Consider the following 114,329-nt stretch of genomic DNA (forward strand, 5'->3'; position numbering starts at 1 on the left):
GGTGGACGTCTGGCGGAAGAGATCATCTATGGTCCGGACTATGTTTCTACCGGTGCTTCATCTGATATCAAAATGGCGACCAGCGTTGCACGCAACATGGTTACGCAGTGGGGCTTCTCTGAGAAGTTAGGTCCGTTGCTTTACGCTGAAGAAGAGGGCGAAGTGTTCCTCGGTCGTTCAGTTGCGAAAGCAAAACACATGTCAGATGAAACGGCGCGCATTATCGATCAGGAAGTTAAACACCTTATCGATACTAACTATCAGCGTGCGCGCCGTATCCTGAACGAAAACATGGACATCCTTCACGCGATGAAAGATGCGCTGATGAAGTATGAGACCATTGATGCGCCGCAAATCAGCGATCTGATGGCTCGCCGTGAAGTGCGACCACCTGCGGGCTGGGAAGAGGCGAAAGTTGCTGTTGGTAACGGCGACTCAACGCAGGCTCCACGTCCGGTTGATGACCCGAAAACACCGGGTTCAGACAAGATCATGTGATGGCACTCGGGCGGCAGGTTTTTCCGCCGCTCGATGCGCAGTCTACAGCGCTTGTGCCCATGTAAACCCCGGCAAGTCCGGGGTTTTTTACATCTCGCGATTCCGTTTTTCCTCAAGGAGATTTTCACCATGAAGTTGTTCGCTCGTGATTCCCATCTCGATCTCTCGTTTCCCCATGTGATGGGTATTTTAAATGTCACGCCGGACTCTTTTTCTGATGGTGGAACTCACAACACGCTGGTCGATGCGTTGACTCATACCAATGAGATGGTGAACGCTGGGGCGACCATCATCGATGTTGGCGGAGAATCAACGCGTCCCGGAGCCGAAGAAGTCAGCGTGGAAGAGGAGCTGGCGCGTGTCATCCCGGTGGTGGAAGCGATTGCGCAGCGTTTTGAAGTGTGGATTTCAGTAGATACTTCCAAGCCTGAAGTGATCCGCGAAGCGGCGCGAGTGGGTGCTCACATCATTAATGATATTCGCTCACTGTCCGAACCAGGCGCGTTGGCAGCGGCGGCAGATACCGGTTTGCCGGTATGTCTGATGCATATGCAAGGCGAACCGCGCACCATGCAACAGGCCCCGGAATATCACAATATTGTCAGCGAAGTGGACGCTTACTTCGCCGCGCAGATTGCGCGATGTGAAGCCGCAGGTATTAAAAAAGAGAATCTGCTACTCGATCCTGGCTTCGGATTCGGTAAGAATCTCAGCCACAACTATGAACTGCTGGCACATTTGAGCCATTTCCACCATCACGGATTACCGCTTTTGGTTGGGATGTCGCGTAAGTCGATGGTCGGGCAGCTATTAAATGTCGGTCCGGCCCAGCGCCTGACTGGAAGCCTCAGCTGCGCGGTGATTGCCGCCATGCAAGGGGCACAAATTATTCGCGTACATGATGTGAAAGAGACAGTCGAAGCGATGCGCGTCGTCGAAGCGACACGGAGAGCAAAAGGATAAAAGACATGAGTAATCGTAAATATTTCGGTACAGATGGTATCCGCGGCAAAGTGGGTGAAGCGCCGATTACCCCGGATTTTGTCCTTAAGTTGGGTTGGGCGGCCGGTAAAGTACTGGCGCGTCAGGGATCACGTAAAGTATTGATTGGTAAGGATACGCGGATTTCTGGTTATATGCTGGAATCGGCGCTGGAAGCAGGCCTGGCAGCGGCGGGATTGTCGGCGGCCTTCACTGGCCCGATGCCGACGCCCGCGATCGCCTATCTGACACGCACTTTCCGTGCTGAAGCGGGCATTGTTATTTCTGCTTCTCACAATCCGTTTGACGACAATGGCATCAAATTCTTCTCTGCTGAAGGCACTAAGCTGCCGGACGAGGTTGAGGAAGCGATTGAGCTGGAGATGGAAAAACCCATCACCTGCGTTGAGTCGGCTGAACTGGGTCGCGCCAGTCGTATTGTGGATGCAGCGGGTCGTTACATCGAATTCTGTAAAGGCACCTTCCCAAGTGAGCTGAGCCTGAACGGGCTGAAAATTGTGGTTGATTGCGCTAACGGCGCCACGTATCACATTGCTCCTAACGTACTGCGCGAGCTTGGTGCAAACGTGATTGCGATCGGTGCGCAACCGGATGGCATGAACATCAACAAAGATTGCGGCGCGACCGATCTGCGTCTGCTGCAGCATCGTGTGCTGGAAGAGAAGGCCGATCTTGGACTGGCTTACGATGGCGACGGTGACCGCATCATGATGGTTGACCATTTGGGCCAAAAAGTCGATGGCGATCAGATTCTCTACATCATTGCGCGCGAAGGGCTGCGTCAGGGCCAACTGCGCGGCGGCGTGGTGGGCACGTTGATGAGCAATATGGGCCTGGAACTGGCGTTGAAACAGCTGGGTATTCCTTTCACCCGGGCGAAAGTGGGCGATCGCTATGTATTGGAAAAAATGCAGGAGAAGGGCTGGCGTTTAGGGGCAGAAAACTCCGGGCATGTCATTCTGCTGGATAAAACCACCACCGGCGACGGCATCGTAGCAAGTTTGCAAGTACTCACTGCAATTGTGCGCAACCACATGACGTTGCACGACCTGTGCAGCGGCATGAAAATGCTACCGCAGATTTTGGTCAATGTGCGCTTCACTGGCGATCACGATCCGCTGGAAAGTGAGAGCGTAAAGGCCGTGACCGCGGAAGTAGAAAAAACACTGGCGGGACGCGGTCGCGTGTTGTTGCGCAAATCTGGCACTGAACCACTTATTCGTGTGATGGTTGAAGGTGACGATGAGGCGCAGGTCAGCGCATTGGCGCATAAAATCGCCGATGCAGTAAAAGCGGTTTAACTCATTTCAGGCGGCGAGTTTTTGCCCTTTCCGCCTGTAAAATCACCGGGGTGGTGCTTTTTTCCGCAATCGAAAGCGATGGTGAAAATTGCACTTGCAGAGGTATGTGCCTTTGGTTAGTATTCACACCCGCTTCTGATGGGTGATGACGAGACTCCCCATCGATATTGGTTGAAGCTTTAACTGTGCAGATAACGCGCAAGGAAACAGGTTGATTATGTACGAAGCTCTGTTAGTTGTTTTCCTTATTGTAGCGATTGGCCTCGTGGGTTTGATCATGCTGCAGCAAGGCAAAGGCGCTGATATGGGAGCCTCATTCGGTGCAGGCGCTTCTGGTACGTTGTTCGGTTCAAATGGGTCTGGTAACTTCATGACTCGCATGACCGCGGTACTGGCTACGCTGTTCTTCATCATCAGCTTGGTTCTGGGTAACCTGAACAGTAATAAAACAGCCAAAGGTAGCGAGTGGGATAACCTCAGTGCGCCGGCGCAGTCTGAACAGCAGACTCAGCCAGCTAAACCGGCAACGCCGGGCAATGATATCCCGCAGTAAGATCGTCAACGCTGTAATGCGACAAATGAGCGTCGCAGTCTAGTGATGTACCGAGGTGGTGAAATTGGTAGACACGCTACCTTGAGGTGGTAGTGCTCGAAAGGGCTTACGGGTTCAAGTCCCGTCCTCGGTACCAAATCTCAGTATAACTTGCATTTTTTGCAAGGTCGGCGTATTATTCGCCACGTTTTCGGACGCGGGGTGGAGCAGCCTGGTAGCTCGTCGGGCTCATAACCCGAAGGTCGTCGGTTCAAATCCGGCCCCCGCAACCACTTTCCCTTAGAGTTCTTTTTCAAATATACTGTATGCATCGACGGACGCAATCTCAGTGGTTTTTGAAAAAAATTCTTTTGGATTGTGCTCCGAAGCCGCTATGCGGCGTACAGGGTCCAGTCACAAAAAGCCCCGAATATTCGGGGTTTTTTGTTATCAGGAAATCGAAACACTGGGCTATAGGCCCTTTTTTTATGTCTTGGGGGTGGGCTTGTCCACATTAGAGCAAAAATTGACAGAGTTGATCTCTGCTCCAGTAGAAGCGCTTGGCTACGAATTAGTCGGTATTGAATTTATTCGTGGTCGCACATCAACCCTGCGCATCTATATTGATAGTGAAGAGGGTATCAATGTTGATGATTGCGCCGATGTTAGCCACCAGGTCAGCGCAGTAATGGATGTGGAAGATCCTATTACCGTGGCTTACAACCTTGAAGTTTCCTCGCCGGGTCTCGAACGTCCTCTTTTCACTGCTGAACACTATGCACGTTTTGCCGGTGACGAGGTGAGCCTGGTATTACGCATGGCCGTACAAAACCGCCGTAAATGGCAGGGTATCATCAAGTCTGTTGAGGGCGAGATGATCACGGTGACCGTTGAGGGTAACGACGAAGTGTTCGCGCTGAGCAACATTCAGAAAGCGAACCTGGTCCCCCACTTTTAAAAGTCCGGATTGAGGCTAACCAGGATGAACAAAGAGATCTTAGCTGTAGTAGAAGCCGTTTCTAACGAAAAAGCACTGCCGCGTGAGAAAATCTTCGAAGCGCTGGAGAGCGCTTTGGCCACTGCGACCAAAAAGAAGTATGAGCAAGAGATCGAAGTGCGTGTCAGCATTGACCGTCGCAGCGGCGATTTCGACACCTTCCGTCGCTGGCAGATTGTTGAAGAAGTCACGCAGCCGACTCGCGAGATCACGCTGGATGCAGCCCGCTATGAAGACGAAGCGTTCAATCTGGGCGAATTTGTCGAAGATCAGATTGAATCTGTCACCTTCGACCGTATCACCACCCAAACTGCTAAGCAGGTTATCGTACAAAAAGTACGTGAAGCTGAGCGCGCGATGGTGGTTGATCAGTTCCGTCAACATGAAGGCGAAATCATCACCGGCGTGGTGAAGAAAGTGAACCGCGACAATATTTCACTGGATCTCGGCAGCAATGCTGAAGCGGTGATTGTGCGTGAAGACATGCTGCCGCGTGAAAACTTCCGTCCAGGTGACCGTATCCGCGGTGTGCTGTATGCCGTTCGCCCTGAAGCGCGTGGCGCGCAACTGTTCGTCACCCGTTCTAAGCCGGAAATGCTGATTGAGTTGTTCCGCATTGAGGTGCCAGAAATTGGCGAAGAAGTTATCGAGATCAAAGCGGCAGCGCGCGATCCAGGTTCACGCGCTAAAATCGCGGTGAAAACCAACGATAAACGTATTGATCCAGTAGGCGCTTGCGTCGGTATGCGCGGTGCGCGCGTGCAGGCGGTTTCAAGCGAGCTGGGTGGCGAGCGTATCGATATTGTGCTGTGGGACGACAACCCGGCGCAGTTCGTTATCAATGCCATGGCGCCAGCCGATGTGGCGTCAATTGTGGTGGATGAAGACAATCACACCATGGATATCGCTGTTGAAGCCGGTAATCTGGCTCAGGCGATCGGCCGTAACGGCCAAAACGTGCGTCTGGCTTCCCAGCTGAGCGGTTGGGAACTGAACGTGATGACCGTCGATGATCTGCAGGCTAAGCACCAAGCTGAAGCCCATGCAGCAATCGATATGTTCACCAAACATCTCGACATCGACGAAGAGTTCGCCACCATTCTGGTGGAAGAGGGCTTCTCTTCGCTGGAAGAATTGGCTTATGTGCCAATCAACGAGCTGCTGGAAATCGACGGCCTCGATGAAGAGACCATTGAAGCCCTGCGTGAACGAGCAAAAAATGCGTTAACTACCCTGGCATTAGCGAAAGAAGAGAGCCTTGGTAATCAGGAGCCCGCTGAGGATCTTCTGAATCTTGAGGGCTTGGATCGTGCGCTGGCGTATCGCCTGGCGTCGAAAGGCGTTTGCACGCTGGAAGATCTCGCTGAGCAAGGTGTTGACGACCTGACAGATATTGAAGGGCTGGATGACGAGAAAGCCGGTGCGCTGATTATGGCTGCACGTAATATCTGCTGGTTCGGCGATGACGCGTAATAACAGGAAGGAACAGCATGACAGATGTAACCGTAAAATCGCTGGCCGCCGAAATTCAGACCCCGGTCGATCGCCTGGTACAGCAATTTGCTGATGCAGGGATCCGTAAGTCTGAGAACGATGCGGTGTCCCAGCAAGAGAAAGAAACCTTACTGTCTCACCTGAATCGTGAGCACGGTCAGACCGGTTCAAGCAAGCTGACTTTGCAGCGCAAGACGCGCAGCACCTTGAATATTCCCGTCACCGGGGGTAAAAGTAAGTCGGTACAAATTGAAGTCCGCAAAAAGCGCACATACGTGAAAGGCGACGCAGAGTCTGAGCAAGCTCAGGCAGAAGCGGAAGCCGAGGCGCAGCGTGAAGCGGAAGAGCAGGCGCGTCGCGAGGCGGAAGAACAAGCCCGTCGCGAAGCTGAACAGAAAGCGCAACGTGAAGCCGAAGATAAAGCCAAGCGCGAAGCCGCTGACAAGGCCAAACGTGAAGCAGCGGAAAAAGAGAAATTGACTAATCAACCTACCGACGTAGTAGCCAAGGCTGCGCAGTCTGATAAAGCCCGTCGTGAAGCAGAAGCTGCCGAACTGAAACGTAAAGCAGAAGAAGAAGCACGTCGTAAGCTGGAAGAAGATGCGCGCCGCGTAGCTGAAGAAGCCCGCCGCCTGGCTGAAGAAAAAGGTGCTGAATGGGCAAAACCTGAAGAAGAGGATAAAGGCGACTATCACGTCACCACCTCAACTCACGCCCGTCAGGCAGAAGACGAGAACGACCGCCAGGTTGAAGCCGGCCGCGCACGTGCTCGTACTACCAAAGCCGCTCGCCCGGTGAAGAAAGGCAACAAGCATTCTGAAGCCAAAACCGATCGCGAAGAAGCGCGCGCTCAGGTTCGTGGTGGCAAAGGCGGTAAGCATCGTAAGCCAAGCACCCTGCAGCAGGGCTTCAACAAGCCAGCTCAGGCTGTTAACCGCGATGTCGTCATCGGTGAAACCATCACCGTTGCTGAACTGGCCAACAAAATGGCGATCAAAGGTTCTCTGGTCGTTAAAGCCATGATGAAGATGGGCGCCATGGCGACCATCAACCAGGTTATCGATCAAGAAACCGCTCAGATGGTCGCGGAAGAAATGGGTCATAAAGTGATCCTGCGCCGCGAGAATGAGCTGGAAGAAGCGGTAATGGACGATCGTGATACCGACGCCGCGCAGGAAAGCCGTGCGCCAGTCGTGACTATCATGGGTCACGTTGACCACGGTAAAACCTCGCTGCTTGACTACATTCGTTCAACGAAAGTGGCATCAGGCGAAGCGGGCGGTATTACCCAGCATATCGGTGCTTACCACGTTGAAACTGACAACGGTATGATCACCTTCCTCGATACCCCGGGCCACGCCGCGTTTACCGCAATGCGTGCACGTGGTGCGCAGGCAACGGATATCGTTATCCTTGTTGTTGCAGCTGATGATGGCGTGATGCCTCAGACCGTTGAAGCTATCCAGCATGCGAAAGCAGCAGGTGTGCCAGTGGTGGTTGCGGTCAACAAAATCGATAAGCCAGATGCTGATCCAGACCGTGTTAAGAACGAACTGACCCAATACGGAATTCTTCCGGAAGAGTGGGGCGGTGAGAACATGTTCGTTAACGTCTCTGCGAAAGCCGGTACGGGTATCGACGACTTGCTGAATGCGATTCTGCTGCAAGCAGAAGTCCTGGAACTGTCCGCTATTCGTGAAGGTATGGCGAGCGGCGTGGTGATTGAATCGTTCCTCGACAAAGGTCGTGGTCCGGTTGCCACCGTGCTGGTTCGTGAAGGTACGCTGAACAAAGGCGATATCGTGCTGTGTGGCTTCGAATACGGCCGTGTCCGTGCGATGCGTGACGAACTGGGTCGTGAAGTGCTGGAAGCGGGTCCATCCATTCCAGTGGAAATCCTCGGTTTGTCCGGTGTGCCGGCAGCGGGTGATGAAGCGACTGTGGTACGTGACGAGAAGAAAGCGCGTGAAGTTGCACTGTATCGTCAGGGCAAATTCCGTGAAGTTAAGCTGGCGCGTCAGCAGAAGTCTAAGTTGGAGAATATGTTCGCCAACATGACTGAAGGCGAAGTGTCCGAGCTGAATATCGTGCTGAAATCTGACGTACAGGGTTCTGTGGAAGCGATCTCCGATTCCCTGCTGAAACTCTCCACCGACGAAGTGAAGGTGCGGATTATCGGTTCGGGTGTAGGTGGTATCACCGAAACCGACGCAACGCTGGCTGCAGCATCCAACGCCATCATCTTAGGCTTCAACGTGCGTGCCGATGCTTCTGCTCGCCGTGTGATTGATGCCGAGAGTGTTGATCTGCGTTACTACTCCGTCATCTATAATCTGATCGACGAAGTGAAAGCAGCGATGAGCGGCATGTTGGCACCAGAGTACAAGCAGCAGATCATCGGTCTTGCTGCGGTACGTGACGTGTTCAAATCACCGAAGTTTGGTGCTATCGCGGGTTGTATGGTCACCGAAGGTATCATCAAGCGTCACAACCCAATCCGTGTACTGCGTGACAACGTGGTTATCTATGAAGGCGAGCTGGAATCTCTGCGCCGCTTCAAAGATGACGTCAACGAAGTTCGTAACGGCATGGAATGTGGTATCGGCGTGAAGAACTACAACGACGTTCGCGTTGGCGATATGATCGAAGTGTTCGAAGTGATTGAAATTAAACGCACCATCGATTGATCATCATTTGATGTGTTGCAATTTGGGAGGCCTCTGGCCTCCCGAATTATTTGGGAGAAAGAATAATGGCAAAAGAATTTGGCCGCCAACAGCGCGTTTCTCAGGAGTTGCAGAAAGAGATTGCGATCATCCTGCAGCGCGAAATCAAAGATCCTCGTCTGGGTATGATGGTGACAGTTTCGGGCGTAGAAGTGTCCCGCGATCTCGCCTATGCCAAGGTGTTTGTGACCTTTTTGAATGACAAAGATGAAGAAGCGGTGCAAAACGGCCTGAAGGCACTGAAAGAAGCGTCTGGTTATATCCGCACGCTGGTAGGCAAAGCGATGCGTTTGCGTATCGTGCCGGAGCTGACCTTCTTTTACGACAACTCGCTGATTGAAGGTATGCGTATGTCGAACCTCGTCAGCAACGTCATTAAGAGCGATGTTGAGCGTCGTGGCGAGAGCCCGGCGGAAGATGACAAGGAGGACTAATGAGTCGTCCTCGTCGTCGCGGTCGCGACGTCCACGGCGTGTTTCTGCTGGATAAGCATCAAGGCGCATCCTCCAATGATGTGCTGCAGAAAGTAAAACGTCTGTTCAATGCGAACAAAGCGGGCCACACCGGCGCCCTCGATCCTCTGGCGACCGGCATGCTGCCGGTATGCCTCGGTGAAGCCACCAAGTTTTCACAGTATCTGCTCGATTCTGACAAACGTTATCGCGTCATTGCTCGCTTAGGCGAACGTACCGATACTTCAGATGCCGATGGCAATATTGTTGAGACGCGTGCGATTACTTTCGATCAGGCGGCACTGGATGCGGCGCTGGACTATTTTCGTGGCGATACCCTGCAGGTGCCGACCATGTTCTCCGCGCTGAAATATCAGGGACGCAAGCTGTATGAGTACGCGCGTGAAGGCGTTACCGTGCCGCGTGAAGCACGCCCGATTAAAGTATTCGAGCTGCAGTTTATTCGCTGGGAAGGTGATGAGCTGGAGCTGGAGATTCACGTCTCTAAAGGCACTTACATCCGAACTATCATTGACGATCTCGGTGAGCGATTGGGCTGTGGTGCGCACGTCATTATGCTGCGTCGTCTGCAGGTTGCCCGTTATCCAATTGAAAGAATGGTGACGCTGGAGCAGCTGCAGGAAGTCGCGGCCACCGTCAACATGGCGGAAACACCGGATTATAGTGCGCTCGATGCGTTATTGTTGCCGATGGATAGCCCGGCAGAAGAGTTCCCGATTGTGAATTTGCTACCCGCGGTGGCGGCTTATTTCAAACAGGGGATGCCGGTTCAGGTTGCGGATGCGCCGGAGCAGGGATTGGTGCGCGTGACCGAAGGTAATGCGCACAAATTTATTGGTATGGCCGAAATTGCCGACGATGGTCGCGTGGCGCCGCGTCGTCTGGTGGTAGAATTTCCCGCGTAATCAAGCTTCTTGAATTTGACCTAACGGCGCATTTGCGTTGCTATCAGGCGAAGAGTAGAATGGCGCGGCTTTAAAGCGGGCTGCTGAATTAGAGATCGGCACCCATACATTCATTTTTTACTGGAGTTTATTATGTCTCTAAGCGTAGAAGCTAAAGCAGAGATCGTTGCTAAATACGGTCGTGGTACCAATGACAGCGGTTCAACTGAAGTTCAGGTTGCTCTGCTGACTGCTCAGATTAACCACCTGCAGGGTCACTTCTCTGAGCACAAAAAAGATCACCACAGCCGTCGCGGTCTGCTGCGTATGGTATCTCAGCGTCGTAAGCTGCTGGACTACCTGAAGCGTAAAGACGTTGCTCGCTATACCGGTCTGATCGAAAGCCTGGGTCTGCGTCGCTAAGTCTGAAGAATCTGATCAAGGATGTAGCGCATGCACTATGCAAAAAAACGCATCTGACGATCAGATTTGTGCGAGTTTCGCGAAAAGGGGGCCTTTATGGCCCCTTTTTTCGAGCAATCCGCAGCAATCCGGACCAAACTCATGTATTGTTGCAGAGAGTGATCTTTGCTTGCAGAGGTTCGCGCGGCTAATGAGAGGCTTTACCGCATGGGCGGTTAAGGTTGTCATTAGTCGCGAGGATGCAACTAAAGATCGGTAATCCCCGGCGCGCCAGAATGGGCTGCGCCCCTGAATTTAAGGACTTAAATTTTGCTGAACCCGATCGTACGCAAATTCCAATATGGTCAGCATACCGTCACGCTGGAAACCGGCATGATGGCGCGCCAGGCTACTGCTGCAGTTATGGTAAGCATGGATGACACTGCTGTATTCGTTACCGTTGTTGGCCAGAAAAAAACCAAACCAGGTCAGGATTTCTTCCCGCTGACGGTTAACTATCAGGAGCGTACTTACGCTGCTGGTCGTATCCCGGGTAGCTTCTTCCGTCGTGAAGGCCGTCCAAGCGAAGGCGAAACCCTGATCTCACGTCTGATTGACCGTCCAGTTCGTCCACTGTTCCCGGAAGGCTTCATTAACGAAGTTCAGGTGATTGCGACCGTGGTTTCTGTTAACCCACAGGTTAACCCAGATATCGTTGCAATGATTGGTGCTTCAGCTGCTCTGGCACTGTCTGGTCTGCCGTTCAATGGCCCAATCGGCGCTGCGCGTGTGGGTTATATCAACGATCAGTACGTGCTGAACCCAACTGCCGATGAAATCAACGAATCCCGTCTGAACCTGGTTGTTGCCGGTACCCAGAACGCGGTTCTGATGGTGGAATCTGAAGCTGACATCCTGACTGAAGAGCAGATGCTGGGCGCCGTGGTTTATGGCCACGACCAGCAGCAGATCGTTATCGAAAATATCAATGCGCTGGTTGCCGAAGCCGGTAAACCACGTTGGGATTGGCAGCCACTGCCAACTAACGATGCGTTGATCGCACGCGTTACTGCATTGGCAGAAGCGGGCATCAGCGATGCCTATCGCATTACTGATAAGCAAGAGCGTTACACTCAGGTTGGTGCTGTAAAAGACGCGACCATCGCTGCTCTGCAGGCTGAAGATGAGACGCTGGATGCTGGTGATATCGCTGACATCGTTCATGACCTTGAGAAGAGCGTTGTTCGTAGCCGTATTATCCGTGGCGAACCGCGTATCGATGGCCGTGAGAAAGATATGATTCGTGGCCTGGACGTGCGCACTGGCGTACTGCCACGCACGCACGGTTCTTCACTGTTTACCCGTGGTGAGACGCAGGCGCTGGTTACCGCAACTCTGGGTACCGCACGTGATGCGCAGAATCTGGATGAGTTGATGGGCGAGCGTACTGATAGCTTCCTGTTCCACTACAACTTCCCTCCGTACTGTGTAGGCGAAACCGGTATGGTTGGCTCACCAAAGCGTCGTGAGATTGGCCATGGTCGTCTGGCGAAGCGTGGCGTGCTGGCAGTGATGCCTAAGCAAGCTGATTTCCCATACACCGTTCGTGTGGTTTCAGAAATCACCGAATCTAACGGTTCTTCTTCAATGGCTTCCGTATGTGGTGCTTCTCTGGCACTGATGGACGCTGGCGTACCGATCAAAGCAGCCGTTGCCGGTATTGCGATGGGTCTGGTTAAAGAAGCTGACAACTTTGTGGTTCTGTCTGACATCCTCGGTGATGAAGATCACCTCGGCGACATGGACTTCAAAGTAGCTGGTAGCCGCGACGGTATCACTGCGCTGCAGATGGATATCAAAATCGAAGGCATCACCCGCGAAATCATGCAGGTTGCTCTGAATCAAGCGAAAGGTGCGCGTCTGCACATCCTGAGCGTGATGGAACAGGCAATCAGCACGCCGCGTCAGGAAATTTCTGAGTTCGCGCCGCGTATTTACACCATTAAAATCAGTTCAGACAAGATCAAAGATGTCATCGGTAAAGGCGGCTCGGTAATCCGTGCACTGACTGAAGAAACCGGCACCACCATCGAAATCGAAGATGACGGCACCGTGAAGATCGCTGCAACTGATAGCCTGAAAGCTAAAGAAGCCATTCGTCGTATCGAAGAGATCACTGCTGAGATCGAAGTTGGCCGCGTTTACTCGGGTAAAGTGACACGTATCGTTGATTTCGGTGCCTTCGTGGCAATCGGCGGCGGTAAAGAAGGTTTGGTTCACATCTCTCAGATCGCAGACAAGCGCGTAGAGAAAGTGACCGACTATCTGCAGATGGGCCAGGAAGTTCCAGTGAAAGTTATGGAAGTGGACCGTCAGGGCCGTGTACGCCTGAGCATCAAAGAAGCGACAGAGCAGAAACCAGCGGAAGAAGTTGCTACCGCTGTATCTGATGCATCTGACGCCGAGTAAGCGTTTACCGATTAACCACTCCCTGCCTGGCGGGGAGTGGTGTTTAGATCATCGCGAGGGCGGGAATCCTTGTGCACAGCAGGAGGATGACAGGATGGTCGTCCCAATGTTTGTATTCGGGAGTGGGAAATGAAGCCTTTTTTGCGCTGGTGTTTTGTTGCGACAGCTATCACGCTGGCAGGATGCAGCAACTCCAATTGGCGTAAGAACGAAGTTCTGGCAGTACCTTTGCAGCCCACACTGCAGCAAGAGGTGATCCTGGCGCGAATGGAACAAATTCTTGCCAGTCGTGCCCTGACCGATGATGAACGCGCACAGCTATTATATGAGCGCGGAGTGTTGTATGATAGTTTGGGTCTGAGGGCATTAGCGCGGAACGATTTTTCGCAAGCGCTGTCTATAAGACCAGATATGCCAGAGGTATTTAACTATCTTGGTATATACTTAACGCAGGCAGGCAATTTTGATGCTGCCTATGAAGCGTTTGATTCTGTACTTGAGCTTGATCCAACTTACAACTATGCGCATTTAAACCGTGGTATCGCCCTCTATTACGGCGGTCGATACAAGTTAGCGCAAGATGATCTGCTGGCGTTTTATCAAGACGATCCTAACGATCCTTTCCGCAGCCTTTGGCTCTATCTCGTTGAAAGCGATATGGATGCCGACAAGGCAAAAGTTACGCTGAGACAGCGTCATGACAAAGCGGTCCGGGACCAATGGGGATGGAATATTGTCGAGTTCTACCTTGGCGACATCAGTGAAAAAACATTGATGGAACGTCTCAGGGCGGACGCAACGGATAACACCTCGCTCGCTGAACATCTCAGTGAAACCAACTTCTATTTAGGTAAGTACTACCTAAGTCTGGGGGAGAAGGACGACGCGAAAGCGTTGTTCAAACTGGCGGTGGCTAACAACGTAAATAACTTTGTTGAGCACCGATACGCATTGTTGGAACTGGCGCAACTCGGCCAGACACAAGACGATTTATCAGAATCTGACCAGCAATAGCTGACGAACTTTTATTGCCTGAATATCTGTAAAGTCATCATCTTCAGAGATGAGGGCTTTTCTGTTCGTCAAAACTTCTAATTTGAGCCGGTTCACACTTTTTGATGAAAATGACTGAAAGTTTTCACGACGAGTTATGTAGACTGGCCGCCGCAATCTAAGAGGCACGTGTACTACATGACTGATATCCAAACCACTACTGAAATTCAAACCACTTTTGCTGACCTTGGCCTGAACGCCGACATCCTCGAATCACTGAACGGTATGGGCTACGTAAAGCCTTCTCCAATCCAGGCTGAGTGTATTCCTCACCTGCTGGCTGGCCGTGATGTGTTGGGTATGGCGCAGACCGGTAGTGGTAAAACCGCGGCATTCTCATTGCCGCTGCTTAACAACATTGATCCTACTGTTAAAGCACCGCAAATTTTGGTGCTGGCACCTACCCGCGAATTGGCGGTACAGGTTGCTGAAGCCGTCACTGAATTCTCTAAACACATGCGTGGCATTAACGTTGTAGCCCTGTATGGCGGCCAACGTTATGACGTGCAGCTGCGCGCACTGCGTCAGGGACCACAAGTTGTTGTAGGTACGCCAGGTCGTTTACTGGATCACCTGAAGCGTGGCACGTTAGATCTGTCTAACCTGCGTGGTCTGGTGCTGGACGAAGCTGATGAAATGCTGCGTATGGGCTTCATCGAAGACGTTGAAACCATTATGGCGCAGATTCCAGACGGTCATCAGACCGCGCTGTTCTCCGCAACCATGCCAGAAGCGATTCGTCGCATTACCAAGCGTTTCATGAAAGATCCACAGGAAGTGCGCATTCAGTCAAGCATGACTACGCGCCCAGACATTTCTCAGTCTTACTGGACCGCTTACGGCCGTAAAACTGACGCGCTGGTTCGCTTCCTGGAAGCTGAAGATTTCGATGCAGCCATCATCTTCGTGCGCACCAAAAATGCCACGCTGGAAGTGGCCGAAGCGCTGGAGCGCAGCGGTTATAACAGCGCAGCATTGAACGGCGACATGAACCAGGCACTGCGTGAGCAGACGCTGGAGCGTTTAAAAGATGGTCGTCTTGACATCCTGATCGCTACCGACGTTGCAGCACGTGGTCTGGACGTTGAGCGTATCAGCCTGGTGGTAAACTTTGATATCCCAATGGATGCTGAGTCTTACGTTCACCGTATCGGTCGTACCGGCCGTGCTGGTCGTGCTGGTCGTGCGTTGCTGTTCGTTGAGAACCGCGAGCGTCGTCTGCTGCGCAACATCGAACGTACCATGAAGCTGACCATTCCAGAAGTTGAGCTGCCGAACGCAGAACTGCTGGGTGAGCGTCGTCTGGCTAAGTTCGCAGCGAAAGTACAGCAGCAGCTGGAAAGCAGCGATCTGGACCAATATCGCGCACTGCTGAGCAAAATGCAGCCGGGCGAAGATCTGGATATCGAAACTCTGGCCGCAGCACTGCTGAAAATGGCTCAGGGCGAACGTCCACTGATTCTGCCACCAGAAGCACCGCGTCCAGCGCGTCGTGAATTCAGCGATCGTCCTGACCGTGGTGAGCGCCGCGATTCACGTGATTCTCGCGGTCCACGCGAAAGTCGTGAGAGCCGCGATGGCGATCGTCCACGTCGTGAACGTCGTGACGTTGGCGAAATGCAGCTGTACCGCATTGAAGTGGGCCGTGATGATGGTGTTGAAGTTCGTCACATTGTTGGCGCGATCGCTAACGAAGGCGACATCAGCAGCCGTTACATTGGTAACATCAAGCTGTTTGGTACCCACTCAACCATCGAGCTGCCGAAAGGCATGCCGGGCGAAGTGCTGCAGCACTTCACGCGTACGCGTATTCTGAACAAGCCGATGAATATGCAGCTGATGGGTGATGCGCCGGTACACGAGCGTAGCGAACGTCGTCCTGCTGGCGGCGGTGAGCGTCGTGGTAGCGGTGCTCCGCGTGATGGTGCACCACGTGGCGAAGGCGCTCCACGTCGTTTCACCGAACGTCGTGAAGGTGGCCGTGAAGGCGGACGCTTCAGCCGTGACAGTGGTCGTGGTCCGCGTCCAGATGGCGCTGCTGCACCACGTCGTCGTGACGCATAAGCGATAAACGCTTAAAGTAAAAAGGGACGCTCATGCGTCCCTTTTTTTATGCCTGTGGAAAGTTAATTTTACACGCCACCGGCAATTAGCACGCGTTCACCGCTCACGTATGCTGACTCTTCTGACGCCAGAAACAGCGCGACTTGTGCTACATCTTCCGGCAAACCAAAACGTCCCAGCGGCGTTGCCGCAATCAACTGTGCTTTCAACTCCGGATGCATCTTCTTCGCTGCCAGCAAACCCTCGGTCAAGATAATGCCGGGTGCTAACGCATTAACGCGAATATTGCGCGGTCCCCACTCCCGAGCAAGGCCCTGCGTCAGCGTATCAATCGCACCTTTGGTTGCTGCCCAAAGCACCGAACCTGGCGTGCTTCGTTGGCTGTTCAGGGCGCTCAGGTTGATGATGGAACCGCCGCGAACGGGGAAATGTTTGGCCGCCTGCTGACACACCAACAAGGTACCCAACAGATTCACATTCAGCTGCTGCTGCATTTCGCTGATGCTGAGGTCAGTAAAGGCACCGTGGTGAAAAATACCGGCGTTATTCACTACAATATCGGGCGCGCCAAACTGCTCAATGCTGCTAGCGAACAGCCGCTGCACATCGCTCTCGCGCGAGATATCAGCCTGTACGGCGATGGCGTCGCTACCCAGCGCCTGGATGTCGGTCACTACATCCGCCGCACCCACTTCGTCCTGAAGATAATTCACCACCACCCGAGCACCGGCCGCCGCGAAAGTCATGGCGATGGCGGCACCAATGCCTTTCGAAGCGCCCGTCACCAGCGCAATTTTGCCTTCAAGTGTTTTCATCGTGTCACTCCACCTGAGATTTCGGGGAAGGTAAAGCATGCGCTGCCCATCCAATTTGGTGGTAGTGCAATCCTGCAAGCTTTTTGCACGATCCTGCAAATCTGCTGTTCAAGGACTAGGCACCACGCGAACCACACGCGAGAATATCTCCTCAATAATGTCATCTCGCGGAGCACAGATCGCATGATTCATCAGGAACAATGGCAGCAGTTGGTGGCAATCATCGCCCGCCACGCGCCGCAGGATGGTCGTCACTACTGCCCGATCGATTTTCTCTCTTTCGGCCGCAGTTCTCAGCCCACCAGTTTGACGCACGTGGCGACCTGGGCCAGCTTTGCCCTGGTCGCACAAGGGCAAAAAGCGCTGCGCATGGGCGACGATGTGATGCATTACGGGCCGGGCGATTTGTTGCTGGTGACGCTGGATATGCCGGTGCAATCCTGCGTGGTCATGGCGACGCCAGAGAAGCCCAATCTTGGTGTCGGCATCACCATCAATGAAACGCGTCTAATGCGTTATCTGGAACACTTTCCGCACCATCACGTCGCCACTACGGCGATCAGCGAGCGCGGCATCGCCGTGCATAAAGTCGCGCCACCGTTGGTTGATGCGGTGATGCGTTTAGTCGAGTTGCTGGATCACCCGCAGGACATTGCTGCGCTGGCACCGTTAATTGAGCAGGAGATTTTCTATCGTCTGCTGACCGGGCCAGAGGGGCCGCGCATTCTCAACATGGCGCTGACGGAACGGCCAGGCAACAAAGTGGCGCGCGCCGCACGTTGGCTGCGTGAAAACTTTCATCAGCCGTTGAAAATGGATCATCTGGCGAGCAGCGTGGGAATGAGTATTTCGTCGCTGCATCATCACTTTAAAGCGGTGACGGCGATGACGCCGATGCAGTATCAAAAGCAGCTGCGGCTTAACGAAGCGCGGCGTTTGATGTTGATTGAGAAGTTGGATGCCGGAACGGCAGGCTATCGGGTGGGTTATCAGAGTGCATCGCAGTTTAGTCGCGAATACAGCCGTTTTCACGGTCAGTCACCGGCGCGTGATGCGCGAACGATTGCGGTGGGACCTGAGTGGTTAAACCCACCGCAATGATGTTTACAGCGTACGCGCGGCTTCCATCGCCAGTGCGAAGGAACGCAGACGCGCCTGCGAATCGTAGATCTGGCCGTTGATCATAATTTCATCCGCCTGGGTTTCGCGCATTAGCGCGGCGAGACCGCTGCGGACTTTATCGCTATCGCCCACAATCGACATGCTCAATGCTTGCTGCACGCCATATTGCTCAGATGGCGACCACAGATTATCCATGTTCTCCACGGGGGCCGGTAGCGGACCCGGTTTGCCGCGACGCAGATTGATAAACTGCTGCTGCATGGAGGTGAACAGGACGCGTGCATCACGCTCGCTGTCGGCTGCGACCACATTGACACATACCATCGCATAGGGCTTCGCCAGACGCGCAGAAGGTTTAAATTTCTCACGATAGAGATGCAGTGCCTGGAACAGTAGGTCAGGCGCGAAGTGCGAGGCAAAAGCAAACGGCAAGCCAAGCTGAGCGGCTAATTGCGCGCTATAGAGGCTGGAACCCAGCAGCCATACGGGAATCTTTAATCCTAAACCTGGAACCGGCTGTACTGGCGGATGTTCGCCTTCTTCGGCGTCAAACCAGCGAATCAATTCGGAAACATCTTCCGGGAAGCTATCCGCCTGGGCGCTGGAAAGATGACGACGCAACGCCAGCATGGTGCGTTGGTCCGAACCGGGCGCGCGGCCCAATCCCAAGTCGATGCGGCCCGGATAGAGTGATTCGAGGGTACCAAACTGTTCAGCGATCACCAGCGGCGCATGGTTTGGCAACATGATGCCGCCTGAGCCGAGGCGCAGCGTTTCGGTATTCGCCGCCAAATAGCCGATCAGCACTGACGTCGCGGCACTGGCAATGCCCGTCATATTATGGTGTTCAGCCAGCCAATAACGGTGGAAACCTAGTGCTTCAGATTGACGGGCCAGCGCCAGCGAATTATGGAACGCGTCGCGTGCGGTGGAACCTTGCGGAATAGGGGCCAAATCCAACACGGATAGGCGAACAGTTTTTTTCTCAGACATGGGCACTCCAAATAGGGATGGCGCAGGTGTTTAATCGGACCTGCACCTGTGAGTATTACTCATCGTTACCTATATTAAAACTGCTAATAACCATAGGAATATAGCCGGAATGTGCCTTTATCCGCCGCCTTCCAGTGCCATTCCGGCCAGTCGACGCCAATAACCATTACAATCACTGCCACGGGCCATCATTAACGGGGCCTGACCGGCCTCGTTGGCGCGGAAGCGATCCACTTCGGCGAGCGTGTTTTCGCCTTGTGGCGACAGACGCACAATATCGATCCAGTTGTGCATGCCGGTTAGATCATTGCCAAGGTTGTAGCAATAACCGCTCATGGTCTGAATGCCGTTCAGTACAAACACCTGCTGACCTTCCTGCGAGAGCACGCGGCGGCCGGTAGGGTAATTGATGCAGCAGGTTTGGCAGTCGTCTTTGCCGCGATTCTCGGCGCGCGCGGTAAAGCAGCGTGCCGACAGCGCCAGCGGCAGATGGCCATAGCCGAGCACTTCCACTTCAAATTGCTCACGTACACCCGCTTCGTCGCACTGCTGCAGGAGTTGAATCAGCCAGTCGCGAGACATCTCCACCGGAATGCACCAGCGCGTCATGCCTTCTTTCAGCAACAGTTGCAGGGTCTGCGCGTTATACACATTGAGCGTGGGGCCGGCGACAAACGGCAATTTACGTTCCGCCGCCATGTTCACTGTCCCCATGTCGTTGGCTTCGAGCAAGAACTCGCCATTTTCCACATAGCGGCGCAGTTCTTTGACTTCCGAGGGTGACTGCAGCAAGGCCAGCGTACTGAGTACCACTTGCTTGCCCTGCAACGCCAGCATGCGGGCGATGTCCATCCATTGATTGAATGAAGTGGCACGTCGTTTACTGCAGACCGCTTCACCGAGATAGATGATATCGGCACTGCTTTCAGCGGCACGTTGATAAAAAGTTTCCAGCGTTTCAGTTGGCCAGTACCACAGCACCGGACCGATAGCGTATTTCATGCGATCTCCTTATTGCCAGTCGCGGTGATAGGCACCCAGCGTAGTTTGGCTGCCTTCCGATAACTCACCCAGTGCCTGCATCCACGGTTCCTGCACGGCATAATGCTCAGGTGAAGCCATGCAGCGATCGATTGCCTGGCGCCACACTTTTGCGACTTGTGCGACATACGCCGGGCTGCGCTGACGACCTTCGATTTTCACCGAGGCGATATTGGCGCGCAGCAGCTCAGGCAGTAGCGACAGCGTATTCAAACTGGTGGGTTCTTCCAGCACGTGATACAGCTGGTTGTCAACTTCATAACGGCCTTTACACAACGTGGGATAGCCAGCGCTTTCGTCGGGCGCGTAGCGATCAATCAGCACCTCATTCAGGCGCGATTCCATACCCTTTGGCGTCTGTTGCCAGCGGACAAATTTCGCCGGAGAGCAAGCACCCGCGCTGTTCGGCGACTCGCCGGTCAGCCATGAAGAGAGATAGCAGCGGCCTTCGGCCATAATGCACAGGCTACCGAAGGCGAAGACTTCAAGTGGCACCGGCGTTTCACGCGCCAGCTGTTTGACCTGATGCATCGACAGCACGCGCGGCAGCACCACGCGGCTGAGTTGAAAGTGACGATGATAAAAATGAATGGCTTGCAGATTAGTTGCCGAAGCCTGAACCGAAAGATGACGCTCGACTTGCGGATAGCGTTTTGCCGCGTATTCCAGCGTGGCGATATCAGCCAGAATGAGTGCATCCGCACCGTTCTGGGCAGCAACATCAATCGCGGTTTGCCAGCGATTCATGCCATCAGGATGGGCAAAGGTGTTGATTGCCACATGCAGTTTGCGGCGATGCTGGTGCAGATAGCGCGCGGCCTCGGCCAGTTTCTTATCGGTAAAATTGAGGCCAGCAAAGTGGCGGGCATTGGTATCGTCTTTCAGGCCGACATACACCGCGTCAGCACCATGCTCCACCGCCGATTTCAGCGCAGGCAAGTTCCCCGCCGGACACAGCAGTTCCATACATTTTCCTCCCCGGATTCTTAAGCGGAAGAGTGTAAATAACTGGCCCGGCAGCAATGTTGATTTAAGGCAGTGAAAGGGCCATTGATGATCGGGAGTGAAGGTTTTTCGTCCAGCCTGGCGGCGATTTTCTTGATCTCAGTGGAGGCGAAGCCAGGCAGATGTGGCAAAATAGATGAAATTTTCTGAAGGGAATGTAGATGATGTTTGCGCGCTTACGCGGTCTGATTGTTGAAAAAGGCCCAGAATTCCTTGCTTTACCCGTTTCCATTACCCCTTTCCTGCTAAAAAAAGCTATTCTGCAACAACTCCTAAACTGGCAATTTCGTCATGCTTTGTCTGAAGGTGAGTTAGACTTTCTGGAAGGGCGTTATCTGGGGATCGAGGTTGCCGATGTGAATCTGCGCTGGATCACCACCCTACAAGCAGGGCGCCTGACCGTTTCGCGCGACACCGAGGCTGATGTCTGGTTTCGTGGTGAAGCCAACGATCTGTTGCTGGTGGCAGCACGCAAAGCGGATCCCGATATGTTGTTCTTTCAGCGCCGTCTGGTGATTGAAGGTGACACGGAGCTGGGACTTGAGGTGAAAAACCTAATGGATGCCATTGAACTGGATGCCATGCCCACGCCATTACGCACGGGATTGCAGCAGCTCGCTGCTTTTATTGAGGCAGGAATGAAACAGGACGCGAAGGCCGCTGAGGCGCGCGCGGAGATATCATGTTAATTCGTACTGAAATTGGCGTCGATGCAGCAGGCATCGATAGCCTGTTAAAGCGCAGTTTTGCTACCGCCGCCGAAGCGGAACTGATACAGCAACTGCGCGAAGATGGCTTGCTGACGCTCGGCGTGGTTGCCACGGATGATGAAGGTCAGGTGTTGGGTTATGCCGCTTTCAGTCCGGTAACCCTGCAAGGTGAAGATCGCAACTGGGTTGCGTTGGCGCCGCTCGCCGTGGATGAATCGGTGCGTAAACAGGGGATTGCTAAACAACTGGTGTATGAAGGATTGGATTCACTTAATGAGTTCAGCTACAGCGCCGTGGTGGTGCTGGGCGATCCTGAGTTCTACAATCCACTCGGCTTTGAGCCAGCGGCACGCCATGGTTTGCACTGCCGTTGGTTAGGCAGTGAAGCGGCTTTTCAGGTCTACAAACTGGCAGACGATGCATTTGTCGGTGCCGAAGGGCTAATTGAATTTGCGCTGCCGTTTAATCGTTTTGACTAAACCACGTGACTAAACAGGGCGGCTGCTGAGCAACCAGCCGCAGCTTTTGCACGCGGCTGAGCTGCTTCACCTGGTATTCCAGGCGTGACGCTGCAGCCCGATCGCCCGCATCGCAGTGAAACACCAGCGTAAGTGGACCTTTACCGCGCAGTGAGCGCGCCCCGCGTCCCTGCTGATGCTGTTGCAGACGCCGGTTAACATCGGTAGTTATGCCGGTATAAAGCATGCCTGCGGCGGTTTGTAGCAGATAAAGCTGCCAGCCTTGTTCCATTACACTCATCTCGAAAATTAGCTGGCAGGCAGTGTAGCGCGCTTCAGGCCGCATCGCTATTCGCCGCACGGAGTCCGATTTTGTCCGACCATGCTCATCTGATTCGCTATTTGAAAAAACAGCATGTGCTGTCTTTGTCTGCAACCTACGGTGACGAACTATGGTGCGCCAACTGCTTCTACGTGTTTGATAGCGCAAGTATGGCGTTCTGGATTATGACTGAGCCTGATACGCGTCATGGTGCATTGATGCTGGCAAATCCTCGGGTTGCAGGAACGGTTAACGGCCAGCCGAAAAGCGTGCTGTTGATTAAAGGGGTACAGTATCGAGGCGTTATTCAGTTATTGAGTGATGAGCGGGAAGCGCTGGCGCGTCACGCTTATCAGAAGCGTTTCCCGGTGGCGAAGAAAGTCACTGCGCCGCTCTGGGAGATCACGCTCGACGAAGTGAAGATGACCGACAATGCGCTGGGATTTGGTAAGAAGATCATATGGACAAGGTCGTAGGGTCGCCATTTACGGCGACCCCAATGCGAAAGAAGAGTTTAAGCCGCGTTCAAAATGCGCAGTGATTCGCGATTAAACGCCGGCAAATCTTCAGGCGTGCGGCTGGTGACTAACTTGTCATCATCCACTACCACTTCTTTATCGTAGAAGTCTGCCCCGGCATTACGCAGATCGATGGCAATGGCTTTCACGCAGGTCATCTTGCGGCCGCGTACGCCGTTCGCGCTGATCAGCAGTTGCGGACCATGGCAAATGGCAAATATCGGTTTACCGCTAGCGACAAACTCTTTGGTAAAGTTGACGAAACGATCGTCGCCGCGCAGGGCATCGGGCGAATGTCCACCAGGCAGCAGCAGCGCATCGAATTCGGCCGCGCTGACATCATCAATATCCTTATCGATTTTGACCTCTGCTTTTCCCTGCTTACCTTTAACGATGTTACCGGCCTTAAACTCAATGGTGACCACTTCGTGGCCCGCTTTGGCGTATGCCTCGGCTGGCGAGGTAAACTCTGAGTCTTCAAAATCATCGGTAATCAATACCGCTATTTTCTTGCTCATCTCTTTTCCTCCTTGTTGATGACGAACGTGATGTTCGTTGCACTTTTCACCCAACAAGTCTGGTAGCCATGTCGCAAAAAGCAAGCCAGACGGCTGCAGCCAGCAAGGTAATTTCCGAGCTGGATCAAGTTTGCATCGATTGCGCGTAGCAGATTTTATTGACCTGAATAACAATGCGGTCTTTCCGTCGGCCTTAGGGTGCGGCGATCGTTATTCAGTTGAATACGGAATCGGTAATGACTCAACTCACCTCTTCAGCATCGGCGACGCGCTTCGCCTGGTGGAAACCGCTGCTGTTCCTCGCCGTGGTCGTCATCGGCCTGTGGTATGTCAAATGGCAGCCTTATTACGGTAAAGCGTTTACTGCTGCTGAAACCCACTCCATCGGTAAATCCATTCTGGCCAACGCGGCTGACTCACCGTGGCGCGCAGCGCTCGATTACGCCATGGTCTATTTCCTTGCCGTGTGGAAGGCCGCGGTGCTTGGCGTCATCCTCGGTTCGCTGGTGCAGGTGCTGCTGCCACGCAGTTGGCTGCTGCGATTGATAGGCAGCTCGCGCTTTGGTTCCACGCTGATCGGCACCGGCTTGGGTTTACCGGGCATGATGTGCAGCTGTTGCGCGGCACCGGTGACCGTTGGCTTGCGCCAGTCGCAGGTTTCCAGCGGCGCGGCGATGGCGTTCTGGCTGGCGAATCCGCTGCTGAATCCCGCCACGCTGATCTTTATGGGCTTTGTACTCGGCTGGCACTTCGCGGCGATTCGGCTGGTGGCCGGTTTAATGATGGTGTTGGGCATCGCGTGGCTGGTGCAGCGCAGCGTGCCGGATCAGGCCGTAGCCGCACCCGCGATCCTGGCCCGCGATGAACAACCGTTTCTGACGCGCTGGTTGCGGGTCATGTGGCGACTGTTCTGCAACACTATTCCGCTGTATATCGTCGCAGTGTTGTTGCTCGGCGCCGCGCGCGTTTGGTTATTCCCGCATGCCGATGGCGCGGTGGGCAATACGCTATTTTGGGTGATGTTGATGGCGATTGCCGGCTGCTTGTTTGTGATTCCTACCGCAGCCGAGATCCCGATTGTGCAGACCATGATGCTGGCGGGCATGGGCGTTGCGCCCGCGCTGGCATTGTTAGTCACGCTGCCCGCCGTCAGCGTACCGTCGTTATTGATGCTGCATCGCGCATTTCCCGCCCGGGCCTTGTGGATCGCACTGATCGGCGTGGCTCTAAGCGGTATGCTGCTCGGCGTGCTCGCCTTGTGGCTGGCGTAACCACCAAATCTTCTGATTGCGGCTGCCGCGCCACAGCAGCCGCACATCTTTCTCCGCTTCGATAAAGCGTCCGTCAATCAGCACATCAATTTCATCCACCACTTCGCGCTGCGCCGCGCTGAGTTCCGCCATCTCATACCCGGTCCACAGCCAGATATCCTTATCCGGGCATTCACGACGCACGCGTTTCACCAGGCGACGAATATGCGGCACGTTGTGCGGATGCAGCGGATCGCCGCCGCTCAGCGACAAGCCCTGACGCGCAATGCGCCGATCGCTGAGATCGGCGATCAGCTGCTCTTCCATCTCTAACGTAAAAGGCACGCCGGAATCCAGCCGCCACGTGCTCTGGTTGTAGCAGCCACGACATTGATGTTCGCAGCCCGCGACAAACAGCGTGCAGCGTGTGCCGGGTCCGTTAACAATATCAACCGGATAATAGCCGTGGATGCGCATCATCCCAGTTTTCCTGTCTCCAGATGTTTGACGCGGCGCTGTACCTCTTGCTGTTTACCGGCGTTAAACGGACGCGCGTCCGGGCTGCCGAGATAGCCGCAGACCCGGCGCGTCACCGATACGCGCGCCGGATCGTGATTACCACAGCTTGGGCAAGTAAACCCTTTGCTGGTGCAGCTGAACTCGCCACTAAAGCCGCATTCGTAACACTCATCAATCGGTGTGTTGGTGCCGTAATAGGGCACGCGGTGATAGCTGTAATCCCAGACATCTTCGAGCGCTTTGAGGTTGTGCTGAATGTTGGGGTATTCGCCGTAGCAGATGAAACCGCCATTGGCGATAGCTGGATAGGGCGCTTCAAAGTCGATTTTGTCGTAGGGATTAACCTTCTTCTCCACATCAAGATGGAAGCTGTTGGTGTAATAACCTTTGTCGGTGACGCCCGCCAACACGCCAAATTCGGCAGCATCGAGGCGGCAGAAGCGGTCGCATAGATTTTCGCTCGGCGTACTGTACAAGCTGAAGCCGTAGCCGGTTTCGGCTTTCCAGGCATCCACCGCATTGCGCAGATGCGTAACAATTGCCACGCCTTTATCCCGCAGGTATTCGGCATCGTACGGATGCACTGCATTGCCGCTCAGCGCATTCAGCGTTTCGTGCAGGCCAATATAGCCAAGGGATATGGAGGCGCGACCGTTGCGGAAAATCGATCCCACTTCGTCATCGGCTTTCAGCCGCACGCCGCAGGCACCTTCCATATACAGAATCGGCGCCACGCGCGCTTTGGTTTTTTCCAGCCGGGCGATACGCGTCATCAAAGCACGTTTCGCCAGCGCCAACCGTTCATCCAGCAAGCGCCAAAACTGTGCTTCTTCGCCCTGGGCTTGCAGGGCGATGCGCGGCAGATTAAGACTGATAACACCAATATTGTTGCGGCCTTCGTGAATTTGCTCGCCGTTCTCCTCGTAGACGCCGAGGAAGCTACGGCAACCCATCGGCGTTTTAAATGACCCCGTCACTTCAACCACTTTTTCGTAGTTGAGGATATCCGGATACATGCGCTTGCTGGCGCACTCCAGCGCCAGCTGCTTGATATCATAATTAAAATCACCCGGGCGGCTATTCACGCCTTCGCGAATAGCAAACACCAGTTTCGGGAACACCGCAGTTTTATGATTTTTGCCGAGCCCGGCAATGCGGTTGCGTAGAATGGATTGCTGGATCAGGCGCGCGGCCCAATCGGTGCCGAGGCCAAAGCCAAAGGTGACAAATGGCGTCTGGCCGTTGGCAGTGTGCAGCGTATTGACTTCATACTCCAGCGACTGAAACGCGTCGTAGCACTCTTTCTCGGTGCGTACACGAGCATAGGCTTCGGCATCCGGAATCTGCCACTCCCGCGCCACCGCGCGGTGTTTTTCCAGGCTGAGCGTGACGAACGGTGCGAGTACTTCATCAATGCGGTTGATGGTGGTGCCGCCGTAAATGTGGCTGGCGACCTGCGCGATGATCTGCGCAGTTACCGCGGTGGCGGTGGCGATTGATTTGGGCGGCTCAATCTCGGCGTTGCCCATCTTGAAACCGTTGGTCAGCATGCCGTGCAGATCAATCAGCATGCAGTTAAACATCGGGAAGAACGGGGAATAGTCAAGATCGTGGTAGTGGATGTCGCCACGCTCATGCGCCAGCACCACATCGCGCGGCAGCAGTTGCTGTTGGGCATAATGTTTGGCGACGATGCCCGCCAGCAGATCGCGCTGAGTGGGGATCACTTTACTGTCTTTATTGGCATTTTCATTCAGCAGCGCCGCATTGGTTTGTTCAACCAAACCCCGGATGGCGTGGTGTAATTTACCGCGCTGCTCACGCGCTAAATCGCGGTCGTGGCGATACTCGATGTAGGCGCGCGCCAGCTGCGGCCAGCGCCCGCTCATCAGCGTCTCTTCTACCGCACACTGAATATCGCGAATGTCCACTTCGGCCTGTTCAGCCAGCTGTTGGCTCACTTGCATTGCCACCTGCGCGCACCATAACGCATCATCGACTTGTACCGCACGTGCGGCCGCACTTACTGCCGCCTCGATCCGCTGCGCATCAAACGGTACTCTACAGCCGTCACGCTTAATCACCACCGTTGCCATTTCTTCTCCATGAAACTATATGTAGATAATTTTAAGGAGTGTAATCGCTATATATGGTGTTTACGCTGAAATTAATCGCCTTCGGTTTGACCTACAGCAAGGAAGCCACAACGAAGATTGAAAGCCGCGCAATGGTGAATCCGGCTAAACTACAAAAGTTTTAACCCGCCTTGATTTCAGTTTGTCGCCACTTGCTTTGCAAAGCGAAACAGGTTTAATGAGCCTTTTGCCCGTTTTGGTCCGCTGTTTCATTTACAAGGATGCCCAGATGCCATTGCAAAGAGCCTTGCTTGCCTGTTGTTTATCGCTGACTTTTTCCACCGTCGCCGCGCCCGCGGGAGATTTGCCATTGATGCCGTGGCCACAAAGCGTTGTGCAGCCGAGCAGCGGCGGGGCGTATGTGTTAACGCCACAGTTCACGTTGCATATTACCGGCGATCATCTGGAAGGTGCTGAATCGCGCTGGCGGGCGCGCATTGCACGTCAAACCGGCTGGCCACTGCTGCCGACCAGCACACCCAGTAATAATCCCAACATTCAGGTGCAAATCGCGCAGGCTGTTGATCCGATTCCGCAGCCTGACAGCGACGAAAGTTATCATCTGGTGGTGAACAGTAACGGCGTCTTGCTAAAAGCCAACACGCGCTTTGGCGCGATGCGCGGTATAGAAACCGTGCTGCAGCTGATTGAAAACGCGGAAAATGGCAGCGAAATTCCCTACGTCACCATTGACGACAAACCGCGCTTTCCGTGGCGCGGCGTGCTGATTGATTCGGCACGCCATTTCCTGCCGATTGAAACGATTAAACGACAAATAGACGGCATCGCCGCTGCGCGCATGAACGTGTTTCACTGGCACTTAACCGACGATCAAGGTTGGCGCTTTGCTTCCAGCCACTTTCCGCAGTTGCAGGAGCAGGCCAGCGACGGCTTGTACTATACGCAGCAGCAGATGCGTGATGTGGTGCGCTATGCCACGCAGCGTGGTGTGCGTGTGGTGCCGGAAATCGATCTGCCAGGTCATGCGTCGGCGATAGCGGTTGCCATGCCGGAGCTAATGAGTGCGCCGGGACCGTATCAGATGGAGCGCGGCTGGGGCGTGTTTAAACCGCTGCTGGATCCCAGCAATGAAGCGGTATTCCGCTTTATCGACACTTTGATGGGCGAAGTGACGGCGATCTTCCCCGATCCCTACATTCATATCGGCGGTGATGAGGTCGATCCGACACAGTGGAATGATTCCACGCGCATTCAGCAATTTATGCGCGATCGCGGCCTGAAGGATACGCATGCGCTGCAAGCCTGGTTTAACCAGCGCGTTGAGAAAATCCTTGAAGCGCATCAGCGCCGGATGATCGGCTGGGATGAGGTTTACCATCCGGATCTGCCAAAAAGCATTCTGATTCAATCGTGGCAAGGTCAGGACGCGCTGGGCACCGTGGCGAAAAATGACTTCCGCGGCATTCTTTCCACCGGCTTCTATCTCGACCAGCCGCAAACCGCCGCCTATCACTATCGCAATGAGCCTTGGCCGCAAGGGCTTAACGGCGCGGATCAGGTGCAAGCGGGGGAGCAGACGCAGAGCTGGCAATTCACCATGCCACGACTGAAAGGTAGCGCGCTAAAAGGCAGCTTTACTCTGATTGAAGGGAAAAACGGCTGGCGCGGCTTTATTGATTTCAGTGGCAAAGCACGTCGCATGGTCAGCGATATTCGCTGGCTCTCGCCAACGCAGTTGACGTTCAGCGTCGATACCTGGATGGGGCCGTTCCAGCCAATGGTGACGCTGACACAAGACAAGCTGACGGGTTATATGTTGGTGGGCAACGTGCGTTATCCCGCGGAAGGCAGCAAGTTAACGCAAGTGCCAACCGGCATTGCGCCAACGCTGCCGACGCCGGAACAGCTGCAAAACAACCTGATTGGCGGAGAAGCGGCGTTATGGGCGGAGAACGTCAACAGTCGGGTGATTGACACACGCCTGTGGCCGCGTGCCTTTGTGGTAGCTGAGCGGTTATGGTCGGCGCAGGATGTCACCGACAGCGACAACATGTACCGGCGTCTTAGCGCCGTGGATCGCTGGGGCACGATTTCGGTGGGCTTGCAGCAGCATCAGCAGGCTGACGTGCAGATGATGCGACTGGCGAACAGCAGCGACATCACACCGCTGCGCGTGCTGGCCGAAGTGCTGGAACCCGCGCAGTATTACACGCGGCAGCATCTGAAATTCCAGGCAGGGCATTACGACTATTTCGAGCCGCTGAATAGGTTAGCGGATGTGTTGCCTGCCGAGAGTAACGCGGTGCGCTTGCTGGATAAGCGAATCGATCGCTTGATCGCTAATCGCACCGATCACGTGGCGGCACATGCCATCCGTCAGCAATTGCAGCGCTGGCAGAATAATAGCGACGCGGTGATGCCACTGATTCTGGGCAGTTATCAACTCAAACCGCTGCAGCAGCAGGCGCAGCAGGTGGCGCAGCTAAGTCGTATGGGGCTGGATTTGGTCAACGCGTTGGAGCGTAATCAGGCTTACGGCGCGGGAGAGGTGGCACAGATGCATGCGCAACTGGATGCGGCCGCGCAGGTGCAGGATGAAACGGTATTGGCCTTGGTGCGGCCGCTGGAAAAGTTACTGCGATCGTTTAAATAGGATTGTGCTCGCTGTCCCCCCTCCCGGCCTTCCCCCGCTTGCGGGGGAAGGAGACGCTGCTATATGCAGCTTGACCGCTCACATAGGGCCGCATCTTCCTCCCCCATTAATGGGGAAGGAGCGAGGAGGGGGACAGCCAGCACCAACGAAATCAACGACGTACCGCAATCGCCTCGATCTCAATCTTCACATCTTTTGGCAGACGCGCCACTTCCACACATGAACGCGCGGGGAAACTGGCGTTGTGTTCGGTGAAGAACGCTTCATAGGTTGCGTTCACCGTGGCGAAGTCATTCAGATCCTTCACAAACACGGTAGTTTTCACAATATCGCCCACTTTCAGGCCGGCGGCTTCAACAATCGCCTTCACATTTTCCAGTGACTGACGTGCCTGCGCAGACACATCGTCGGCCACGGCGCCAGTGGCAGGATCAACCGGGATCTGGCCAGAGGTGATGATCATGCTGCCGAGATCCACGCCCTGCACGTAAGGGCCAATCGCTGCGGGTGCGTTTGAAGTACTGATTTCGCGAGACATTGTTTCTCCTTGAAAGTGCGCGGCCGACCGATGTCTGCCGCGAAATGAATCGTCCCATTATAGGGACGATGCCGGCGATTACCAGTGACCGAGCACCACGTGGCGCGCGAACTCTTTCTCACAATATTTGCACTTCAGGTGCACATCATCTTCGCGCTTTTTTACCGCAAAGCTGGTGAAAACCGGCTCGTTACGGCTAATGCAGTTACTGTTCGGGCAGGTTAACACGCGGTCAATACGATCCGGCAAGGTGGGGGCGATCTTTGCCACCACTTCGTATTCGTCAATGCGGTTCACCGTGGCGAGCGGCGCATACACCGCGAGCTGATTGATCTGATCGTCGGTGAGGAAGGTGTTTTCGATCTTGATCAGATCTTTGCGACCCATTTCGCCTGACGGCAAGTTAAGACCAATGGTAATGCGCTGTTCGGTTTCGGTCAGGCGGAACAGCGACAGTAGCTTAAAGCCGACCTGCGCCGGGATATGGTCAATCACCGTGCCGCGTTTGATGGCTTCAACCTGCAGTTTATTATCGTGTGTCATCGCTTTGCTCCTTACAGTGCCAGATCGCGATTCAGTACCAGCGCCAGCAGTGCCTGGCGCGCGAAGATGCCGTTACCCGCCTGTTGGAAATACCAGGCGTGCGGCGTGCTATCGACGTCGGTGGTGATCTCGTCGATACGCGGCAGCGGATGCAGCACTTTCATGTGGTCGCGCGCTCCGGCTAAATCGGCAGCGCGCAGGATGAACTGCGCTTTGACGTTGGCGTATTCCGACGGATCGAGACGCTCTTTCTGCACGCGCGTCATATAGAGAATGTCGAGCTCCGGCATCACCTCTTCGATGGTGTCGTGGCGCGACCAGGCAATGTTCTGCTCATCCAGCATATCGGTAATGTACGACGGCATCGCCAGCGCATCCGGCGCGATAAAGAAGAAGCGGTTGCCGTCAAACTTCGCCAGCGCCTGCGTCAGTGAATGCACGGTGCGGCCATACTTCAGGTCGCCTACCATCGCCACATTCAGGTTATCGAGGCGATTTTGTGTTTCGCGGATGGTGAAGAGATCGAGCAACGTTTGCGTGGGATGCTGGTTGGCCCCGTCACCGGCGTTGAGAATCGGAATGCCGCCGGAGAACTCGGTCGCCAAACGCGCCGCGCCTTCCTGCGGATGACGCATCACGATGGCATCGACGTAGGTGCCAATCACCGAAATGGTATCGGCGAGGGTTTCGCCTTTCTTGCCGAGGGAAGTGTTGCTGCCATCGGCAAAGCCGACCACCGACGCGCCGAGACGATGCATCGCGGTTTCAAATGACAGGCGCGTGCGCGTGGAAGCCTCAAAGAAGCAGCTGGCAATAACGTTGTGCTTTAGCAGCTCCGGCTGAGGATGGGCTTTCAGCTGGGCGGCGGTATGCAGCACCAGCTCCAGCTCGTCGCGGTTGAGATCGTTGATGGAAATAATGTGCTTGCGATATAGCGGGTTGGCCATAGCGTTCTCCTCTGCGCTGCCGGATTGCGGACAAAAAAAAGCCCCTGCTTAAGGGGCTTTTTTTACGATCGATTGATGACGGAAAGAAACAAATGCGCCGCCCGCTTTCAGGCGTCGTTGAGCGTCAAATTGTGCGCTGCACTGTGGCATGTTTCCTCCGGCAAATTGGGCCGCATTATACGCATTCACTGATTTGCATCAAGCAAATATCGCGTGCGAGGTAAACGTTTGCGGCACAGCAAATTATCGCTTGCCGAGCGTTGCTACCATCACCGCTTTAATGGTGTGCATGCGGTTCTCTGCTTGATCGAACACGATACTGTGCGCGGATTCAAACACCTCATTACTCACTTCCATGCCATCCTGCAAACCATACTGTTCAGCCATTTGGCGGCCCAGCGTGGTTTTGTCGTCATGGAACGCGGGCAAGCAGTGCAGGAACTTCACCTGCGGGTTGCCGGTCAGTGCCAGCATCGCGCTGTTAACCTGATAGGGACGCAGCAGGGCGATGCGATCTTCCCACACCGATTTGGCTTCGCCCATCGACACCCATACATCAGTGTAGATGAAGTCGGCACCTTGCACGCCTTCAGCGATATCTTCGGTCAGCGTGATTTTGCCGCCGGTTTGCTGCGCGGCCACGCGGCATTGTTCTACTAATTCCACTTCCGGCCAGCAGCCTTTCGGCGCCACCAGACGCAGATCCAGGCCCACTAGCGCTGCGGCTTCCAGCATGCTGTTGCCCATGTTGTTGCGCGCATCACCAACATACACCAGCGTCATTTGATTCAGCGATTTGCCGGGCAGATGTTCCTGCATGGTCAACAGATCGGCCAGCAGCTGCGTAGGGTGAAACTCGGTGGTGAGGCCGTTCCACACCGGCACGCCAGCGAATTCCGCTAAGGTTTCCACCAGTTGCTGGCCGTAGCCGCGATATTGAATACCGTCATACATGCGTCCCAGCACGCGCGCCGTGTCTTTCATCGACTCTTTATGGCCGATTTGGCTGCCGCTTGGGCCGAGATAAGTGACGTTAGCGCCCTGATCGTAAGCGGCAACTTCGAAAGAGCATCGGGTACGAGTCGAGTCTTTTTCGAAGATGAGCGCGATGTTTTTGCCTTTCAGATACTGCGTTTCGCTGGCATTTTTCTTGGCGTGTTTTAATTCACCTGCCAGACTCAGCAGAGAAGCGATTTCGGCTGGGGTAAAATCCAGCAATCTCAGGAAATGTCTTTGATGTAGCTGACTCATACAGCACTCCGGATGCCTACATTAAATGAATTAAAATTCAATCTAACCGTATGAATATGCATTTTCAACCCCAGCGTTAAGAAACTTGTTGTTTTGTGTAGTGGCGCGCGAGGCAGTGTGGGAAAATAATTGTATTCAGCCGAATATTTTGAGGACACACCCATGGCATATGAAGCATTGCTGGAAGAACAGCGTGAAGAGACGCGACTGATCATTGAAGAGTTGCTGGAAGACGGCAGCGATCCTGATGCGCTTTACACTATCGAGCATCATCTCTCCTGCAACAATTTCGACTCGCTGGAAAAGGTCGCGGTTGATGCCTTCAAGCTGGGCTACGAAGTGAGCGAGCCAGAAGAGCTGGAGCTGGAAGACGGCACCACTGTAATGTGTGTGGATATCCTGAGCGAAGGCGCGTTGAAGCCTGAATTGATTGATGCGCAGGTTGAGCAGCTGGTGAATCTGGCGGGCAGCTACAACGTCGATTACGACGGTTGGGGCACCTACTTTGAAGATCCTGATGCCGAAGATGAAGACGACGATGGCGAATTCATCGACGACGAAGAAGACAACGGTGTGCGTCACTAAGCATTAATGGGCGGCGCTCGTCGCCCTGAAACCTTCTCCCCGTAAGACAAAAGATTGCCCATGAATTACGCTCCGCTATTAGAACCGATCTATCAATTCCTGCATTGCCGCACGCCACAAGCGTGGATTGATGAAGCGCGCAAGCCGGAAAATCTGACGTTGCTGCTCACCGATCACATGGTTTGCGAATTGAAGGCCGCGCAAACCGCGGTGTTTATCATCCGTAAATACGTGGCGGATAAGCCGAGTGGTGATGCCATTCTGGCGTGGCTCAAGCCGTATGAAGACTTCATCTACCGCGATGAGCAGGACAGTAACTTCATCAATGCCCACAAGAATCTGACCAAAAGCATCATCGTGCGCAACGAGTTGCCTTGGGCCGACGACCTGGTGGAGATGATGGTGCTGCTGGTTAAAGAGGAGCTGCATCACTTTTATCAGGTATGGGAAATCATGCAGTCGCGCGGGTTGCCGTATCGCAAAATCACCGCCAGCCGCTATGCCAAAGGGCTGATCCGTGAAATCGCCACCTATGAGCCTGATGCGCTGGTGGATAAGTTGATTTGCGGGGCGTATATCGAAGCGCGATCCTGCGAGCGTTTTGCCAGCCTGGCGCCGTATCTGGATGAGCAGTTGGAGAAGTTCTATATTTCACTGCTGCGATCGGAAGCACGTCACTATCAGGATTACCTGAAGCTGGCGCAGCAGATTTCGCCAAAAGATATCGCGCCGCGTGTACGCGTATTTGGTGAAACGGAAGCGCGCCTAATCAGCGAGCCGGATGGCGAACTGCGGTTCCATAGCGGTGTGCCGGCGGTTTAATAGATTGATTTCTTACCGGTTACGCGGTGCGCATGAATGCGCACCCTACGTTACACCGTAGGGTCGCCATTTATGGCGACCTCATTCATCACAACACCTTCAGCATGCGCACTTCGCAATCCACATGCCCGGTGCAGCCCATCGCGCTGTCAATCAGCTCAAATCCCAACGACTCATACAATTTAATCGCACGCGTCAGGCTACCGGTAGTTTCCAGATAACAGCGCTGAAAACCTTGCTGACGGGCGAACGCCATTGCGCGCAGCGCCAGATCGCGCGCCAACCCTAAACCGCGCACCTGCGGCAGAAAATACATTTTCTGCAGTTCACAGATATCCGGCGCGCTACAGGCCAACGGTGCGACACCGCCGCCGCCCACCACCACGCCATCATGCTCAACTATCCAGTAGGCGCTGTTGGCTTCGTTATAGAGCTCGAACAGGCGATCCAAATTGGGATCGGACACGGTGTAGCCTTTATCCGCCGTCAGACCAAATTCAGCTGATACGTCGCGGATCACTTTTGCAATCCACGGATTATCAGCGGCGGTAATGGGGCGCACCTGTAAATTGATGGGGGCGTCGGTGGTCATCATTATCTTCCGGTATAAAAAAGCCGGGCAGTGCCCGGCTTCGATTAAGCAGTTGGACTGAAGCGCTTACAATGCCGCAATCACGCCCTGCTGTTCAAACAGTTTTGCTTTAGATTGTTCCAGCTCAGCCACGCGCTCGCGCTCTTTCGCCACCACAGCTTCCGGCGCACGTGAGACAAAGCCCTCATTCGCCAGCTTGGTCTGGATCTTCTCGATTTCGACATCAAGTTTCACCAGCTCTTTCGCCAGACGCTCGAGCTCGGCTTCTTTGTTGACCAGATCCGCCATCGGGATTAGCAACTCCGCGCCTTCAACAATCTTGGTGACCGAAACCGGGCCTTTCTCGCCCGCAGGCAGAATGGTCAGGCTTTCCAGACGCGCCAGACGCGACAGGAAGGTGCGGTTCTCTTCTACACGACGCTGGGCGGCGGCAGAGCAGTCACGCAGTAACACGTCGAGCGGCTTGCTTGGTGCAATGTTCATCTCAGCACGGATATTACGTACCGCGACGATCGCCTGCTTCATCCACTCAATATCGGCTTGCGCCTCGGCATCTTCTTTTGCCGCGTCATACTGCGGGAACGGTTGCAGCATGATGGTATCGTGGTCGATGTTTTTCAGGCCTTTCACACGCTGCCAGATGGTTTCAGTGATGTAAGGAATGATCGGATGCGCCAGACGCAGCAGCGCTTCCAGCACGGTAACCAGCGTATTACGCGTGCCGCGCAGTTCCGCTTCGCTACCGCTGGTCATCACCGGCTTGGTCAGCTCCAGATACCAGTCACAGAACTGGTTCCAGGTGAAGTCGTACAAAATATTGGCAGCGATATCAAAGCGATAGTTATCCAGCGCTTCACGATAGGCTTTCACGCTGCGGTTGAACTCGCTCAGAATCCAGCGATCCGCCAGCGACAGCTTCATCTCGCCGCCATTTTGGCCGCAATCCTGCTCTTCGGTGTTCATCAGCACGAAACGGCTGGCGTTCCACAACTTGTTACAGAAGTTGCGGTAGCCTTCGAGGCGCTTCATATCCCAGTTGATGTCACGACCGGTTGAGGCCAGCGCGGCGAGGGTGAAGCGCAGCGCATCGGTACCTGAAGGTACGATGCCGTCCGGGAACTGCTTCTCGGTACGCTTGCGGATCTTCTCCGCCAGCTGCGGCTGCATCATGTTGCCGGTACGCTTCTCCAGCAGATCTTCCAGCGAAATGCCGTCAATCATATCCAGCGGATCGATGACGTTGCCTTTCGATTTAGACATCTTCTGGCCTTCTTCATCACGGATCAAACCGGTCATGTAGACGGTTTTGAACGGCACTTGCGGCTTGCCGTTTTCATCTTTGATGAAGTGCATGGTCAGCATGATCATGCGCGCAATCCAGAAGAAGATGATGTCGAAGCCGCTCACCAACACGCTGGTTGGGTGGAAGGTACGCAGCGCTTCGGTGTTTTCTGGCCAGCCCAGCGTCGAGAAAGTCCACAGACCGGACGAGAACCAGGTATCCAGCACGTCGTCGTCCTGGCGCAGCGCGACATCGGCGGCCAGATGGTTTTCCTGACGTACTTCGTCTTCGGTGCGGCCAACATAGACGTTGCCGTCGTTGTCATACCACGCCGGAATGCGGTGTCCCCACCACAGCTGACGTGAAATACACCAATCCTGAATGTCACGCATCCATGAGAAGTACATGTTTTCGTACTGTTTCGGCACGAACTGGATGTCGCCGTTTTCAACCGCTTCAACCGCAACTTTCGCTAGCGGCGCGGTGCGCACATACCATTGGTCGGTCAGCATTGGCTCAATCACCACGCCACCGCGATCGCCGTAAGGCACGGTCAGGTCGTGCGGTTTGATCTCTTCCAGCAGGCCGATTTCACCAACGGCAGCAACAATCGCTTTTCGCGCTGCGAAACGCTCCATTTTCTGGAACTGGGCTGGAATGTCGTCTGCGCACTCGTCGCTGACTTCGCCGTTGGTGTCGAACACTTCCGCGCGCTCGCGGATGTCGCCATCAAAGGTCAGAATGTTGATCATCGGCAGCTTATGACGACGACCGACTTCGTAATCGTTGAAGTCATGCGCTGGTGTGATCTTCACGCAGCCGGTGCCTTTTTCCATGTCAGCGTGTTCATCGCCAACGATCGGAATGCGACGGTTCACCAGCGGCAGGATCACTTCTTTGCCGATCAGATCTTTGTAGCGCGGATCTTCAGGATTAACCGCTACGCCGGTATCGCCCAGCAGGGTTTCCGGGCGCGTAGTGGCAACCACCAGATAATCTTTGCCTTCTGCGGTTTTCACGCCGTCCGCCAGTGGATAGCGGATGTGCCACATTGAGCCTTTGCTCTCGCGGTTTTCTACTTCCAGATCGGAGATGGCAGTACGCAGTTTTGGATCCCAGTTCACCAGGCGCTTGCCGCGGTAAATCAGATTCTCTTTGTACAGGCGGACAAACACTTCGCGCACCGCGTTGGACAGACCTTCGTCCATGGTGAAGCGCTCGCGCTCCCAGTCAACTGAGTTACCGAGACGGCGCATCTGGCGGGTGATAGTGCCGCCGGATTCCGCTTTCCACTGCCAGATTTTGTCGATGAACGCATCGCGGCCATAATCCTGGCGCGTTTTGCCTTCTTCAGCGGCAATTTTGCGTTCTACCACCATCTGCGTGGCGATACCGGCGTGATCGGTACCGGCCTGCCACAAGGTGTTTTTACCCTGCATGCGCTGATAACGAATCATGGTATCCATAATGGTCTGCTGGAAAGCGTGACCCATATGCAAGCTGCCGGTGACGTTCGGCGGCGGGATCATGATGCAAAAGCTTTCCTGGCTGGTGTCGCCATTCGGTTTAAAGTAGCCCTGCTGTTCCCAGTGCTCGTAGAGCGGCTGCTCGATATCTTGCGGGTTATATGTCTTTTCCATTTCTACACTGTCGTTTGCGGCGAGGGTGGCGTCGCCGTATTCAATTGGAAACCAACGCTGCGATAGGCTTTATAGCGATCGCGCGCCAGTTGTTTTAGGGATTCTTCATAAGGTACGAAGTCTATCACTTCATGGAAACCAGTAGCAAAATCTGCGAACTGTGGCAAAAGGCTTATCAGCAGATCGCGCGGAGAACTGCCGCGGCGCTGCGGCCAGGCCAGCTCAACCGGTGCGCCGTAGCGCGGGCCTTCACCGGCCAGGTTGTGCGGCACAAAGGCGTTGGCCGGAAGCTGCCAAAGTGCTTCATCCAGCCGATTGGCTTGTTCTTCGTTCTCACAGGCTATCAGGATGCGTTTGCCGTCACGCCAGCGTGTTTCGGCAAGAGAGCACACCAATGCTTCGATGGCGGTTAAGCCGTCGCTGGCGCTCTCCGACTCCATCACATAGAAAGTGGCGTTTTTCATGGCGGACTCATTTCCATAAATGACAGTGGGGCGCATTGTGCGCCCCGTGGGTTCGTGCGTCTAGCTTTTCGGTCGCCATGAATGGCGACCCTACTTCGTAGGGTGCGCATTCATGCGCACCGTTTCAATGACCGCACCGCGACAACTTAATCGTCGCCGTTCAATCCCGCGCGATTTAACAGGAACTGCGACAGCAGCGGCACCGGACGACCGGTTGCGCCTTTGGCTTTACCGGAACGCCATGCAGTACCAGCGATATCCAGATGCGCCCAGTTAAACTTACGCGCAAAGCGCGCGAGGAAGCAGGCTGCGGTAATCGCTCCGCCAGGACGGCCGCCAATGTTCGCCATATCGGCAAAATTGGATTCCAGCTGCTCCTGATACTCATCCGCCATCGGCAGACGCCAGGCGCGGTCGCCGGACTGCTCAGATGCACTGATCAATTCGTGTGCCAACGGGTTGTGGTTCGACATCAAACCGCTTACGTGGTGGCCCAGCGCAATCACGCAGGCGCCGGTCAGCGTGGCCACGTCAATCACCACTTCTGGCTCGAAGCGTTCAACGTAGGTCAGCGCATCGCACAGCACCAGACGGCCTTCGGCATCGGTATTTAACACTTCAACGGTTTGGCCCGACATGGTGGTTAACACGTCGCCCGGACGCATGGATTTGCCATCCGGCATGTTTTCACAGCCAACCAGCACGCCGACCACGTTCAGCGGCAGATTCAGTTCCGCCACCATACGCATCACGCCATACACAGAGGCCGCGCCGCACATGTCGTATTTCATCTCATCCATCGCTTCGGCCGGTTTGATGGAAATACCGCCGGAATCGAAGGTTAATCCTTTGCCGACCAGCACAATGGGGCGCGCTTCCGGATCGTTATTGCCTTTGTACTCAATCACCGACATCAGCGATTCATTATGTGAACCGGCACCAACCGCCAGATAGGCGTTCATACCCAGCTCTTTCATTTGCTGCTCGCCGATGACGCGGGTTGTTACATTTTTGCTGTACGCATCCGCCAACTGACGCGCCTGTGACGCCAGATACGCGGCGTTACAAATATTTGGCGGCATATTGCTGAGGTCTTTGGCGGCTTTCACACCGGCAGCCACCGCTAAACCGTGCTGAATCGCGCGCTCGCCGCTGGTAAGCTCACGGCGGGTCGGCACGTTGAACACCAGTTTGCGCAGCGGACGGCGCGGCTCGACTTTGTTGCTTTTCAGCTGATCAAAGTTATAGAGCGCTTCTTTAGAGGTTTCGACCGCCTGACGTACTTTCCAGTAGGTATTACGGCCTTTTACGTGCAGTTCAGTCAGGAAGCACACCGCTTCCATTGAACCGGTGTCATTCAGGGTATTAATGGTTTTCTGAATGACCTGCTTGTACTGACGCTCATCCAGCTCGCGCTCTTTACCGCAGCCAATCAGCAGAATGCGCTCTGACAGGATATTCGGCACATGGTGCAGCAGCAGCGTTTGGCCCACTTTTCCTTCCAGTTCACCGCGGCGCAGCAGGGCGCTGATGTAGCCATCGCTGATTTTATCCAGCTGCTCAGCAATGGGTGACAAACGGCGCGGTTCGAAAACGCCAACAACAATGCAGGCGCTACGCTGTTTTTCCGGGCTACCGCTTTTTACACTGAACTCCATGCACTCTCCTGAATCTTAAAGACAACGGCCTTGGCTGTCGTTAGAATGTAGCGCGCTCGTAACTCATTAATTCGTTACGACGCCATGACAATTCAACGCCGGTAGTCATAATGAGTTGTGGTGACAAGTAAGTTGTTTTTTCACCACGCTAACGCGTTCGTCATACTATTTTAGCTACGATGACGGCCATTGATGAAGAAAAATGGCTGATAAGCGTTGAAACTAGCGATTTTCCTGCAAAAAGACAAGTTATCACAGGCGTACTAAGCGTGATCATCATTAGATATCTGGTTCGGGAAACGCTCAAAAGCCAGCTGGCTATCCTCTTCATCCTGCTACTGATCTTCTTTTGTCAGAAGTTAGTGCGGATTTTGGGAGCTGCGGTGGATGGCGAAATCCCAACAAACTTAGTTCTGACATTGTTAGGACTTGGCGTGCCTGAAATGGCACAACTTATCCTGCCCCTAAGCCTGTTTCTGGCGATTTTAATGACCCTTGGGCGGCTGTACACCGAAAGTGAAATCACGGTGATGCATGCCTGCGGCCTGGGGAAAAGTGTGCTGATTAAAGCCGCGATGATCCTGATGCTGTTCACCTCGATCGTGGCGGCGGTCAACGTCATATGGTTAGGGCCATGGTCATCACGTTATCAGCAAGAAGTGACGCAAAACGCCAAAGCTAATCCAGGCGCGGCGGCCTTGGCGGCGGGGCAGTTCCAGACCTCCAGCGACGGCAATGCGGTGCTATTTGTTGAAAATGTGAAAGGCAATACCTTTGGTAACGTGTTCCTGGCGCAATTGCGTCCGAAAGGCAATGCGCGTCCATCGGTGGTGCTGGCTGACAGCGGCCACATGGAGCAACATAAAGATGGCTCACAAGTGGTGACACTGGATAAAGGCACACGTTTTGAAGGCACTGCCTTGCTTCGCGATTTCCGCATCACGGACTTCGTGAATTATCAGGCGCTGGTGGGCTATAAAGAAGCTACGCTCGATCCAAACGATGCCGATCAGGCGAGTATCAGCACGCTGATGCAAAACAAGACGCCGCAGTTCCAGGCGGAGTTGCACTGGCGCTTAACGCTGATTTTTGCCGTGCTGATTATGGCGTTGATGGTGGTGCCGCTCAGCGTGGTGAACCCGCGTCAGGGCCGCGTGCTGTCGATGTTGCCTGCCATGCTGCTGTACCTGATCTTCTTCCTGCTACAGAGTTCTCTGCGTTCCAACGCGGCGAAGGGCCGGTTCGATCCCGCAATCTGGATGTGGGTGGTGAACGTTTCCTATCTGGCGCTGGCGGTGCTGCTGAACCTGTGGGATACCGTGCCGATGCGTCGCATCCGTGCGCGCTTTAGCCGTGGAGGATCGGTCTGATGTTTAAGGTTCTTGACCGTTATATCGGCAAAACCATCTTCAACACCATCATGCTGACGCTGTTCATGCTGGTGTCGTTGTCGGGCATTATCAAGTTCGTTGATCAGTTGCGGAAAACCGGGCAAGGCGCTTATACCGCGCTGGATGCCGGTTACTACACCTTGCTCAGCGTGCCGAAAGATATCGAAATCTTCTTCCCGATGGCGGCGCTGTTGGGTGCATTGCTGGGTTTGGGCACGCTGGCGCAGCGTAGCGAACTGGTGGTGATGCAGGCATCGGGCTTTACCCGTATGCAGGTGGCGCTGGCAGTAATGAAAACCGCGATTCCGCTGGTGCTGTTAACCATGGCGGTGGGCGAGTTTGTTGCGCCTAAGGGCGAACAGATGGCGCGTAACTATCGTGCACAGCAGCTGTACGGCGGTTCGCTGGTCTCGACGCAAAATGGCCTGTGGGCGAAGGACGGCAACGACTTCATCTACATCGAGCGCATTAAAGGTGATAACGAGATTGATGGCGTCAGCATTTACAAGTTCAGCGATCAGCGCCGTTTGCTCAGCGTGCGTTACGCAGCCAGCGCCACCTGGAATGCGGATAAGAAGCTCTGGGCGCTGTCGCAGGTCGATGAATCAGATCTGCAAGACGCTAAACAAATTACCGGCTCGCAAAGCCTGAGCAGCGAATGGAAAACCAATCTGACGCCCGATAAGCTCGGCGTAGTGGCGCTGGATCCGGACGCGTTGTCGATCAGCGGCCTGTATAACTACAGCAAATACCTCAAGCAGAGCGGCCAGGTTTCAGGACGCTACTTGCTGAATATGTGGAGCAAAATCTTCCAGCCGCTGTCTGTAGCGGTGATGATGCTGATGGCGCTGTCATTTATCTTTGGTCCGCTGCGTAGCGTATCGATGGGCGTGCGCGTGGTGACGGGGATTAGCTTTGGCTTCCTGTTCTACGTGCTGGACCAGATCTTTGGCCCGTTGAGCCTGGTATATGGTTTACCGCCAATATTGGGTGCGATTCTGCCGAGCGGCGCGTTCTTCGCGATCAGCTTGTTCATGCTCGTGAAACGTCGGTAATTGTTGTAGGGTCGCCATTTATGGCGACCGATTTAGTGCAACTGCTGGATGAAGCTCGGCACCTGCGACAACACATACAAAATCAGCCCGATTGTGCCGCCAACCAGCGTGCCGTTAATGCGGATAAACTGCAGGTCGCGGCCAATATTCAACTCAATCTGCTGCGACATGTCGCGCGCATCCCAGCTTTTTACCGTATCGCTAATGTGGCGTGTCAGGAAGGCAGCAAACTCCGGCGCCACGCTGCGGGCGGCGTCTTCCAGATGCTGATTCATGGAGGCGCGCAGCGCGTCATCGGCCGCCAGCGTTTCACCCAGCCACAGCGCGGCCAGTCTTACGCGCTCTTGCACCCGCGAATCCTCGCTATTCAGGTCGTCTTTCAGCCAGCCACGTAAATCTTGCCACAGCTCGCCAATGTAGCGATTAAAGGACTCATCTTCCTTCAACCAGCTTTTGATTCCCTCTGCACGTTCCGCCATTTCAGGATCGGTTTTCAGTCGCTCAATCAGCCGTTGCACCGCACGGTCGAAGCCCAGACGCAATTCATGCCCCTGATCGATCGCAACCTGATCGAGAATCGAATCCACCGCATTGGCCACCAAATCGGCGCTGTGCTCGCCCAGCCATTCGGTCGGCAGCATTTTGGCTTTTATCGGATGTTCGCGCTTCAACCAGCGTACAATCTGCGCGGCAATAAACTCACGTGTGCCGGGCTTGTGCAGCAAGCGCAGCAGCTGTTGCACCGCCGCATCCAGCAGCTCCTGATGACGATTATTTTTGGTCAGGCTATCCAACAGTAGCGCGCTGGATTGGGTGAGATCGACCTTATCCAACGCGCGATGCACCGCGCGGCGCAGAAAGCGCTGAATCCGCTGATCGTCGGTGAGATCAAGAAAGCCGCGCATCACCTGCAACAGATGGCGGCCAATGCGATCGGCGTTGCCGGGCGCGTTCAGCCACTGCGCCAGCATCTGCGACGGATCGTGACGGCGAATCAGCGCCAGCAGCGAATCGGTATCAAGGAATTTCTCCTGGACGAAACGGCCAAGATTCTCGCCGATGCGGTCTTTATTACGCGGAATAATCGCCGTATGCCGCGAGATAAAGGGCACCGGCACGCGGCGGAACAGCGCCACCACGGCGAACCAGTCGGCTAACGCCCCGACCATCGCCGCTTCCGCGATCGCTTTGAGTCCGAGAACCCAAAAGTTGGGCGGCAGAAACAGCGTCACGACAAAAGTCGCGGCAGCAATCAGCAGCAATGACAGCGCCAGCCGTTTACTGCGTTTGAGTTGTTGATATTTATCCATAATCCCTTTTTTAACGACGTCGTCCGCCTAATAAACTGCCTAAAACACCACGAATGATCTGATTGGTGACCTGGCGCGCGGCACTTTTCGCCACGCTCTGCACCACGCCGTCACGCTTGCCGCCGCGTGGCCCGGTGGTGCCGAACAAAATGTTCTTCAGGCCGCCGAGAATGCCGTTATCGACATCAACGCTGTTACCTTTGGCTTCCGGTGCATTGGCTTGCTGCGTTGCCACTTGCACGCCTTTTTGCAGCATTTCGAATGCCGATTCGCGATCCACTTCGCTGTCGTATTTGCCGTACAGCGGCGAGTTGTTGATCAGGCCGTTACGTTCATCCTGGCTGACTGGCCCCATACGTGAGCCGGGTGCGATTACCATCGCACGCTGCACCATTGACGGGCTGCCTTTCTCATCGAGGAAGGAGATCAGCGCTTCGCCGGTGCCGAGCGCCTGAATCGCCTCAACGGTATCAAACGCCGGATTGGCGCGCATGGTTTCGGCGGCACTTTTCACTGCTTTCTGATCTTTCGGCGTGAAGGCGCGCAGCGCGTGCTGCACGCGGTTGCCGAGTTGGCCTAGCACGTTGTCGGGAATATCGGCCGGATTTTGCGTGACGAAATAGACGCCGACGCCTTTAGATCGAATCAGGCGAATCACCTGCTCGACTTTCTCCAGTAGCACCGGCGGTGCATCGTTAAACAACAGGTGCGCTTCATCGAAGAAGAACACCATTTTGGGCTTATCGAGATCGCCGGCTTCCGGCAGCTGCTCATACAGTTCGGCCAGCAGCCACAGCAGGCTGGTGGCGTAGAGTTTCGGCATCTGGTAGAGCTTTTCCGCCGAGAGAATATTGATGAAGCCCTTGCCATTGCTGTCGCAGCGCATCCAGTCGCGGATATCCAGCATCGGCTCGCCGAAGAAGTGCTCGGCACCTTGCTGCTCCAGCGCCAGTAAACCACGCTGAATCGCCCCCACTGACGCGCTATTGATATTGCCGTATTGCGTCTGGAAGGCTTTGGCATTGTCGCCGATATACTGCGTCATGGCGCGCAGATCTTTGAAATCCAGCAGCAATAACCCCTGATCGTCGGCGATGCGGAAGATGATTTGCAGTACGCCGGATTGCACCTCGTTGAGATTCAGCAGACGCGCCAGCAGCAGCGGACCGAGATCGGACACCGTCGCGCGCACCGGATGACCTTGCTGACCAAAAATATCCCACACCATCACCGGATTTTTCTGCGCCTGCCAGTCGGTGACGCCAATCTTTGCCAGACGTGCCAGTAGCTTCTCTGAGCCTTCACCCGCAGCGGAAATGCCGGTGAGATCGCCTTTTACGTCTGCCATAAACACCGGCACACCCCTTTCAGAGAATGATTCCGCCAGCTTTTGCAGCGTCACGGTTTTGCCGGTGCCGGTGGCGCCGGTGATCAAGCCGTGGCGGTTCGCCATGTTGGAGAGAAGATGCAGTTGAACGTCAGGCGTTTGGGCAATCAGTAACGGAGTGGTCATGATTTTTGCGCTCTCAGGCAATAGGTTATGCCAGAAAGGATAGCAAGCGGCGCGCGAGGAGGGAGGAGGATTGTGCCGAAAAGGTTGTGCCAACTGTCCCCCTCCCGACCTTCCCCCCTAAATGGGGGAAGGCCGGAAGGGGGGATGGCAGCACGATCTACATTATTTCTGCACCGTATCAAAAAACAGCAAACTCACGCCGATGCCTTGCTGCACATGATTCACGTTATTGCGTACCGCAACTTGCTGTGCGCCTTGCAACGTCACCACGAACGGTGAGTTCTGCTGCACGGTTTTTTGCAAATCGGTATACAGCGCGCGGCGCTTGGCGGCATCGCTTTCACCGGCTGCAGCGCGAGTTTTGGCGCTCAGATCGGGAATATCCCAGCCGACGCGCCACGCCAACGTTTTGGAGCCGCCCGGCACGTTATATGCGAAGGCGCTGGCGTTGGTATTGGGATCGATATAGTCCGCGCCCCAATAGATAAAGATCGACTGGAAATCACGGCCGCGCATTTTGCTCCACAGCTCCGATTCCGCCACCGGCTGCAACTCAATCTGCACATCCGCTTTGGCGAAGCTGGCTTGTAGGGCCTGCGCTACGTCAATGTAGGGCGGCTGGTTGATTACCGTCAGCGCAAACTTCGTCCCCGGCTTGATGCCGCCTTTGGCTAAAATCTCTTTGGCTTTCGCCACATCATAATGGAACGGCTGATCTTCCAGCGCCCCGTCAAAACCCTGCGGCAGGAAGCTCTGATGAATGCGGTACTGACCTTTCAGCAAATCCTTCGAGAGGGAGTGGTAATCCACCAACCAGCGCGCGGCTTGCCACAGCGCAGGGTTGCCCAGGGCAGGTTGCGCTTTGTCCTTAGTATTGAAACCGAGGTAGTAAACCAGGCTAGAGGGGAAGGCCTCAATGCGCAGATTTTTATCGCTCTTCAGCGCATCAATCTGATCCGGACCGAGCTGATAGGCCACATCGACATCGCCTTGCTGAATCAACAGACGACGCGCACCAGCATCCGCCACGCCTTTAAGCAGAATGCGTTTCAGCTTCGGCTGCGGATTAGCTGCTTTGTTGGCGCTTAGCACCAGCGCCTGCTGCGGCACATATTGCTGGAGGATAAATGCGCCGCTACCGGCGGAGTGGGTATGCAGCCAGCCGTTGCCGAGGTCGTTATTGACGGCATTTTGCTGCACGGTTTTGCTATCCACCACCGATGCTACCGGTGCCGTCAGCAGACGCAGCGCCAGGTTTTGGCCAATCTGCGCCGGCCACTGAATCTCCAGCTGATGGTCATTCAGTACCTTAAACTGGCTGGCGATGTTTTCCTGGGTCCAGCCAAATTCGGCAAGGATGAAAGAGGGCGCTTTATTCAGTTGCACCGCGCGCGTCAGTGAGAAAATCACATCCTGTGCCGTCACCGGATTGCCGCTGGAGAAGTGTGCGTCAGGCTTAATGTTAAACACCAGGCTGTGTGGCGTGCTGCCTTGTTGCCAACCGGTAGCCAGCAGAGGCGCCAGCTTTTGCGGCGAATTGCGATCCGCCTCGACCAGCGTCTGATACATATTACGCTGCACGCTGTTACTGACGGTTTCGAAACTTTCAGCAGGGTCAAAGCTAATAATGCCGTCAAGCGGGACGGCAACGACAAGGGTATCTTTCGGTGTGGCGGCGTGCAGTGCAAAGCTGCTGCCCCATAAGGCGATGAGCAAAATCAGTGAGCGCATTATTATTTTCCTGGATTAGAGATGAAATGACTCTATCTCTGTCGCTCTCCAGGCAAAATGCCGGTTTGTTCTGAGCTGTGCCGGAAAATAACAATTGATTACGGTTGGGTATTATTGCGTTTATTTTGTGCGCGACTTGTCATTTCCGCGAAATAGATTGTTCATCTGCTGGGCAATAAAGTAAATAAGATGTTATAAATGAGAATAATTCTCTGGTATGGAAGTATGATTTTTTTTCATTGATTCATTTATGCGATTATTGCTCAGCGCGATAATACCTGGTCAAATGCCCACTTATTAGTGCCAATATCCCATCAAATGTACGGTTAAAACCTCTTTTTTCGCCTCGAAAACCTTTCACCAAGCCATAACCTAAATTCAACATGATGACTGAATTTCATCAAAACACATTGTTAATTGAATTTTTACATTCTGAAATACCTATATCCCTAATATTGCCAGGTTATTTACCGATTTATAAAGCTATTAACAAAAATAATTATCTTTCTTAGCAAGTGAGAATCGTCGCGCCATGCTTCTAAATAAACCGACCACCAGACGTAAGTTTTTACTTGGGTCGCTACTGGCTTTGCCATTAAGTGACTTGGTATTTAAGGGATTAACTGCAGCACAAGCTGCGGAGATGGCAGCGCCCGAGCTCGCCGACTATAAACCGATCTTTTTCAGTGCCGATGAGTGGCAATTCATCATGGCTGCGGCCGATCGCCTGATTCCTGCTGGCGGCAAAGGTAAAGCGCCAGGTGCATTGGAAACCAACGTGCCGATCTTTATCGATCAGCAATTGCATAGCCCGGAGTTCGGTGCAGAGATTTACATGCAAGGTCCCTTTGACGTGCATGCGCCTGCGACCATGGGTTACCAAATTCCGTTCACACCACAGCAGATGTACCAAACCGGTATCAAGCTGGTGAATCAGTGGACGCAAAACACTTTCCAGAAACCGTTCCATGCGCTGTCACTGGAAGAGAAAGATGCGGTTCTGACCAAAGTGAACAAAAACGACGGTATCGACTTCGCGGCACTTGGCGAAGAGAACCTGAAAGCCTCGCAGTTCTTCAGCCAGCTGCTTTCAGATACCAAACACGGCTACCTCGCTGACCCGATGTACGGCGGCAACAAAGGCATGAAAGCCTGGATTGCCATCGGCTTCCCGGGCGCACGCGCCAGCTTTACCGAATGGGTGAAGCAGCACAACGTGCCGTACCCGCTGGGACCGGTCAGCCTCTTGGGTGAAAGCGCGTAAGCACACCCCCGTTTTTGGTATGTGAGACAGGATTAACATGGCACAGATTACAAAGAAAGAAGTCGACGTCGTCGTTTGCGGCCTCGGCTGGGCCGGCTCGTTGATGAGTATTGAACTGGCACTGGCTGGTTTAGAAGTGCGCGCATTAGAGCGCGGCGGCGAGCGTGACTACCCGGATTTCGCTTATCCGAAACCGGCAGATGAATACGCTTACAACGTGCGTAACAAAGTATTCGCCACCCCGAAAGAAGTGGCGGTCACCGTACGTTACAACAGCAACCAGACTGCATTGCCGACCCGCAAGTGGGGCGCATTTGCGCCGGGTACCGGCGTGGGTGGCGCGGGCATGCACTGGACGGCGGTTCTGATTCGTCCAACCCCAACCGATCTGAAGCTGAAAACCTACGTGGATGAGGCCTACAAGCCGGGCATCCTGCAGGAAGATATGCGCGTGATGGACTTCCCGTTCACCTGGGAAGAGATCGAGCCGTATTACTACAAGTTTGAGCTGATCTGCGGCCAATCCGGCAACACCGGCAACCTGCGCGGTCAGATTCTGCCGGGCGGCGATCCGTTTGAAGGTCCGCGCTCTGAACCTTATCCGTTGCCTGCGCTGGAAGACACGCTGAACAACGTGATGTTCAAAGAAGCGGCGACCAAACTCGGTTATCACCCGTTCCCTAACCCTTCTGCATGCGTATCGCGTGCGTGGAAAAACCCGTACGGCAACCAGATCGCGCCGTGTAACTACTGCGGCTACTGCTCGAAATATCCGTGCCTGAACTACTCAAAAGCCTCACCACAAACCGCGGTGATGGATTCACTGAAGCGTATGCCTAACTTCTCTTATGAAGTACACGCAGAAGTGGTGAAAGTGGTACTGCACGACGATCAGAAAACTGCGAAAGGCGTGATTTACTATGACGTCGACGGCAACGAAGTGTTCCAGCCGGCGAAGATCGTGGTGCTCTCCAGCTTCCAGCTGTACAACGTGCGTTTGATGCTGCTGTCCGGTATCGGCAAACCGTATAACCCAATCACCGAAGAAGGTGTGGTAGGGCGTAACTACGCGTTCTTGTCGAACGGCGGCGCAACGCTGTTCTTCAAAGACAAAAACTTCAACTCTTACGCCACCGCAGGCGCTACCGGCCAGATGTTCAACGACATCTCACCAGGCAACTTCGACGGTCCGGGCCTTGGTTTCCTGGGCGGCGCCAAGATCCACAGTTCGCAGGCCACCGGTACGCCAATGGCGGCAGCGTTGCCAAAAGGTACACCGAGCTGGGGCATGGGCTACAAGGAAGGTCTGGAGGAGTGGTACAACCATTCCATGAAGATCAGCATCACCACCACTTGCCAGTCGTATCGCGATATCTATCTGGACCTCGATCCGCACTATACCGACCATCGCGGTCAGCCGTTGTTGCGCATGACGTTCAACTGGAAAGAGAACGAACTCAAGCTGCAACAGCACTTGAAAGGGATCGTCGGCAACATCGCCAAAGAACTCAACCCGGACAGCATGAGCATGAGCTTCCTGCCGATGGGCGCGGACTTTGACCTGACCAAATACGTTTCGACCCACAACGTGGGCGGCGCGGTGATGGGCGATAACCCGAAAACCTCTGCACTGAACAAGTACCTGCAGAGCTGGGATGTTCACAATGTGTTTGTGCCGGGCGGCAATGCCTTCCCGCAAAACTTCCAGGCGAACCCGACCGATACCATCGGCGCGATCACCTTGATGGCAGCACAAGCAATCAAAGAACATTATTTGAAAAATCCCGGTCCACTGGTACAGGCATAAGCGCATGAAATTAAAATCATTGTTAATCGCCAACGCCGTGCTGTTGGGCAGCTTTGCCATGCAGGCTCACGCGGAAGATGAAGCTCAATTGATCAAGCAGGGTGAATACCTGTCGCGCCTCGGCGACTGTATGGCGTGCCATACCGTTTCTGGCAAAGGGGATTACGCCGGTGGTTTGGCGATTGAGTCGAATCTCGGCACCATTTACTCCACCAACATCACGCCGGACAAAGAGCGCGGCATCGGCAACTACAGCGAGCAGCAGTTCTCGGACGCGGTGCGCAAAGGTGTGCTGCCGAACGGTTCGCGTCTCTATCCGGCGATGCCGTATCCGGATTATGCCAAGATCTCCGATGCTGATATGCACGCGCTTTATGTCTATTTCATGAAGGGCGTGAAGCCAAGCAGCGAGCAGCCGCCGGAAACCGATTTGAGCTTCCCATTCAGCCAGCGCTGGGGCATGCGCTTCTGGAACTGGGCATTCACCTCAGACAAACCTTTCCAGCCAATTGGTGGCGCGTCAGAAGAAGTGAACCGCGGCGCTTACATCGTGGAGAGCCTGGGCCACTGCGGCAGCTGCCATACGCCGCGCAGTCTTGGCATGAATGAGAAAGCGCTGGATAGCGGCGACGATCAGTTCCTCGCCGGTGGCAGCCTGAACAACTGGGATGTGCCGTCACTGCGTGGTCTGCCACGCTGGAGCGAGCAAGAGATTGTCGATTACCTGCAAACCGGTCGTAACGACAAGGCGGCGGTGGGCGGTGAGATGAAGTCGGTGATTGAGCACTCCAGTTCGCACATGACAGATGCCGACCTGAAAGCGATCGCCGCCTATCTGAAGTTCCTGGGGGGTAATCCGCCGCTGCAGGCGTACAACGTACAGAAGCAACAGGCAACCGAAGCGAAACTGACTGCCGCGAAAGGCTTGTCGGAAGGTGAGCGTCTGTATATCGACAACTGCGGCGCCTGTCACTTTGTCACCGGTAAAGGTGCGCCGGGGATCTTCCCAGAGTTGGATCAGGCGACGATCGTCAATGCCAAAGATCCAAGCGGTTTGATCCACACCATTCTGGCCGGTGCGCAGCAGCCATCGACCGAGAAGGCGCCATCAACGCTAGCGATGCCAGATTTTGCTCAGCGTCTGGATGATGATCAAGTGGCTAAACTGGCGACCTTCATTCGTCAGGGCTGGAGCAACAATGCCCCGGCGGTGACCAAAGATCAGGTGGCGGAAGTACGTAAGACGTTGAAGTAATAAGATTAAAACCAGGTGCGCATTAATGCGCACCCTACAACGTAGGGGCGCCATTCATGGCGACCTGGTTTTATGCGACGACTCAATGGTAATTGTGAATCACTTCCAACACGCCGTTGATGATGAACTGCACGCCCATACACACCAGCAAAAAGCCCATCAGCCTTGAGATCGCCTCGATCCCGCCTTTACCCACCAGCTTCATGATGGCGCCAGAACTGCGCAGCGAAATCCACAGAATCACCGACACGACCAAAAACGTCAGCACCGGCGCGACGGCAACCACCCACGCCGGGAAATCCACACCCGATTTTACCGTGGAGGCGGAGCTGATGATCATCGCGATGGTTCCCGGTCCAGCGGTGCTCGGCATCGCCAGCGGCACAAAGGCGATATTCACGGTTTCGCGATCGTTATCGCTGGCATCAAGCTCATCCAGCTTGTGCTTAGCTTCAACCGAATGCCCAACCGGTTTCGCTGGAAACAGCATGCGAAAACCGATAAACGCGACAATCAGTCCGCCCGCCATGCGCAGGCCGGGGATCGAGATACCAAACGTGTGCAGCACCGCGCTGCCCGCGTACCACGCCACCATCATGATCAGGAATACGTAGATCGAGGCCTGCATCGCCTGACGATTACGTTCCTGAAAATTCATGTCTCCCGCCAGGCCGAGAAACAGCGCCACGGTAGTCAGCGGATTGGCGAGCGGCAAAATCACCACCAATCCCAGCCCGATGGCTTTAAACAACTCCAGCATGAAATTTCCTTACATTCCCAGGTCGCCATGAATGGCGACCCTACAAAAACCGAACCACGCAGATACGGCACACCACCGAAGGGTCGCCATGAATGGCGACCCTACAAAAACCGAACCGCGCAGTTACGGCACACCACCGTAGGGTCGCCATTTATGGCGACCGTGGTGGGCACCGCACCTACCCGAACATCAATGCTTCGGCGTATCCAGCGCTTCGAGCAGCTCGGGGAAGAAATCCTGCAGCAGTTCGGGCGTCATCAGTTCGGGATAGTTAATCAAATGCTCGCGAATGCGCTCATTCACATCCGGCAGCAGGCGTTGGGCGGCGTCTTGCACGCTAATTTTCTTCTGCTTCATCAGGCGCAGCACGTCATCCGGCAGATGGTCTTCATCTTCGACTTCATCCACGCCTTCGAGATCGTCCAGCTCATCCAGCAGGTCCATCAACGCTTCAATCTGCGGTGTGCGTGACTGGTATTCGGATGGCTGCTCGTTCTCCAGATAACGCAGCAGTGCGCGCACCGGTGAACCGTCGGGCTCGGCGGGCGGTTCGTTGGCGAACCAGGTCAAAAGATCGTGCTGCGTCACCTGATGGACGTGAAAACCGTTATCCACCAACTCATCGGCAAGAATATCGGCGGTATCGTGCTCAATCAGGCAAATGTGGGTGCGATTAGGCGTGAACTGCTCCAGCCACTGATAAATCTCTTCAATTACGCTGTCGTCGTAAATAAAGGTTTGGCTGAGATAGCTGTCATCCTGCTGGTGAACGCAGATGTGAATCTGGTCGGGATCGAAGTAAATCGCAATGTTGATGCCTTTCATGTGCGCTGTCCTGTGTGGTGCAAAATCTCACTATAGCCTCAGGCAGCGCAGATGAACATGGTACGGCCAGCAGCGTGAGCTACTGGCGGTAAAAATTAACGTAAATCAGCACGATCCAAACCATACGCGCTATCCAGTGCGCCCGGCGTCATCTGCGAAAGCACCATCAGGCGATTCCATGTGTTGATCACCGCGATGCAGAATGTCAGTTCGCTGGTTTCGACTTCGGAGAAATGGGCGCGCACTTCGTTGTACAGCGCTTCATCGATGCCGTGATCGCCCAGACGCGTCAAGGCTTCGGTCAGCGCCAGCGCAGCTTTCTCTTTGGCGGTGAAAAGCGGTGATTCACGCCAGATTGCCACATGATGCAGACGCAACTCGCGCTCGCCGTGCAGCCTGGCTTCCTTTACATGCATGTCTACGCAAAACGCGCATTGATTGAGTTGCGATGCACGCAGATCAACCAGATGCTTAATGGTGGTATCGAGTGACGATTTCCCCAGCGCAGCGGTGGCGTCGCCTAAGGTTTTCACCAGCGCGGGAATGTTTTTGAAATGGTTAACGCGTGACGTCATGGTGTTGTCCTCTTTAGCAAAATAAACGTTCAATGGATTGCAGTGCATGGGGTAAAGCGGTAGCGCGGCTGACGGGATCGTGCGTGCCGTCAACGCGGATAAATTCCACATCGCTAATGCCGATGTATTCGAGCGCCACACGAATGTAAGGCGTGAACTGGTCATCCTGCGCGAACGGGCCGTGCGCAAACATGCTGCCGCTGGCGACGACGCTGTACACTTTTTTACCGTTCACCAGCCCGACTTTGCTGCCATCCGGCGTGAAGGCGAAGGTGCGTCCGGCGCGGGTGATATGGTCGAACCAGGCTTTCAGCACCGACGGCAAGCCGAGGTTCCACATTGGCGACGAGATCACCAACGTGTCGCAGGCAAACAGCTGATCGACCAAACGCTCCGAGGTGTGGATGGCGGCCCGCTGCGCTGCATCGCGCTGATCTGGCTGGGTAAAGAAAGCGCCAATGGTAAAGGCATCAAGGTGCGGCAGCGGATGTTGCGCCAGGTCCAGCACAGTCTCATCAAGATCGGTATGTTGCACCCGCAGCTTTTCCACTAAATGCGCCGAGGCGATGCGCGATGCCGAACCCGCCAAATCGGGGCTGACTTTGATGTGCAGCAGTTTCATTCATTTCTTCCTCAAGCGAGATGGCGATGCATTGCGTGGTTGATGCGTGCATCTTAAACTTCTATGTCTGAGTTAAAAGAGACAAAAAACGTAAAAAAAGGTAGGACATAGCGTGGGGTACAAAGAGATTTATGCGCGATATCGCCAGCAAATTCTCGCAGGGCAGCTGAAGCCGGGCGATCGCGTACCGGCGATTCGCACGCTGGCGAGCGAGTTGCAGGTGGCGCGAAAAACAGTGGAAGCCGCCTATGAAATCCTTATCGGCGAAGGCTATTTCGTTAGTCAGGGCGCGAAGGGTACGCGGATCAATCCAGAACTGATTCTGGCGGCGGCAACAGAAAAAAAAGCGCAGCCTGCGCCACCAGCCAGCGCGCTGATCCAGCGCGAGAGTAAAGGCGAGCTGCGGCTTGGCATTCCGGCGCTGGATGCGTTTCCGCACAAGAAGTGGCTGCTGATTTCCGGCAAAGCCGCGCGCAGCCTGCGTGCGGATGAGATGATTTTGCCGCCGGTTATGGGCTATCAGCCGCTGCGGGAAGCCATCGCCAGCTACCTGAACATTTCGCGTGGGCTCAACTGCCAGCCGGAACAGATCTTTATCACCAGCGGCTATCGCGCCAATCTGCGACTGATTCTGGCGGTGCTGGCGCAGCCAAGCGACAAGGTGATGTTTGAAGATCCCGGCTACTTCTTCGGGCAACAGTTGCTGAAGCGGATCGCGCCGAATCTGCATTACGTGCCGGTCGATCGTCATGGCATGAATGTCGATTATCTGCTGCGTTATCACGCGGATGCGCGTTTCGCCATCGTCACACCAACCCATCACAGCCCGCTGGCGGTGACCTTATCGCTGCCGCGTAAGCATCAGCTGTTGGAGTGGGCGCAGCAGAACCAGAGTTGGATTATTGAAGATGATTATGACGGCGAATTTCATTACACGCGCAAAGTGATTCCGGCGCTGAAAAGCCTCGATGTAGACGATCGGGTGATTTACACCGGCACTTTCAGCAAAACCATGATGCCAGCCATGCGCGTGGGTTATCTGGTGATGCCAAAAGAGACGCTCGCGCGCTTCAGCGAACTGGGGGAAATCCTTGAAACCGGCATGTCGTTGCTGCCACAAAAGATTCTGGCGCAGTTCCTGAGCGAAGGGCATTTCTATCGCCACATCAAAAAGATGCGCATTCTCTATCAGCAGCGACGCCGCATGATGCTGGATGCCTTGCAGGCGTGTTTTCCGGATGTCTTTGATTTTGAGCTAACCGATGGCGGTATGCACATTGTTGCCTTCCTGCCACACGGCACCCAGGACAAGGCGCTGGCGGAGATTTGGCAACGGCATCGGCTACGCGTATTGCCACTTTCCGGCTGGTATATGCAGACGCAGAAACGCTATGGCCTGGTGATTGGCTATACCAATATTCGATCGCTGGAGCAGGCGCGGGAGCTGTTGCAGGGGACGGTGCAGGAGACGCAAGCATTGTTGGATTAAAGAAAAGGCGCGAGGGACAGCTCGCGCCTTGATACCGGCGCGTCCTTACATGCCGATATATTTTTTGCCTTGCTTCAGTACCACGTCGCAGGCTTTGGTTTTCAGCTTCTCACCCATCGGCGAGTTGCTCAGGCTTTGCAGATTCAACTGCTGGCCATTGCCGGTATTCAGCAAGCCTTGCAAACCCTGCTGATAATCCGTTTTTTGTTCTTGCGCGGCAGGGCTGCTTAAACCCAACTTGCTCAGCACCTGATCCTTCACCGATGTCACATTGTTATCCACTACGTTGTGCTGCACGCAATAGGACATCACGCCTGCGGCGTTGGTCATGCTGTTGGAACTCACCGCTTTATCGCCGCCGTTCAGCAGGCCGGTTAGCGAAGAGAGTGACATGCCGCCATTCTGCGTGGTGTTGGTATTGCTGGTGCTGTTGTTCTGCTGTGACAGCTGCGATGCTGCACTGCTCAACTGATCCTGCCAGCTTGCTGCTGATGCGCTCCCCGCAACCATCGCTGCCGCAATGCCCCATCCCCAAATCATACGTTGTAATTTCATCTCAACCTCGTTGTCTTTTATGTTCTGACTGCGTCAGTTTTGGTTAAGAGAGGTTTGGATTCGGAAAGTTCCAGTTAACAGGCCGGATTGGGGAAAATTGGGACCGTTCTGGTTTTCGCTAATCTCGCTGTGGCTGATGGGATTGGCGGTATAACAAGCAGTTAGCCGCAAAATGCTGTTTTTTTCAGCGCTTAGCGCACATCCCCAACGATTCCAGTTGCGCACTCTGCGTGTAAAGGTATAATCCCCAACGTTTTCCGCATCCTCTTCAGTGCCGAAGTGGCGAAATCGGTAGACGCAGTTGATTCAAAATCAACCGTAGAGATACATGTCGGTTCGAGTCCGACCTTCGGCACCATCGATTGATGCAAAATTAAGTCGCTTACGAGCGGCTTTTTTTGTATCTAAAATCCGGCTTTTTCGATTGTTCTGCGTTATCACATCGCTCCTAAGATCCTCTTTTTAACTCTTCGTATCATCGCCTAGTTCAATTTAAACCAAGCGTTCACCCTGATTTCCTCCTCGATTCTTTTTCTGCTCTGACTGTCACGTCTGTCCAGGCGCCCAATTTAGTAATTGGCTGAAAACACCCCCTCCATTCCGATATATCTCCCTTTGTCTCAAAATTCTCTGGCAGAGATTTTTTTCATTCAACTGTTGAGATTGCATGGCAGAATGGCGCTCCGGTGAAATCAGTGGAGGTGCAGAAGCGATGACAGTTGAAATTGAGCAGCGTATCTACGAGCTGGTGCGACGTTACGACGGCGTGTACCTGTTTAAGCAAAAGACGCTGACGCCGCAGATTGATATTGATAGCGATCTTAACTTCGAGCGTGAAGAAGCTGCTGCCCTGATGGATGAGTTCTTCGGCGAGTTCAGCGTCGATCGCGGCGGATTTGTCATTGAAACGTACTATCCCGCTGAGCCATCGCTGGCGCAGATTCTCAATCCTTTCAACAAGCGTGATGTACCTGTAGTGCCCGATTTCACGCTGGGAATGTTGATTGAATCAGCGAAAGCAGGGCGCTGGTTGTACGAATAACGGCAGGCTCAACACAGAGCCTGCTGCCTTTTACGGCTTCACATGCACGCCAAAACCGCTCTCTTCTGGTACAAACTCCGTTTTTAACGTCAGTGCAGGAATTTCATAATTACCGCCATTTTGCTGACGATAAGGAATCGGCGTCGTTTCTGCCAATGTATCCAACCTTGTTGCCAGCGCATCACACCAGCCAGCAAAACGTTCTGCTGCCGATTTTTGTACGCGGTAGAAAACCAGCGGCGGCAGCACGCTAAAGCCGGGATAAAACAGCAAGCCGTGATGAATCGGGAACAGCAGATCGGCAATTGGGCCATTAATGCCGCGCGGGCTGTAGTGCGATTCCCATCCGCCCGTCGTCACCACCAGCATCGCGCGTTTGCCGCTGAGATGGCCTTCGCCGTAGCGATCACCCCAATGCTGTTCGTTATGCTCGCCCACGCCGTAAGCAAAACCGTTGGCGTAAACGCGATCAAACCAGCCTTTCATAATGGCGGGCATCGAAAACCACCACAGTGGAAACTGGAAAATTACCGTATCGGCCCAGCGCAATTTCTCCTGTTCGGCGGCGATAGCGGTGGCCTGCAACTGATGATCATAGGCGAAGCGTGAATCTGTGGTGGCATCGTAATAGTCGCCTACGAGCGGGGCGCGCGTGTCGTCAGCGTCGAGCTGCGCTTTCCACTGCATGGCATATAAATCAGACACCTGCACCTGATGTCCGGCATTCTGCAAATGCTGCACGGCGAAATCTTTGAGTGAACCACTTAGCGAGCGCGGTTCCGGATGGGCATACACAATCAGTACATTCATGGGCTTAATCCAAATAGGTGAAAACAACTGCAGACTAAGTCGATGCTGGTTATAGTAGAAATCAATTGCTGATATCTCAGGTATAGACAAAGTGAATATCAATTCGCTGGATTTGAATTTGCTGCAGACGCTCAACGTGCTGTTAACCGAACTCAACGTCACGCGCGCGGCGCAGCGCCTGCATCTCTCACAGCCTTCCGTCAGTGCTCAGTTGGCACGATTGCGCCAGCATTTTAATGATCCGCTGTTGTTGCCGGGGCCGCGCGGTATGCTGCCAACGGCGCGTGCAGAAGCGTTGCGTGAGCCGCTGCGTCTGGCGCTGGCAGCGGTCGAACGAGCAGTGGCACTGCCCGATACCTTCAACCCGCTCAATGCCGGAAACACCTGGCGTATCGCCGCCACCGATTACACTTCGTCGGCGTTAGTGCTGCCCGCACTCAACCTGATCCGCGCTGCAGCGCCGCAAAGCCGCATGGCGGTGTTGGCACTCAATCCGCCGCAGCTAGCGAAGCAGTTGGAAAAAGGTGAGCTGGATGTGGTGTTTCATACCGGGGATAACGCGCTGCCGACGCTGCACCAACGTAAACTGTTCAGCGAGCGCTATGTGCTGGCGGGACGGCGCGATCATCCGCAACTGCAAAGTCCGCCGACGCTGGATCAATTCTGCCAGCTGGAGTTTGTCATGGTATCGCCGGATGGCGGTGGCTTTAGCGCCGCCACCGATGAGGCGCTGGCAAAGCTGGGACGCTCACGCCGCGTGGTGCTCTCGGTGCCACACTTCTTGTTTATGCAGGAAACGCTGGCGAACAGCGACTTGGTGGCGGTGTTGCCTGAGCGACTGGTGCGCCACGCGACGCATCTTGCTGTTATCGATTTGCCGCTGGACGTGCCGGGCTTTGATATTTTGCTGTTGTGGCATGAGCGTCTGCACCGCGATCCAGCCCAGCAGTGGCTGCGGCAACAGATTGTGGCGGTGCTTTCGCTTACTTAGTCAGATGAAACAACAGTTATTTGTTCGGGCACTTCAGGGCGCACCATATTGCTCAGCATTTCGTTAGCGACAGTAAAATAATCACATCCTGCCCAGATTGCCTTGCTTCCAATGATATAAACCCGTTGCTGCGCCCGGGTTACTGCAACGTTGAGTAAGTTAGGTTTTGAGGATGCCCATTTCTCTCCGCCACAATGATTAGCCGACAAACCGAGCACAATAATGACATTTTTCTCTTCTTTTCCCTGAAAGGTATGAACGGTGCCGACCCGATCATCAATCCAGCGGCGGATATCTTTAATGCCTTTCAATTCGAGGCTCAACAGTGATTTAAGTTGGTTTTTGACCTGCTTGAAGGGAGAAATAATATAGACGTCAGGCAACGCATCATGATGTGCAAGCCAGTCATTAATCATCATGAGTACTTTTTGTCCCTGTGCGGGAACGTAATGTTTACCTCTTACTTCACCGCAAACATCTAACCAGCAACTCTCTCCCCAAAGATGATTGTCGGTAGGCCAACGTTTGTCCCGGCCGTGTAGCATTTTGTTGTTGTAGGCAATAGTGTTAGCAATACTAAACATGGGTTCATCGCAGCGCCGATGGACGCGCAGAGGACTACCGAGCCATTTATCCTTTGAAATTTGTGCCGAACCATAGGGATTCACTCTGTCTGCCAGATTTTGTACTGATTGCGCCGTTGGAGACCATTCGCGCCACTCATCGGCGAAAGCACGCTGAGCTAACGCTTCCACGAAGGCAGGAGGAATAGTGAAAACGGGCTCAATCTGTAATGGATCTCCCACCACTACAGCACGTTTTGCACGCCATAATGCTCCAGCTGCTTGTTGAGGCGTTGCCTGCCCAGCTTCATCAATAAATAACCATCCAATATCACCGGCGCCTAAATGCATAAACTGACGATAGACGGACGCAAATGTTGAAGACACTACCGGCACAATCATAAAGAGAATTTGCCATAAGGCGAGGCAGGCTTTGCTTTCTGCTACTCCACCGTTTATGGCGTCGCTGACTGAGAATATAACTTTAAGTAAGTTGCACTCTTTATAAGCCTCTTTCAACCATGCCTGATGTAAATCTAAAGCACATGCTGAGAGCTGACTTCGGGCTGCATTCAACATTGCGCCATGGCCGAATGCGGTACGCTGAACGTCTTCTGCTTCAATATTGATATTATCAGAGGCGAAAATAGTATCGTGATACTTAATCTGTAACGCTGAGCATTCTTGTTGTTTAGCGTCCAGTTTACGCTGGGTTTGCCGCAAATGTTCTTCAGTCAATGTTAGCGCTGCAGTTGCAGAACGTAATCTGCTTTTTAATCCTGTAATAATGGCTTTCACCCGAAGAATTTTCACGAATTTTAACGTCCACCAGTTCGGCAAATGTTCTACACATCGCTCAATTTGGCTATTAAGCATTAATATGCGTAAATGTGATTTTTGTTGTTTAAGCTGCTGTTGATGCAAGCTATTGAGAAGATCGTTCAGATTTTCAAGCTGCTGAAGTTCTTGAATAATGCTTTGATGGTTTTTTTGCGCCGCAATGAAATTTTGTTTAGCTACTGAAAAGCTCGGAATGTTTTTATTTTTTAGCGATTCAAAAAGACGTCTGTATTCATCGGCTGGCGGTGAAGTCACGGCTTTTGTGTGATTTTGCGTAAAAACTCTTTCTTTAAATCGATCACGATTCTTTTTCTTACCTAAAGCGACAGCAATTAATCCCCAGCAATCATCTTCTGGCGCGAGGGGATCAATAAGATAGGTTTTACCTTCTTGTTTTTCATCTTTTTTTAGGGGGCGGGAAAACGCCGCAAGTTTACGTGCTGCCGATTTTAAATAATCGTGATGTTGCCACTCATCGCCCAAGCTTTTTAACTGTGGTAATTCGCGTGATATATTTTCAACTGCGGCATTATTGCTTGAAACCACCACCATTTCAAAGCCGCATAGTTCAGGGCGAAGACAGGGTATTTTTCGCGTATCGCCATTAACACTGATGGTGATCGAGCCAGAAAAGGCATCTTTAACATGATCAAAATTTGCAAGGACGGCAGCACGCTTAACGATATTATTCGCAATTATATCACGTAGTAAGGTGGTTTTTCCTGTACCCGGCGGACCGTTAACTGAATATAACCCGCGATGAGTAAGTTCTTGTTCAAGAGTATTAATGGCAAACTGTTGCATTAAACTCATATTATGTTTGCTATCGGAAAGCCAGCGCCCGGCGGGGAGTTGGGATAATCGTAATTTTTCTACCAATATCGCTCGGCCTGCAGGAAGAAGTAGATCAGCTTTCCTCTTCCGACTGCCCGTGAGATAGCGTCCTATCGGCGAGTCCACATCTAATTTATTCTGCTTAATATCCTCAATTGCTCTTTCAAGATCACGTAAGTAGAAGCTATTTAATATGCTGATTTCACTTGAGGAGTAAGACGCTAAATCCGGAGAGGGATGCGAATCGTTTGAAAATGCCTGTTCAGCCGCGTCAGTTATCTCTGCGAGTAAGGACGGATTTGGTGGCGCTGAAATATTGAGTTTTCCAGGTTTGGTTTCACTCAACTTAATGAACAACGCAGGCGCAGGAAGATGAGGGGTAAAGCTCGTCCATTGCGCCATTGCTTTTAAAAAGGCAATGATTTCGAAAGTGGTTAAAATAGACGGTAGCTGATGTTGTTTTTTTAAATTTTCAGCGACCGTAATAATTTCTTTAAATCGCTGTTGTAATTTTTTTGTATCGACTTCATAGGCATCAAAGTTAAGTTTATCTAACCCTCCTTTAGCTAACTGACCTAATGCCCAGGTTACGGTGGAAAACTCAAAGCTCTCACTGTCAATAATTCCATTATGGTCAAGCTTACATTTTATCGAACAGGTACGACCTTCATTACCGAGTGCATCATTATTAATATCACTGTTTTCACCTAAAAAAGGCTGGGCTTGCTGGAATATTTCATCACGGTCAAAAATGCCAAAAAAAAGCTCGTAACGGTATTTTTTATCAGGTGAATAGTCATTGCCTGCGCGTCTGACTTGCTGAGGTTCAATCCAGGGAAGTGATGTTATGTGCTGCAAATCTTCCATGTTCAGCTGAATGACACCATCCGCATTGTCTTCAAGGTCTTTAATATCGGTTGATTCGAAAAACTCTATTTTGTGCCAATAATCCAGAATGCGTATGGCCTGCTGGGTCGGCGAAATTTTAATGTGCTCGTCCATGAAAATTTACATCCTATGCATGTTTACCTGTTGATTCTTATACTACTGCTTTGAACGCCTGGCGTTCAATGATTAGCTCATTCGCGTAATTGTTAAAGATTAATAGCCATGCACCTATCGGTTTCATCGCCCTCATATGACCTTAAAAATTCACTTCTCCCGCGTCACAAAAATCATCACACTAGCCACCCTTACCATAATGGAGAGATGGCATGATTACCCGATTGCTGCTGGCGATGTCGTTACTTGCCAGCCTAAGTGCGCCGCTGTTGGCCGATCAAGACGGCGTCTCCTTTAGCCACAAAGACTGGGAATTGGCCTGCGATAACACGCTGACCTGTCGCGCCGCCGGCTACAGCGCCGAAGAGGGCGCGGGGGGCTCGGTATTGCTGGTGCGCGCGGGCGGCCCTAACACGGTGACGCACGGTCGTGTGGTGCTGGCCGATACTGGCGATGATGATTCAAAGCAGGTTAATGCCCTGACGCTATGGATTGATGACCATATGCTGGGCGATGTGGCGAAAGCCGACAATGACGAGTGGACGTTGACGGATGAACAAACCCAGGCGCTGATTAACGCTATCAAAGGCAGCGGCAAAGTGGAGTTTCGCGGCGGCGAGCAGCCCTTCGATCTCTCCAGCAACGGTGCGTTTGCCACGCTGCTAAAGATGGATGATGCGCAAGGTCGCCTTAGCACACCGGGCGCGCTGGTGCGCAAAGGCAACAAGCCGGAAAACAGTGTGCCGGTAGCGGTAGTGATGCCGGTGATTCAGCAGGTGAAAGTGGCGAAGGCCGATGCGCGTCCGTTGACGGCTGATGAGCTGGCGCTGTTGAAGCCGAAGCTGATTGCCTCGCTCACCGATGACGACAGCTGCGACAATCTGGCACCGTCAGATGATCAGCCGGAAGAGGGCGCAGAGCCGCTGACGTTAACGCCAGTTGATGATGCGCACGTGCTAATCGCCGCACTGTGCTGGCGCGGCGCGTACAACGAAGGCTACGGCTATTGGCTGATCGACAAAGCGTTAAAGGGTACACCGCAGCTGGTGACGGATTCCGGCTCTGATTACAGTGAAGGCGTGATCTCAGAAGCACAGAAAGGGCGAGGTATCGGCGACTGCTGGAGTACAGCGGCGTGGGTGTGGGATGGCAAAGACTTTGTGCAAAGCAGCGATGCCACCACTGGCATGTGTCGCGCGATTCGTGCGGGCGGTGCCTGGCAGCTGCCAACGTGGGTGACCGAAGTGAAACCGGCTGTGATTCCGTAGGGTGCGCATTTATGCGCACCAGGGCGCCATAAATGGCGCCTCTACGATGTGCCAGGTTTATTTACCGCAGCACTGCTTGTATTTCTTACCGCTGCCGCACGGGCACGGATCGTTGCGGCCGGTTTTCTCGCCAGCAAAATGCGGTAACTGCGGCTCGGGATCGGGCTGCGCCATGCGCTGCTCCTGCCAGTATTCATGCAGCTCCAGTGCGGCGGGGCGAATCGCATCGATGCTGGCTTCAAACTCTTCCGGCGAGAAAGCTTCACGCTTCGCCAACTGATCTTCGCTGCCGTGCAAGGCAATCGCCTCCATCATCGGCTGCAGGGATGTCGGCAACAACGACCAATCCGCATCCAGCGCCACGCCGCGCAGATAGCCGTAGCACCAATCTTCCACCACGGTAAATTCCTGGCCTTCCATCTCTTGCGTACCAAACAACGGATCGAACTGATCCGGGAATTCGGCCAGGCGCTCGGCAATGTCGTTCAGATGCTGGAAAGTCAGCGTCATAAAGCGATCCATCTCGCGCTCATTAGACCATTTTGGAATGTGCTTTTTTCCGCCCCACATCGCCACCAGCCATTCGCTCGGTTCGATATCGTTCGGGCCAGAGAGCAGCGCCGTCAGCATGCCATCCAGCTCTGAGGTATCCACCACCGCGTGTTCGTTGCCGTATTTCTCCAGCATATCTTCAAGCCAGTTCAGCTCTTTTTCGGTTAATGGGCCCTGGTTCATGCGGCGTCTCCTGCTTTTCATTGTTGGGCAATGCCCAAAGGATATTGGCGGCGATTATAGCGGGAAGCGGGGGCGATTTATCGCTTTTTGCATATCGATTGCTGAACCTCTGCTAAAAATGATTCGCCATAACTTATCGCGCAACAGTATTGGCTGCTTTTGTCGTCAGATGGCAGCGTAAAGGCAGAATTTTTCTGCATAAAGGATGCAAAACTATGGCCAGCTCATTGCCGGTTCTGGATTTAGCCCTGCTGGAACTGCCGGATGCGGAACAGGCGCAATACCTTGCCGAACTGCGTGAAACCGCGCGTGACGTAGGCTTCTTTTATCTGGTGAATCATGGCATCAATCCGCAGCTGTTGCAGAATGTGCAAAGCATCACGCGCGCGTTCTTTGCCTTACCGGATGAAGAGAAGCAGCGTGTTTCGATGATCCATTCGCCGCATTTTCGCGGCTACAACCGTGCGGGCGTGGAATACACCCGCGAGCAGCGCGATCAGCGTGAGCAGTTTGATATCGGTGCCGAGCGCGCAGCGCTGACGTTGCAGCCAGACGATCCCGCGTGGAAGCAGTTGCAAGGACCCAATTTGTGGCCGCAGGCACTGCCGCAGCTGCGTCCGGTGATCCACGCGTGGCAGCAGGCGATGACCGACGTGGCGCTGCGTCTACTGCGCGCCTTCGCCAAATCCCTGTCGCTGCAGCCAAACGCGTTTGACGCGCTATACGGCACGCACCCCAACGAGCATGTGAAGCTGATTCGCTATCCAGGCCAGGATGCCGATGCCAGCCAGCAAGGTGTTGGCGCGCACAAGGATTCCGGCTTTCTGACTTTTCTGTTGCAAGACGATCAACCCGGATTGCAGGTAGAAGTCACACCGGATCATTGGGTCGATGCGCTGCCGAAACCGGACGCTTTTGTGGTGAACATCGGCGAACTGTTGGAAATTGCTACCAATGGTTATCTGCGCGCCACCGTGCATCGCGTGGTATCGCCGCCCGCCCATCAGCAGCGTATTTCCATCGCTTTCTTCCTCGGCGCGCAGCTCGACGCCGAAGTGCCGCTGTATCAATTGCCGCCACAGCTGGCGGCCGAAGCGTGCGGACCGACCAGCGATCCCAGCAATCCGCTGCTGCGGGAAGTGGGCTGGAACTATCTCAAAGGACGTTTGCGATCGCATCGCGACGTGGCGCAGCGTTATTACGCTGACACTCTCAATAGCGTTAAATCATAAGAAACTAAGGGAAGCAGATGAATAAAAAGGTGATAGCAGCGTTGGCAATGGTGTCAGTTTTCAGCACTTACGCGTCGGCGGCGGCGCTGCGTGTGGCGGCAGATGCCGTGCCGCACAGTGAAATTCTCAACCACATTAAACAAATCGACAAGAAGCTCGATCTTAAGGTGATTGAACTCAACGGCAACCTTAACGCCAACGAATTGCTGGCGCGCGGTGACGTGGATGCGAACTACTTCCAGCATGTGCCTTATCTGCGCGATCAGGAAAAAGCGCTGGGCGAGAAATTTTCTGTGGTCGCTACCGTGCATATTGAGCCCCTTGGTATCTACTCGCACAAAGTGAAATCACTGAAAGATTTGCCTGATGGCGCGCAGGTGGCGGTGCCGAATAACGTCACCAATCTGAGCCGTGCACTTTATCTGTTGCAGGCCAATGGCTTGATCAAACTGAAGAGCAGCAGCGCCGCTACGCTGGTGACCGTCGCAGATATTACGGACAACCCGCACCATCTGAAGATTATTGAAGTGGAAGCGCCGCAGCTGCCGCGCGCGCTAGATGATGCCCAGTTAGCAATCATCAATGGCAACTATGCGCTGCAGGCCGGTTTAGTGCCGTCGAAGGATGCGCTGGCGCTGGAACAGGCGAAGGATAATCCCTATGCCAACGTGTTGGTCACCACGCCGAAACTGGCCCACGATCCGCGTATTCTGGAATTAGCGAAAGATCTGGAGTCAAAGCAAACTGCTGAATTTATCAACCAGCACTACAAAGGATCGGTTATTCCCGTTAATCAATAATCCCCGCCGCCACCTGTTTTTGGCAGGTGGCGCTGCGTTTCTTCTGTGCTATATTTCGCCACCAACACCCGTCGCACCACCGATAAAATAATAAATATTCACTCAATCCATTGCCATGATTACCTTTGCCAGGAATAAACGGGTGCCTTGCCATCGTTTAGCAGCATGCATCATTCTGCTGTGTATGAGCCTGCTGCTCAGCGCTTGCGGTACGCTGTCGCAAACGTCCGCGCCCGTCAGCGATAAAGTCTATCTTTCGCATGCCACGTTTAATGAAAACGTCGATGACATCGTGCGTCATTACATGCAGCAAAAGCAGGTTTCTGGCATCAGCATCGCCATTATCCATCAGCGCAGTCAGCCTACATTCTACAGTTTTGGCGTTACCGATGCGGTGCACCGTTATCCCATCACGCCAGACACCTTATTTGCGCTGGGTTCGTTGAGTAAAGGCATCACCGCAGAGGTGATTATTGAGCTGGTGGATCGCGGTGAGCTGCGCTGGAACGATACGCTGGCCACACTTTTGCCCCCTAACGTGCCGCTGAGCGCAGATGCCAAACGCATCACGCTGTTGCAACTGGTGACGCACACCTCGGGCTTGCCACGCCAGGATATGGATTTGCCGATGTTCATGAAGTTTATGGGCTATCTGCGCAGCGGTGAGAACTTCTACGGCAATCTGGATAGTGATGCGGTACTGGATTATCTCGCTGATTTTGAGGCGCCTGCGCATCCCATCGCGCGCTATTCCAATCTGGGCTATGCACTGTTGGGCTACATCCTCAAACATCGCTTCCACCAGGACATCGAAACCCTGGCGCAGCGCAATATGTTCCAGCCGCTTGGCATGACCAGCAGCAGCTTTAAGCCGCAAAGCCTGCGTGGCTATCCGTGGCGTGCGCTCGGCCATGCGGGCGATCAGCCTAAGCTGATTCCACGCGGTCAAATGACACCGGACTGGACGTTTAACAACAATATGGTGGCGGCCGCCAGCCTCTACAGTAATGCGCGCGATTTGATTCGCTATCTGGATGCGCACCTGCATGATGGCGCGGGCGCGTCGCTCAACGCGGCATTTGCGCAGGTCAATCACGGCTATGAACAGCACGGCAATCAGTCGCAAAATATCGCCTGGGTGACCGATAGCTATGGCGATCAGCAGATCACCTATCAGGTTGGCTATATTGGGGGTTACTCCAGCTTTATTGGTTTTGATAAGCAGAACGGTAATGCGATTGTGGTGCTGCAGAACGCCTTTAACTGGAGTAACTATCTGGGCATCGCGTTATTGATGGATCTGGCGCAGAAAGCTCAAGACAACCCATAACATGGTTGCTTGCAATTTTACTGCGCCAAAAAGCGCGTGAGCTGAGGTATGCTGAGCAGCGAAATTTGACGCGCTAAGCGCGCCGGGGGAACCTTCTGCGTGCTTAACTTGTCAGTTAAATGGACAGTTAATAATTAACCAGAGTGGAAATCACCAATGCGCAGGACACACGTCAATCTTCTTTCTGCAGGAATTTTTCTGGGCGCTTTAAGCCTTGCTCCGGCCGCGCTGGCTGAAGGCGAGCAAACGGATAGCGTTCCAATGCCGCCGCAGGTGCAGCAAACCGCACCCGACGCGCAAACCCAGGCACCAGCCGCAGATGCACAAACCCAGGCTCCAGCGGTCGATGCGCCAGCCAGCAATGAACCGGCTGAATCAAGCGGCGATGTCGCACCGATTCGTCCACCGCAAAGCGGCGGCGCTACAGCACCCAACAACTACGATCTGACCACCATCATCATCGACTACAAAGAGTACAAAGTGGGCGATGTGGTACCTGATGAATACCGCAAAAAGCAGTACACCATTGTTGAGTGGAAGCCACGTCATCTGCCAGCGCCGCAGCCTGGCACACATTGGGCTTACATCAATGCTAACTACATCCTGATCACCGATGATACCGGTAAGATCGTGATGGGCAAATCCGGCGAAATCTTCTTCCGCGGTTAATCCCCGTGCAGCAGACGCGCTAACTGCGCGACGCCTGCCGTAATCTGGCTGGTGCTGGTGTTACCGTAACCCAGCACCAGCCCTTGTTGTGTGTTTTCACCCAGATAAAATCCCGACAGCGCACCCGGCGCGTAACCACTCTGGATCAGCCGATCCACCAACGCCATATCGCTTTGATCCTCTGCCAGTAATAGCACCAAATGCATCCCGCATTCGCCGCCCAGTAACGCAATCTGCGCGCCAAACGTCTGGTGTAAGGCCTGACGCAAAGTGGCTTGCCGTTGACGATAGAGACGACGCATCTTGCTCAGATGACGACTAAAATCACCGCTGCGTAAAAACAGCGCCAGCGCTTGCTGCTCAGGTCGATTACCGCCGCGTAGCAGTTCATGCAGGGCAGGGCGCAGCGGCGCCAATAGCTGCTGCGGCAGCACCATAAAGCCGAGGCGCAGCGCTGGAAATAACGTTTTACTGAATGAGCCCACGTAAATCACTGGCGTTGGCTGCATCATGCCTTGCATGGCGGCGATCGGCTCGCCGCTGTAGCGGAAATCGCTGTCGTAATCATCTTCAATAATCCACGTTTGATGCTCGCGCGCTGCCGCCAGCAGTGCCAGACGACGCGGTGCGCTCATGATCGCGCCGGTGGGATATTGGTGAGTTGGCGTGGTGTAAATCAGGCGCGGCGTACGCAGCTGCCAGTCCTGTGGCTGTGCCGCCAGACCTTGCGCATCGACTGCTACCGGTTCAATCCGCATTCCCCCCAGGCGCATAGCCGCTTTCGCGCCGCGATAGCCCGGTTCCTCCACCCAACCGATATCACCGGGGCTGCTGAGCAGCGACACGCATAGCGTTAGCGCCTGCTGCGCGCCTTCAGTAATCACAATTTGCTCGGGCGTACAGCGCACGCCGCGCACCAATGCCAGATGCTGCGCCAGCGCTTCGCGCAGCGTGCGTTCACCGAGCGGATCGCCGTAGCCCAGCAGTTGCTGCGGCTGATGCAGCATCACGCGGTTCAGCGCCCGTCGCCACTGTGCCAGCGGGAAATGCGCCAGTGAAGGAACGCCGGGCCGCAGCGCCATCTCCTGACTGAAGGCGCGATGGCTGGATCGCAATTGGGCGATGCGCGGCGATAAGGTGAATTCGCTGCTGGCGTCCGACAGACGTTCCTCTGGAAGCTGCACCATATTGCTGATACGGCTGCCCTGACGATCGCTTAGCAAAAATCCTTCAGCCTGCAGCTGCGCCCAGACGCCAATCACCGTATTGCGCGAAACGCAGAGATCCAGCGCCAGCTGACGAGTGGCGGGCAAGCGTGTACCGGCGGCGAGCTTGCCTGCCAGGATCGCCTGCTTAATGCGCTGGAAAAGTTGCTGTTGTAGCGTCAACGCGCCGTTCATCTCCAGTGGTGCCAGCAGTAATCGATGCAACTCAACATCACGCAATGAGGTACCTCCGTGGATCCATAAATTTCATTCATTGTGGCGCTTTTTAACACGCCAGCAAAGTGACACTCTGCGCTTCAGGCTCTCACTGATAAAGGAATTGATGAATGTCGCAATACACCAATGCTTACGGACAACCGGTAGGATTTCCGCTGCCAGAATGGCAACCCTGCGCCTGGCCAGCCTATGAAACCTTTACCGGTGACTATTGCCGCCTTGAACCGCTGAGTGCCGAGCGGCATGGACGAGAACTTTATGCCGCCTATGCGCTGGCAGCAGATGGCCGTGACTGGACTTACATGTTCGCAGAACCTTTTGCCGATGAGGCGGAGTATATTGCCTATGCGCGCCAGCTAGAAAATGGGCGCGATCCGATGCATTTCGCCGTGATCGATCCGGTTAGCCACCGCGCGGTTGGCAGTCTGGCATTGATGCGTATTGATGCCACGCACGGATCGGTGGAGATCGGCCACGTGGCCTTCTCGCCGCTACTCAAGCAAACGCGTATGGCGACCGAAGCGCACTACCTGCTGATGCGTTACGCCTTTGAACAACTGGGCTATCGTCGCTACGAATGGAAGTGCGACAGCTGTAATCAGCCGTCACGAAATGCGGCGCTGCGTTTAGGGTTTCAGTTTGAAGGCACCTTCCGTCAGGCGATTGTCTATAAAGGCCGCAGTAGGGATACCTGCTGGTTCTCGATTATCGATAGCGACTGGCCGCAGGTGAAACAGGGCTTCGAACGCTGGCTGGCGGCAGAAAACTTTACGGCGGAAGGTACGCAACGCCAAAGGCTGGAGGCGCTGCGCTTGTAGGGTGCGCATTTATGCGCACCAGGAAAGTGAGTCGCCGCGTCATGCCGATGCGTTAAGCACGACATCGAATCCCTGCACACTCCGTAGCGGCGCGATTTATCGCGCAATGAATTGCGCCGCTACATGCTTTCCTGCAGTTATTTTATCGGTGCAAACTTTGCGCGACGCCTCGAAAAAAATCAATCTGTACAACGAGTAACGCGTTCAACCAATAAAAAAGGCCTGCGCGCAGGCAGGCCTTGAACCTCAGCCGAATTTGCTTAACCTTGCGGCTGCGAAATTATTTTTATATCCACCATGCCGATCCCTAATTTGCGCGGATCCTGGCCGATAATATTGCCGACGTTCGACTCCTGCGGCTCCGGTGGCGCAATAATCAGATTGCGGCTGCCGGTGGGATTGGTGAAATGCAGCGTGGTGGTGGAGAGATCATCCCCCAAATTCAACTGCTGCTCCTGATCGCCAACGCGCACCGGAATCGGTCGATGCGCATTCGGACCGTATGCTCGCGCGGTGATCACCACGTCAAAGCGCGCAGGCAGCGGATCGGTGTACTCAATATTCACTTCAGGGGCCAGATTGGCGTTCGACCAGCGTCCCCAGTCTTCCGGACGTGAGATCCCTTTAAAGCTCTTAACGCTGTTTGGTGCGCCGGGCACCGTTAACAGGAAGCTGTCCGCGTTGTAGCGGATGGCATTATCTTCAATACGGATCTGCTGCTCGTTAAGCTGGAAGGTTGCGGCACTGACTTCCGCTTTCGGGAAGCTGACTTTCGCTTTCCACTGCGGTTTATCAATGCGGGTTACGCTCGGTTTGGCGCCCATCTGTCCCATCGAAACACACAAATCGTTCGACAGTGCTAACTCTGGCTGCCACAGCCGGGCCATCTTGAAGCAGCGATCGACCCACACGAACTTGTCGTCGGCAGCAAATTTAGCCAGCTGATAACGCAATGGCTCCGCGTATTCGCCTTCGGGCAGCGGTTCAACATGCTTATCGGAGACGCGGAATAGGATCGGTAACTTGAAGGTCGCGCCCGAGAAGCTGAAGGTGTTTTTTGGCTGATCGACGGTGAAACTCTCCATTTTGCTGGGGAAATTCCACAGCTGGATGATATCCGCTTTCCACGCCGTGACCTTCTTCGCCATATCGTCAAACTGCGTTGACAGCGATGTCGAAGAAAGGCCGCTGCGGCCAAGGCCAATCGCATTATCTCCGCCAAGGATATCCAGCACCGTAGCGCCGTTATCCAGCGTACTGCGTTTGCTGTCGAGCACTTCCGCCTGAGGTTGGTCGCCACGAATCACCATGAACAGGTCATGGCGCGGCTGCTTGATCAAATAGGGATGTGCGGTGTTATTCATCGCCAGATGATCGGACGTCACCACGATGATGGTGTTTTTAAACCACGGTGACGCTTTAATGCGTTCAATCAAACGCGCTACATGCTCTTGCGAACAGGCGACCGCGCTGAAGGACTGGTTGGGTTTGCCATCATAGCTGTAGCTTTTGCGCTGACAGCTGCGCGAGATAAAACCATCCGGGTGATGGGTGTCGACGGTGAGCGTGAACAATGCGAAGCGTTTTTGCGCGCGCGATAGCTCCTCGTATTTCTCAAACACCTCATCCATCACCGTGTCATCGTAATAGCCCCAGTTATTACGATAGCTTGCATCGGCGACGCGGCTCTTTAACTCCTGCGAGCCATACATATTGGCTGCATCGAAACCGTGTGACAGCAGGAAGGTGTCTTTACCGGCAAAGCGCAGATCCGCGCCTTGAATAAACCAATTCTCGTAGCCGGAGTTCTTCAGGATGTCGCCCAGACAAATATTCTGCGGATAGAAGCTGGAGAGCGAGGCCGAGGCGTTGCCATCAAAAGGCGCAAACAACGGAATACCGCACTGTGAAGCCACCATGCCCGCGATAGTGTAATCGGTGCCGGGCAGCTGCTCAGTGTGGCTGAAATCGATGCTGTTATCTTTTTCGCGGCTGAGTTCGGGCGCCAGGCCGGGAAAGGCCTGCTGATCAAAGTAGGTCCGTTCGAGGCTTTCGCCGTAGATATACACCAGATTGAGCTTCGGCTCGGCTATCACCTTGTTTGGCGTTTTGTAATAGGTTTCGAAATCCGAATCAGCGAGGCGCGAATGTGAGGCGATCAACTCTTTTACCTGGCGAAATGCTGGCGTGGTTTGTACCGAACCGGCGGCACAGGCGATCGCCAGCAAACTCCAGCCGAGATGATGCGGCGTTTTTTTGCGACGCAGTAGCCACGAAAGCAGGCAAAATAGCGAGAACAGTGCAATGATCAGTCCGATGGCTGGCACCACATATTTGCTCACACCCGCGCCGGTCAGGCTATTGGTCAAGGTGTATAGCACCGCGTCATTAATGCCATCGCCGGTAAAATAGTTGCTGGCGACCAGCGTGACGTTAAGCACGATGAACAGGGTGAGCAGCAGCAAGATCAGACTAAACCAGAAAGTATTGCGCCCGGCTTTAAAGGAGTAGACCGCAATCGCAGCCAAAAAGAGTACAACCGAAACCATTGCGGACAACGTCAGATCCTCATCATGAATGAATACGCAATCCTTGCGCCAACGACCTCTTTGGGGATTTTTGCGTCAATCTATATCGGGTGTCACATTGCTGCAACACATCCAACCAGATTTGTGCGATGCATTCCGATTCGTTTAAGGCGGGTTTAGGCTAACTGTGGTTTGACCTGGCAGCAACGTCAAGGCTGCTACCAGTGAAGGCAGAGAGAGGGCTCAGAGTTTTCCAGTGAGGTATTGCGCTTCGCCATCGGCAAAGCTCCAGTCACCTTTACCGTTGGTGATAAAGCTAATCATCAAATCTGTGCCCTGCACGCCGCAATTTTCCAGCAACTCGCGCGCTAACTCTGCCATAAACAGGCACTTCTGTTCTTCACTTCTTGGGCTGGTATACACGCGCACCATGACCAGATTATCGCTTCGCTCAAAACCTAAGCCAGTGTCCTGAAAGACCATCTGATAACCTTTGTTTTCATGAACAATCTGATAACGATCGCGGGCGGGGACTTTGAAGGCGGTTAACACCGCACGATGCGCGGCATCCAGCAATGTGCGAATTTCTGATTCTGAACGGCCCTGAATTACGTCGAATGTCAGTAACGGCATAAATAAAACCTCGTTTTTGCTCACATGAAAAGAGTAGGATGTGGCTCTATGCTGCCGCTTGCTGCAGGAAAGAAAAAGCGCGCTGGTTGAAATGATTATTTATTATTTTGAACAATCGATATGAAAGAAATTAAAACAGATAGCCTTTGGGTCCATTTGCACTGGTTAACCGTGCTGGCAGAGCTCGGCAGTTTTACGCGCGCGGCGGAACGGTTAGACGTTAGCAAAGCGGCGATGAGTCAGAAGATTAAAGAGCTGGAAAAAATGGCGGGCGTGGCGTTGGTGCAGCGCACCACGCGCAGCGTAAGGCTGACGTCTGCAGGCGAAAAGCTGGTGGATGAGCTGCGCGATCCCTTTGCGCGTATCGCGCAGAGCTTTTTCAGCGTGCGCGATGAAGCGGGTCCGGTGCGTGGCATGGTGCGTGTTACCGCGCCAGTGGCGTTTGCGCGTCAGCAGCTGGTGCCGATCATTAGCGATTTCTTGCGGGATTATCCACAGGTGCGCTTGCAGCTGGACGTCACCGATCGTCTGGTGTCGCTCGGCAGTGAAGGGTTTGATCTGGCGATTCGCCACAGTGATAGCCTGCCAGAAACGCATGTTGCGCTGCCGCTGTGTGAAACCCGTGCGCTGCTGGTGGCCTCACCGGCATATCTGGCGCAAAACGGCCTGCCCGCATCACCGCAGGCGTTGCAGCAACACAATTGTCTTTATTATCCGCGCGGACTCGAATCGCCGCAGTGGCGCTTTCAATTGGCGGACGGCGACAGCGAAACTGTGCAGGTGAAGATTCAGGGCAATTTTGCCACCAATAATAGTGAGTCAATCCGCGATGCCGCATTGCAAGGTTTAGGCATTGCGATGCTGCCGGATTTCAGCGCCAGCGCGGCATTAGCCAGCGGCACGCTGCAGCAGGTGCTGCCGCAGTGGCAAGCGGTGGATGCTTTCGCCGATCGTCTGTGGGTGGTGCGCCCGTATGCCGCACAGGTGCCACGGGCGGTGACGACCTTAATCCACTGGTTACGCGCGCGCTTTGTTGATGGGTGAAGCCAGCGCGATCGGCGTATGCGGCTGCATCATCTGCCCTAACAGGCTGCTGCGGTTGTAATTGCCGAGACGCAGATTGAAGTCGAGATGCAGCTGCTCATTGCCACTGAGTTTAATCACCGGCGGCGGCGTATGGGGACGCTGGTGAAACAACACCGCATGGGCAAATGCCTCGCTTTTCCAGCCGCTCAAACGCTGATAGTAATAGGCATTGGCCTCGCATTTACGCAGATAGAGATTAACCCGGCGATGTTCGCGCATGGCGATCTGTTGTGCCAGCGAACCTAATTGCTGCTCCGGCTGCGTAATCTTCTGCGTCAGCAGAGAATAATCATCTCGCTTGGTTAATTCGCTGAAGTAATTCTGTGCGCCGAGATGTTTGATCGGTGCGTAATGTTTTTGCCATTCGCGGATAAACGGATTATTGGCGGTAGCCGCCAGGAACCAGCTCTCAATCACCGGTGCCAGATAATTAACGGTGGCGTTTTCGTGATAATAACCAATCACATCCATACAACGTTCCTGATGCGCGCGATGAACCCAGGAAAGATCTTCAAATAATAAGGTGCTGCAATCAATGGCAATGCCGCCATAACGCAATAATAATTCCAGGCGAATGACTTCGCTTCTTTGCTGTGCAGTTAATTGGGGCGAGGTAAAAATAAAATCCGGTAAAACTTCTTTTACCGTTAAGCGATTTAATAAATGGATTTCATGATCGGGATTATCCTGACGAATCTTTTTAATATTTAACGCCATTGATTTCGGTAAATACTCATTATCCCAATACATCCAGACTTTTTTTGGAATCTCTGGCAGATCTTTTTCGCCAGAAAGTAACACGATATTGTCTTCTTCACTGGGATCATATTCCGGCGCACAGAGAGCGTTATGCTGTTTTTTCTGCAGGAAAGTCTGGCTGGTAAAAGCGAGTCTTTTCCAGTTGTGCCAGAGGGTTAACGCTGGCTGGAGGCGTTTTTTATTCATGATGCACCTGATTATTGTGATTATGGTGGCAAGGCTTCCCTGATTGCGGCGCTGAGCGCTCTTGATTGTCCTTTAGGCTGTGTGTAAAAAGTCATCTCCTATGCTTAATAAAACATTCTGTGCGGCGCGGCTATCACTTTTTGATCCTTTCAGATAAACCGGAAAATCAAGGATCCGTTAAGCTTTAAATAAACCAAAAATAAAATACTGAATTGTTGTTTATTCTATTTTTTCTCATTAAGACTATTCCTAATAAAATAGCCATGACGTGGCGCAAGTCGTGGCTCTTATTAAAAATTGGGCGTCAGATCACGTATTAATCTGCTGCATTTTTCACTGGCCTGCCATGAAAATCCCACCGTGAGTGAGGGTTAGCTACGCTTAAAGGAGGTAATGAAAAAAAGGAGACACTATGCAGCGACACAACCGTGGATTATTGGCGGTCGATAAGCAGGGCAATCGCGTGCTGTTTCTCAATCCCGAGACCTTTGCCGTGGAGCAAGAGTTAAATGCCTTTCCGCCACGCCCACACGAACTTCTGATGCTGCCGCAATGGGAAAAAGCTTACGTGCCGATCTACGGCGACGGCATTCACGGTGACAATCCGCATCCCGGCCATAAAGTGGCGATCATCGATTTACGCTTGCGTCAGATCAGCGGCTTCATCGATTTGTCGCCGTTAAAAGCGCCGCACAGCGGCCAGTTAGGACGCGATGGCAAAGTCTATCTCTGCTGTGAAAATAGCGCGGCGGTAGCGGTGATTGATCCGGTGAGCGATCGCGTGGAGAAAGCTATTCAGTTGCCTTCGCACAATGCGCATCGACTCACGTTGTCGCCCAGCGGCCGCAAGCTGTTTACTGAGAATGAAGAGGACGCCAGCATTACCGTGGTGGATTTGTGTGAAGCCGAAGGGCGGATTATTGACAATATTCTGATGCCAGGCCCGATTTCCGGCATCGCCGCCTCGCCTAAACATCCTTATCTGGTGGCGAGCGCCGCCGATGCGCCGCTGCTGTATGTGGTGGATCGGCAAAGCCACCGCATCCGTCAGCGCCTGACGCTGCCGGGCCATCAGCAACCGTGTCAGGTGGTGCGCTTCAGTGCCAACGGCGAGCGGCTGGTGGCAATTGGCGATCAGGAGCCGGTGGTGACGCTGTTTGACGATCTGCTTAATCCGCTCGGCGATATTCATGTCGGCAACAAGCCGATGGATGGCTGCTTCAGTGAGGACAATCACAGCTTGCTGATTGCTAATGAGGGCGACGGTTCGCTCAGCCTGATCGATCTGCAGCAGATGAAGGTGATTGCCACGCCGCAGGCCGGTACCGGTTGTGAAGTGTTGAGCTATTTCCAGCTTAACCCTTTGGATCAAATAAATGGGCGATGATAAATCGCACTGCTCCAGTGGCGGCTGCTGGCGTGTTTTTCTGCCTGCCAGCCGCGCTTGCGTAACTCGCGCGCAATCAGCTTGTTCATGATGCCGTGTCCCACCAATAACACGGTCCCTTGCTGAGACAGCGCCACCAGTTTATCTGCCGCCAGACGGGCGCGTTCACGCGCATGTTGCACCGATTCGACATGTCCGGCGTAGCCGCATAGCCATAATAAACGCAAGAGCGCTAGCCAGACGTTGAGGGGGAGGTGGAGGCGCGCAAAGGGTAGCGAGGGTATCGCCACTTCACTGAACACCGCATCTACGGCGTGTGGCTGCAAACCAAGACGCGTCAATGACGATTGGGCACGCGGCAGCGGGCTGGTGGCGATCACGTTCGCCAGGCGTGCAATCGTCTGACTGCGCGGCGGCGGGGAGTCGCAAATAGCAGCCTGATCGTAACCTGCACACCAGTCAGCCAATGCCCGCGCGGTGAAGCGCCCAGTGACCGGATGATCGGGTTTGCCGTGTCGCATGAGAATAATGGTCATAGCGCTCCTGAGTGATCTTTTTCCAGTGTAATGCAGATGCTGCGTAAATCGTTAACCTGTGGCGGAATTTAAGAGTAATGCGTGAATGTCATTAAACCTTCATTGAAGTGTGCGAAAAACAGCGCGATGAAGAATCACTCTTTGCCTTAAATTGGTAAGCAATAATCGTTAATTACGCGGTGATCAGATATTTTTTCGCACGCGCATTGGTTGTAATGTCATGAATTCATGCCTTTTTGTCTTTTATCCATGAGATATAGTGAAGTTTAATTTATAAATTTCGCTATTAATGCTTGATTTATCTACGCGCGTAGATAGACTGTATTCACAGTGATAACTCACGGTGCCAGAGACAAAGTTGGCCTTGAGATGACCCAGTTACATTTGCCTCACTAATGCGATCGATGAAAATTACATCGGCGGGAACAGGCGAAGAAGCGGATTCCAACACCAGGGAATTCATTACTGATTTTTCATCCAGGTTTGCCTACTGAACGTCGTCACCGGGGAGTTCCGCTCGTTGCAAGGGAACTGACCCAGGGAAGGGCGTTTGCTGTTTTTACCTCATTCAGGGATTGGGTTATGACGGTTTCGCAACAAAGCTCACTGACATCCTCCTCAGCTGCCGACGCGCGGCTTGAAAGTTCTTCCGGCCGCAAAGATTTCTGGCGCGCCACCTTCTCCTGCTGGCTCGGCACCGCGATGGAATATGCGGATTTTGCGCTCTATGGCCTTGCTGCTGGCATTATCTTTGGCGACGTCTTCTTCCCCGAAGCCACGCCCGCTATCGCCTTACTCTCAAGTTTTGCAACCTGGTCGGTTGGCTTTATTGCCCGCCCGATTGGTGCCTTGCTGTTTGGCTGGATCGGCGATCGTAAAGGCCGCAAAACGGTGATGATCGCCACCATCATTCTGATGGGCGCCTCCACGACATTAATCGGTTTGATTCCTTCTTATGCCACCATTGGCGTCTGGGCACCGGCTTGTCTGGTGCTGCTGCGCTTTACCCAGGGTTTGGGGGCGGGCGCAGAGTTGTCCGGCGGCACGGTGATGCTGGGTGAATATGCGCCGGTTGAGCGTCGCGGTCTGGTCTCGTCGGTGATTGCGCTGGGCTCAAACAGCGGCACGCTGATTGCCTCGCTGGTATGGCTGGCGGTGATTCAGATGGACAAAGAGAGTTTGCTGGCGTGGGGCTGGCGTATTCCGTTCCTCAGTAGCGTGCTGATTGCGGTGGTGGCGTTGTGGATTCGGCGTAACCTGCGTGAAACGCCGGTATTTGAGCGCCAGCAGGCAGAATTGCAGGCCGAGCGCAGCGCGACGCTGGCGAAAGTTGAAGATGAAGTGGATACCCGCAGCTTCTGGCGGCGCACTCGCGCCTTCTGGACCATGGTCGGTTTACGCATCGGCGAAAACGGCCCCTCTTATTTGGCGCAGGGCTTTATCGTCGGTTACGTGGCGAAAGTGCTGATGCTCGACAAATCAGTACCGACCACGGCGGTGTTCATTGCCTCGTTGCTGGGCTTCCTGATCATTCCGTTTGCCGGCTGGTTATCGGACCGCTTTGGTCGCCGTATTACCTATCGCTGCTTCTGCCTGCTGCTGATGGTCTACGCCTGGCCCGCCTTTAGCCTGATGGACAGCCGCGATCCTACCACTGTCATCGCCGTAATTGTGGTCGGCATGGCGCTGGCATCATTGGGTATTTTCGGCGTGCAGGCGGCGTGGGGCGTCGAGATGTTCGGCGTGAAGCGTCGTTACACCAAGATGGCGGTGGCGAAAGAGCTGGGGTCTATCCTTTCAGGAGGCACCGCGCCATTGGTGGCGGCGGCGCTGCTGACGTTTACCGGGCACTGGTGGCCAATTGCGGTCTACTTCTCAGCGATGGCCAGCATCGGTTTCCTTACCACCTTCGTGGCGCCGGAAACGCGCGGACGCGATCTCAATCTGCCGGAAGATGCCATCTGACCAGCAGGATCGCGTAAATCATAACCCTCATTGGCCGGCGATTCCGGCCAATGGCATTTACGCAGGGGCAAAGGAATGGCGAAATCTCCAACCGGAAACGTAACGCGTACGGACGTGGCAAAAATCGCCGGTACCTCGGTGGCGGTGGTCAGTTACGTGATCAATAACGGCCCGCGTCCAGTGGCTGAAGCCACGCGTCAGCGCGTGCTGGAGGCGATCAAACAGACCGGCTATCGCCCCAACGCGGTGGCTCGCGCGTTAGCTTCAGGCAGCACCAAAACCTTTGGGTTAGTGGTGCCGAACATTGGTAACCCCTTTGTGGCCTCGATGGCGCACATGCTGTTGCAGGAGTCGATGAATCACGGCCATGTCATGCTGTTGGGTGATGCCGGCGACGATCGTAAACGCGAGCTGGAGATTATTCAGAGCCTGTTAAATCGTCAGGTCGATGGCCTGTTTTACAACAGCGTCGATCGCCATCCCTATATTGATGTGATTCAGGCCAGCGGCACGCCGTTGGTAATGCTGGATCGGATAGAGCCGCGCCCGGGCGTCAGCATGCTACGCGTCAATGAGCGCGAAGCGGCGTGTCAGGTGACGGCGCATCTGCTCAGCCACGGTTATCAGCAGGTAGGCATGATCAGCGGTCCGCTAGACATGCTTAATGCGCAAGATCGTATTCAGGGCTGGCGCGATGCGCTGGCGCAGAAGGGGTTGCTGGCCGACGAGGCCATGATTTTCCCGGCCAGTTACACGCGGCAGGGCGGTTATGACGCTACGCAGCGCATGGTGGCAAGCGGTCGTGTGCCGCGCGCGCTGTTTACCAGTAATGAAGGCCAGGCGATTGGCTGCATTCGCGCGCTGTCGGAGCATGGATTGCGCGTGCCGCAGGATGTCGCGCTGGTGTGTTTTAACGGTACCGATCAGTCGGCGTTTCATCTGCCGACCCTCACCACCGTCCGTCAGCCGCTGCGCGATATGGCGCGCAGTGCGATTGCCATGCTGAAAAATTGGGATGGCGACGCAAAACTGGCGGAATTCCCTCACCATTTAGAAATTGGTGAGTCCTGTGGCTGCCAGCTTACTCAACAAGAATAAAACTATAACTTTATGAAAAGATTGATTATCGATTGTGATCCGGGAAATGGTATAGCGGGTGCCAACACGGACGACGGGCTCGCGCTGGCGTTAGCATTGGCCTCAACGTCGCTGTCGCTGGAACTGATTACCACGGTGACCGGCAATACACCGAGTGCGGTCGGTGCGCAGGTGGCGAAAGATCTGCTGCAGCGGCTGGGACGCAACATTCCCGTGGTACAGGGTGCCTTGCAGGCATTGCGCGAAGATCCTGCGCCGTGGCGTGCGCGTCTTGATCATGTTGCCGATGAAAAGCTGGGTGAGCTGTGGCGCGGCGTGCGCCAACCGCAGCGCATTCCGGCGGATGGGCATGACGCGGCTGGCGTGATGGGCCAACTGATTTGTGATAATCCCGGCGAATTTACGTTGGTCGCAATCGGTCCGCTGACCAACGTGGCGCTGGCGCTGCAGCGTTATCCCGAGATGGCAGAATCGGTGGCAGAGATTGTCATTATGGGCGGGGTGTTCGCACTCGATGATTACATCAAAGACACCAATTTTGGTCTCGATCCGGAAGCGGCGCATCAGGTGCTACACAGCGGCGCGACCATTACGCTGGTGCCGATGGACGCCACCACGCAAACCTTACTGACGCAGCAGGATCTCACGCGACTGACTGCCAACGATCATCCGCTCACGCAGTTTGTACGTGAGACGCTGCGCCCGTGGATTGATTATTCGATTCGTACCCGCCATCTGCCAGGTTGCTGGATTCATGATGCGCTGGTGGTGGCCTGGCTGCTGAATCAGCGCGTGGCCGACGGCGTTGATTATCAAGTTGATATTGAGTTGCGTCCAGGCGCGACGCGCGGCAAAAGCTGGCGTTATCGCGCCCCGCTACGATTGGATATTGGCGTACCGCCGCAAACCGGCGCGTTGGTGCATGTGATTCAAACCGTCAATAACGCGCTGCTGCTCGATATGATTGAGAAGGCGTTTAATCAGCTGTAAAACAGATAATTGCACCCTCCGTAGCGGCGCGATTTATCGCGCTTATTTAGCAGCGATGCAGCGGTTGAAAAGAGCGCGATAAATCGCGCCGCTACGAGTGAGTGCTTACATGCATGACACGCTTTTTTACACCCCGAATCACTCGCTGACAATTCCCGCCCCAAGCCGCCTTTCTGACATGCTATATACAAATAGTTAACAAAATAGTAACTCGTGGAATTATTCGCGCGGTAACTTCTACAATAAATCCGGCCATCGATCCGGAAGCTAATCAGACAGGATACCAACATGTTCAACTGGACTGCGACCCAGCGCAACGTGGCTTTTGCCAGTTTCGCGAGCTGGACGCTGGATGCGTTCGACTTCTTCATCTTAGTGTTTGTCCTCAGCGATCTTGCCCAATATTTCCATACCAGCGTCTCCGATGTTTCCATTGCCATCATGCTCACGCTCGCCGTGCGCCCAATCGGCGCGCTGCTGTTTGGTCGGCTGGCGGAGAAGTATGGCCGCCGACCGATTCTGATGCTCAACATTGTGATGTTCTCGGCGTTTGAGCTGCTGTCGGCGTGGTCACCCACTTTCGTCGCGTTCCTCGCTTTCCGCGTGATTTACGGCGTGGCGATGGGTGGGATTTGGGGCGTGGCGTCGTCGCTGGCGCTGGAAACCATACCGGATCGCTCACGCGGTTTAATGTCTGGCATTTTCCAGGCCGGTTATCCGTGCGGCTATCTGCTGGCGTCGGTGATTTTTGGTCTGTTCTTCGAAACGGTCGGCTGGCGCGGCATGTTCCTGATTGGCGCGATGCCCATTCTGCTGCTGCCATTCATCTACTTCAAAGTACCGGAATCGCCGGTATGGCTGGCGGCGCGCGAGCGCAAAGAGAGCACGGCATTACTGCCGATTATCCGCCAGCACTGGAAACTCTGTATCTACATGGTGCTGCTGATGGCCTGCTTTAACTTCTTTAGCCACGGCACGCAGGATCTCTATCCCACTTTCCTGAAAGTGCAGCATCAGTTTGATCCGCACACCGTCAGCATCATCGCCATTAGCTATAACATTGCGGCGATGTTGGGCGGCATCACCTTCGGGGCGCTGTCGGAACGCATTGGCCGCAAGAAAGCGATTATTCTGGCGTCATTCCTCGCGCTGCCGGTGCTGCCGCTGTGGGCATTCTCAAGCGGTTCATGGATGATCGGAATCGGCGCGTTTCTGATGCAGTTTATGGTGCAGGGCGCGTGGGGCGTGGTGCCGACGTATCTCACGGAACTGGTGCCGGCCAATGCGCGTGCGGTGCTGCCGGGCTTTGTCTATCAGCTGGGGAATTTACTGGCTTCCGTCAATGCGACGTTGCAATCACGTATTGCCGAGGCGCACGGCGGTAATTATGGTTTGGGCATGGCGATTGTCGCCGGGACGGTGGCAGTGCTGATTTGCGTGTTTGTGGCGTTTGGTCGGGAGACGCGCGGCATCGAAATCTCCGGTGCTGCCGCGCGCGAGTCGCATTAAAGCGCTTCGCAGACGTCAACCCATTTCGCCGCAGTGAGCTCTGCCATGCGCTGCGGCGAAATGCGTACCGCGCTATGAATCGAACCGGCTGCTGGCAGCACTTCATCGTAACCGCGGAGCGACACATCGCAGTAGACGGTAAGCGGATTTTCCAGCCCGAACGGACAGACGCCGCCGACCGGATGTCCGGTCCAGTTCACCACTTCATCCACGCTTAACATGCGCGCCTTGGCACCGAGCGCGGCTTTCAGCTTGCGGTTGTCGAGACGCGCATCGCCGCGCGTCACGATCAGCACGATGGCATCTTTCACTTTCAGCGACAAGGTTTTGGCGATTTGCCCCGGCAGAACGCCATGAACGCGTGCGGCCAACTCAACGGTGGCGGTGCTTTCCGGCATCTCAATGATGTCGATATCCGGTGCATGTTCGGCAAAGAAGTGACGGACCGACTCCAGGCTCATTTTTTTCTCCGGTAAAAACAGAGTCAGAAAAATGCCATAAGCCTTAAAAAGTGTAAACGGGAGAAAAGGAGAATCTGTAACAGAATGCGCGAGCGCTACACCGCTTTTAACGTGCAGTTACCGCAACGTTCTACGTCGGGGATGCGATAGCGCTGGCAGCAGCTGCGCCGTTCCATTTCACCGTTGCGCGGGATCATGGTGCGATATAGCGGATTATCACTGCCATCCAGCAGCGATTTGCTGAAAAACAGCGCCTGTTCCAGCTGTAAAACCGTGTGTTCTGGCAGTTGGGCTTTCAGCTCGCCGAGGAACCAGTAGAACGAAAAGCCCATGTTGTTCCAGATGAGTTTGGCGTTGATGTCGCCGTGCTGCACCATGCCGTTTACCGCCGGAATGAGGCATTGCTGAATCAGGCGATCGATACGCTGTTGCGCATTGAGGTAGCGCGCATCATCATCTTCCTGCACATCCAGCCAGAACGCGCAAGGGTGGCCGTTTTCGTGGAATTCAACGTGAATCAGATGCGGCGAGCAGTTCAGCGCCCGCGGTTCCAGCAATAACGCCATCATTAGCGGCGGCAGCAACAAGCCAAAATACCATTGCGCCCACAGTGATTGCAGCGGCTTGGCTTCCTGCTGCACATCGGGATGATCGCGGTAAAGATAATCGCTGTAACGCTGCGTCAGGCGGCGATAATTAAGCGGATTGGACCATTCGGCCAGCGTTAACGTCCCGGCGGGTGCCGGTTGGCCGAGCTTAAGGTTATCCAGCAGGTAGCTGCGTTGATCGCGCATCAGATCTTCCAGCGCGCTCGCTAAACTGCGATCGCTCTGCATAAAGATCAGGGGATGCTCGCTGAAGCGATGATCCTGACGCGTGATGATGGCCATGCCGGTCCTGAGTGATAACGGGAATCGAGAGACAAATGATAATCGTTCCCGGTTTATTGCACAACTTTTCTGCATGTGCGGTGCGAGAGGTGAATGACATAATACGCGGAATAATAATGTGCACATTCCGTAGCGGCGCGATTTATCGCGCAATAAATTGCGCCGCTACGATGTGTGCAATCTGTGATATTTACGAAACTTCGTTACTCACCTGCGTCACTTTCGGCAAATCTTCCCACGCCAGGATAGTGTTACGTCCCTGATTTTTCGCGACATACAGCGCGCGGTCGGCGTTGATCACCGCCTGGTCAAAATCTTCATCGAAAATCGGGGCAATCCCGGCACTGACGGTGACATGCGTCGAGACTTTCTCATTGAAGCGATGCGGAATCTCCAAATCCACCACGTACTGGCGAATACGTTCAGCCAATTTCATCGCAATTGAGGCGTTGACGTTGGTCATCAACACCAAAAACTCTTCGCCGCCGTAGCGCGTCACCACATCCCGCGACCGTACCGCGTCGCGAATCGCCACCGACACGCGTGCCAGCGCCTGATCGCCCATCGCATGACCGTAATTGTCGTTGTAGGCCTTGAAGTGATCGATATCCAGCAGCAGCACAAAGTGGCTGCCAGCGTGGTTTTCCATGATGGTATCGAGGCGATTTTTCAATCCACGGCGGTTATACAAGCCTGTAAGCGGATCGAGCATGCTCAAATCGCTGAAGCTCTCTTTTTCCTCGTACAGTTGGCTCACCAGCCGACGGGTAAAGGTATCAAAACGACGACGCATTAAATGGTGCAGTGAAAAACCGATTAAAGGCAGCATTATAGTGAATAAGATAATCATTAAATGCTGACCATCATCCAATAACAGCACGGTGAATACCGGCGGTGCGATGTGTAAACAAAATGCGATTAAATAATCACTTAAGGCAATGGCACTGATAAAAAAGACGCTTAACAGGCTGATGAGTAGAAAACTGCCATCAAAATAATAAACCAGATGATATCTGTGGTTAATATGCCACGCCCACAGCGCACCCAATATAAAAGCGACAGGATTTAATAGCGGTAATTTTTGTTTTGACGCCATTAAGCAAATAACCAGCAGTGTGCTGCTGAAGCCCGCCACAACGGCCACCGGCAACGAGCGTATTGGGTTATCACTGCCTAAAATAGGCAGCAGGAAAAAAAGCGAAACGGCGACATTGAGAAACAGAAAGAGCATCAGCGATAGCCGATATTTACTCTGTTTCAACTCATCATAAGATTGTAATTTCATTATTATTCTCGTGACAGCCCTGATATATCAAAGCGCTACCCGCAGCTAATAGCTTGCCTGCCCGGATAGAGAGCACGTTATTGTTGTGTTAGCGATAAGGTTATCGGCGGCAATTTAGCATTTTCCAGTATTTCTGTCATCCGGCAGGACTTTGCATGAAAAAGTCGCTGCAAGATGAGAAATATTGTCATATGATAATACGAATATTTATCATTTGAGGTTGCGCGATGATCATGGCGATGATGGCCGCCTGCGGCTTATGGGGCGTGAGCTGGATAATGGGTAAACGTCTGGATAGCGGCTGGGGCGTGTTATTACCTTGCGCAGCGATGCCGGTTTTCGCGTTATGGGAACCGAGTTTCAGCCAATGGCGCGTGGTGATGATCGTGGCGCTGCTGCTCACCGTCGTGATGCTGTTTCACCATCGCCTGCGTCACTATCTATTGTTGCCGTCTTGTCTGGCATTGGCAGGCGGGTTAGCGGCGGTGTCGGTCAATTTCCACGTCATCTGATCAAATCGCAGAAACGACAACATCACGCTGAGAGCGTGAAGTTCGTTGGAAAAACTATCTGGGAATGTACTGCTCGAAAGGCGTGACAACTGTTGGTGCGAAGGGAGGGACTTGAACCCTCACGTCCGTAAGAACACTAACACCTGAAGCTAGCGCGTCTACCAATTCCGCCACCATCGCATCTTAGTTGTCTTGTTTATATCGTCGCATTGGTGCGAAGGGAGGGACTTGAACCCTCACGTCCGTAAGAACACTAACACCTGAAGCTAGCGCGTCTACCAATTCCGCCACCATCGCTCAGTGCGCAGATACAAACATCGTGATTAGTTAGTTTGGTGCGAAGGGAGGGACTTGAACCCTCACGTCCGTAAGAACACTAACACCTGAAGCTAGCGCGTCTACCAATTCCGCCACCATCGCAAACTAACAATACTCTAAAGTATTGCTAACCACGGAGGCGCATTTTAGAGATTTTACTCATTGCGTCAACACATATTTCGCGGCGACAAAACGATCGCTGTAAAAAACAACGTTTCTGCCGCCGCGCGGGTATTATCGCGGATTAACGCGTTTTGGCACCGCGACCATATACCGCACGATAAACTTTAAAGCGGCCGGTTTGCGCCAGCACTTCGTGGTTACCGAAGGTTTCATCCAGAATCTGCGGATAGGGCAGGAAGGCGTTGGCGACGATACGCAGCTCGCCGCCGCTGTTCAGGTGCTTCAGCGCCCCGCGAATCAGCGTGTTAGCAGCTTCCAGGCTGGTTTGCAGGCCATCGTGGAACGGCGGGTTGGAGATGATCATGTCGAAACGACCGGTGACGTCAGAGAACACGTTACTGGCAAACACTTCGCCTTCCAGATCGTTGGCGGCCAGCGTGGCTTTACTCGCTTCAATCGCCGCGGCATGCACATCACACAGCCACAAACGCACGCGCGGGGACACTTTCGCCATCACGGTTGCCAGCACGCCGCTGCCACAGCCGATATCCAATACTTTGCCACGGAAGTGCGGCGTTAAGGTGGAGAGCAGCAGATCGCTACCGATATCCAGGCCATCGCGGCTGAACACGCCCGGCAAGGTGTGAATGGTGAGATCTTCAAGCTGATAGGTGTTGCCATAGCCACTGGCATCAAAGGTTGGCTGCTTGTCGAGACGACCGTGATACAGGCCGCAACGACGCGCGCTATCGACTTTCTCTAGCGTCGCCCATGCTTCCAGCATGCCTTCGGCGCTGCGCACGCCGCTGCGGTTTTCACCCACCACGAAGATATCGCAGCCCACCGGCAGCAATGACAGCAGGTTTTGTAGCTGGAACTGCGCTTCGGGTTTGTTCTTCGACCAGTAATAAACCAGCGTATCGCAGCCTTCAACATCGGCAGCGGTTGCGACCATGCTGTAAACCGCACGTTCACCAAGGCGATGGCTTAGGTTCTGCCAGTGATGATATTGCTGGGTATGCACGCGGCTCGACGCGGTTTCTAGCTGGGCGGGCAGGTCATCCTGCAGGTCGCCAGCAAACAATACGTTGCGGGCGGTAAATTCATCACTGTGGCGCAGAATCACTTCGCTGGCCGGGGTAAAAGCAGACATGGAACACTCCTGTTAAATCAGTGGGGCGATTATATACACGTCATACTGCAAGTTACAGGTGCGTTGGCTGCTCTCGCTCACCCGAATCACTTATTTGAAGAAAGCTCATCAGGTGAACGCGTTTGCCGCCTTCCTGTAGCAAAAGTAGGCCCGATGAGGAGTAATGCCGCTCACTTAAGCAAAAAAGTGCCAGGTTATGCAGGTGCGCATGAATGCGCACCCTACGAAAACCCAGCGCTATAAACGTAGGGTCGCCATTTATGGCGTAATGCCGATCAGTTAAGCGCCAAGCCACTTTCGTTCGCCATCGGCTGGGGCAGTTTCAGCTATGCCGTGCGGCGACCGAGCAGAGGACGCCTGGCCGCGCCCTCTGCACTCCCGGGCCCTGCGCCAGCCCAGCCCGCCGCTGCGCGGTGCCTTCACTCATTCACGCTTCCTGACGGACCGGCGGCGATTAGCTCCTGCTCAGCGCCGCCTCTCGCCGCATCCCTGCGGCTCGCCCGGAATCCTTCACTCGCTCAGCGGGCTGGGATGTTGCCTCAACACCCACGCTGGAGCATCAATGCCTATTTCTTAATCACTATCGCTGTAACGGCTGTAGGGGCGCCATTCATGGCGACCAGGTAACCCCTCGCGGCGCCAATGCGCTGCTTAACTGACGAGCATTACACCATTTATGGCGACCGAATCATGCTTAACTGACGAGTATTAGCCCGATGAAGGGACTCGAATTATTTTGTGTAGAGTGCTTTGTTGGCGCATGTTCGATGGGTTTGCTAGCATAGCGTCGCATTCTGGCAGCATAACGGGTAATAGCATGAGCACAAGGCGCGACTGGCTTCTACAGCAAATGGGGATCACGCAGTATCAGCTGCGGCGTCCACGCGTGCTGCAAGGGGAAATTGCCGTCACGCTTTTGCCCGATACACGTTTGATTTTGGTGGCCGAGCAGGCGCCAACGCTACAAGAACCGCTGATTCGCGACGTGCTGCGCGCACTGAATATTCAACCCGCGCAGGTGATGGCGTTAACGCCAGAGCAACTGCAAATGCTACCGGAGCAGGTCGATTGCGCCGGTTGGCTGCTGGGCGTGGAGAGCGAACATCCCTTTAACGGCATTACCTTTAACACCGCCGTTTTCAATGAACTGATCAGCAGCGGCGCGGCCAAACGCGCGCTGTGGCAACAGATGTGTAACCATGACAGCCATCTCTTTAGTCACCCCTGAAGACCAGCCGCAGCTGCTGGCGATTGAGCGCCGCGCGCATGCCTTCCCGTGGAGCGAGCAAACCTTCACCAGCAATCAGGGCGAACGTTTTGTTAATTTCCGTATTGAAGTTGAAGGTAAGCTGGCCGGATTCGCCATCACCCAAGTGGTGCTGGATGAAGCTTCACTGTTCAACATTGCTATCGATCCTGATTTCCAGCGCCGAGGCCTGGCGCGCCAGCTGTTGCAGCACCTGATTGCTGAGCTGGAGCAGCGCGATGTGTTGACACTGTGGCTGGAAGTACGCGCCTCGAATACGCCAGCGATCGCCTTATACGAGCAGCTGGAGTTCCATCAGGTGAGCATTCGCCCCAACTATTATCCCACTGCCAGCGGACGAGAAGATGCCATCATTATGGCGCTAACCCTGTAAGGAGCACCATGCTAAACGATTGGGACTGCATCCTGTTCGATGCAGACGACACGCTTTTCCATTTTGATGCCTACGCCGGTTTGCAGCGCATGTTCGCGCAGTATGACGTGCAGTTCAGCGCGCAGGATTACAGCGATTATCAGGCGATCAACAAACCGCTGTGGGTCGATTACCAGAACGGCACCATTTCTGCCTTGCAGCTACAGACGCGCCGCTTCACCTTGTGGGGCGAAAAGCTCAGCGTGGCGCCGGAAGTATTGAACAGCGACTTCCTCAGCGCGATGGCCGAGATTTGCCTGCCGCTGGAAGGCGCCGCGCATCTATTGGCGACCCTGAAAGGCAAGGTGAAGATCGCCATCATCACCAACGGTTTCACCGCGTTGCAACAAGCGCGCCTGGAACGCACCGGCTTCCGCGATATATTTGATGCGCTGGTGATTTCGGAGCAGGTTGGCGTACCGAAACCTGACGTGGCGATTTTCGATCATACGCTGGCGTTGCTCGGCAACCCGGATCGCAGCCGCGTGCTGATGGTGGGAGATACGCCGGAATCGGATATTCTCGGCGGCATGAATGCCGGCCTGAAAACCTGCTGGATCGATCACGGCACGCGTCCATTGCCGGAACACATTACGCCGACCTGGCAGGTGAAAAATCTGGCCGAGCTGGAAGCGCTGCTGACTGAACATTAAAAGTATCTATTTACAGTCGTCATCGTGATGATGCAAAGAAGCCCGCTGTGCGGGCTTTTTTGTGCAAAAAATCTTTTCAAGTATCTATTCACGAATCTATTCATGCAGGGTTGAGAAGAGGTAAAACGGATAGATTATTAGCGCTCTTTCTCTGTCTCTGATGTTGCCGCCGCCTCTGCCTCTTCCTCTTTATCCTCTTTCACCGTCCTGCTCGCCGTCAGCAGGAACGGCGATTGCTGCCAGCGGGTGCGGCGGTCGCGCAATAGCGTGCGCGTCAGGATGATGCCAATCGCCAGCGCCAGTAACATCATCAGACGCAGAATATTGGTGGTGTTATCCACCTGGCGCGATTCCGTCACCAGCACGTGGGTATCCAGCGTGACGCGCAGAAAACCTTGCGGCCCCTCTTTACCTTCCAAAGGCTGCACGATTTGGTGATTGAAATAGCTACCCGCGCGTTTGCCATCCAGCGCCAAACGATCGCGCACATTAATGCCTTCGCCGCTGTGCGCCACCAAACTGCCATCGTCGGCATACACCGACGCATCCAGAATGCGGCTGTTGTCGGTCATTTGATTCAGGATGGCGGCAATCTGCGTGCGGTTATCGTCGCTGTTATCCATCAACGGTTTCAGGCTGAACGCCACCTGTTTGGTCAACGTGCGCGCCAGTTCTTCCACTTGCTCGGATCGCGCCATTTGATGGCCGAGGCTAAACCAGGATGCGCCTTGCATCAGCACCACTAACAGTGCCAGCGAGATAAGAACAATCACCGTGCGATGCAGGCGAAATTTCAGTGCGGTTTTGACCATCAGAAACCCGTGTGATGTAACAGCAGAAAGGCTGGCAATTATGTTGCCAGAACCCGCGCAGACAAGGTAGCCTCTTGCGTGGTTTTGTTGTCCCTACAGGAGCTGTAATGCCAAATCGTCTTACCTGGTGCGATCTGCCCGCCGATGTCTCACTTTGGCCGGGTTTACCCCTTTCCCTCAGCGGTGATGAAGTGATGCCGCTGGATTACCGTGCTGGTCGGACTGGCTGGTTGTTGTATGGGCGCGGACTCGATAAACAAAAGCTCACCGATTACCAGCATAAGCTGGGGGCGGCGATGGTGATCGTCAGCGCCTGGAATGTCGATGAGTATCAGGTGGTACGCTTAGCCGGCTCGCTGACGCCGCGCGCCAGCAAACTGGCGCATGACGCCGGTTTTGATGTCGCGCCGCTCGGCAAAATCCCGCATCTGAAAACCCCAGGTTTGCTGGTGATGGACATGGATTCCACGGCGATCCAGATTGAGTGCATTGATGAGATCGCCAAACTGGCGGGCTGTGGCGAGCAGGTGGCGGACGTCACCGAACGCGCGATGCGCGGCGAGCTGGATTTCAAAGCCAGCCTGCGCGAGCGCGTGGGCACCTTAGCGGGCGCCGATGCCAACATCCTGATGCAGGTGCGCGATGCGCTGCCGCTGATGCCAGGCTTAACCACGCTGGTGCAGAAACTGCAGGCGCTGGGTTGGCAGGTGGCGATTGCCTCCGGTGGCTTCACCTTCTACGCCGACTATTTGCGCCAGACGCTACATTTAGCGGCGGCGGTAGCCAACGAGCTGGAAATTCGCGACGGCAAGCTGACCGGCCAGGTGCTGGGGCAAATTGTCGATGCCCAATATAAAGCCGATACCCTGAAGGATCTGGCGCAACGCTTTGACATCGCCCCGGAACAAACCGTGGCGATTGGCGATGGCGCGAACGATCTGCCGATGATTAAAACCGCGGCGCTGGGTATCGCCTATCATGCTAAACCTAAAGTGAATGAGCAGACGGAGATCATCATCCGCCATGCTGACCTGATGGGCGTGTTCTGCATCCTGACCGGCAGCCTGATTCACGAAGAGCGTTAACTGAGGATTTGATTTGGCCAAAGCGGCAAAACGCGCCTTCGTTTGTAACGAATGCGGCGCTGATTATCCGCGCTGGCAGGGGCAATGCAGCGCCTGCCATGCGTGGAACACCATTACCGAGGTGCGCATTGCCGCCTCGCCTGCGGCGGCGCGTAACGAGCGCCTGAGCGGCTATGCCGGCGGCAACGCGGGCGTCAGTCGCGTGCAGAAGCTTTCTGAGATCAGTCTCGAAGCCTTGCCGCGTTTCTCCACCAGTTTCAAAGAGTTTGACCGCGTACTGGGCGGCGGCGTGGTGCCGGGCAGCGCCATTTTGATTGGTGGTAATCCGGGTGCCGGTAAATCGACGCTGCTGCTGCAGGTAATGTGCAAATTGGCAGAAGGGATGAAAACCCTGTACGTCACCGGCGAAGAATCGCTGCAGCAAGTCGCGATGCGCGCCCATCGTCTGGGATTACCTACCGAAAACCTGAATATGTTGTCGGAAACCAGCATCGAGCAGATCTGCCTGATCGCCGAGCAGGAGCAGCCGAAACTGATGGTGATCGACTCGATCCAGGTGATGCACATGGCGGAGATCCAGTCGTCGCCAGGCAGCGTGGCGCAGGTGCGTGAAACCGCCGCGTACCTGACGCGCTTCGCCAAAACGCGCGGCGTGGCGATCATTATGGTCGGTCACGTCACCAAAGACGGCTCGCTGGCCGGCCCGAAGGTGCTTGAGCACTGCATCGACTGTTCGGTGATGCTGGATGGCGATGCCGATTCCCGTTTCCGTACCCTGCGCAGCCATAAAAACCGCTTCGGCGCGGTAAATGAGCTGGGCGTGTTTGCGATGACCGAACAGGGCATGCGCGAAGTCAGCAATCCTTCCGCCATTTTCCTGTCACGCGGGGATGAGATCACCTCGGGCAGTTCGGTGATGGTGCTGTGGGAAGGCACGCGTCCGCTGCTGGTGGAGATTCAGGCGCTGGTTGATCACTCGATGATGGGCAATCCCCGTCGCGTGGCGGTGGGCCTGGAGCAGAATCGCCTGGCGATCTTACTTGCGGTGCTGCATCGTCATGGCGGTTTGCAGATGGCGGATCAGGATGTGTTCGTCAACGTGGTGGGCGGCGTAAAAGTCACTGAAACCAGCGTCGATTTAGCGCTGCTGATGGCGATGGTGTCGAGCTTCCGCGATCGTCCGCTGCCGCAGGATCTGGTGATCTTCGGCGAAGTGGGGCTCGCGGGTGAAATTCGCCCGGTACCGAGCGGCCAGGAGCGTATTTCCGAAGCGGCCAAGCACGGCTTTAAGCGCGCCATCGTGCCGGCCGGTAATGCACCGAAGAAACCGGTTGAAGGCATGAAGGTGTACAGCGCGAAGAAGCTGGCGGATGCGTTAGCGATTCTGGATGAGTTGTAAGTTTTACCGGTCGGCATTCATGCCGACCCTACGTTCGTAGGGTGCGCATTTATGCGCACCGCCTTAAAGGCCGCACCGCCCTTTATTCCACGCAGGAGGCACTAAATGTCATCGTTTGACTACCTGAAAACAGCCATTCGCCAGCAAGGCCACACGCTGCAGCAGGTTGCCGACGCCAGCGGAATGACCAAAGGCTACTTAAGCCAGCTGCTCAACGCCAAAATCAAAAGCCCAAGCGCGCAGAAGCTGGAAGCGTTACACCGTTTTCTTGGCCTGGAATTTCCGCGCCGCGATAAAACCGTGGGCGTGGTGTTCGGGAAATTTTATCCGCTGCATACCGGCCACATCTATTTGATCCAGCGCGCCTGCAGCCAGGTGGATGAACTGCACATCATCATGGGCCATGACGATCCGCGCGATCGCGAACTGTTTGAAAACAGCGCCATGTCGCAACAGCCGACCATTAGCGATCGTCTGCGCTGGCTGCTGCAAACTTTCAAATACCAGAAAAATATCCGCATCCACTCATTCGACGAAGAGGGCATCGAACCTTATCCGCACGGTTGGGATGTGTGGAGCGGCGGGGTGAAAACTTTTCTGGCCGAGCAGGGCATCGAGCCGAACTGTGTGTACACCAGTGAAGAACCCGACGCCGCGATGTATGAACAGCACCTTGGCATTCCGGCGGTGGTGGTTGATCCTAATCGATCCTTTATGAACATCAGCGGCGGCCAGATTCGTCAGGATCCGTTCCGCTATTGGGAATACATTCCCACCGAAGTGAAGCCGTTCTTTGTGCGCACCGTCGCGGTGTTGGGCGGCGAATCGAGCGGTAAATCGACGCTGGTGAACAAGCTGGCAAACATCTTCAATACCACCAGCGCGTGGGAATATGGCCGCGATTATGTCTTCTCGCACCTTGGCGGGGATGAGATGGCGCTGCAATATTCCGACTACGACAAAATCGCGCTCGGCCAGGCGCAGTACATCGATTTCGCAGTGAAATACGCCAGCAAAGTGGCTTTTATCGATACCGACTTCATCACCACGCAGGCGTTTTGCCTCAAGTACGAAGGGCGTGAACATCCGTTTGTACAGGCGCTGATTGATGAGTACCGTTTTGATTTAGTGATTTTGCTGGAGAATAACGTGCCGTGGGTGGCGGATGGCTTGCGCAGCCTTGGCAGCTCAATGGATCGCCGCGAGTTCCAGACCATGCTGATCACCATGCTGCGCGAAAACAATATCGAGTTTGTTCACGTTAAAGAAGATGACTACGACGCGCGGTTCCTGCGCTGTGTGGAGTTGGTTAAGCAGATGCTGGGCAGTTAATGCAGCGATAAAAAAGGCGCCAATCGGCGCCTTTTTCTCTATATATCAATTACTTCGTCATACGCTTGTACTTGATACGCTTCGGCTCCAGCGCGTCGGCGCCGAGGGTGCGTTTCTTGTACTCTTCGTACTCGGTAAAGTTACCTTCGAAGAACTCCACCTTGCCTTCATCCTGATAATCGATGATATGGGTGGCGATACGGTCGAGGAACCAACGGTCATGCGAGATCACCATGGCACAGCCTGGGAATTCCAGCAGGGCGTTTTCCAGCGCGCGCAGGGTTTCGATGTCGAGATCGTTGGTCGGTTCATCGAGCAGCAACAGGTTGCCGCCGACTTGCAGCAGCTTGGCGAGGTGCAGACGACCGCGTTCACCACCTGACAGCTCACCCACGCGTTTGCCCTGATCGGTGCCCTTGAAGTTAAAGCGACCGACGTAAGCACGGCTTGGCATCTCGGTGTTGCCGACACGCATAATGTCCTGGCCGCCTGAAACTTCTTCAAACACGGTTTTGGCATTGTCCATCGCGTCACGGAACTGATCCACCGACGCCAGCTTGACGGTTTCGCCCAGCTCGATGGTGCCGGAATCCGGCTGCTCCTGGCCTGACATCATGCGGAACAGCGTTGATTTACCCGCGCCGTTCGGACCGATGATGCCGACAATCGCGCCTTTCGGTACGGAGAAAGTCAGATCGTCAATCAGCACACGATCGCCATACGATTTCTTCAGGTTGGTCACTTCCAGTACTTTGTCGCCAAGGCGCGCACCAGGTGGAATGAAGAGTTCGTTGGTTTCGTTACGCTTCTGGTAATCGGTGTTGTTCAGCTCTTCAAAGCGTGCCAGACGGGCTTTGCCCTTCGACTGACGGCCTTTCGCGCCCTGACGCACCCACTCCAGCTCTTTCTCAATCGATTTGCGACGTGCGGCTTCGGAAGAGGCTTCCTGCGCCAGACGCTGATCTTTCTGCTCCAGCCAGGAAGAGTAGTTACCTTCCCACGGAATACCTTCGCCGCGGTCCAGCTCCAGAATCCAGCCGGCTACGTTATCAAGGAAGTAACGGTCGTGCGTAATCGCCACCACGGTGCCTTCGAAGTCATGCAGGAAGCGTTCCAGCCACGCCACGGATTCGGCATCCAGGTGGTTCGTTGGTTCGTCGAGCAGCAGCATGTCCGGCTTTTCCAGCAGCAGACGGCACAGCGCGACGCGGCGGCGTTCACCACCGGACAAGGTGGCGATTTTGGCGTCCCAGTCTGGCAGACGCATCGCATCGGCCGCACGGTTTAGCTGCGTATCGAGGTTGTGACCATCGTGCGCCTGGATCACTTCTTCCAGACGACCCTGTTCGGCGGCCAGCTTGTCGAAATCGGCATCCGGATCGGCGTACAGCGCATACACCTCGTCGAGACGTTTCAGCGCGCCAACCACTTCGGAAACCGCTTCTTCCACGGATTCACGTACGGTGTGCTCCGGGTTCAGCTGCGGTTCCTGCGGCAGGTAACCGACATTGATGCCTGGCTGTGGGCGAGCTTCCCCTTCGATATCGGTATCGATACCGGCCATGATGCGCAGCAGCGTCGATTTACCCGAGCCGTTCAGGCCGAGGACACCGATTTTTGCTCCAGGGAAGAAGCTAAGAGAAATATTCTTCAGGATGTGACGCTTCGGCGGAACGACCTTGCCGACGCGATGCATGCTATAGACGAATTGAGCCACGTTGTATTGAGCCTTTTGGTCTGTGAGTGGTGGACAACTGATGCAGAAGTTTAGCCGTTTTCCCCCTTTATTCATACCCGTCATACTTTGAGCTGCAGGTGCGCAAGAATGCGCACCCTACAAAAGGCGGGCGCATCATTCGTAGGGTCGCCATTCATGGCGACCAACATGTGATTAATCTAGAAATATTAAAACGTTATGGCAGGCGCAGCGGGATATTGTGTTGCGCCAGCCAGTGTTTCAGCGCCGCTTCCGGCGCGCTATCGCTCACCAGCAAGTCAAAACTGCGCAGTTCGCCAATACGCGCCGGCAGCACTTTGCCAAATTTGCTGCTGTCGGCCACCAGCACGCGCTGACGCGCCCGCAGCATCGCGTGGTGCTTCATCGCCAGTTCGTTGATGTTGTAGCAGGTCGCCCCTTGTTCCTGATCGATGCCTGCTGCCGAAATAAAGGCCAGCGTCGGGCAGAGATCATCGAGGATCGAATGGGCACCAATCGGTGTGAACAGCGCGTTGTCGGCATGGAATTCGCCGCCGCTGAGGATCACGTTGCAGGCCGGTTTCTCTTTCAGCGCCAGGAAGGTGTTCATGGCGCAGCAGATCGCCGTGAACGGCAAGCCGTCAGGGATCGCATCAACGATGTAGGGCAGCGTGGTGCCGCAATCAAAAAACACCGTGTCATTTTCACCGATCAGATCCGCCGCCGCCTGCGCCAGGCGCTGTTTGCGTGCCGCGTTCTGTCCGTGCTGGTCGGAGATGAAATAGTGCCCGGCGTGGCTTTTCGGATCGCTGACGATATAGCCGCCGAGCAGCACCACCGTTGAAGCCGGTTCAGTGAGATCGCGGCGGATGGTCATCTCCGACACGCCCAGCAGCTGCGCCGCGTCTTTCAGGTGCAGTTTATCGGTGCGTTTCAGCGCCTGAGCCAACTTGTGAATACGTTCGTCGCGCCGGGTTTCCATGATCATCTCTGCGTAATTAATCCTGAGGTCGAAGTTGCCTGGTCAAAAATCACGATAAATCTCACATATTTTAATGATTTGCGACGTATCCAGCAGGCCAGTTTTCAATCTTACCTGTAATGAGATCGGCCCGCAAACGTCACGCATTGCCGAAATCCCCGCGCTTCGCGCATCACCCGCTTAAGCTCTCAATGTTGTTGCATTGTTAGAATAATAACATTCATTTTTCTAAATGAATGGCTGTTTATCTGCTTTTTTTCACAGTTGTGAGGTGTGAAATTTATCACATAATTAACTTTATTAACCTGATATTGTGATTTTAATAACATTATAACCTTAAGAATTTACCGGGAGAAAACAATGGATATTGCGGTTATTGGGTCAAATATGGTGGACCTCATTACCTATACCAATCAGCTACCTAAAGCGGGCGAAACGCTGGAAGCACCCGATTTTGCCATTGGCTGTGGCGGTAAAGGTGCGAATCAGGCCGTTGCGGCGGCGAAGATGGGCGGCAGTGTGATGATGGTCAGCAAAGTGGGCGACGATCTGTTTGCGCCTAACACCGTGGCCAATCTGCAACAGCAGGGCGTTGATACCCGCTTTGTCACTACCGCGTCCGGCACCTCCAGCGGCGTGGCGCCGATCTTCGTTGACGATCAATCGCAGAACCGCATTCTGATTATCAAGGGCGCCAACCAGCAGCTGAAACCGGCGGATATCGATGCCGCCGCCGAGGCGCTGAAGACATGTAAGTTGATCATCCTGCAGCTGGAGATCCCGCTGGAAACCGTCTATTACGCCATTGATTTTGCCCGTCAGCATGACATCAAAGTGATCCTCAATCCGGCACCGGCGGTGGCGGATCTCAATATCGAATATGCCTGCAAATGCGACTTTTTCATGCCGAATGAAACCGAACTGGAGATTCTCACCGGCATGCCCGTCACCACCGATGAAGAGGTCAAACTGGCGGGACAATCGCTGCTTAAGCGCGGGCTGAAAAACCTGATCATCACGCTGGGCGGACGCGGTTCGCTGTGGATGTCTGGCGACACGGTGCATCAGGTTGCACCGACAGCAGTAAAAGCGGTGGACACCAGCGGTGCGGGCGATGCCTTTATCGGCTGCTTCGCTCACGAACTGGTGAAAAGCGGCGATATCCCGGCCGCGATGGCGCAAGCCTCTGCCTATGCCGCCTGCAGCGTGACCGGTCGCGGCACGCAGCGCTCCTATCCCGACGCGGAAACCTTCCAGCGTTTTCTCAACGTTCACTGAGGTCGAGTTATGCAACCGAACATTGTTCAGCAACCTGATGGCTATTTGAATAAAACGCCGCTGTTTCAGTTCATTTTGCTCTCGTGCCTGTTCCCGTTGTGGGGCTGTGCGGCGAGTCTCAACGATATCCTGATCACCCAGTTTAAAAGCGTGTTCGCGTTGAGCGATTTCGCCAGTGCGCTGGTGCAAAGCGCGTTCTACGGCGGCTACTTCCTGATCGCTATTCCGGCTTCGCTGGTGATCCGCAAGGCCAGTTATAAACTGGCGATTTTGCTGGGGCTGGCGCTGTATATTGTGGGCTGTGTGCTGTTCTATCCCGCTTCGCACATGGCAACTTACACCATGTTCCTGGCAGCAATTTTCGCTATTGCCATTGGGTTAAGTTTTCTGGAAACCGCTGCTAATACCTATAGCTCGATGATTGGTCATCGCGATCATGCCACGCTGCGCCTGAATATCAGCCAGACGTTCTATCCGGTGGGCGCGTTGATGGGCATCGTGCTGGGCAAATATCTGGTGTTCCAGGAGGGCGACAGTCTGGAAAGCCAGCTGGCGGGCATGAATGCTGAACAGGCGCATGCGTTCCGCCTTACCATGCTGGAGCACACGCTGGAGCCGTACAAATATCTGGTCATGGTGCTGGTGGTGGTGATGCTGCTGTTCCTGTTCACCCGCTATCCGCGCTGCAAACCGGAAAGCAGTGAAAAATCCCTGCCGTCGCTCGGCGAGACCTTCCGCTATCTGGCTGCCAATCGTCACTTTAAACGCGGCATTGTGGCGCAGTTCCTGTATGTCGGCATGCAGGTGGCGGTGTGGTCATTCACCATTCGTCTGGCGCTGACGCTGGGTGCTAGCAATGAACGTCACGCGTCTAACTTTATGATTTATAGCTTCATCGGCTTCTTTATCGGTAAATTTATCGCCAACTTCCTGATGACGCGCTTCCGAGCCGAAAAAGTGCTGATCGCCTACTCGCTATTGGGTGTTCTTGCATTGGCGTATGTGATGTTGGTGCCGAACTTCACTGCGGTCTATGCGGCGATCTTTGTCAGCGCGCTATTTGGTCCATGCTGGGCGACGATCTATGCCGGTACGCTCGCCACCGTCGATAACAAATACACCGAAGTGGCGGGGGCGTTTATCGTGATGTCGATTGTCGGCGCTGCCTTTATTCCAGCGATTCAGGGCTTCGTCTCCGATCATGTGGGATCGATGCAGCTGGCGTTTGGCGTGTCGCTGCTGTGCTTTGCCTGGGTGGGTTATTTCTTCTGGGGCGAGCTGCGCCATAAAAAGCAGGCTGAAGCGGCCGGTCGTTTAGTCGAGGAGATGCCATGAAAACCCGTTTACCGTTACGTCGTGAACAGTTCCATGACACGCCGAGCACGCTACTGCGCAATGAGACGTTCCACGTCGTGCTGTTTCGCTACCCAGCGGGCGTGGAAGCGGTGCGCATCAGCAACCCACGCGGCACGTTGATCGTATTGCCGTTTTACGGCCAGATGGTGTGGGACGCCCACTTTGACGGCCATTCGCTGGCCATGGGTCACAGCTTTAAGCAGCCGCTGCCCGGCAGTTCGATCATTGATACCTACGGTTGTTTTGCTTTCCATTCTGGCCTGCTGGCCAACGGCTGCCCAGCGGCAGACGACGATCATCCGCTGCACGGCGAAATGGCCTGCGCGCGCATGGACAGCGCGTGGATTGTGCTGGAAAACGATCGCCTGTCGCTGGAGGGTGAAACCGAGTATGTGAAGGGCTTCGGCCATCATTATCTTGCCGCACCTGCGGTACGCATTGAGGCCAATGCTGCCCGCTTACATATCGAGATGAACGTCACCAATCTGGCCGGTGCGCCAATGCCGCTGCAGTACATGTGCCATCTCAATAGCGCGTGGATTGAGCAGGGCCGGTTTCAGCAATCGATCCCGACGGATGCGTTTCAACTGCGCACCTCGATCCCGGCGCACGTCAAGCCGACGCCACAGTGGCGCGCTTACACCGATAAACTGGCCGCCGATCCGCAGGCATTTCAGCAGTTGGATCAGCCCGAGATGTGCGATCCGGAGATCGTGTTTTTCGCTGATGATCTTCAGCAGTATGGCGATGAGATGCAGTTTGAGTTGCACGCGCCGCAGGGCTTTGCCCTGATGACGCGCTTCTCCAGCCAGCAATTCCCGCACGCTACGCGCTGGATGCTGCATAACCGCGATCAGCAGGTCGCCGCCTACGTGCTGCCGGCCACTTGCCGCCCGGAAGGATTCAAAGCAGCACAGCGCGCCGGCACCTTGATGGAACTGGCCCCCGGCGAACAGCGCCACTTCAGCGTTGAGACCGGAATTTTATAGGTATAGCTGCCAACATTTGCACTGAACGTAGCGGCGCAATTTATTGCGCGCATTTGACCTGTATATTGCGCAATAAATTGCGCCGCTACGGTATGTGCGATGTTTTTTCCAGTCCTTAACTGATCGGTATTAGTCTTTTGGTCGTCATTTTAGGAAAAATAGTATTACTGATGTTGGCATTTTAAACGTCTTAATTAACTATTTTATTTCATCGTTCAAGCCATCTCTTCTTTCCTGATTTTAATACGCGAATGATATAGATCAAATAATGTAATAACCGGCTATGCATTATGGATATCTAATTTTATGACGCACCCAGGAAGGGTGTATGGCATTTGTTCCGCTAGGACCTGGCACATCTAAACCGCGCTGGGGAAAGTGGTATCATTTTCCTCCCTATGGCGATGACCCAACAGACCAACGCAATATACGCGAAGGAATCGAGTATGCTAAACAGCACGGTTATTAAAAGGTTTCACTTTATACTGACTCTTCTTTTGCTCGTTATTATTATTTTTTTAGTCATAGGAAATGAAAATCCACACAGTAATGATGTGTTGAAACGAAGTCAAAAAATCAATCAATCTTTATGGCTTTATATGACAGAATATAATGCTGGGGGAGCCACCGTTCCTGTTGTTTATCGCTACTATTTAACAAGTGAGATTACAGGTGATGATCAGCAGATTCTAAAGAAACTTAAAACACTTGAACCTCTCATTGAAGGCGTTGGATCTATCCATTCAATTAATATCGCATCTGATGGTAATGTCACTTTCGGATGGAGTGGGAAAATCGTTGCAGTAAGCAATAAAGTGGGCAAGGCGGATTTTGAATTTGAACAGTAATTAAAATGTTGTACTGATTTAAACGCGTTTGATCCCCACCCCTTCAAATCGCTAAATTTAATAAAGCACTGCAATGTTTAGAAGCGGCCGTTAGGCCGCCCATTTGTATTCATCAACGCAATCAAATCGCCACCAATCCCCGCACGCCGTCGGCTTCCATGCTGGATCCGGCACCGCGCTGCACGATCTCGCCGCGTGACATCACCAGATAGCTGTCGGCCAGTTCGGCGGCGAAATCATAAAACTGCTCCACCAGCAAGATCGCCATATCGCCGCGCTGCGCCAGCTGGCGGATCACCGCGCCGATCTCCTTGATCACCGAGGGCTGGATCCCTTCGGTGGGTTCATCGAGGATCAACAACGTTGGTTTGCAGGCGAGGGCGCGGCCAATCGCCAGCTGCTGCTGCTGGCCGCCTGACAGATCGCCGCCGCGTCGCGCTTTCATCTCACGCAGCACCGGGAACAGCTGGTAGATCTCCTCCGGCACCGCTTTGGCCTGGGTGCCAGAAAAACGCGCCAGCCCCATCAGCAGATTCTCTTCTACCGTCAAACGCGGGAAGATTTCGCGCCCCTGCGGCACATAAGCGATGCCCGCCTGCACGCGCTGGTGCGGTTTGCGGCTGTTAATCACTTTATCCTGCCAGCGAATTTCGCCGGACTTAGCCGGAATCAGCCCCATCAGGCATTTCAGCAGCGTGGTTTTGCCCACGCCGTTGCGTCCCAGCAGGCAGGTGATTTCACCCGCTTTGGCCTCAAACGACAGGCCGCGCAAAATGTGGCTGCCGCCGTAATATTGATTCAGTTCCGCCACTTGCAGCATGTTAGCGCCCCAGATAAACGTCGATAACCCGATCGTCCGCTTGCACTTCGCGTAACGATCCCTCGGCCAGCACCTGGCCCTGATGCAGCACGGTCACGTGATCGGCAATGGTTTCGACAAAGCCCATGTCGTGCTCAACCACCATCAGTGAATGCTTCCCGGCGAGACTGCGAAACAGCTCGGCGGTGTATTCGGTTTCGGCATCGGTCATGCCCGCCGCCGGTTCATCCAGCAGCAGCAGATGCGGGTCCTGCACCAGCAGCATACCGATTTCCAGAAACTGCTTCTGACCGTGCGACAGCAAACCGGCTTTGCGCTGACGCTCGCCGCCCAGCCGCAACAGTTTCAGTACCTCATCAATGCGATCCTGCTGCTCGCCGTTCAGCCGTGCGCGCAGGCTGGCCCACACCGATTTGTCATTTTTCAGCGCAATTTCCAGATTCTCAAACACCGTGAGCGCTTCAAATACCGTAGGTTTCTGGAATTTGCGGCCAATGCCGGCGCGCGCGATCTCCACGGGCGACATTTTAGTGAGATCGGTATCCTGGTCGTAGATCACCTGACCGTTGTCCGGTCGGGTTTTACCGGTGATCACATCCATCAGCGTGGTTTTGCCCGCGCCGTTGGGGCCGATCACGCAGCGCAGTTCTCCGACGCCGATCTTCAGTGAAAGATCGGTTAGCGCGCGGAAGCCATCGAACGACACGTTGATCTTCTCCAGCTGCAATACCGGATCGCTTTGTTGGCGATGGCGATCTGAAGGATGAGGTTGGGTAAACAGGTGTTCAGTCATCACGCCTCCGGCGCAGCAGGCCAATCACGCCACGCGGCAGGAACAGCGTGACCAGGATAAACATCAGGCCGAGGAAGAACAGCCAGTATTCCGGGAAGGCGACGGTAAACCAGCTCTTGGCACCGTTGACGATGGCGGCACCGAGCAGCGGACCAATCAGCGTGCCGCGTCCGCCCAGCGCCACCCAAATCGCCGCTTCAATCGAGTTGGTCGGCGACATTTCACTCGGGTTGATAATGCCGACCTGCGGTACATAGAGCGCACCCGCCAGTCCGCACAGCACCGCCGAGAGCGTCCAGACAAACAGCTTGAAGCCTTTGGGATCGTAACCGACGAACATCAGGCGATTTTCCGCATCGCGCACTGCCGTCAGCACCCGGCCAAACTTGCTGCGTGCCAGCGCGAAGCCAATGCCGAGGCTTACCAGCAGCAGCAGCACCGTCGCGACAAACAGCCCGATGCGCGTGCCGGTGGCGGTGACATTAAAGCCGAGTAGCGTGGTGAAGCCGGTAAAACCGTTGTTGCCGCCGAAGCCGGTTTCATTGCGGAAAAACAGCAGCATACCGGCGTAGGTCAGCGCCTGCGTCATGATTGAGAAGTAGACGCCTTTGATTTTCGAGCGGAAGGCGAAGAAGCCAAACACCAAGGCCAGCACACCCGGCACCAGCATGATCAGGCACAGCGCCCAGGCAAAATGCTGCGTGCCGGCCCAGAACCACGGCAGTTCGCTCCACGAAAGGAAGGACATAAACGCCGGCAAGCCGTCGCCAGATGCCTGACGCATCAGATACATGCCCATGGCATAGCCGCCGAGCGCGAAGAACAAACCGTGACCGAGCGACAGCAAACCGGCGTAACCCCACACCAGATCGAGCGCCACCGCGACCACGGCATAACAGAGAATTTTGCCAACCAGCGTCAGCGTGTAGGTGGAGATCGCCAGCGGATGCGTGGCGGGCAGCAGGGCGCAGAACGGCAGCGCCAGCAGCAGCACGGTGATCACCACGCCAAGGCTGAGGGTCAGGCGCGGCGCTTTGCGCGCCATGGTTAACGTCATTGGCTGGCTCATCAGTCAATCACCCTCCCTTTGAAGGCAAACAGGCCCTGCGGACGTTTCTGGATAAACAGCACGATCAGCACGAGGATGAGGATTTTACCCAGCACCGCGCCAATCTGCGGTTCCAGCACTTTGTTGAGAATGCCGAGACCAAATGCGGCCACCACGGTGCCCGCCAGTTGGCCGACGCCGCCCAATACCACCACGAGGAAGGAGTCGATGATGTAGCCCTGGCCGAGTTCCGGCCCAACGTTGCCGAGCTGTGATAACGCCACGCCGCCGAGTCCGGCGATGCCCGAACCAAGGCCAAACGCCAGCATATCGATGCGTCCGGTAGGTACGCCGCAGCAGTCAGCCATCGCACGGTTTTGCGTGACCGCGCGTACGCTGAGGCCGAGGCGGGTTTTATTCAGCAGCAGCCAGGTCAGCCCCAGCACGGCAAACACGAACAGAATCACCGCAATGCGGTTGTACGGCAGCACCAGATTTGGCAGCAGCTGCAGCCCGCCGGAGAGCCAGCTTGGGTTAGCCACTTCCAGGTTCTGCGCGCCAAATAGCATGCGTACCAGCTGAATCAGCATCAGGCTGATGCCCCATGTCGCGAGCAGGGTTTCCAGTGGACGACCGTACAGATGGCGGATGATGGTGCGCTCCAGCAACATGCCCATGCAGGCGGTGACCAGAAACGCTACCGGTAGCGCCAGCAGCGGATACCAGGCCAGCCACTGCGGCGCAAACTGTTGAAACAGACTTTGTACAAACCAGGTGGCGTAAGCGCCGAGCATCAGCATTTCGCCGTGCGCCATATTGATCACGCCCAGCAGCCCGTAGGTGATCGCCAAACCGAGTGCCGCCAGCAGCAAAATCGATCCCAGCGACAAACCGGTAAACGCCTGGCCGAGCAGATCGCCCCACATCAGGCGCTGTTTAATCTGTTTTAGGCTGGCGGTGGCGGCGTCACGTACGTTGGCATCGGGTTCATTACTCGCCTGGGTTAAGCGGTTGAGGCTGGCCTGCATATTGGGATCGCTGGATTCACCGAGCAGTTTGACGGCTTTAAGGCGCAGCGCCGCATCCGGGCTGGCGAGTTGCAGGTTGGCTGCTGCCATCAGCAGCACCGCGTGTACCTGCGTGTCTTTCTCGCTGGCGAGGCGCTGCTCAATCAATGGCAGCAGGTCGGCGACGCCGTCGTTTTGCAGCTGTTGCGCCGCGCGTAAGCGGATCGCCGGATCCTCACTCACCAGCTGGTGGGCGGCGAGGGCGCTGGCGATCAATACGCGCAGCCGGTTATTCATAAACAGCTTTTTAGTCGCGCCGCTGGGCTGTTGCGCGCTGTCGAGCGGCTGCAATGTCTCGCCCTGTTTGCTGAACGGCTGTTGTTTTTGGTCGATGACCACAGTTTCATTGCGCAACGCGGCGAGCAGCGGCAAGCGGCTGGCCTGCGGTGCGGCGGCCCACTGTTGCAGCAGCGTGGCTTGTTGGGTGCGGCTGGCGGCTGCGAAGTCTGCGCCAGCGCCCGCCTGGGCGAGCCAGGGCAGCAGTAACAGCAGACAGCAGAGATAACGGCGAATTGTCATGGTTCTGGCCCTGATGGAGATTGAGGTCGCCATTAATGGCGACCCTACTGCACGGTTAATGTAGGGGGCGCCATTTATGGCGACCGCTATCGCTTACTGCGTTGATTTCACCGGATGATCGGGCTTCTTGTCGTTACCCGCGATGTACGGGCTCCACGGCTGGGCGCGCACCGGTTGCTCGGTTTGCCACACCACGTTGAACTGGCCGTTCTCTTCCACTTCACCAATCATTACTGGCTTGTGCAGGTGATGGTTGGTTTTATCCATGGTCAGGGTAAAACCGTCCGGCGCTTTGAAGGTCTGGCCCGCCATTGCGGCGCGCACTTTGTCTACATCGGTGGTGCCGGCTTTCTCAACCGCCTGCGCCCACATATGCAGGCCCACGTAGGTGGCTTCCATCGGATCGTTAGTCACCACGGTATTGGCGTTCGGCAGATTGTGTGCCTTGGCATAGGCGCGGTAATCCTTCACAAACTGCGCGTTAGTGGGGTTATCCACCGACTCGAAGTAGTTCCACGCCGCTAACTGGCCGACCAGCGGTTTAGTGTCGATGCCGCGCAACTCTTCCTCGCCGACAGAGAAGGCGATGACCGGAATATCGGTGGCTTTAATGCCCTGGTTCGCCAGCTCTTTGTAGAACGGTACGTTGGAGTCGCCGTTGATGGTGGAGATCACCGCGGTTTTACCCCCGGCAGAGAACTTCTTAATGTTGGAGACAATGGTCTGGTAATCGCTGTAGCCAAACGGCGTATAGACCTCTTCGATGTCTTTATCCTGCACGCCTTTAGTGTGCAGGAAGGCGCGCAGGATCTTGTTGGTGGTACGCGGATAGACGTAGTCGGTGCCCAGCAGGAAGAAGCGTTTAGCGCTGCCGCCATCTTCACTCATCAGGTATTCCACTGCCGGAATCGCCTGTTGGTTCGGCGCGGCACCGGTATAAAACACGTTCGGCGACATCTCTTCGCCTTCGTACTGCACCGGATAGAACAGTAGGCCGTTCAGCTCCTCAAACACCGGCAGCACCGATTTGCGCGATACCGAGGTCCAGCAACCGAACACCGCTGCCACTTTATCCTGCGTCAGCAGCTGACGCGCTTTTTCGGCAAACAGCGGCCAGTTAGACGCGGGATCCACCACCACCGGTTCCAGTTTTTTGCCGAGCACGCCGCCTTTGGCGTTGATCTCATCGATGGTCATCAGCGCCACGTCCTTCAGCGGCGTTTCGGAGATCGCCATGGTGCCGGAAAGCGAGGACATAATGCCCACCTTGATGGTGTCAGCAGCCTGTGCCGCGAAGGCAAAGCCCATGCTGGCGACAGAGGCAGAGAGCGCAAAAGCCTTGAGCAACGAACGTCTTTTCATCAGTAAACCCCTAACTGTGTTTATGTTGTTATTCAATGGGTTGAAGTCGAGCCTGCTGTAACATATGCAATGTGATCTTTCTGACCTCAGCCTTACTGACGGCGATGTGGTCGGTTAAAATGCGCTGCGCCTCCTCGGTCTGTTGCTGGAAAATCGCCCGTAAAATCTGGGCGTGTTCGCGGTATGTCGCCTCCATTCGGTCGTCACGGGTGAAATCGAGACGACGAATGATGCGAATCTTTTCGGTCAATTCGGCGTGAATGCGCGCCATCTCCTGATTGCCCGCAGCGGCCACCAGCGCCATGTGAAAGGCTTCATCCTGCGCGGAGACCGCTTTGCCATCGGCCAGCGGCGGCGCATCAATCCAGAAGCTTTTCAGCGCGGTAAGCATGTCGATGCATTGTGGTGCGGGCAGCGCGCACAGGCGGCGCACCGCTTCGCACTCCAGCACGGTGCGGAAGTCGTACAGCTCTTCGAAATATTCGAAGTCGAACGGCTTCACCTGCCAGCCGCTGCGGAACCACACTTCGACGTAGCCCTCGCGCTCCAGCCAGAACAGCGCCTGACGTACCGGTGTGCGGCTGACGTCCAGCCGATCGGCAATTTCGTTTTCGCTGAAGCGGTCGCCCGGCATCAGGCGGAACTCGAAAATGTCCTGCTTCAGCGCCTGATAAACCTTTTCGGCCAGCGCTTCAGGACGGCCTTTGCTACGCGGGCTCGTGTTCATACCAACTCCTTATTCCAGCCACAGCAGGGCATCGCCCGGACTCACCGGACGTCCCGCCTGGCAGGCAATGCGTTTCACTTTGCCGGCCTGTGGCGCGACAATCGCCAGTTCCATCTTCATCGCTTCCACGATGATCAGCGTTTGACCGGCTTCCACCACGTCGCCCGGCTGTACCAGCACTTTCCAGATGTTGCCGTTCATATCGGCGCACACCGCCAGCGCATCGTCGTCGGCTTCCGCCACCTCCAGCGTCTCTTCACTGGTGAGTGGCGCGTTCTGCTCTTCCTGCGCCCACAGCGTCACTTCCTGTTCGAAGGCGGTGGACTGGCGCTGACGGAAATCGCTGATCGACGCGGCATTTTCCGCCAGGAACTGGTGATGAGCGGCGAAGTCGAATACCGTTTCTTCGATGCGCACCGTAGCGCGGCCTTCGCGGAAGTCATCGCGCAGCTGCGTCAGTTCATCTTCCGTTACCGGGTAGAAGCGCACCTGATCGAAGAAGTGCAGCAGCCACGGCTCGTCGGCGGCGAACTGCGGGTTTTTGAGGAACTTGTTCCAGATCGGCAGGGTGCGGCCCACCAGCTGATAGCCGCCCGGGGAATCCATGCCGTAGATGCACATGTACATGCCGCCAATGCCGACGGTGCCTTCGGCGGTGAAGGTGCGCGCCGGGCTGTATTTGGAACTGAGCAGGCGATGGCGCGGATCGATCGGCACCGCGCACGGCGCGCCGAGATAGACATCGCCGAGACCGAGAATCAGGTAGCTGGCGTCAAAGATCGTGTCGCGCACCGCTTCGCGGCTGGCTAAACCATTAATACGCTGAATAAAATCAACGTTGTTCGGCAGCCACGGCGCGCTGGCACGCACGGTTTCTTTGTAGCGTTCGACTGCGCCGAGCGTGGCGCTGTCTTCGAATGCCATCGGTAGCCAGACAATGCGTGACGGCACTTTCAGCTGGCTGACATCGCCCAATCCGCTTTCCAGCTCCAGCAGCAGCTGCATTAGCTGTTTCTGGCTGAGGATCAGGCTGTCGTAGCGCACCTGCAATGAGCGCACGCCAGGCGACAGCTCTTCCACGCCCGGCACCGCGCGTTCACGCAGCGCATTCATCAGCAGATGCACGCGCAGACGCAGCGCCAGATCCAGCACGTTGTCGCCGTACTCAATCAGCACATATTTGTCGCCCGCCTGACGATAGACCGCCGCGGGCGTGGTGGCCGTGGCCGGTAACGCCGCCAGCAGAGTCGCGGAACCGATAGCGCTGGCCGCTAAAGAGGGCACCGCAAAGGCGGGTGCGTGCGCGCTGCGCAGGGTGGCTACGCTGTGCGCCTGGGCTTTTTCCAGCGCCACCGCTTCGTCGGCGCTGATCGGGTGGAAGCGAATTTTATCACCTGGTTTCACCTGGCCCACTTTCCACAGCTCGGCTTTAGCGATGGTCACCGGACAGACGAAGCCGCCGAGGCTGGGGCCGTCGTGCGTCAGAATCACCGGGAAGTCGCCGGTGAAGTTCACCGCGCCGATGGCATATTCGCAGTCATGCACGTTAGAGGGGTGCAGGCCGGCTTCGCCGCCGTTGGCGCGCGTCCACGTCGGTTTCGGGCCAACCAGGCGCACGCCGAGGCGGTTGGAGTTGTAGTGCACCTGCCAGTCGCTGGCAAAGAACTCATCAATCGCCGCCTGAGTAAAGAAATCCGGTGCGCCGTGCGGTCCGTATAGCACGCCAATGCGCCATTCGCTGCCGTAGTGTGGCACCAGTGCATGATCGAGCGGCTGCGGTGCGCTGACCGGCGCGGGCGTGGTGCAGGCCGCCAGCTGCGGCTGGGAGATCGGCAGCATATCGGCAACGCGCAAGGTGCGTCCGGCGTGGCCGCCAAACTGGCCGAGCGAGAAAGTGGAGCGGCTGCCGAGATATTCCGGCACGTCGAAGCCGTTGCGCACCGCTAAATAGGTGCGGCAACCGTGTTGTGCGCGGCCTAATGTCAGGGTTTGTCCCGCTTTGACGCTGATAGGTTGCCAGTAGGCGATGCTGTCGCCATCGAGAGTGGCCGGGCAATCCGCACCGGTTAAGGCGATTACCGCCTCGCTGTGGAAGCGCAGCGTCGGGCCTTGCAGGGTAAATTCGAGGCCCGCAGCGCTATCGTGGTTGCCGACAATGCGGTTCGCCAGGCGGAAGGCGAAATCGTCCATCGGGCCGGACGGCGGCACGCCGATATCCCAGTAGCCGAGGCGGCCCGGGAAATCCTGAATGCTGCTGAAGGTGCCGGGTTGCAGCACTTCAATCACGCTGGCGGAGGGGGTGAAGCTGTCGAGGAAGCGCGTCCACACCTTGCCGCTGCGGAACGCCTCGGTGGCGACGATCTGGCGCAGATAGTCGAGGTTGCTGGCGATGCCGTGCAGTTGCGTGGCGTCGAGCGCCTGCTGCATCTTCGCCAGCGCCGCTTCGCGCGTTTCAGCATGCACGATCAGTTTGGCGACCATCGGATCGTAAAACGCCGAGACTTCGGTGCCGGTGTCGATCCAACCATCAACGCGCACATCGTCCGGGAAGCCAACGTGGGTCAGCACGCCGGGGCTGGGCTGGAAGTTTTTCAGCGGATCTTCCGCGTAAATGCGCACTTCGATTGACGCGCCCTGTGGGGCTTGCTGCAGTTGCGCCCAGTCGATGGCATCGCCCGCGGCGACTTTCAGCATGCACTCCACCAGATCGAGGCCGGTGACGCATTCGGTGACCGGATGTTCCACTTGAAGGCGGGTGTTCACTTCGAGGAAGTAGAACGCATCCTGCTCGGCATCGTAGATGTATTCCACCGTACCGGCGCTGCGATAATTCACCAATTCGCCGAGGCGCACCGCCGAAGAGAGCAGCGCTTCACGCGTCGCCTGCGGCAGATTCGGTGCCGGGGTTTCTTCCACCACTTTCTGGTTGCGACGTTGCAGCGAGCAGTCGCGTTCGCCGAGGGCGATCACTTTGCCGCTGCCGTCGCCAAAAATCTGCACTTCAACGTGGCGCGCGCGGTCGATACAGCGCTCTAAAAACACGCCCGCATCGCTAAAGAACTGCTCGCCAAGACGACGCACGCTCTCCCACGCATTGCGCAGCGCATCGGCATCGGCACAGCGCGTCAGGCCGATGCCACCGCCGCCCGCGGTGCTTTTCAGCATCACCGGATAACCGATGGTGTCGGCGGCGCTCAGCGCGTCATCCAGCGAATTCAACAGCGGCGTGCCCGGCGTCATCGGCACGCCCGCGCTGGCAGCTAACTCACGCGCGCGGTGTTTCAGGCCAAACTCGCCAATCTGCTGCGCGGTCGGGCCGACAAAGGCGATACCGGCTTTTTCACAGGCATCGGCAAACGGCAGGCTTTCTGAAAGAAAACCGTAGCCCGGCCAGATGGCTTCGGCACCGGTTTCCTGCGCGGCGGCGAGTATTTTATCGATGCGTAAATAGCTGTCGCTGGCTTTGTCGCCGCCGAGAGCGATGGCCACATCGGCTTCTTTGACGTGGCGCGCATTGCGATCGGCATCGGAATAGACGGCAACGCTTTTCACGCCGAGGCGTTTTAAGGTGCGGATGGCACGGCAGGCAATTTCGCCGCGGTTAGCAATCAGAACGGTGCTGAACATGCTTATTTACTCCCCTGAGAAGCCAGCCAGTTGCGCCAGCCGCCAAATTCGGTAATTTCCAGCGCCTGCGACAGCACCGCCGGTTCACAGATAAAGCCTTTAACGCTGCGTCCATCGGCCAGTGTTAACGAGCCAATGCCGAGCGGGGCGGGGATTTCCGCCACGAACTCGCCAAAGCGCGCCAGCGGGATATCCCACAGCTCAACGGTGATCGCCGCACCGCTCTCGCCGCGCAGCAGGCCGGGTTTTTTGATCGGGCCATCGAGCAGGGCAAACAGGCGATAGTTGCTGGCGGTTTGTGTCTCTTCCACCAGCACCGCCTGACGCGTGGTGAGCTGGAAGTTAAGCGGCATGCCGGTGAGATGTGCGCCCACCACCGCCACGCGCACGTGATCGGCAGAAACCGGCAACGTTACCGATTCAACAGGCTGGGCTTTGCCAGTGGCGCCGAGCGGCAGCGCCATCTGCTGCTGCCAGCGGATACCGAAACCGGCCAGCGCACGATCCTGCCAGGCGGGCGCAATCAGCGTGATGCCCGCCGGTAAACCATCGGCGCGGAATGAGGCTGGCAGCGCCAGCGCGCTGAGATCGGCAAGGTTAGTGAAGTTGGTGTAGGTGCCGAACTGCGAGTTGTAGTGCACCGGCTCCTGCTGCATTTCTGCCAGCGTGTGGATGGTGGGAGAAGTCGGCACCACCAGCGCATCGAACTGCGCCAGCGTTTGCTGGATCTGGCGCGTCAGTTCGGCGCGCAGGTATTCCGCCTGATAGGCTTCCACCGCCGTATATTTCAGGCCGCTGCTGACAATGCCAAACACCACTGGGTCCATCTCTTCCGGGCGATTGATCATCTCGCCCACCGCCACGGTGCGCTCGGCGACCCACGGGCCGTAATAGAGCTGCTCGGCCAGCTGGTGGAACACGGAGAAATCGATGGGATGCAGCGTCGCGCCGCCCGCTTGTAACTGCGCCAGCGCGGCCAGCCATGCGGCTTCGGCCTGCTGGTCGCCGAAGAATTCGGGCGTAGCGGGAATGGCGAAATCGGGCTGCGCTTTGAAACTGGCGGGCGCGGTATGCGGATTGCTGCGCGAATAGGCATCGCCGGCATCATAACCGCCTGCGGCCGAGGCCACGGCAAAGGCATCTTCCACCGTTAATGCGAACACGGAGATGGTGTCGTTCAGGCGGCAAGCCGGCACCACGCCGCTGGCGGAGAACCAGCCTTTGGTCGGTTTGAGGCCGACGATATTGTTGAAACCGGCCGGTACACGGCCGGAACCGGCGGTGTCGGTGCCGAGCGAGAAGCCGACCAGGCCGCGCGCCAGCACCGATGCGGAACCGGAGCTGGAGCCGCCGCTGACGTAATCTGGATTGAAGGTGTTGCTCACCGCACCAAACGGCGAACGGGTGCCGACTAAACCGGTGGCGTATTGGTCGAGGTTGGTTTTGCCAATCACTACGGCGCCCGCGGCTTTGAGCTGTGCAACGACAAAGGCATCGGCGGCGGCGGTGTAGGTGAAGGCCGGGCAGGCGGCGCTGGTCGGCCAACCGGCGACATCAATATTGTCTTTCACTGCAAACGGTACGCCGAATAGCGGCAGCGCGGCGGGATTACGCTGGTAGCTCGCCAGCAGCGGTTCAATTTGTGCCTGCAGCTGCGCGGGCGTGGCGAGGTAGAGCCAGGCGTTATCCTGCGGGTCGATTGCTTCGAGATGTGCCGCCAGCAGCGCGCTAATGTGCTGTGGATCCTGTTGGTAACTGCGTTGCCAATCCTGGAGCGTAAAGCCAAAGGTCGATGCCATGAATGAATTCCAACTGGTATACAAGATGGAATTCAACAGAGCAAAGCGCGTGCCATTTTTGTAACTCGATGAAAGCGCGTAGTTAATTGATGTGTAATAAGTTTTTCTGATGATAAATTGCACAGCGACGGCGCAAACCGTGCGCAATGGCGGTGCGCGAGCGTAAATTTTGTGAAGAACATGGCAAGAGGCGGTTGGCCTGGTTAGCATGAAGGAAGTCTGGCATGAGCTGGATCGCAGCACTGAGAGGAGAGCGTAATGGAGAAGTGGCGTT

101 protein-coding genes and 6 tRNA genes (2 of these 107 only partly in view) are annotated in these 114,329 nt (G+C 54.9%); 57 read left to right on the top strand and 50 right to left on the bottom strand.

Annotation, left to right across the window (positions count from 1 at the left end; genetic code table 11):
* The 16 genes from ftsH to ACRQ84_RS17740 form a co-directional block, all read left to right on the top strand.
* On the top strand, positions 1-498 hold the end of the coding sequence (gene ftsH, locus ACRQ84_RS17665) for an ATP-dependent zinc metalloprotease FtsH (protein ID WP_064737730.1). It extends 1,410 nt beyond the left edge of the window; the window shows 498 of its 1,908 coding nt (coding positions 1,411-1,908); the start codon falls outside the window, past its left edge; the stop codon is at positions 496-498.
* A 129-nt stretch (positions 499-627) separates the two neighbouring features.
* Positions 628-1,461 carry a dihydropteroate synthase gene (gene folP, locus ACRQ84_RS17670; RefSeq protein ID WP_483816715.1) on the top strand — a complete coding sequence of 278 codons (834 nt, stop codon included), beginning with the start codon at positions 628-630 and terminating at the stop codon, positions 1,459-1,461.
* A 5-nt stretch (positions 1,462-1,466) separates the two neighbouring features.
* On the top strand, positions 1,467-2,801 hold the full coding sequence (gene glmM, locus ACRQ84_RS17675) for a phosphoglucosamine mutase (protein ID WP_064737728.1): 1,335 nt from the start codon (positions 1,467-1,469) through the stop codon (positions 2,799-2,801).
* A 217-nt stretch (positions 2,802-3,018) separates the two neighbouring features.
* Positions 3,019-3,354 (top strand): preprotein translocase subunit SecG, encoded by a 336-nt coding sequence (gene secG / locus ACRQ84_RS17680; RefSeq protein WP_064737727.1) that lies wholly within the window; start codon positions 3,019-3,021, stop codon positions 3,352-3,354.
* Between the two features lie 49 nt (positions 3,355-3,403).
* Positions 3,404-3,490, top strand: a tRNA-Leu gene (locus ACRQ84_RS17685).
* Positions 3,491-3,549: 59 nt separating this feature from the next.
* Positions 3,550-3,626, top strand: a tRNA-Met gene (locus ACRQ84_RS17690).
* A gap of 212 nt (positions 3,627-3,838) precedes the next feature.
* Positions 3,839-4,291 (top strand): ribosome maturation factor RimP, encoded by a 453-nt coding sequence (rimP, locus tag ACRQ84_RS17695; protein ID WP_036620302.1) that lies wholly within the window; start codon positions 3,839-3,841, stop codon positions 4,289-4,291.
* A 24-nt stretch (positions 4,292-4,315) separates the two neighbouring features.
* Entirely contained in the window at positions 4,316-5,803 is a 1,488-nt protein-coding gene (gene nusA, locus ACRQ84_RS17700; protein ID WP_064737726.1) for a transcription termination factor NusA, read from the top strand.
* 17 nt (positions 5,804-5,820) lie between these two features.
* Positions 5,821-8,511, top strand: a complete 2,691-nt coding sequence (infB, locus tag ACRQ84_RS17705) for a translation initiation factor IF-2 (protein ID WP_483816716.1) — start codon at positions 5,821-5,823, stop codon at positions 8,509-8,511.
* A gap of 65 nt (positions 8,512-8,576) precedes the next feature.
* Positions 8,577-8,984, top strand: coding sequence for a 30S ribosome-binding factor RbfA (gene rbfA / locus ACRQ84_RS17710; protein ID WP_064737724.1), 408 nt, complete (start codon positions 8,577-8,579; stop codon positions 8,982-8,984).
* On the top strand, positions 8,984-9,928 hold the full coding sequence (gene truB, locus ACRQ84_RS17715; RefSeq protein ID WP_483816717.1) for a tRNA pseudouridine(55) synthase TruB: 945 nt from the start codon (positions 8,984-8,986) through the stop codon (positions 9,926-9,928). Before rbfA ends, truB begins: the two co-directional genes overlap by 1 nt.
* Positions 9,929-10,060: 132 nt before the next feature.
* Entirely contained in the window at positions 10,061-10,330 is a 270-nt protein-coding gene (rpsO, locus tag ACRQ84_RS17720; RefSeq protein ID WP_036620269.1) for a 30S ribosomal protein S15, read from the top strand.
* Positions 10,331-10,639: 309 nt separating this feature from the next.
* Positions 10,640-12,778: a polyribonucleotide nucleotidyltransferase gene (gene pnp / locus ACRQ84_RS17725; RefSeq protein ID WP_483816718.1), complete on the top strand. Its 2,139-nt coding sequence runs from the start codon at positions 10,640-10,642 to the stop codon at positions 12,776-12,778.
* A 129-nt stretch (positions 12,779-12,907) separates the two neighbouring features.
* Positions 12,908-13,792: a lipoprotein NlpI gene (nlpI, locus tag ACRQ84_RS17730; protein ID WP_064737721.1), complete on the top strand. Its 885-nt coding sequence runs from the start codon at positions 12,908-12,910 to the stop codon at positions 13,790-13,792.
* A gap of 110 nt (positions 13,793-13,902) precedes the next feature.
* The gene (gene yrbN, locus ACRQ84_RS17735) at positions 13,903-13,953 is read left to right on the top strand and encodes a protein YrbN (protein WP_152689941.1); all 51 of its coding nucleotides are present in this window, start codon (positions 13,903-13,905) and stop codon (positions 13,951-13,953) included.
* Positions 13,954-13,969: 16 nt separating this feature from the next.
* On the top strand, positions 13,970-15,895 hold the full coding sequence (locus ACRQ84_RS17740) for a DEAD/DEAH family ATP-dependent RNA helicase (RefSeq protein ID WP_483816719.1): 1,926 nt from the start codon (positions 13,970-13,972) through the stop codon (positions 15,893-15,895).
* 68 nt (positions 15,896-15,963) lie between these two features.
* Here ACRQ84_RS17740 and ACRQ84_RS17745 read toward each other — a convergent pair whose 3' ends face one another.
* Positions 15,964-16,710, bottom strand: coding sequence for an SDR family NAD(P)-dependent oxidoreductase (locus tag ACRQ84_RS17745; RefSeq protein ID WP_064737719.1), 747 nt, complete (start codon positions 16,708-16,710; stop codon positions 15,964-15,966).
* Positions 16,711-16,893: 183 nt separating this feature from the next.
* On the opposite strand from ACRQ84_RS17745, the gene ACRQ84_RS17750 reads away from it, so the two are divergent.
* Complete coding sequence (locus tag ACRQ84_RS17750) at positions 16,894-17,811, top strand: AraC family transcriptional regulator (protein WP_064737718.1); 918 nt, start codon at positions 16,894-16,896, stop codon at positions 17,809-17,811.
* A 3-nt stretch (positions 17,812-17,814) separates the two neighbouring features.
* Here the strand turns inward: ACRQ84_RS17750 and ACRQ84_RS17755 are convergent, their stop codons facing one another.
* From ACRQ84_RS17755 to ubiU, 3 genes are all read right to left on the bottom strand, one after another.
* Positions 17,815-18,825 (bottom strand): luciferase-like monooxygenase, encoded by a 1,011-nt coding sequence (locus ACRQ84_RS17755; protein ID WP_483816720.1) that lies wholly within the window; start codon positions 18,823-18,825, stop codon positions 17,815-17,817.
* Between the two features lie 117 nt (positions 18,826-18,942).
* Complete coding sequence (locus ACRQ84_RS17760) at positions 18,943-19,827, bottom strand: U32 family peptidase (RefSeq protein WP_064737716.1); 885 nt, start codon at positions 19,825-19,827, stop codon at positions 18,943-18,945.
* Positions 19,828-19,836: 9 nt separating this feature from the next.
* Positions 19,837-20,832 (bottom strand): ubiquinone anaerobic biosynthesis protein UbiU, encoded by a 996-nt coding sequence (gene ubiU, locus ACRQ84_RS17765; protein ID WP_483816721.1) that lies wholly within the window; start codon positions 20,830-20,832, stop codon positions 19,837-19,839.
* Positions 20,833-21,035: 203 nt separating this feature from the next.
* Between ubiU and ubiT the strand changes: the two genes are divergently transcribed.
* Both ubiT and ACRQ84_RS17775 read left to right on the top strand, forming a co-directional pair.
* A complete protein-coding gene (gene ubiT, locus ACRQ84_RS17770) occupies positions 21,036-21,560 on the top strand; it encodes a ubiquinone anaerobic biosynthesis accessory factor UbiT (RefSeq protein ID WP_064737971.1) in 525 nt (174 codons plus the stop codon).
* Entirely contained in the window at positions 21,554-22,060 is a 507-nt protein-coding gene (locus ACRQ84_RS17775) for a GNAT family N-acetyltransferase (RefSeq protein WP_483816722.1), read from the top strand. Before ubiT ends, ACRQ84_RS17775 begins: the two co-directional genes overlap by 7 nt.
* On the opposite strand, the gene ACRQ84_RS17780 is transcribed toward ACRQ84_RS17775, so the two are convergent.
* Positions 22,044-22,331 carry a GIY-YIG nuclease family protein gene (locus ACRQ84_RS17780; protein ID WP_483816723.1) on the bottom strand — a complete coding sequence of 96 codons (288 nt, stop codon included), beginning with the start codon at positions 22,329-22,331 and terminating at the stop codon, positions 22,044-22,046. The genes ACRQ84_RS17775 and ACRQ84_RS17780 overlap by 17 nt on opposite strands.
* An 80-nt stretch (positions 22,332-22,411) precedes the next feature.
* On the opposite strand from ACRQ84_RS17780, the gene ACRQ84_RS17785 reads away from it, so the two are divergent.
* Positions 22,412-22,837: a YhbP family protein gene (locus tag ACRQ84_RS17785; RefSeq protein ID WP_483816724.1), complete on the top strand. Its 426-nt coding sequence runs from the start codon at positions 22,412-22,414 to the stop codon at positions 22,835-22,837.
* A gap of 38 nt (positions 22,838-22,875) precedes the next feature.
* Here the strand turns inward: ACRQ84_RS17785 and ACRQ84_RS17790 are convergent, their stop codons facing one another.
* On the bottom strand, positions 22,876-23,397 hold the full coding sequence (locus tag ACRQ84_RS17790; protein WP_064737712.1) for a type 1 glutamine amidotransferase domain-containing protein: 522 nt from the start codon (positions 23,395-23,397) through the stop codon (positions 22,876-22,878).
* A gap of 236 nt (positions 23,398-23,633) precedes the next feature.
* Between ACRQ84_RS17790 and ACRQ84_RS17795 the strand changes: the two genes are divergently transcribed.
* Positions 23,634-24,668, top strand: a complete 1,035-nt coding sequence (locus ACRQ84_RS17795) for a permease (protein WP_483816725.1) — start codon at positions 23,634-23,636, stop codon at positions 24,666-24,668.
* On the opposite strand, the gene nrdG is transcribed toward ACRQ84_RS17795, so the two are convergent.
* Both nrdG and nrdD read right to left on the bottom strand, forming a co-directional pair.
* Positions 24,624-25,127, bottom strand: a complete 504-nt coding sequence (gene nrdG / locus ACRQ84_RS17800; RefSeq protein ID WP_483816726.1) for an anaerobic ribonucleoside-triphosphate reductase-activating protein — start codon at positions 25,125-25,127, stop codon at positions 24,624-24,626. The two genes, ACRQ84_RS17795 and nrdG, sit on opposite strands and share 45 nt — an antisense overlap.
* Positions 25,124-27,262 (bottom strand): anaerobic ribonucleoside-triphosphate reductase, encoded by a 2,139-nt coding sequence (gene nrdD / locus ACRQ84_RS17805; protein ID WP_483816727.1) that lies wholly within the window; start codon positions 27,260-27,262, stop codon positions 25,124-25,126. Before nrdD ends, nrdG begins: the two co-directional genes overlap by 4 nt.
* A gap of 268 nt (positions 27,263-27,530) precedes the next feature.
* Here nrdD and ACRQ84_RS17810 point away from each other — a divergent pair, with 268 nt between their 5' ends.
* The gene (locus ACRQ84_RS17810) at positions 27,531-29,915 is read left to right on the top strand and encodes a beta-N-acetylhexosaminidase (RefSeq protein WP_483816728.1); all 2,385 of its coding nucleotides are present in this window, start codon (positions 27,531-27,533) and stop codon (positions 29,913-29,915) included.
* Between the two features lie 151 nt (positions 29,916-30,066).
* Here the strand turns inward: ACRQ84_RS17810 and ridA are convergent, their stop codons facing one another.
* The 4 genes from ridA to argF all read right to left on the bottom strand — a co-directional run bounded on the left by ridA (position 30,067) and on the right by argF (position 33,194).
* Positions 30,067-30,453 (bottom strand): 2-iminobutanoate/2-iminopropanoate deaminase, encoded by a 387-nt coding sequence (gene ridA / locus ACRQ84_RS17815; RefSeq protein WP_061718232.1) that lies wholly within the window; start codon positions 30,451-30,453, stop codon positions 30,067-30,069.
* Positions 30,454-30,531: 78 nt separating this feature from the next.
* Positions 30,532-30,996, bottom strand: coding sequence for an aspartate carbamoyltransferase regulatory subunit (pyrI, locus tag ACRQ84_RS17820; RefSeq protein WP_064737707.1), 465 nt, complete (start codon positions 30,994-30,996; stop codon positions 30,532-30,534).
* Between the two features lie 11 nt (positions 30,997-31,007).
* Complete coding sequence (gene pyrB, locus ACRQ84_RS17825) at positions 31,008-31,943, bottom strand: aspartate carbamoyltransferase (RefSeq protein WP_483816729.1); 936 nt, start codon at positions 31,941-31,943, stop codon at positions 31,008-31,010.
* Positions 31,944-32,186: 243 nt separating this feature from the next.
* Complete coding sequence (gene argF, locus ACRQ84_RS17830; protein WP_483816730.1) at positions 32,187-33,194, bottom strand: ornithine carbamoyltransferase; 1,008 nt, start codon at positions 33,192-33,194, stop codon at positions 32,187-32,189.
* Between the two features lie 162 nt (positions 33,195-33,356).
* On the opposite strand from argF, the gene rraB reads away from it, so the two are divergent.
* Both rraB and miaE read left to right on the top strand, forming a co-directional pair.
* Positions 33,357-33,779 carry a ribonuclease E inhibitor RraB gene (rraB, locus tag ACRQ84_RS17835; protein ID WP_008104254.1) on the top strand — a complete coding sequence of 141 codons (423 nt, stop codon included), beginning with the start codon at positions 33,357-33,359 and terminating at the stop codon, positions 33,777-33,779.
* A gap of 60 nt (positions 33,780-33,839) precedes the next feature.
* Entirely contained in the window at positions 33,840-34,601 is a 762-nt protein-coding gene (gene miaE / locus ACRQ84_RS17840; RefSeq protein WP_483816731.1) for a tRNA isopentenyl-2-thiomethyl-A-37 hydroxylase MiaE, read from the top strand.
* 88 nt (positions 34,602-34,689) lie between these two features.
* On the opposite strand, the gene ACRQ84_RS17845 is transcribed toward miaE, so the two are convergent.
* From ACRQ84_RS17845 to pepA, 4 genes are all read right to left on the bottom strand, one after another.
* Positions 34,690-35,193, bottom strand: coding sequence for a GNAT family N-acetyltransferase (locus ACRQ84_RS17845; protein WP_064737703.1), 504 nt, complete (start codon positions 35,191-35,193; stop codon positions 34,690-34,692).
* Positions 35,194-35,259: 66 nt separating this feature from the next.
* Positions 35,260-38,115, bottom strand: coding sequence for a valine--tRNA ligase (locus tag ACRQ84_RS17850; RefSeq protein ID WP_483816732.1), 2,856 nt, complete (start codon positions 38,113-38,115; stop codon positions 35,260-35,262).
* A gap of 2 nt (positions 38,116-38,117) precedes the next feature.
* The gene (locus ACRQ84_RS17855; protein WP_008104246.1) at positions 38,118-38,579 is read right to left on the bottom strand and encodes a DNA polymerase III subunit chi; all 462 of its coding nucleotides are present in this window, start codon (positions 38,577-38,579) and stop codon (positions 38,118-38,120) included.
* A gap of 146 nt (positions 38,580-38,725) precedes the next feature.
* Positions 38,726-40,237 carry a leucyl aminopeptidase gene (gene pepA / locus ACRQ84_RS17860; RefSeq protein WP_008104244.1) on the bottom strand — a complete coding sequence of 504 codons (1,512 nt, stop codon included), beginning with the start codon at positions 40,235-40,237 and terminating at the stop codon, positions 38,726-38,728.
* A gap of 269 nt (positions 40,238-40,506) precedes the next feature.
* Between pepA and lptF the strand changes: the two genes are divergently transcribed.
* Both lptF and lptG read left to right on the top strand, forming a co-directional pair.
* On the top strand, positions 40,507-41,607 hold the full coding sequence (gene lptF, locus ACRQ84_RS17865) for an LPS export ABC transporter permease LptF (RefSeq protein WP_064737701.1): 1,101 nt from the start codon (positions 40,507-40,509) through the stop codon (positions 41,605-41,607).
* A complete protein-coding gene (gene lptG, locus ACRQ84_RS17870; protein ID WP_064737700.1) occupies positions 41,607-42,683 on the top strand; it encodes an LPS export ABC transporter permease LptG in 1,077 nt (358 codons plus the stop codon). Before lptF ends, lptG begins: the two co-directional genes overlap by 1 nt.
* A gap of 32 nt (positions 42,684-42,715) precedes the next feature.
* On the opposite strand, the gene ACRQ84_RS17875 is transcribed toward lptG, so the two are convergent.
* The 3 genes from ACRQ84_RS17875 to ACRQ84_RS17885 all read right to left on the bottom strand — a co-directional run bounded on the left by ACRQ84_RS17875 (position 42,716) and on the right by ACRQ84_RS17885 (position 47,237).
* Positions 42,716-43,993 (bottom strand): DUF445 domain-containing protein, encoded by a 1,278-nt coding sequence (locus ACRQ84_RS17875; RefSeq protein WP_483816733.1) that lies wholly within the window; start codon positions 43,991-43,993, stop codon positions 42,716-42,718.
* A 10-nt stretch (positions 43,994-44,003) separates the two neighbouring features.
* The gene (locus ACRQ84_RS17880) at positions 44,004-45,506 is read right to left on the bottom strand and encodes a helicase HerA-like C-terminal domain-containing protein (protein WP_483816734.1); all 1,503 of its coding nucleotides are present in this window, start codon (positions 45,504-45,506) and stop codon (positions 44,004-44,006) included.
* A gap of 162 nt (positions 45,507-45,668) precedes the next feature.
* Positions 45,669-47,237, bottom strand: coding sequence for an ABC transporter substrate-binding protein (locus ACRQ84_RS17885; RefSeq protein WP_483816735.1), 1,569 nt, complete (start codon positions 47,235-47,237; stop codon positions 45,669-45,671).
* Positions 47,238-47,769: 532 nt separating this feature from the next.
* Here ACRQ84_RS17885 and ACRQ84_RS17890 point away from each other — a divergent pair.
* The 3 genes from ACRQ84_RS17890 to ACRQ84_RS17900 are packed head-to-tail and all read left to right on the top strand — an operon-like array spanning position 47,770 to position 51,563.
* Positions 47,770-48,501, top strand: coding sequence for a gluconate 2-dehydrogenase subunit 3 family protein (locus tag ACRQ84_RS17890; RefSeq protein WP_483816736.1), 732 nt, complete (start codon positions 47,770-47,772; stop codon positions 48,499-48,501).
* A gap of 37 nt (positions 48,502-48,538) precedes the next feature.
* The gene (locus ACRQ84_RS17895; protein ID WP_483816737.1) at positions 48,539-50,308 is read left to right on the top strand and encodes a GMC family oxidoreductase; all 1,770 of its coding nucleotides are present in this window, start codon (positions 48,539-48,541) and stop codon (positions 50,306-50,308) included.
* A gap of 4 nt (positions 50,309-50,312) precedes the next feature.
* Positions 50,313-51,563, top strand: coding sequence for a c-type cytochrome (locus tag ACRQ84_RS17900; RefSeq protein WP_483816738.1), 1,251 nt, complete (start codon positions 50,313-50,315; stop codon positions 51,561-51,563).
* Positions 51,564-51,645: 82 nt separating this feature from the next.
* Here the strand turns inward: ACRQ84_RS17900 and ACRQ84_RS17905 are convergent, their stop codons facing one another.
* The 4 genes from ACRQ84_RS17905 to ACRQ84_RS17920 all read right to left on the bottom strand — a co-directional run bounded on the left by ACRQ84_RS17905 (position 51,646) and on the right by ACRQ84_RS17920 (position 54,345).
* Positions 51,646-52,323: a MarC family NAAT transporter gene (locus ACRQ84_RS17905; RefSeq protein ID WP_064737693.1), complete on the bottom strand. Its 678-nt coding sequence runs from the start codon at positions 52,321-52,323 to the stop codon at positions 51,646-51,648.
* 189 nt (positions 52,324-52,512) lie between these two features.
* A complete protein-coding gene (locus tag ACRQ84_RS17910) occupies positions 52,513-53,148 on the bottom strand; it encodes a hypothetical protein (protein ID WP_483816739.1) in 636 nt (211 codons plus the stop codon).
* A 95-nt stretch (positions 53,149-53,243) separates the two neighbouring features.
* Positions 53,244-53,723, bottom strand: coding sequence for a carboxymuconolactone decarboxylase family protein (locus ACRQ84_RS17915; RefSeq protein ID WP_064737691.1), 480 nt, complete (start codon positions 53,721-53,723; stop codon positions 53,244-53,246).
* A 13-nt stretch (positions 53,724-53,736) separates the two neighbouring features.
* Positions 53,737-54,345 carry an FMN-dependent NADH-azoreductase gene (locus tag ACRQ84_RS17920; RefSeq protein ID WP_483816740.1) on the bottom strand — a complete coding sequence of 203 codons (609 nt, stop codon included), beginning with the start codon at positions 54,343-54,345 and terminating at the stop codon, positions 53,737-53,739.
* A 112-nt stretch (positions 54,346-54,457) separates the two neighbouring features.
* Between ACRQ84_RS17920 and ACRQ84_RS17925 the strand changes: the two genes are divergently transcribed.
* Positions 54,458-55,834 (top strand): MocR-like pyridoxine biosynthesis transcription factor PdxR, encoded by a 1,377-nt coding sequence (locus tag ACRQ84_RS17925; RefSeq protein WP_483816741.1) that lies wholly within the window; start codon positions 54,458-54,460, stop codon positions 55,832-55,834.
* A gap of 45 nt (positions 55,835-55,879) precedes the next feature.
* On the opposite strand, the gene ACRQ84_RS17930 is transcribed toward ACRQ84_RS17925, so the two are convergent.
* On the bottom strand, positions 55,880-56,389 hold the full coding sequence (locus tag ACRQ84_RS17930) for a YjjA family protein (RefSeq protein ID WP_483816742.1): 510 nt from the start codon (positions 56,387-56,389) through the stop codon (positions 55,880-55,882).
* Between the two features lie 273 nt (positions 56,390-56,662).
* Between ACRQ84_RS17930 and ACRQ84_RS17935 the strand changes: the two genes are divergently transcribed.
* Positions 56,663-56,747: transfer RNA gene (locus ACRQ84_RS17935), tRNA-Leu, on the top strand.
* Between the two features lie 354 nt (positions 56,748-57,101).
* Positions 57,102-57,431, top strand: coding sequence for a DUF1493 family protein (locus tag ACRQ84_RS17940; RefSeq protein WP_483817948.1), 330 nt, complete (start codon positions 57,102-57,104; stop codon positions 57,429-57,431).
* 30 nt (positions 57,432-57,461) lie between these two features.
* On the opposite strand, the gene ACRQ84_RS17945 is transcribed toward ACRQ84_RS17940, so the two are convergent.
* On the bottom strand, positions 57,462-58,241 hold the full coding sequence (locus ACRQ84_RS17945; RefSeq protein ID WP_483816743.1) for an NAD(P)H-dependent oxidoreductase: 780 nt from the start codon (positions 58,239-58,241) through the stop codon (positions 57,462-57,464).
* Between the two features lie 91 nt (positions 58,242-58,332).
* On the opposite strand from ACRQ84_RS17945, the gene ACRQ84_RS17950 reads away from it, so the two are divergent.
* The gene (locus ACRQ84_RS17950) at positions 58,333-59,232 is read left to right on the top strand and encodes a LysR family transcriptional regulator (protein ID WP_483816744.1); all 900 of its coding nucleotides are present in this window, start codon (positions 58,333-58,335) and stop codon (positions 59,230-59,232) included.
* On the opposite strand, the gene ACRQ84_RS17955 is transcribed toward ACRQ84_RS17950, so the two are convergent.
* On the bottom strand, positions 59,229-62,471 hold the full coding sequence (locus ACRQ84_RS17955) for a DEAD/DEAH box helicase (protein WP_483816745.1): 3,243 nt from the start codon (positions 62,469-62,471) through the stop codon (positions 59,229-59,231). The genes ACRQ84_RS17950 and ACRQ84_RS17955 overlap by 4 nt on opposite strands.
* Positions 62,472-62,683: 212 nt before the next feature.
* Between ACRQ84_RS17955 and ACRQ84_RS17960 the strand changes: the two genes are divergently transcribed.
* Entirely contained in the window at positions 62,684-63,739 is a 1,056-nt protein-coding gene (locus ACRQ84_RS17960) for a DUF1176 domain-containing protein (RefSeq protein WP_483816746.1), read from the top strand.
* A 57-nt stretch (positions 63,740-63,796) separates the two neighbouring features.
* Here ACRQ84_RS17960 and ACRQ84_RS17965 read toward each other — a convergent pair whose 3' ends face one another.
* A complete protein-coding gene (locus ACRQ84_RS17965) occupies positions 63,797-64,474 on the bottom strand; it encodes a YecA/YgfB family protein (RefSeq protein WP_483816747.1) in 678 nt (225 codons plus the stop codon).
* A 215-nt stretch (positions 64,475-64,689) separates the two neighbouring features.
* Here ACRQ84_RS17965 and ACRQ84_RS17970 point away from each other — a divergent pair, with 215 nt between their 5' ends.
* The 4 genes from ACRQ84_RS17970 (at position 64,690) to ACRQ84_RS17985 (ending at position 68,505) form a co-directional block, all read left to right on the top strand.
* Positions 64,690-65,706, top strand: coding sequence for an isopenicillin N synthase family dioxygenase (locus ACRQ84_RS17970; RefSeq protein ID WP_483816748.1), 1,017 nt, complete (start codon positions 64,690-64,692; stop codon positions 65,704-65,706).
* A gap of 17 nt (positions 65,707-65,723) precedes the next feature.
* A complete protein-coding gene (locus tag ACRQ84_RS17975; protein ID WP_483816749.1) occupies positions 65,724-66,506 on the top strand; it encodes a MetQ/NlpA family ABC transporter substrate-binding protein in 783 nt (260 codons plus the stop codon).
* Between the two features lie 184 nt (positions 66,507-66,690).
* Positions 66,691-67,836 (top strand): serine hydrolase domain-containing protein, encoded by a 1,146-nt coding sequence (locus ACRQ84_RS17980; RefSeq protein WP_064737679.1) that lies wholly within the window; start codon positions 66,691-66,693, stop codon positions 67,834-67,836.
* Between the two features lie 156 nt (positions 67,837-67,992).
* Positions 67,993-68,505, top strand: a complete 513-nt coding sequence (locus tag ACRQ84_RS17985; RefSeq protein WP_483816750.1) for an RcnB family protein — start codon at positions 67,993-67,995, stop codon at positions 68,503-68,505.
* Here the strand turns inward: ACRQ84_RS17985 and ACRQ84_RS17990 are convergent.
* Positions 68,502-69,950, bottom strand: coding sequence for a MocR-like pyridoxine biosynthesis transcription factor PdxR (locus ACRQ84_RS17990; protein WP_483816751.1), 1,449 nt, complete (start codon positions 69,948-69,950; stop codon positions 68,502-68,504). The genes ACRQ84_RS17985 and ACRQ84_RS17990 overlap by 4 nt on opposite strands.
* A 107-nt stretch (positions 69,951-70,057) precedes the next feature.
* On the opposite strand from ACRQ84_RS17990, the gene ACRQ84_RS17995 reads away from it, so the two are divergent.
* Positions 70,058-70,765, top strand: a complete 708-nt coding sequence (locus ACRQ84_RS17995) for a GNAT family N-acetyltransferase (RefSeq protein ID WP_064737676.1) — start codon at positions 70,058-70,060, stop codon at positions 70,763-70,765.
* 260 nt (positions 70,766-71,025) lie between these two features.
* On the opposite strand, the gene opgB is transcribed toward ACRQ84_RS17995, so the two are convergent.
* Both opgB and ACRQ84_RS18005 read right to left on the bottom strand, forming a co-directional pair.
* Positions 71,026-73,323, bottom strand: a complete 2,298-nt coding sequence (gene opgB, locus ACRQ84_RS18000) for a phosphatidylglycerol--membrane-oligosaccharide glycerophosphotransferase (RefSeq protein WP_483816752.1) — start codon at positions 73,321-73,323, stop codon at positions 71,026-71,028.
* A gap of 213 nt (positions 73,324-73,536) precedes the next feature.
* The gene (locus tag ACRQ84_RS18005) at positions 73,537-73,926 is read right to left on the bottom strand and encodes a tautomerase family protein (protein WP_064737674.1); all 390 of its coding nucleotides are present in this window, start codon (positions 73,924-73,926) and stop codon (positions 73,537-73,539) included.
* Positions 73,927-74,046: 120 nt separating this feature from the next.
* Here ACRQ84_RS18005 and ACRQ84_RS18010 point away from each other — a divergent pair, with 120 nt between their 5' ends.
* Positions 74,047-74,970 carry a LysR family transcriptional regulator gene (locus ACRQ84_RS18010; protein WP_064737673.1) on the top strand — a complete coding sequence of 308 codons (924 nt, stop codon included), beginning with the start codon at positions 74,047-74,049 and terminating at the stop codon, positions 74,968-74,970.
* Here the strand turns inward: ACRQ84_RS18010 and ACRQ84_RS18015 are convergent.
* The gene (locus ACRQ84_RS18015) at positions 74,944-75,957 is read right to left on the bottom strand and encodes a glycosyltransferase family 32 protein (RefSeq protein WP_483816753.1); all 1,014 of its coding nucleotides are present in this window, start codon (positions 75,955-75,957) and stop codon (positions 74,944-74,946) included. The genes ACRQ84_RS18010 and ACRQ84_RS18015 overlap by 27 nt on opposite strands.
* A 412-nt stretch (positions 75,958-76,369) precedes the next feature.
* On the opposite strand from ACRQ84_RS18015, the gene ACRQ84_RS18020 reads away from it, so the two are divergent.
* The gene (locus ACRQ84_RS18020) at positions 76,370-77,344 is read left to right on the top strand and encodes a YncE family protein (protein WP_483816754.1); all 975 of its coding nucleotides are present in this window, start codon (positions 76,370-76,372) and stop codon (positions 77,342-77,344) included.
* On the opposite strand, the gene ACRQ84_RS18025 is transcribed toward ACRQ84_RS18020, so the two are convergent.
* Positions 77,326-77,880, bottom strand: coding sequence for a histidine phosphatase family protein (locus tag ACRQ84_RS18025; protein WP_064737670.1), 555 nt, complete (start codon positions 77,878-77,880; stop codon positions 77,326-77,328). The two genes, ACRQ84_RS18020 and ACRQ84_RS18025, sit on opposite strands and share 19 nt — an antisense overlap.
* Positions 77,881-78,462: 582 nt before the next feature.
* Between ACRQ84_RS18025 and ACRQ84_RS18030 the strand changes: the two genes are divergently transcribed.
* From ACRQ84_RS18030 to ACRQ84_RS18045, 4 genes are all read left to right on the top strand, one after another.
* Positions 78,463-79,845 carry an MFS transporter gene (locus tag ACRQ84_RS18030; RefSeq protein WP_483816755.1) on the top strand — a complete coding sequence of 461 codons (1,383 nt, stop codon included), beginning with the start codon at positions 78,463-78,465 and terminating at the stop codon, positions 79,843-79,845.
* A 75-nt stretch (positions 79,846-79,920) separates the two neighbouring features.
* Entirely contained in the window at positions 79,921-80,943 is a 1,023-nt protein-coding gene (locus ACRQ84_RS18035) for a LacI family DNA-binding transcriptional regulator (RefSeq protein WP_064737668.1), read from the top strand.
* Between the two features lie 12 nt (positions 80,944-80,955).
* Positions 80,956-81,933, top strand: coding sequence for a nucleoside hydrolase (locus tag ACRQ84_RS18040; RefSeq protein WP_064737667.1), 978 nt, complete (start codon positions 80,956-80,958; stop codon positions 81,931-81,933).
* A gap of 288 nt (positions 81,934-82,221) precedes the next feature.
* Positions 82,222-83,442 (top strand): MFS transporter, encoded by a 1,221-nt coding sequence (locus ACRQ84_RS18045; RefSeq protein ID WP_064737666.1) that lies wholly within the window; start codon positions 82,222-82,224, stop codon positions 83,440-83,442.
* Here the strand turns inward: ACRQ84_RS18045 and ACRQ84_RS18050 are convergent.
* From ACRQ84_RS18050 to ACRQ84_RS18060, 3 genes are all read right to left on the bottom strand, one after another.
* A complete protein-coding gene (locus tag ACRQ84_RS18050; RefSeq protein ID WP_483816756.1) occupies positions 83,439-83,903 on the bottom strand; it encodes a YbaK/EbsC family protein in 465 nt (154 codons plus the stop codon). The two genes, ACRQ84_RS18045 and ACRQ84_RS18050, sit on opposite strands and share 4 nt — an antisense overlap.
* 95 nt (positions 83,904-83,998) lie before the next feature.
* Positions 83,999-84,793, bottom strand: coding sequence for a siderophore-iron reductase FhuF (gene fhuF / locus ACRQ84_RS18055; protein ID WP_483816757.1), 795 nt, complete (start codon positions 84,791-84,793; stop codon positions 83,999-84,001).
* 190 nt (positions 84,794-84,983) lie between these two features.
* The gene (locus ACRQ84_RS18060) at positions 84,984-86,078 is read right to left on the bottom strand and encodes a GGDEF domain-containing protein (protein ID WP_483816758.1); all 1,095 of its coding nucleotides are present in this window, start codon (positions 86,076-86,078) and stop codon (positions 84,984-84,986) included.
* A gap of 227 nt (positions 86,079-86,305) precedes the next feature.
* Between ACRQ84_RS18060 and ACRQ84_RS18065 the strand changes: the two genes are divergently transcribed.
* On the top strand, positions 86,306-86,590 hold the full coding sequence (locus tag ACRQ84_RS18065; RefSeq protein WP_007886848.1) for a DUF1435 domain-containing protein: 285 nt from the start codon (positions 86,306-86,308) through the stop codon (positions 86,588-86,590).
* Positions 86,591-86,683: 93 nt separating this feature from the next.
* Here ACRQ84_RS18065 and ACRQ84_RS18070 read toward each other — a convergent pair.
* From ACRQ84_RS18070 to rsmC, 4 genes are all read right to left on the bottom strand, one after another.
* Positions 86,684-86,770: transfer RNA gene (locus ACRQ84_RS18070), tRNA-Leu, on the bottom strand.
* 30 nt (positions 86,771-86,800) lie between these two features.
* Positions 86,801-86,887: transfer RNA gene (locus ACRQ84_RS18075), tRNA-Leu, on the bottom strand.
* A gap of 36 nt (positions 86,888-86,923) precedes the next feature.
* Positions 86,924-87,010: transfer RNA gene (locus ACRQ84_RS18080), tRNA-Leu, on the bottom strand.
* A gap of 142 nt (positions 87,011-87,152) precedes the next feature.
* Positions 87,153-88,184, bottom strand: coding sequence for a 16S rRNA (guanine(1207)-N(2))-methyltransferase RsmC (rsmC, locus tag ACRQ84_RS18085; protein ID WP_483816759.1), 1,032 nt, complete (start codon positions 88,182-88,184; stop codon positions 87,153-87,155).
* Positions 88,185-89,001: 817 nt separating this feature from the next.
* Between rsmC and ACRQ84_RS18090 the strand changes: the two genes are divergently transcribed.
* From ACRQ84_RS18090 to yjjG, 3 genes are read left to right on the top strand one after another with little or no spacing between them, the layout of a single operon-like run.
* Positions 89,002-89,412 (top strand): DNA polymerase III subunit psi, encoded by a 411-nt coding sequence (locus ACRQ84_RS18090; protein WP_483816760.1) that lies wholly within the window; start codon positions 89,002-89,004, stop codon positions 89,410-89,412.
* Positions 89,384-89,824, top strand: a complete 441-nt coding sequence (gene rimI, locus ACRQ84_RS18095) for a ribosomal protein S18-alanine N-acetyltransferase (RefSeq protein WP_064737660.1) — start codon at positions 89,384-89,386, stop codon at positions 89,822-89,824. The genes ACRQ84_RS18090 and rimI overlap by 29 nt, the downstream gene beginning before the upstream one ends.
* 8 nt (positions 89,825-89,832) lie before the next feature.
* Positions 89,833-90,516: a pyrimidine 5'-nucleotidase gene (gene yjjG / locus ACRQ84_RS18100; RefSeq protein ID WP_483816761.1), complete on the top strand. Its 684-nt coding sequence runs from the start codon at positions 89,833-89,835 to the stop codon at positions 90,514-90,516.
* A gap of 137 nt (positions 90,517-90,653) precedes the next feature.
* Here yjjG and ACRQ84_RS18105 read toward each other — a convergent pair whose 3' ends face one another.
* Entirely contained in the window at positions 90,654-91,328 is a 675-nt protein-coding gene (locus tag ACRQ84_RS18105) for a YtjB family periplasmic protein (RefSeq protein ID WP_483816762.1), read from the bottom strand.
* A gap of 107 nt (positions 91,329-91,435) precedes the next feature.
* Here ACRQ84_RS18105 and serB point away from each other — a divergent pair, with 107 nt between their 5' ends.
* The 3 genes from serB to nadR all read left to right on the top strand — a co-directional run bounded on the left by serB (position 91,436) and on the right by nadR (position 95,144).
* A complete protein-coding gene (gene serB / locus ACRQ84_RS18110; protein WP_483816763.1) occupies positions 91,436-92,413 on the top strand; it encodes a phosphoserine phosphatase in 978 nt (325 codons plus the stop codon).
* A gap of 13 nt (positions 92,414-92,426) precedes the next feature.
* Entirely contained in the window at positions 92,427-93,812 is a 1,386-nt protein-coding gene (gene radA / locus ACRQ84_RS18115; protein WP_007886867.1) for a DNA repair protein RadA, read from the top strand.
* A 105-nt stretch (positions 93,813-93,917) separates the two neighbouring features.
* On the top strand, positions 93,918-95,144 hold the full coding sequence (nadR, locus tag ACRQ84_RS18120; RefSeq protein ID WP_064737651.1) for a multifunctional transcriptional regulator/nicotinamide-nucleotide adenylyltransferase/ribosylnicotinamide kinase NadR: 1,227 nt from the start codon (positions 93,918-93,920) through the stop codon (positions 95,142-95,144).
* Between the two features lie 49 nt (positions 95,145-95,193).
* Here the strand turns inward: nadR and ettA are convergent, their stop codons facing one another.
* Positions 95,194-96,861, bottom strand: coding sequence for an energy-dependent translational throttle protein EttA (gene ettA, locus ACRQ84_RS18125; protein ID WP_483816764.1), 1,668 nt, complete (start codon positions 96,859-96,861; stop codon positions 95,194-95,196).
* 196 nt (positions 96,862-97,057) lie between these two features.
* Entirely contained in the window at positions 97,058-97,822 is a 765-nt protein-coding gene (deoR, locus tag ACRQ84_RS18130; protein ID WP_483817949.1) for a DNA-binding transcriptional repressor DeoR, read from the bottom strand.
* Positions 97,823-98,182: 360 nt separating this feature from the next.
* On the opposite strand from deoR, the gene rbsK reads away from it, so the two are divergent.
* The 4 genes from rbsK to ACRQ84_RS18150 all read left to right on the top strand — a co-directional run bounded on the left by rbsK (position 98,183) and on the right by ACRQ84_RS18150 (position 102,293).
* Positions 98,183-99,100 carry a ribokinase gene (rbsK, locus tag ACRQ84_RS18135; RefSeq protein WP_483816765.1) on the top strand — a complete coding sequence of 306 codons (918 nt, stop codon included), beginning with the start codon at positions 98,183-98,185 and terminating at the stop codon, positions 99,098-99,100.
* A gap of 9 nt (positions 99,101-99,109) precedes the next feature.
* Entirely contained in the window at positions 99,110-100,435 is a 1,326-nt protein-coding gene (gene fucP, locus ACRQ84_RS18140; protein WP_483816766.1) for an L-fucose:H+ symporter permease, read from the top strand.
* Positions 100,432-101,445 carry an aldose 1-epimerase family protein gene (locus ACRQ84_RS18145; RefSeq protein WP_483816767.1) on the top strand — a complete coding sequence of 338 codons (1,014 nt, stop codon included), beginning with the start codon at positions 100,432-100,434 and terminating at the stop codon, positions 101,443-101,445. Before fucP ends, ACRQ84_RS18145 begins: the two co-directional genes overlap by 4 nt.
* Positions 101,446-101,891: 446 nt before the next feature.
* Complete coding sequence (locus ACRQ84_RS18150; protein WP_064737645.1) at positions 101,892-102,293, top strand: hypothetical protein; 402 nt, start codon at positions 101,892-101,894, stop codon at positions 102,291-102,293.
* A 121-nt stretch (positions 102,294-102,414) separates the two neighbouring features.
* Here the strand turns inward: ACRQ84_RS18150 and urtE are convergent, their stop codons facing one another.
* The 8 genes from urtE to atzF form a co-directional block, all read right to left on the bottom strand.
* Positions 102,415-103,113, bottom strand: coding sequence for an urea ABC transporter ATP-binding subunit UrtE (urtE, locus tag ACRQ84_RS18155; RefSeq protein WP_064737644.1), 699 nt, complete (start codon positions 103,111-103,113; stop codon positions 102,415-102,417).
* A gap of 1 nt (position 103,114) precedes the next feature.
* A complete protein-coding gene (urtD, locus tag ACRQ84_RS18160; RefSeq protein WP_064737643.1) occupies positions 103,115-103,906 on the bottom strand; it encodes an urea ABC transporter ATP-binding protein UrtD in 792 nt (263 codons plus the stop codon).
* Complete coding sequence (gene urtC, locus ACRQ84_RS18165) at positions 103,899-104,975, bottom strand: urea ABC transporter permease subunit UrtC (RefSeq protein ID WP_064737642.1); 1,077 nt, start codon at positions 104,973-104,975, stop codon at positions 103,899-103,901. Before urtC ends, urtD begins: the two co-directional genes overlap by 8 nt.
* Positions 104,975-106,540, bottom strand: coding sequence for an urea ABC transporter permease subunit UrtB (gene urtB / locus ACRQ84_RS18170; RefSeq protein ID WP_483816768.1), 1,566 nt, complete (start codon positions 106,538-106,540; stop codon positions 104,975-104,977). Before urtB ends, urtC begins: the two co-directional genes overlap by 1 nt.
* 93 nt (positions 106,541-106,633) lie before the next feature.
* Complete coding sequence (urtA, locus tag ACRQ84_RS18175; RefSeq protein ID WP_277976763.1) at positions 106,634-107,902, bottom strand: urea ABC transporter substrate-binding protein; 1,269 nt, start codon at positions 107,900-107,902, stop codon at positions 106,634-106,636.
* A gap of 28 nt (positions 107,903-107,930) precedes the next feature.
* Positions 107,931-108,629, bottom strand: a complete 699-nt coding sequence (locus ACRQ84_RS18180) for a GntR family transcriptional regulator (RefSeq protein WP_483816769.1) — start codon at positions 108,627-108,629, stop codon at positions 107,931-107,933.
* Positions 108,630-108,638: 9 nt separating this feature from the next.
* Positions 108,639-112,256 carry an urea carboxylase gene (gene uca, locus ACRQ84_RS18185; protein ID WP_483816770.1) on the bottom strand — a complete coding sequence of 1,206 codons (3,618 nt, stop codon included), beginning with the start codon at positions 112,254-112,256 and terminating at the stop codon, positions 108,639-108,641.
* A 2-nt stretch (positions 112,257-112,258) separates the two neighbouring features.
* The gene (gene atzF, locus ACRQ84_RS18190; protein ID WP_483816771.1) at positions 112,259-114,055 is read right to left on the bottom strand and encodes an allophanate hydrolase; all 1,797 of its coding nucleotides are present in this window, start codon (positions 114,053-114,055) and stop codon (positions 112,259-112,261) included.
* 258 nt (positions 114,056-114,313) lie between these two features.
* On the opposite strand from atzF, the gene sltY reads away from it, so the two are divergent.
* Positions 114,314-114,329, top strand: partial view of a murein transglycosylase gene (gene sltY / locus ACRQ84_RS18195; protein ID WP_483816772.1) — the 5' end (the start) only. Its footprint extends 1,904 nt past the window's final position; only the first 16 of its 1,920 coding nucleotides appear in the window; it begins with the start codon at positions 114,314-114,316; its stop codon lies beyond the right edge, outside the window.

This window comes from Pantoea sp. E2023-21 (assembly GCF_051302795.1).
GTDB lineage: Bacteria > Pseudomonadota > Gammaproteobacteria > Enterobacterales > Enterobacteriaceae > Pantoea > Pantoea ludwigii_A.

What these genes read in the sequence shown, in the direction of transcription:
- folP (WP_483816715.1), top strand. Translation starts at nt 628, where the DNA reads ATGAAGTTGTTCGCTCGTGATTCCCATCTCGATCTCTCGTTTCCCCAT.
- glmM (WP_064737728.1), top strand. Translation starts at nt 1,467, where the DNA reads ATGAGTAATCGTAAATATTTCGGTACAGATGGTATCCGCGGCAAAGTG.
- secG (WP_064737727.1), top strand. Translation starts at nt 3,019, where the DNA reads ATGTACGAAGCTCTGTTAGTTGTTTTCCTTATTGTAGCGATTGGCCTC.
- nusA (WP_064737726.1), top strand. Translation starts at nt 4,316, where the DNA reads ATGAACAAAGAGATCTTAGCTGTAGTAGAAGCCGTTTCTAACGAAAAA.
- infB (WP_483816716.1), top strand. Translation starts at nt 5,821, where the DNA reads ATGACAGATGTAACCGTAAAATCGCTGGCCGCCGAAATTCAGACCCCG.
- rbfA (WP_064737724.1), top strand. Translation starts at nt 8,577, where the DNA reads ATGGCAAAAGAATTTGGCCGCCAACAGCGCGTTTCTCAGGAGTTGCAG.
- truB (WP_483816717.1), top strand. Translation starts at nt 8,984, where the DNA reads ATGAGTCGTCCTCGTCGTCGCGGTCGCGACGTCCACGGCGTGTTTCTG.
- rpsO (WP_036620269.1), top strand. Translation starts at nt 10,061, where the DNA reads ATGTCTCTAAGCGTAGAAGCTAAAGCAGAGATCGTTGCTAAATACGGT.
- nlpI (WP_064737721.1), top strand. Translation starts at nt 12,908, where the DNA reads ATGAAGCCTTTTTTGCGCTGGTGTTTTGTTGCGACAGCTATCACGCTG.
- ACRQ84_RS17740 (WP_483816719.1), top strand. Translation starts at nt 13,970, where the DNA reads ATGACTGATATCCAAACCACTACTGAAATTCAAACCACTTTTGCTGAC.
- ACRQ84_RS17745 (WP_064737719.1), bottom strand. Translation starts at nt 16,710, where the DNA reads ATGAAAACACTTGAAGGCAAAATTGCGCTGGTGACGGGCGCTTCGAAA.
- ACRQ84_RS17750 (WP_064737718.1), top strand. Translation starts at nt 16,894, where the DNA reads ATGATTCATCAGGAACAATGGCAGCAGTTGGTGGCAATCATCGCCCGC.
- ACRQ84_RS17755 (WP_483816720.1), bottom strand. Translation starts at nt 18,825, where the DNA reads ATGTCTGAGAAAAAAACTGTTCGCCTATCCGTGTTGGATTTGGCCCCT.
- ACRQ84_RS17760 (WP_064737716.1), bottom strand. Translation starts at nt 19,827, where the DNA reads ATGAAATACGCTATCGGTCCGGTGCTGTGGTACTGGCCAACTGAAACG.
- ubiU (WP_483816721.1), bottom strand. Translation starts at nt 20,832, where the DNA reads ATGGAACTGCTGTGTCCGGCGGGGAACTTGCCTGCGCTGAAATCGGCG.
- ubiT (WP_064737971.1), top strand. Translation starts at nt 21,036, where the DNA reads ATGTTTGCGCGCTTACGCGGTCTGATTGTTGAAAAAGGCCCAGAATTC.
- ACRQ84_RS17775 (WP_483816722.1), top strand. Translation starts at nt 21,554, where the DNA reads ATGTTAATTCGTACTGAAATTGGCGTCGATGCAGCAGGCATCGATAGC.
- ACRQ84_RS17780 (WP_483816723.1), bottom strand. Translation starts at nt 22,331, where the DNA reads ATGGAACAAGGCTGGCAGCTTTATCTGCTACAAACCGCCGCAGGCATG.
- ACRQ84_RS17790 (WP_064737712.1), bottom strand. Translation starts at nt 23,397, where the DNA reads ATGAGCAAGAAAATAGCGGTATTGATTACCGATGATTTTGAAGACTCA.
- ACRQ84_RS17795 (WP_483816725.1), top strand. Translation starts at nt 23,634, where the DNA reads ATGACTCAACTCACCTCTTCAGCATCGGCGACGCGCTTCGCCTGGTGG.
- nrdG (WP_483816726.1), bottom strand. Translation starts at nt 25,127, where the DNA reads ATGATGCGCATCCACGGCTATTATCCGGTTGATATTGTTAACGGACCC.
- nrdD (WP_483816727.1), bottom strand. Translation starts at nt 27,262, where the DNA reads ATGGCAACGGTGGTGATTAAGCGTGACGGCTGTAGAGTACCGTTTGAT.
- ACRQ84_RS17810 (WP_483816728.1), top strand. Translation starts at nt 27,531, where the DNA reads ATGCCATTGCAAAGAGCCTTGCTTGCCTGTTGTTTATCGCTGACTTTT.
- ridA (WP_061718232.1), bottom strand. Translation starts at nt 30,453, where the DNA reads ATGTCTCGCGAAATCAGTACTTCAAACGCACCCGCAGCGATTGGCCCT.
- pyrI (WP_064737707.1), bottom strand. Translation starts at nt 30,996, where the DNA reads ATGACACACGATAATAAACTGCAGGTTGAAGCCATCAAACGCGGCACG.
- pyrB (WP_483816729.1), bottom strand. Translation starts at nt 31,943, where the DNA reads ATGGCCAACCCGCTATATCGCAAGCACATTATTTCCATCAACGATCTC.
- argF (WP_483816730.1), bottom strand. Translation starts at nt 33,194, where the DNA reads ATGAGTCAGCTACATCAAAGACATTTCCTGAGATTGCTGGATTTTACC.
- rraB (WP_008104254.1), top strand. Translation starts at nt 33,357, where the DNA reads ATGGCATATGAAGCATTGCTGGAAGAACAGCGTGAAGAGACGCGACTG.
- miaE (WP_483816731.1), top strand. Translation starts at nt 33,840, where the DNA reads ATGAATTACGCTCCGCTATTAGAACCGATCTATCAATTCCTGCATTGC.
- ACRQ84_RS17845 (WP_064737703.1), bottom strand. Translation starts at nt 35,193, where the DNA reads ATGACCACCGACGCCCCCATCAATTTACAGGTGCGCCCCATTACCGCC.
- ACRQ84_RS17850 (WP_483816732.1), bottom strand. Translation starts at nt 38,115, where the DNA reads ATGGAAAAGACATATAACCCGCAAGATATCGAGCAGCCGCTCTACGAG.
- ACRQ84_RS17855 (WP_008104246.1), bottom strand. Translation starts at nt 38,579, where the DNA reads ATGAAAAACGCCACTTTCTATGTGATGGAGTCGGAGAGCGCCAGCGAC.
- pepA (WP_008104244.1), bottom strand. Translation starts at nt 40,237, where the DNA reads ATGGAGTTCAGTGTAAAAAGCGGTAGCCCGGAAAAACAGCGTAGCGCC.
- lptG (WP_064737700.1), top strand. Translation starts at nt 41,607, where the DNA reads ATGTTTAAGGTTCTTGACCGTTATATCGGCAAAACCATCTTCAACACC.
- ACRQ84_RS17875 (WP_483816733.1), bottom strand. Translation starts at nt 43,993, where the DNA reads ATGGATAAATATCAACAACTCAAACGCAGTAAACGGCTGGCGCTGTCA.
- ACRQ84_RS17880 (WP_483816734.1), bottom strand. Translation starts at nt 45,506, where the DNA reads ATGACCACTCCGTTACTGATTGCCCAAACGCCTGACGTTCAACTGCAT.
- ACRQ84_RS17885 (WP_483816735.1), bottom strand. Translation starts at nt 47,237, where the DNA reads ATGCGCTCACTGATTTTGCTCATCGCCTTATGGGGCAGCAGCTTTGCA.
- ACRQ84_RS17890 (WP_483816736.1), top strand. Translation starts at nt 47,770, where the DNA reads ATGCTTCTAAATAAACCGACCACCAGACGTAAGTTTTTACTTGGGTCG.
- ACRQ84_RS17895 (WP_483816737.1), top strand. Translation starts at nt 48,539, where the DNA reads ATGGCACAGATTACAAAGAAAGAAGTCGACGTCGTCGTTTGCGGCCTC.
- ACRQ84_RS17900 (WP_483816738.1), top strand. Translation starts at nt 50,313, where the DNA reads ATGAAATTAAAATCATTGTTAATCGCCAACGCCGTGCTGTTGGGCAGC.
- ACRQ84_RS17905 (WP_064737693.1), bottom strand. Translation starts at nt 52,323, where the DNA reads ATGCTGGAGTTGTTTAAAGCCATCGGGCTGGGATTGGTGGTGATTTTG.
- ACRQ84_RS17910 (WP_483816739.1), bottom strand. Translation starts at nt 53,148, where the DNA reads ATGAAAGGCATCAACATTGCGATTTACTTCGATCCCGACCAGATTCAC.
- ACRQ84_RS17915 (WP_064737691.1), bottom strand. Translation starts at nt 53,723, where the DNA reads ATGACGTCACGCGTTAACCATTTCAAAAACATTCCCGCGCTGGTGAAA.
- ACRQ84_RS17920 (WP_483816740.1), bottom strand. Translation starts at nt 54,345, where the DNA reads ATGAAACTGCTGCACATCAAAGTCAGCCCCGATTTGGCGGGTTCGGCA.
- ACRQ84_RS17930 (WP_483816742.1), bottom strand. Translation starts at nt 56,389, where the DNA reads ATGAAATTACAACGTATGATTTGGGGATGGGGCATTGCGGCAGCGATG.
- ACRQ84_RS17940 (WP_483817948.1), top strand. Translation starts at nt 57,102, where the DNA reads ATGACAGTTGAAATTGAGCAGCGTATCTACGAGCTGGTGCGACGTTAC.
- ACRQ84_RS17945 (WP_483816743.1), bottom strand. Translation starts at nt 58,241, where the DNA reads ATGAATGTACTGATTGTGTATGCCCATCCGGAACCGCGCTCGCTAAGT.
- ACRQ84_RS17955 (WP_483816745.1), bottom strand. Translation starts at nt 62,471, where the DNA reads ATGGACGAGCACATTAAAATTTCGCCGACCCAGCAGGCCATACGCATT.
- ACRQ84_RS17960 (WP_483816746.1), top strand. Translation starts at nt 62,684, where the DNA reads ATGATTACCCGATTGCTGCTGGCGATGTCGTTACTTGCCAGCCTAAGT.
- ACRQ84_RS17965 (WP_483816747.1), bottom strand. Translation starts at nt 64,474, where the DNA reads ATGAACCAGGGCCCATTAACCGAAAAAGAGCTGAACTGGCTTGAAGAT.
- ACRQ84_RS17970 (WP_483816748.1), top strand. Translation starts at nt 64,690, where the DNA reads ATGGCCAGCTCATTGCCGGTTCTGGATTTAGCCCTGCTGGAACTGCCG.
- ACRQ84_RS17975 (WP_483816749.1), top strand. Translation starts at nt 65,724, where the DNA reads ATGAATAAAAAGGTGATAGCAGCGTTGGCAATGGTGTCAGTTTTCAGC.
- ACRQ84_RS17980 (WP_064737679.1), top strand. Translation starts at nt 66,691, where the DNA reads ATGAGCCTGCTGCTCAGCGCTTGCGGTACGCTGTCGCAAACGTCCGCG.
- ACRQ84_RS17985 (WP_483816750.1), top strand. Translation starts at nt 67,993, where the DNA reads ATGCGCAGGACACACGTCAATCTTCTTTCTGCAGGAATTTTTCTGGGC.
- ACRQ84_RS17995 (WP_064737676.1), top strand. Translation starts at nt 70,058, where the DNA reads ATGTCGCAATACACCAATGCTTACGGACAACCGGTAGGATTTCCGCTG.
- ACRQ84_RS18005 (WP_064737674.1), bottom strand. Translation starts at nt 73,926, where the DNA reads ATGCCGTTACTGACATTCGACGTAATTCAGGGCCGTTCAGAATCAGAA.
- ACRQ84_RS18010 (WP_064737673.1), top strand. Translation starts at nt 74,047, where the DNA reads ATGAAAGAAATTAAAACAGATAGCCTTTGGGTCCATTTGCACTGGTTA.
- ACRQ84_RS18015 (WP_483816753.1), bottom strand. Translation starts at nt 75,957, where the DNA reads ATGAATAAAAAACGCCTCCAGCCAGCGTTAACCCTCTGGCACAACTGG.
- ACRQ84_RS18020 (WP_483816754.1), top strand. Translation starts at nt 76,370, where the DNA reads ATGCAGCGACACAACCGTGGATTATTGGCGGTCGATAAGCAGGGCAAT.
- ACRQ84_RS18025 (WP_064737670.1), bottom strand. Translation starts at nt 77,880, where the DNA reads ATGACCATTATTCTCATGCGACACGGCAAACCCGATCATCCGGTCACT.
- ACRQ84_RS18030 (WP_483816755.1), top strand. Translation starts at nt 78,463, where the DNA reads ATGACGGTTTCGCAACAAAGCTCACTGACATCCTCCTCAGCTGCCGAC.
- ACRQ84_RS18035 (WP_064737668.1), top strand. Translation starts at nt 79,921, where the DNA reads ATGGCGAAATCTCCAACCGGAAACGTAACGCGTACGGACGTGGCAAAA.
- ACRQ84_RS18040 (WP_064737667.1), top strand. Translation starts at nt 80,956, where the DNA reads ATGAAAAGATTGATTATCGATTGTGATCCGGGAAATGGTATAGCGGGT.
- ACRQ84_RS18045 (WP_064737666.1), top strand. Translation starts at nt 82,222, where the DNA reads ATGTTCAACTGGACTGCGACCCAGCGCAACGTGGCTTTTGCCAGTTTC.
- ACRQ84_RS18050 (WP_483816756.1), bottom strand. Translation starts at nt 83,903, where the DNA reads ATGAGCCTGGAGTCGGTCCGTCACTTCTTTGCCGAACATGCACCGGAT.
- fhuF (WP_483816757.1), bottom strand. Translation starts at nt 84,793, where the DNA reads ATGGCCATCATCACGCGTCAGGATCATCGCTTCAGCGAGCATCCCCTG.
- ACRQ84_RS18060 (WP_483816758.1), bottom strand. Translation starts at nt 86,078, where the DNA reads ATGAAATTACAATCTTATGATGAGTTGAAACAGAGTAAATATCGGCTA.
- ACRQ84_RS18065 (WP_007886848.1), top strand. Translation starts at nt 86,306, where the DNA reads ATGATCATGGCGATGATGGCCGCCTGCGGCTTATGGGGCGTGAGCTGG.
- rsmC (WP_483816759.1), bottom strand. Translation starts at nt 88,184, where the DNA reads ATGTCTGCTTTTACCCCGGCCAGCGAAGTGATTCTGCGCCACAGTGAT.
- ACRQ84_RS18090 (WP_483816760.1), top strand. Translation starts at nt 89,002, where the DNA reads ATGAGCACAAGGCGCGACTGGCTTCTACAGCAAATGGGGATCACGCAG.
- rimI (WP_064737660.1), top strand. Translation starts at nt 89,384, where the DNA reads ATGACAGCCATCTCTTTAGTCACCCCTGAAGACCAGCCGCAGCTGCTG.
- yjjG (WP_483816761.1), top strand. Translation starts at nt 89,833, where the DNA reads ATGCTAAACGATTGGGACTGCATCCTGTTCGATGCAGACGACACGCTT.
- ACRQ84_RS18105 (WP_483816762.1), bottom strand. Translation starts at nt 91,328, where the DNA reads ATGGTCAAAACCGCACTGAAATTTCGCCTGCATCGCACGGTGATTGTT.
- serB (WP_483816763.1), top strand. Translation starts at nt 91,436, where the DNA reads ATGCCAAATCGTCTTACCTGGTGCGATCTGCCCGCCGATGTCTCACTT.
- nadR (WP_064737651.1), top strand. Translation starts at nt 93,918, where the DNA reads ATGTCATCGTTTGACTACCTGAAAACAGCCATTCGCCAGCAAGGCCAC.
- deoR (WP_483817949.1), bottom strand. Translation starts at nt 97,822, where the DNA reads ATGGAAACCCGGCGCGACGAACGTATTCACAAGTTGGCTCAGGCGCTG.
- rbsK (WP_483816765.1), top strand. Translation starts at nt 98,183, where the DNA reads ATGGATATTGCGGTTATTGGGTCAAATATGGTGGACCTCATTACCTAT.
- fucP (WP_483816766.1), top strand. Translation starts at nt 99,110, where the DNA reads ATGCAACCGAACATTGTTCAGCAACCTGATGGCTATTTGAATAAAACG.
- ACRQ84_RS18145 (WP_483816767.1), top strand. Translation starts at nt 100,432, where the DNA reads ATGAAAACCCGTTTACCGTTACGTCGTGAACAGTTCCATGACACGCCG.
- ACRQ84_RS18150 (WP_064737645.1), top strand. Translation starts at nt 101,892, where the DNA reads ATGCTAAACAGCACGGTTATTAAAAGGTTTCACTTTATACTGACTCTT.
- urtE (WP_064737644.1), bottom strand. Translation starts at nt 103,113, where the DNA reads ATGCTGCAAGTGGCGGAACTGAATCAATATTACGGCGGCAGCCACATT.
- urtD (WP_064737643.1), bottom strand. Translation starts at nt 103,906, where the DNA reads ATGACTGAACACCTGTTTACCCAACCTCATCCTTCAGATCGCCATCGC.
- urtC (WP_064737642.1), bottom strand. Translation starts at nt 104,975, where the DNA reads ATGAGCCAGCCAATGACGTTAACCATGGCGCGCAAAGCGCCGCGCCTG.
- urtB (WP_483816768.1), bottom strand. Translation starts at nt 106,540, where the DNA reads ATGACAATTCGCCGTTATCTCTGCTGTCTGCTGTTACTGCTGCCCTGG.
- urtA (WP_277976763.1), bottom strand. Translation starts at nt 107,902, where the DNA reads ATGAAAAGACGTTCGTTGCTCAAGGCTTTTGCGCTCTCTGCCTCTGTC.
- ACRQ84_RS18180 (WP_483816769.1), bottom strand. Translation starts at nt 108,629, where the DNA reads ATGAACACGAGCCCGCGTAGCAAAGGCCGTCCTGAAGCGCTGGCCGAA.
- uca (WP_483816770.1), bottom strand. Translation starts at nt 112,256, where the DNA reads ATGTTCAGCACCGTTCTGATTGCTAACCGCGGCGAAATTGCCTGCCGT.
- atzF (WP_483816771.1), bottom strand. Translation starts at nt 114,055, where the DNA reads ATGGCATCGACCTTTGGCTTTACGCTCCAGGATTGGCAACGCAGTTAC.